Annotated in this window: 75 protein-coding genes and 5 tRNA genes (1 of these 80 running past the window's edge); 49 read left to right on the plus strand and 31 right to left on the minus strand. The window is 42.8% G+C overall.

Annotated elements, in window-relative coordinates; genetic code table 11:
- Window positions 1-994 precede the first annotated feature (994 nt).
- Window positions 995-1174, plus strand: a complete 180-nt coding sequence (locus IPH84_19235) for a hypothetical protein (GenBank protein MBK7175296.1) — start codon at window positions 995-997, stop codon at window positions 1172-1174.
- Between the two features lie 88 nt (window positions 1175-1262).
- On the opposite strand, the gene IPH84_19240 is transcribed toward IPH84_19235, so the two are convergent.
- The 4 genes from IPH84_19240 to IPH84_19255 form a co-directional block, all read right to left on the minus strand.
- Window positions 1263-1344, minus strand: a tRNA-OTHER gene (locus IPH84_19240).
- A 192-nt stretch (window positions 1345-1536) separates the two neighbouring features.
- Window positions 1537-1631, minus strand: a tRNA-OTHER gene (locus IPH84_19245).
- A 554-nt stretch (window positions 1632-2185) separates the two neighbouring features.
- A tRNA-Pro gene (locus IPH84_19250) sits at window positions 2186-2260 on the minus strand.
- 27 nt (window positions 2261-2287) lie between these two features.
- Window positions 2288-2373, minus strand: a tRNA-Ser gene (locus IPH84_19255).
- A 512-nt stretch (window positions 2374-2885) separates the two neighbouring features.
- Between IPH84_19255 and IPH84_19260 the strand changes: the two genes are divergently transcribed.
- On the plus strand, window positions 2886-3068 hold the full coding sequence (locus IPH84_19260; GenBank protein MBK7175297.1) for a hypothetical protein: 183 nt from the start codon (window positions 2886-2888) through the stop codon (window positions 3066-3068).
- A gap of 11 nt (window positions 3069-3079) precedes the next feature.
- Window positions 3080-3472: a hypothetical protein gene (locus IPH84_19265; protein ID MBK7175298.1), complete on the plus strand. Its 393-nt coding sequence runs from the start codon at window positions 3080-3082 to the stop codon at window positions 3470-3472.
- 310 nt (window positions 3473-3782) lie between these two features.
- Here the strand turns inward: IPH84_19265 and IPH84_19270 are convergent, their stop codons facing one another.
- Window positions 3783-6077 (minus strand): response regulator, encoded by a 2295-nt coding sequence (locus IPH84_19270; GenBank protein MBK7175299.1) that lies wholly within the window; start codon window positions 6075-6077, stop codon window positions 3783-3785.
- A gap of 195 nt (window positions 6078-6272) precedes the next feature.
- Here IPH84_19270 and IPH84_19275 point away from each other — a divergent pair.
- Window positions 6273-6345: transfer RNA gene (locus tag IPH84_19275), tRNA-Arg, on the plus strand.
- 146 nt (window positions 6346-6491) lie between these two features.
- Here the strand turns inward: IPH84_19275 and IPH84_19280 are convergent.
- On the minus strand, window positions 6492-7622 hold the full coding sequence (locus IPH84_19280; GenBank protein ID MBK7175300.1) for an ATP-binding protein: 1131 nt from the start codon (window positions 7620-7622) through the stop codon (window positions 6492-6494).
- 542 nt (window positions 7623-8164) lie between these two features.
- Between IPH84_19280 and IPH84_19285 the strand changes: the two genes are divergently transcribed.
- The 28 genes from IPH84_19285 to IPH84_19420 all read left to right on the plus strand — a co-directional run bounded on the left by IPH84_19285 (window position 8165) and on the right by IPH84_19420 (window position 64051).
- Window positions 8165-16945 (plus strand): PKD domain-containing protein, encoded by an 8781-nt coding sequence (locus IPH84_19285; GenBank protein MBK7175301.1) that lies wholly within the window; start codon window positions 8165-8167, stop codon window positions 16943-16945.
- 185 nt (window positions 16946-17130) lie between these two features.
- Window positions 17131-19104 (plus strand): tetratricopeptide repeat protein, encoded by a 1974-nt coding sequence (locus IPH84_19290; GenBank protein MBK7175302.1) that lies wholly within the window; start codon window positions 17131-17133, stop codon window positions 19102-19104.
- Window positions 19105-19238: 134 nt separating this feature from the next.
- Window positions 19239-19517, plus strand: coding sequence for a hypothetical protein (locus tag IPH84_19295; protein ID MBK7175303.1), 279 nt, complete (start codon window positions 19239-19241; stop codon window positions 19515-19517).
- A gap of 167 nt (window positions 19518-19684) precedes the next feature.
- The gene (locus IPH84_19300) at window positions 19685-20269 is read left to right on the plus strand and encodes a hypothetical protein (protein ID MBK7175304.1); all 585 of its coding nucleotides are present in this window, start codon (window positions 19685-19687) and stop codon (window positions 20267-20269) included.
- Window positions 20270-20382: 113 nt separating this feature from the next.
- Window positions 20383-24045, plus strand: coding sequence for a hypothetical protein (locus IPH84_19305; GenBank protein ID MBK7175305.1), 3663 nt, complete (start codon window positions 20383-20385; stop codon window positions 24043-24045).
- The gene (locus IPH84_19310; GenBank protein ID MBK7175306.1) at window positions 24002-24556 is read left to right on the plus strand and encodes a hypothetical protein; all 555 of its coding nucleotides are present in this window, start codon (window positions 24002-24004) and stop codon (window positions 24554-24556) included. Before IPH84_19305 ends, IPH84_19310 begins: the two co-directional genes overlap by 44 nt.
- A 2-nt stretch (window positions 24557-24558) precedes the next feature.
- Window positions 24559-25068: a hypothetical protein gene (locus IPH84_19315; protein MBK7175307.1), complete on the plus strand. Its 510-nt coding sequence runs from the start codon at window positions 24559-24561 to the stop codon at window positions 25066-25068.
- A complete protein-coding gene (locus IPH84_19320; GenBank protein ID MBK7175308.1) occupies window positions 25062-25574 on the plus strand; it encodes a hypothetical protein in 513 nt (170 codons plus the stop codon). The genes IPH84_19315 and IPH84_19320 overlap by 7 nt, the downstream gene beginning before the upstream one ends.
- Window positions 25575-25594: 20 nt before the next feature.
- Window positions 25595-25924, plus strand: a complete 330-nt coding sequence (locus IPH84_19325; protein MBK7175309.1) for a hypothetical protein — start codon at window positions 25595-25597, stop codon at window positions 25922-25924.
- Window positions 25925-26458: 534 nt separating this feature from the next.
- Window positions 26459-27199, plus strand: coding sequence for a hypothetical protein (locus IPH84_19330; GenBank protein ID MBK7175310.1), 741 nt, complete (start codon window positions 26459-26461; stop codon window positions 27197-27199).
- A complete protein-coding gene (locus IPH84_19335; protein MBK7175311.1) occupies window positions 27196-30204 on the plus strand; it encodes a PKD domain-containing protein in 3009 nt (1002 codons plus the stop codon). The genes IPH84_19330 and IPH84_19335 overlap by 4 nt, the downstream gene beginning before the upstream one ends.
- A gap of 592 nt (window positions 30205-30796) precedes the next feature.
- The gene (locus tag IPH84_19340; protein ID MBK7175312.1) at window positions 30797-37102 is read left to right on the plus strand and encodes a hypothetical protein; all 6306 of its coding nucleotides are present in this window, start codon (window positions 30797-30799) and stop codon (window positions 37100-37102) included.
- A 506-nt stretch (window positions 37103-37608) separates the two neighbouring features.
- Entirely contained in the window at window positions 37609-41727 is a 4119-nt protein-coding gene (locus IPH84_19345; GenBank protein ID MBK7175313.1) for a S8 family serine peptidase, read from the plus strand.
- Between the two features lie 147 nt (window positions 41728-41874).
- Window positions 41875-43089, plus strand: coding sequence for a PQQ-like beta-propeller repeat protein (locus IPH84_19350; GenBank protein ID MBK7175314.1), 1215 nt, complete (start codon window positions 41875-41877; stop codon window positions 43087-43089).
- 222 nt (window positions 43090-43311) lie between these two features.
- Complete coding sequence (locus tag IPH84_19355; protein MBK7175315.1) at window positions 43312-44580, plus strand: PQQ-like beta-propeller repeat protein; 1269 nt, start codon at window positions 43312-43314, stop codon at window positions 44578-44580.
- Between the two features lie 303 nt (window positions 44581-44883).
- Entirely contained in the window at window positions 44884-46005 is a 1122-nt protein-coding gene (locus tag IPH84_19360; protein MBK7175316.1) for a PQQ-binding-like beta-propeller repeat protein, read from the plus strand.
- A 12-nt stretch (window positions 46006-46017) separates the two neighbouring features.
- Window positions 46018-47244 (plus strand): PQQ-like beta-propeller repeat protein, encoded by a 1227-nt coding sequence (locus IPH84_19365; GenBank protein MBK7175317.1) that lies wholly within the window; start codon window positions 46018-46020, stop codon window positions 47242-47244.
- A 72-nt stretch (window positions 47245-47316) separates the two neighbouring features.
- On the plus strand, window positions 47317-48747 hold the full coding sequence (locus IPH84_19370) for a PQQ-like beta-propeller repeat protein (GenBank protein ID MBK7175318.1): 1431 nt from the start codon (window positions 47317-47319) through the stop codon (window positions 48745-48747).
- A gap of 9 nt (window positions 48748-48756) precedes the next feature.
- Window positions 48757-49737 carry a hypothetical protein gene (locus tag IPH84_19375; GenBank protein MBK7175319.1) on the plus strand — a complete coding sequence of 327 codons (981 nt, stop codon included), beginning with the start codon at window positions 48757-48759 and terminating at the stop codon, window positions 49735-49737.
- 2 nt (window positions 49738-49739) lie between these two features.
- Complete coding sequence (locus IPH84_19380) at window positions 49740-50384, plus strand: 4Fe-4S binding protein (GenBank protein MBK7175320.1); 645 nt, start codon at window positions 49740-49742, stop codon at window positions 50382-50384.
- Between the two features lie 140 nt (window positions 50385-50524).
- The gene (locus IPH84_19385) at window positions 50525-51796 is read left to right on the plus strand and encodes a 4Fe-4S binding protein (GenBank protein ID MBK7175321.1); all 1272 of its coding nucleotides are present in this window, start codon (window positions 50525-50527) and stop codon (window positions 51794-51796) included.
- 1 nt (window position 51797) lies between these two features.
- Entirely contained in the window at window positions 51798-53597 is a 1800-nt protein-coding gene (locus tag IPH84_19390; GenBank protein MBK7175322.1) for a PQQ-binding-like beta-propeller repeat protein, read from the plus strand.
- Window positions 53598-53635: 38 nt separating this feature from the next.
- Complete coding sequence (locus IPH84_19395; GenBank protein ID MBK7175323.1) at window positions 53636-55990, plus strand: NAD(P)H-dependent oxidoreductase subunit E; 2355 nt, start codon at window positions 53636-53638, stop codon at window positions 55988-55990.
- 1 nt (window position 55991) lies between these two features.
- Window positions 55992-57596 (plus strand): (2Fe-2S)-binding protein, encoded by a 1605-nt coding sequence (locus IPH84_19400; protein ID MBK7175324.1) that lies wholly within the window; start codon window positions 55992-55994, stop codon window positions 57594-57596.
- Window positions 57589-58719, plus strand: coding sequence for a PQQ-binding-like beta-propeller repeat protein (locus IPH84_19405; GenBank protein ID MBK7175325.1), 1131 nt, complete (start codon window positions 57589-57591; stop codon window positions 58717-58719). The genes IPH84_19400 and IPH84_19405 overlap by 8 nt, the downstream gene beginning before the upstream one ends.
- Before the next feature lie 49 nt (window positions 58720-58768).
- On the plus strand, window positions 58769-60064 hold the full coding sequence (locus tag IPH84_19410; protein MBK7175326.1) for a glycosyltransferase family 4 protein: 1296 nt from the start codon (window positions 58769-58771) through the stop codon (window positions 60062-60064).
- The gene (locus IPH84_19415; protein MBK7175327.1) at window positions 60061-60753 is read left to right on the plus strand and encodes an ABC transporter ATP-binding protein; all 693 of its coding nucleotides are present in this window, start codon (window positions 60061-60063) and stop codon (window positions 60751-60753) included. The genes IPH84_19410 and IPH84_19415 overlap by 4 nt, the downstream gene beginning before the upstream one ends.
- A 28-nt stretch (window positions 60754-60781) precedes the next feature.
- Complete coding sequence (locus IPH84_19420; protein MBK7175328.1) at window positions 60782-64051, plus strand: ABC transporter permease; 3270 nt, start codon at window positions 60782-60784, stop codon at window positions 64049-64051.
- Between the two features lie 43 nt (window positions 64052-64094).
- Here the strand turns inward: IPH84_19420 and IPH84_19425 are convergent, their stop codons facing one another.
- The 6 genes from IPH84_19425 to IPH84_19450 all read right to left on the minus strand — a co-directional run bounded on the left by IPH84_19425 (window position 64095) and on the right by IPH84_19450 (window position 69474).
- Complete coding sequence (locus IPH84_19425; GenBank protein ID MBK7175329.1) at window positions 64095-64622, minus strand: hypothetical protein; 528 nt, start codon at window positions 64620-64622, stop codon at window positions 64095-64097.
- Window positions 64623-64723: 101 nt separating this feature from the next.
- Complete coding sequence (locus tag IPH84_19430) at window positions 64724-65230, minus strand: YkgJ family cysteine cluster protein (GenBank protein ID MBK7175330.1); 507 nt, start codon at window positions 65228-65230, stop codon at window positions 64724-64726.
- A 539-nt stretch (window positions 65231-65769) separates the two neighbouring features.
- Window positions 65770-66522 carry a TerB family tellurite resistance protein gene (locus tag IPH84_19435; protein MBK7175331.1) on the minus strand — a complete coding sequence of 251 codons (753 nt, stop codon included), beginning with the start codon at window positions 66520-66522 and terminating at the stop codon, window positions 65770-65772.
- 99 nt (window positions 66523-66621) lie between these two features.
- Complete coding sequence (locus IPH84_19440) at window positions 66622-67773, minus strand: saccharopine dehydrogenase NADP-binding domain-containing protein (GenBank protein ID MBK7175332.1); 1152 nt, start codon at window positions 67771-67773, stop codon at window positions 66622-66624.
- Complete coding sequence (locus IPH84_19445) at window positions 67746-67958, minus strand: hypothetical protein (GenBank protein ID MBK7175333.1); 213 nt, start codon at window positions 67956-67958, stop codon at window positions 67746-67748. The genes IPH84_19440 and IPH84_19445 overlap by 28 nt, the downstream gene beginning before the upstream one ends.
- Window positions 67959-68151: 193 nt before the next feature.
- The gene (locus tag IPH84_19450) at window positions 68152-69474 is read right to left on the minus strand and encodes a hypothetical protein (GenBank protein MBK7175334.1); all 1323 of its coding nucleotides are present in this window, start codon (window positions 69472-69474) and stop codon (window positions 68152-68154) included.
- Between the two features lie 169 nt (window positions 69475-69643).
- On the opposite strand from IPH84_19450, the gene mtgA reads away from it, so the two are divergent.
- Both mtgA and IPH84_19460 read left to right on the plus strand, forming a co-directional pair.
- The gene (gene mtgA / locus IPH84_19455) at window positions 69644-70360 is read left to right on the plus strand and encodes a monofunctional biosynthetic peptidoglycan transglycosylase (protein ID MBK7175335.1); all 717 of its coding nucleotides are present in this window, start codon (window positions 69644-69646) and stop codon (window positions 70358-70360) included.
- Between the two features lie 111 nt (window positions 70361-70471).
- A complete protein-coding gene (locus IPH84_19460; GenBank protein ID MBK7175336.1) occupies window positions 70472-71470 on the plus strand; it encodes a DUF4476 domain-containing protein in 999 nt (332 codons plus the stop codon).
- 289 nt (window positions 71471-71759) lie between these two features.
- Here the strand turns inward: IPH84_19460 and IPH84_19465 are convergent, their stop codons facing one another.
- From IPH84_19465 to dnaE, 4 genes are all read right to left on the minus strand, one after another.
- The gene (locus IPH84_19465; GenBank protein ID MBK7175337.1) at window positions 71760-72695 is read right to left on the minus strand and encodes a DUF58 domain-containing protein; all 936 of its coding nucleotides are present in this window, start codon (window positions 72693-72695) and stop codon (window positions 71760-71762) included.
- 209 nt (window positions 72696-72904) lie between these two features.
- Window positions 72905-73222 (minus strand): thioredoxin, encoded by a 318-nt coding sequence (trxA, locus tag IPH84_19470; protein MBK7175338.1) that lies wholly within the window; start codon window positions 73220-73222, stop codon window positions 72905-72907.
- Window positions 73223-73501: 279 nt separating this feature from the next.
- The gene (locus IPH84_19475; GenBank protein MBK7175339.1) at window positions 73502-73711 is read right to left on the minus strand and encodes a hypothetical protein; all 210 of its coding nucleotides are present in this window, start codon (window positions 73709-73711) and stop codon (window positions 73502-73504) included.
- Window positions 73704-77378 carry a DNA polymerase III subunit alpha gene (gene dnaE / locus IPH84_19480; GenBank protein MBK7175340.1) on the minus strand — a complete coding sequence of 1225 codons (3675 nt, stop codon included), beginning with the start codon at window positions 77376-77378 and terminating at the stop codon, window positions 73704-73706. Before dnaE ends, IPH84_19475 begins: the two co-directional genes overlap by 8 nt.
- Window positions 77379-78230: 852 nt before the next feature.
- Here dnaE and IPH84_19485 point away from each other — a divergent pair.
- From IPH84_19485 to IPH84_19505, 5 genes are all read left to right on the plus strand, one after another.
- Window positions 78231-79991, plus strand: a complete 1761-nt coding sequence (locus IPH84_19485; protein MBK7175341.1) for a hypothetical protein — start codon at window positions 78231-78233, stop codon at window positions 79989-79991.
- 956 nt (window positions 79992-80947) lie between these two features.
- Window positions 80948-82285, plus strand: coding sequence for a TolC family protein (locus tag IPH84_19490; GenBank protein MBK7175342.1), 1338 nt, complete (start codon window positions 80948-80950; stop codon window positions 82283-82285).
- 111 nt (window positions 82286-82396) lie between these two features.
- Window positions 82397-83455: an efflux RND transporter periplasmic adaptor subunit gene (locus IPH84_19495; protein ID MBK7175343.1), complete on the plus strand. Its 1059-nt coding sequence runs from the start codon at window positions 82397-82399 to the stop codon at window positions 83453-83455.
- Window positions 83456-83464: 9 nt separating this feature from the next.
- Window positions 83465-86581, plus strand: a complete 3117-nt coding sequence (locus tag IPH84_19500) for an efflux RND transporter permease subunit (protein MBK7175344.1) — start codon at window positions 83465-83467, stop codon at window positions 86579-86581.
- 602 nt (window positions 86582-87183) lie between these two features.
- Window positions 87184-87621, plus strand: coding sequence for a DUF4440 domain-containing protein (locus IPH84_19505; protein MBK7175345.1), 438 nt, complete (start codon window positions 87184-87186; stop codon window positions 87619-87621).
- Between the two features lie 372 nt (window positions 87622-87993).
- Here the strand turns inward: IPH84_19505 and IPH84_19510 are convergent, their stop codons facing one another.
- Window positions 87994-88728 carry a hypothetical protein gene (locus IPH84_19510; protein MBK7175346.1) on the minus strand — a complete coding sequence of 245 codons (735 nt, stop codon included), beginning with the start codon at window positions 88726-88728 and terminating at the stop codon, window positions 87994-87996.
- Window positions 88729-89271: 543 nt separating this feature from the next.
- On the opposite strand from IPH84_19510, the gene IPH84_19515 reads away from it, so the two are divergent.
- The 5 genes from IPH84_19515 (at window position 89272) to IPH84_19535 (ending at window position 94728) form a co-directional block, all read left to right on the plus strand.
- Window positions 89272-89766, plus strand: a complete 495-nt coding sequence (locus tag IPH84_19515) for a hypothetical protein (GenBank protein MBK7175347.1) — start codon at window positions 89272-89274, stop codon at window positions 89764-89766.
- A gap of 17 nt (window positions 89767-89783) precedes the next feature.
- A complete protein-coding gene (locus IPH84_19520) occupies window positions 89784-91430 on the plus strand; it encodes a hypothetical protein (protein MBK7175348.1) in 1647 nt (548 codons plus the stop codon).
- Window positions 91431-91599: 169 nt separating this feature from the next.
- On the plus strand, window positions 91600-92094 hold the full coding sequence (locus tag IPH84_19525; protein MBK7175349.1) for a hypothetical protein: 495 nt from the start codon (window positions 91600-91602) through the stop codon (window positions 92092-92094).
- Window positions 92095-92520: 426 nt separating this feature from the next.
- Entirely contained in the window at window positions 92521-93633 is a 1113-nt protein-coding gene (locus IPH84_19530; GenBank protein ID MBK7175350.1) for a DegT/DnrJ/EryC1/StrS aminotransferase family protein, read from the plus strand.
- A 24-nt stretch (window positions 93634-93657) separates the two neighbouring features.
- Window positions 93658-94728: a glycosyltransferase family 4 protein gene (locus IPH84_19535; GenBank protein ID MBK7175351.1), complete on the plus strand. Its 1071-nt coding sequence runs from the start codon at window positions 93658-93660 to the stop codon at window positions 94726-94728.
- A 165-nt stretch (window positions 94729-94893) separates the two neighbouring features.
- On the opposite strand, the gene IPH84_19540 is transcribed toward IPH84_19535, so the two are convergent.
- The 6 genes from IPH84_19540 to IPH84_19565 all read right to left on the minus strand — a co-directional run bounded on the left by IPH84_19540 (window position 94894) and on the right by IPH84_19565 (window position 99955).
- Window positions 94894-95598, minus strand: a complete 705-nt coding sequence (locus IPH84_19540; GenBank protein MBK7175352.1) for a hypothetical protein — start codon at window positions 95596-95598, stop codon at window positions 94894-94896.
- A 25-nt stretch (window positions 95599-95623) separates the two neighbouring features.
- The gene (locus IPH84_19545) at window positions 95624-96124 is read right to left on the minus strand and encodes a hypothetical protein (protein ID MBK7175353.1); all 501 of its coding nucleotides are present in this window, start codon (window positions 96122-96124) and stop codon (window positions 95624-95626) included.
- Between the two features lie 389 nt (window positions 96125-96513).
- A complete protein-coding gene (locus IPH84_19550; GenBank protein ID MBK7175354.1) occupies window positions 96514-97326 on the minus strand; it encodes a DUF2807 domain-containing protein in 813 nt (270 codons plus the stop codon).
- A gap of 358 nt (window positions 97327-97684) precedes the next feature.
- Window positions 97685-98791, minus strand: coding sequence for a hypothetical protein (locus IPH84_19555; GenBank protein MBK7175355.1), 1107 nt, complete (start codon window positions 98789-98791; stop codon window positions 97685-97687).
- A gap of 22 nt (window positions 98792-98813) precedes the next feature.
- Window positions 98814-99380, minus strand: coding sequence for a hypothetical protein (locus IPH84_19560; protein MBK7175356.1), 567 nt, complete (start codon window positions 99378-99380; stop codon window positions 98814-98816).
- Window positions 99381-99391: 11 nt separating this feature from the next.
- Window positions 99392-99955 carry an RNA polymerase sigma factor gene (locus tag IPH84_19565; GenBank protein MBK7175357.1) on the minus strand — a complete coding sequence of 188 codons (564 nt, stop codon included), beginning with the start codon at window positions 99953-99955 and terminating at the stop codon, window positions 99392-99394.
- Between the two features lie 300 nt (window positions 99956-100255).
- Between IPH84_19565 and IPH84_19570 the strand changes: the two genes are divergently transcribed.
- The 5 genes from IPH84_19570 to IPH84_19590 are packed head-to-tail and all read left to right on the plus strand — an operon-like array spanning window position 100256 to window position 103529.
- Window positions 100256-101011 carry a 30S ribosomal protein S16 gene (locus tag IPH84_19570; protein MBK7175358.1) on the plus strand — a complete coding sequence of 252 codons (756 nt, stop codon included), beginning with the start codon at window positions 100256-100258 and terminating at the stop codon, window positions 101009-101011.
- A gap of 10 nt (window positions 101012-101021) precedes the next feature.
- Window positions 101022-101546: a 16S rRNA processing protein RimM gene (gene rimM / locus IPH84_19575; protein MBK7175359.1), complete on the plus strand. Its 525-nt coding sequence runs from the start codon at window positions 101022-101024 to the stop codon at window positions 101544-101546.
- Window positions 101547-101592: 46 nt separating this feature from the next.
- On the plus strand, window positions 101593-102294 hold the full coding sequence (locus tag IPH84_19580; protein ID MBK7175360.1) for a methyltransferase: 702 nt from the start codon (window positions 101593-101595) through the stop codon (window positions 102292-102294).
- 35 nt (window positions 102295-102329) lie between these two features.
- Window positions 102330-102680 carry a hypothetical protein gene (locus IPH84_19585; GenBank protein MBK7175361.1) on the plus strand — a complete coding sequence of 117 codons (351 nt, stop codon included), beginning with the start codon at window positions 102330-102332 and terminating at the stop codon, window positions 102678-102680.
- Between the two features lie 54 nt (window positions 102681-102734).
- A complete protein-coding gene (locus IPH84_19590) occupies window positions 102735-103529 on the plus strand; it encodes a gamma-glutamyl-gamma-aminobutyrate hydrolase family protein (GenBank protein MBK7175362.1) in 795 nt (264 codons plus the stop codon).
- Here IPH84_19590 and IPH84_19595 read toward each other — a convergent pair.
- The 8 genes from IPH84_19595 to IPH84_19630 all read right to left on the minus strand — a co-directional run.
- On the minus strand, window positions 103510-104046 hold the full coding sequence (locus IPH84_19595) for a cupin domain-containing protein (protein ID MBK7175363.1): 537 nt from the start codon (window positions 104044-104046) through the stop codon (window positions 103510-103512). The genes IPH84_19590 and IPH84_19595 overlap by 20 nt on opposite strands.
- A complete protein-coding gene (locus tag IPH84_19600) occupies window positions 104030-104704 on the minus strand; it encodes an outer membrane beta-barrel protein (GenBank protein ID MBK7175364.1) in 675 nt (224 codons plus the stop codon). The genes IPH84_19595 and IPH84_19600 overlap by 17 nt, the downstream gene beginning before the upstream one ends.
- 263 nt (window positions 104705-104967) lie before the next feature.
- Window positions 104968-105933 carry a hypothetical protein gene (locus tag IPH84_19605; protein MBK7175365.1) on the minus strand — a complete coding sequence of 322 codons (966 nt, stop codon included), beginning with the start codon at window positions 105931-105933 and terminating at the stop codon, window positions 104968-104970.
- A 216-nt stretch (window positions 105934-106149) separates the two neighbouring features.
- Window positions 106150-108285, minus strand: a complete 2136-nt coding sequence (locus IPH84_19610; GenBank protein ID MBK7175366.1) for an RNA-binding transcriptional accessory protein — start codon at window positions 108283-108285, stop codon at window positions 106150-106152.
- Window positions 108286-108409: 124 nt separating this feature from the next.
- Window positions 108410-110305, minus strand: coding sequence for a gliding motility-associated C-terminal domain-containing protein (locus tag IPH84_19615; protein MBK7175367.1), 1896 nt, complete (start codon window positions 110303-110305; stop codon window positions 108410-108412).
- Between the two features lie 38 nt (window positions 110306-110343).
- Window positions 110344-113511, minus strand: coding sequence for a T9SS type A sorting domain-containing protein (locus IPH84_19620; GenBank protein MBK7175368.1), 3168 nt, complete (start codon window positions 113509-113511; stop codon window positions 110344-110346).
- Between the two features lie 266 nt (window positions 113512-113777).
- A complete protein-coding gene (locus IPH84_19625) occupies window positions 113778-115088 on the minus strand; it encodes a T9SS type A sorting domain-containing protein (GenBank protein MBK7175369.1) in 1311 nt (436 codons plus the stop codon).
- A 56-nt stretch (window positions 115089-115144) separates the two neighbouring features.
- Window positions 115145-115343, minus strand: the final stretch of a protein-coding gene (locus IPH84_19630) for a PKD domain-containing protein (protein ID MBK7175370.1). The gene runs 1202 nt beyond the window's last position; 199 of the gene's 1401 nt are visible here — the last part of the coding sequence; its start codon lies off the right edge, out of view — the gene reads right to left on this strand; it ends in the stop codon at window positions 115145-115147.

Genomic DNA, 115343 nt, shown 5'->3' on the forward strand with positions numbered 1-115343 from the left:
ATCAAACATCAAACATCAAACATCAGACATCAAATATAAGACATTAAACATCAGACATCAAACATCCGACATCAAACATGAGACATTAAATATGATAACCTCGAGTCACATTGATCAAATGCCTCATAATTCCAGCATTCTGAGCGGGATACTCTGCACCGTATTTGCGGACAAGAATATTTACTACATGAGTAGCCGGAGGAAATCCGTAATCGGAACATGATCAAATCCAATAATATCATTATGCGCAAGGCGTTTGCAATCAAAGGGATCCAGGCTGCGAATTAGAAGTGACAAATTTATGATGAGGGGAATGGTGAGAACAATGGAGACATGCATAAGGTTTCCCACCATTTAACATAAATTCCATAGAGATAACTGGATCCTGGAAATTTCTCACTCTGGATCGGGCTGCTTTGTTTAAACACTGCTGAAGTACCACCAAGAGTACTTACCATGTGCGGGATTTAGAGTGTATTCATTGGTGGATTGGAGCATTTAGAATATTTTAGTAATTGTCAGAACTTCAGATGCAAATGATGGTGTCAATTACTCACCTAAATACACTCACATTGGAGATATCAAAGATAATCAATATATCTATGTAGAATCAAATCAGTTACATTAGGATGATAACGAAATATTGGTATATATCTTCTTGAACCACTGATCATTTGTATTTGATAAAGTGTTTTTCTCACTCTTTGACTTACATGGAGGCCATGTAGTCTTTTCAGAAGCAGTTAAAGTGGGACCTTCTTCATTTGCCGCACTTTTGGAGAATACTCTTTTTGTTGTCGGTGTAAAATAGATTCACCTTCTCCCGATCATGGATGACGGGCCAAACCCGGTACGCTAACCGGATCTCGCTGCATGCGGGAAGTAAACCCAGACACAAGCTGGAATTGATCCCCTATCAGGATCGTAATCGCGATATAAATAAAGTTTCCGAACTGGCATTTTGCAAAGGCCATAAAGCCTCTCTTTGTTGTGGGTGAAAGGATTCGAACATTCTCCCGTCATGGATGACGGGACAAAACCAGGTGGGACCGGACTGCGCCACCCCGAACAGTTTTTGCTTGGTCTTTTGGCGGGAAGGGGGATTACTTTCGACCCTGTGAATTTCGTGAGGGCTGACCCCGGTGCCGAACATTGGAATTTAGTCCGTATTTAATCGGGATTGGTTTAAGGTCGCAACAAATTTTTCTTAATTTTTTCCGAAATGGCATAAAAAAAGAGAGACTGGAGTCTCTCTCTGTTTGTCGGGGTGAAAGGATTCGAACATTCTCCAGTCATGGATGACGGGACCAAACCAGGTGCGCCAACCGGACGCGCTACACCCCGAACTACGACCCTTGGTCTTTGGCCGGGGGGTTTCTCCCTCCCCCGGGGAGTTTCTAGGGCTTGCGCGGCTTGAGACCCCCGGTACCTGCAATTGTTTGTGATTTATTCGGGATGATGTTAATCCACCATGTAATCAAAATTTTTTTGCCGAAATGGTACAAAAAAAGAGGACCCAAAAAGCTCTCTCTGTTGTCGGGGTGAAAGGATTCGAACCTTCTCCAGTCATGGATGACGGGACCAAACCAGGTGCGCTAACCGGATCCCGCTGCTTGCGGGGCTACACCCCGAACTATATTTTGACCTGTTGGTCTTTTGGCGGAGAAGGGGGGATTACTCATTCACGCTGTGAATTTCGTGAGGGCTGCGCCGTTCGAACCCCCCGGTACCGTTACCAGTACGACAGTTTAGTCCCGTCACTTAAGTCGGGATTGGTTTCAGCCACTCACCCACCAATTTTCATTTTAAGATTTTTTGCGGAAAGGGCATAAAAAAGAGAGACTGAAAGCCTCTCTCTGTTGTCGGGGTGAAAGGATTCGAACATTCTCCCGTCATGGATGACGGGACCAAACCAGGTGCGCTAACCGGATCCCGCTGCTTGCGGGGCTACACCCCGAACTATATTTTTGACCTATTGGTCTTTTGGCGGAGAAGGGGGATTGTCTTCCGCTGTAATTTCGTGAGGCTGCGCCGTTCGAACCCCCGGTACCGTTCCAGTACGACAGTTTAGTCCCGTCACTTGTGATCGGGATTGGTTTCAGCCACTCACCCACCAATTTTCATCTTTAAGATTTTTTTGCGAAAAGGCATAAAAAAAGAGAGGCTGAAAAGCCTCTCTCTGCTGTCGGGGTGAAAGGATTCGAACCTTCGACCCCCTGGTCCCAAACCAGGTGCGCTAACCGGACTGCGCTACACCCCGAACTATATTTTTGACCTATTGGTCTTTTGGCGGAGAAGGGGGGATTCGAACCCCCGGTACCGTTTCCAGTACGACAGTTTAGCAAACTGTTGGTTTCAGCCACTCACCTCTCCAATGGAAAATCGCTTTATTTTTTTATTTATTCTACCGTTACCAGTAGGACAATTTAGTCCTCACTTGCGACGGGATTGGTTTCAGCCACTCACCCACCTCTCCAATAGATATATCGCTTTCTTTTTTTATTTTATTCTTCCGTTACCAGTTGGACTGTTTAGTCCCGTCACTTGCGACGGGATTGGTTTCAGCCACTCACCCACCTCTCCTGATGGACAATTGCTGATTATGTTGATTTTTGCAAATCGGACTGCAAATTTACACTTAATTGTATACTCTGCAAATTTTTTATTGAGTTTGATATTAAAACATTCATCACATCTAAATCACAGGTAAATAGCGAATTAGACTAAAAATCTACAAAAAAGGTCTAAAAATGAACCCGGTTTTATTTCAAACAATCAGTTTTTTAGTCGTAGATTCGTTCAGAATAATGTTGAAATCACATGCAACCTTTTATCTTGTGGCATATCCTTTGATAAATATCGGTTCCAAAATAAAAACCATTTATATGAAAAAGATTGTTTTTCTTATTGCAATGATCACTGCTGCTTATGTCAGCAATGCACAAACCCAACCTTCTTCCTCATCAGAAACTTACAGGAACATTTACAAGGTGTCAGCTTCCATGTTCACAAGAAATACCTTTCAAATGGGGTTTGAACATTTTTCACACCCACAACAAGTTTACTAATCAATGCCGGCATGAACTTCAAGGACTCAGATAATGAAAGATTCTGGGGTTTTGGTGCAGAAGCGCAATTAAAATTCAATGTTTATACCCAAATCAATCCAAACAATAGTCATCGATTATATTTTGCCCCTTATATCATGAATAATTATGAAGAGGTAGAAAGAACTTACTGGAACAATATGGGCTATGATGAATGGAAAACAGATTCATTTGATGCTGTTGGAACAGGCGTAGTATTTGGCTGGTCATATTCTTTTGCGAATCGGATCAACCTGGATATTTATACCGGAGGCGGTATCAGAAAGGCGTTTGATGCTGAGAATGAGTATTATAATGGCATCTGGGATTACAGTTACAGCGGAATTGCTCCACGCTTAGGCATTGATGTTGGATTCTGGTTCTGATCACCCCTATTCGTTTTTATAGCCTGAATTGAAAATAGCAAATCGCATTGAAAATGCTCACAGCTTTCGATGGACTTCGAAGCATTGTTGAGCAGATCCCATTCAATCTTCGAATAAACAGATCAATATAAAGCATAAGAGCCGGGTTTGTGCCCGGCTCTTATTAGTTTATAATTAGTGTATTCAGTTTTTGTAGTAAATGGTAAGCGTTTCACTTAGTCATGGTCAATGTACACGAGTAAACTCCAAAGCGTTCATTCTGTAATGGTCCAATATAGGCCATTCCATGGGTTTCGAATTATTAACTAATTCAGGAGATCTTGGAACGATATACCGGCATATTTCCAGATTGAGTGGCAATTTGCTGGTCAATCTTTTCGAAATAGTCAGTCAGGGTATTGAGTAATTGTTCCCTACGGATGGGTTTAGCCAGGTATCCTGCACATCCTGCAGCATAACAAGCTTTCACATCATCAGGTAAAACAAATGCCGTTTGTGCAATAACAGGGAGGTCGGGACGTAGTTTCACAATTTCACGGGTGGCATCATAACCATTCATGATAGGCATATGAATGTCCATCAGTGCGATATCAATGCTAGGATTGACTTTCACCATTTCAATGGCTTCACGTCCGTTTTGTGCCCAAAGAACCCTTGCTCCGGTACGGCGGAGTACGGCCTCTATGTAAAGAAAGCTGAAATCAATATCCTCAGCGATCAGGATTGTGCGTCCCTTCCAATCATAAGGGAAAGCGGTTTCATTTGAATTCACGTTGCTCATTTCAGTTTGTTTTGGAGTTGAGTATGGTATAGTAAAGTAAAAGACTGTTCCATGTCCGGCTTCGGATTCTACCCAGATATTACCTCCGAGTAATTCTACCAGGGCTTTACTGATGGCTAATCCAAGTCCGAAACCATTTTGATTTGGTGTATCCGGTCTTGTTACCTGCCGGTAACGGTCAAAAATATAAGGTAAGTTTTCTTCGGCCATTCCTATTCCGGTATCTTTCACCCAGAATACTGCCCGATCCCCCCAGCGTTCCAGTGCAATCTCTACTTTACCCTTATTGGTAAATTTTAGCGCATTGGTGATAAGGTTAACCAAAACCTGGCGGACGCGGAAAGGATCACTGATTAAACATGCATCTGCGACTTCATCACTGGCCATCCATTTCAAGGATAATCCTTTATGGGTAACCATTGGATCCCTTGCAAATTGAAGCTGAAGTTCCCGGATCAGTTCTGCAGGATAGAATTCCTTTTCCTGAATTTTCATTTTTCCTGCCTCCAGCTTTGAGATATCAATGATATCTGTAAGAATAGAGAGCAAGGCAATCCCATTATTTTTGATAATATCAATATAACGCTCCCTTTCATGGGTGGTAAGGTCCGGATCAGCCAGTAATTCGGAAAATCCAAGGATACCATTAAGTGGAGAACGTATCTCATGTGACATATTAGCCAGGAATGCAGTCTTATTAAGGTTTGCATTTGTAGCCTCATCACACTTCAATTCAAGAGCTTGTGTTTTTTGTTTTTGATCTGTTACTTCATAAGCAATTCCAACATGATGAATCACCTGTCCTTTAGCATCAAGATTTGGAGTAAGTTTCACCCGGAACCACCGTTCTTCGTCACCATCCATCACCTTCATTTCTTCATCAAACTGATGGGTAACCTGGTAAAGGGCAAAAGATGCCAGCATATTGGCACGGTTGGATTTATCCAGGGCTTTGAACATAAAGTATGGCCGATTCATCAGAATTCCTAACGGCATCCTGACCAACTGCCTGCTATTCGGACTGATATAAATCATTCCTTTTTCATCCCACATCCAGAAAAAGGTGTTAGTCTTATTGAATGAATCAACAAACCAATCAGTTACAGATAACTGGCTGACTTGATTCACATCCTTTTCCCTGGCATAGAAGAGGCAAATATCATTTGGATTTGCACTGGAATTCTTATTCCCGGCAATATACACTTCAATCTCCCTCCCATTTTCACAGGTAAAGCCTATTCCTAGTATACCCGGGGCTTCATTCTGAGGGGTACGAATCAATGACGCATATTTAAGAATATCCTGGGGGACAATGAATTCAACAAAATCTTTTCCAATAATATCTACTGCTGAATAACCAGTAATCTGGCAAAACTCTTTATTGATGAACATGATCTTTCCATCGGCGACCATAATCATTCCCTTATTCCCGGCATTTAAACTTGAAGTTCTTGACTGTGGAGTCTTTGAAGAAGGAGTATTTTCAACAGGATCGCCAGTCATCAGATCAAAATTGTCGGAAAACAGAAATGAACCAGGAGAAGTAATCCGGGAAAAAGCAAACCAGCTGGAAGCAAAAATGGGTTGGACCGAAAGGCCAAGTATAAGGGTAAGAAAAAGAAGGAACCAATTAAAGAAACTGTGGGTTCGATTAAAGGAGAATAAGAGATCTGTAGCAAAACCAAGAATCGGGAGCCCTGCCTGAAGTGGGCTGTTTTGCATGCTGTAAACCAGAAAGATAACAAGTCCGGTTAGCATGTAAAAACCCAAAGGGGCTAGAATGAGTTTCTTGTAGTTGAGTACCAGATGATGAGTTTTGTACACAGTGAGTAGTATTTTTGAGTACACGAGTTGTATAATCTCCTAACATCTATTTATTGATCTTTCATAAAAAAGTAATATACTCAAATAGAAAACCTATTAAAAAAAGTTTTTATTTAATAATAAATAGCATTTTGTACTTTTGCAGCCCAGAAAAAAACTGTGGCCTTTTATGAGTACTACAGTTTTCTTTCTTCTGGCCTCGTAGCTCAGTGGATAGAGCAGCAGCCTTCTAAGCTGCGGGTCGAAGGTTCGAGTCCTTCCGGGGTCACATGATCCTTTATTTAAAGAGGCTGTCTCAAAAGGACAGCCTCTTTTATATGTACATTCAGGATAAAACGAAGTTACTCCTATCGGTAAAACTCATTCTAATCAGTTGATATCAGTTGACGGATTGCTAACCTGTCAAGCATGATTTTACAAAATAAATTCCAGGTAATTATCTTTATTGATATTCAGATAATTTGAGCCATACTCACTGCTCCAACTTAGAGGGATCCTTGTTTTCGACTTGCCGGATTTGATCTCGTAGGCAAAATACTCTCCCTTGAACTCTTCCACGTAGTCAATTTCGGTTCCGGAATAGGTTCGCCAAAAATAGCAATTGACATTCATCTTATTATAAAAAAGGTATTTTCTACGTTCAGCAATGATAAAGTTTTCCCATAAAGCGCCGGAATCGTTCCTATCGTTTAGATACTTCATGTTGTCAATCAATATATTACGAATACCCGTATCATAAAAATAGTATTTCTGTGATTTGCTTATCTCTTTTCTAGGGTTATGGCTGAATGCCGGGAGTTTGAATATCACAAAAGATTGTTCCAGCAGAAAAAGATACCTTTCTACTGTTTCACGATTCAACCCTAGTTTAATGCCGAGTTCATGGAGCGAAACCTGCGATCCCACCTGATAAGCGAGCAATTTCAATAAATCCCTGATCTTCAGCGGGTATTTAATCATTTCCAATTCCAGGATATCTTTATATATAAGAGAAGATGATATGTCACGGAGGTAGTCTTCTTTTTCAGCATGGTTCACGTTGTTAGCCACTTCAGGATAAGAACCGAAAATCAACCGTTCTTCAAGCTGGTAATTTAACTCGAAGTTATTATTGGTTTTTGCAAGTTCCTGCATGGAAAGTGGCAGTAAGGTGTATATCTTTTTTCGTCCAGCCAGTGATTCAGAAACACGACCGGAAAGCAAAAAGGAGGAGGATCCTGTAATTAGGATTTTTAGCTCAGGCAACTCGTCATGAAGAATTTTAAGGTTTATCCCTATTTCCGGAATCCGTTGTCCTTCATCAATAAACAACAATTCATACCCTGCCACAAGTGACTTGAGTTTACCCAAATCCCTACTTGAAAGAACTTCAATATATTTTGATTGATCTGCATTGATCATGAGGGTTTTAAGTCCTATCTCCTGAATAATATGCCTTGAAAGTGTCGTTTTTCCTGCTTGACGCGGGCCATAAAGCAGGATGACCTTTTTAAGTTGTTCTAGATCAGAGATGATTTGTGTTTTTAACAAACGATCGATGTGCATGTTGGATGTATTAACCTTGCAAATATATTAAATTTTATGGTTGAACGTAAATATTAAGGTTAAAATTTATGGTAGAAAGAAAATTTTAACAGTTGCATGAGCTAAAAAAACTCATTGTTATTCCATTCACCACCGATTGACGTTGATTATCTCTTAAGATTTAATTATTCCGCAAACATTCTAAGCATGAGTAATCTTAAGATGAACTGGACAACAATAAAAACTATGAAACATTAACTATATATTTTCCTTCCACAAAATATTTAGTGATTTACTCTATGAACATTTCTGATCTATTTCTGTTTACAATCTCCTACGTCACAAAATAACTCCCAGTTATACTAAGATTGCTGACTACCCTGGTTTTTCTATTAAGCCAGATATTAAATTTCTTTCTCCACAGGTTACTTTGAAGTGCTTGATGATTTATTCTAAAAACATTGAAGTTTAATCAAGCATTTATACACCTGCATATATATTTTGAATACCTGGTTGCATCAATCATACTGTGTAATAATTAGTAATCATTTAACTGGAATTATATGAAATCAGCTCTACTCCTATTGGTTGGGATTATTTTCCTTTTCACCAACAATTCCATTGCAATTTCATCAAAAACTCATGAAAGTAATCGATCCAAAACGGACCATTTACGACACACGAATCAAGAGGACTATAGCTTTTCCTACTTTTTGACGGTTTCTGATTTTCATGCCCCATTCAAATATTCAACTTCCAAAGGCTTTGATTCAGGAGATGATTCAAACTATGAGAATCCATTTTCAATCTCAAACTGGAGTTTACCTTCCGGTGCATGTTGTCCTGAGTTCATTCTTAAGGATGCAGTGCAAATTTGTCCACCTGACGGAGCTTGTGCTCCCCGTGGTACAGCTGATCCAGGGGGACTTTCGCATCCATTGGCAGCCTGTAAAAACTCATTTCACACCTATACAGTTTTTCCAAATGATCCGGCCTATACCTATACCTGGACAATTACCGGTGGCACACCCACCAGCCCCTCCGGTAATCCGGTAACAATATTATGGGGGAATGGCACCACCGGAACAATCAAAGTGGTAATCAGTAACATTGGAAGTGGTGGTACCTGCCTGGATTCAATCACAAGGCAGGTTTGCCTGATCGATGGCCCGGAAGCAGATTTCACGATGTTGAATGATACAGTTTGTGCAGGAACTCCTGTTCAATTTACCAACACATCAGTTGGTGGAAGTGTCTTCATCTGGAATTTCGGAGATGGATCAACCTCGAACCTTGCAACACCACCAGCGCATACCTATATCAACAGCGGCACCTATACCATCACACTTATCGTTCAGGATATGGGATCGGGGCAATCAGGCGGAACTGCTGGCGGCCAGGAAAAAGTAGCCTGCGGATGCCGGGATACTATAACAAAAACAATTGAGGTACTCCCGGGAACCGGGCCTGTAATTGATTATGATTGCTGCTTCGGTACCGTTTGTCCCGGCGACACTTCGTCTTTTTGCACTCCTATGGTATGTGGAACCTACAGTTGGAGTGTAACCGGCGGAACAATCATATCCGGTCTGAATACAAACTGCATAAAAGTGAAATGGAATTCCATTTATAGCGGCCCTACAACTGTTACACTTCAAAGTTGCCCAAACTCAGGATGCCCCGGTTCAACAACCCTCGATGTCCCTGTGTTATACCCGAACCTTCCTATCAATGGCCCCAATACGGTTTGTGTTGGTTCTTCAGGTAGTTTTTCCCTGCCATGGCTTCCGGGGACCTATTATAACTGGTCAGTTTCAGGAGCCGGTATGTACTTTTTTAACCAGGTGGATAAGAATTCTACCCTGGTGAATATCACCTTTAATACGGCAGGCCCGTTCTGGGTAAAATGTGAATATAATAACCCTTTGTCAGGTTGCAGCGGGGTTGATTCCGTCCTTGTTAATGTACTCCCGATCCTCAGTATCACCGGTGATGAAAAAGTATGTGAAAATACAGTCCCGAATTATTCAGTTCCCACTCCTGCCAATTGGTTCGTTACGCCTGCCGGTCCGACAATTTTCGGTAATGGCAGTCCAACAGTAGGCATACTCTGGGCTCCCCCGGGCAACTATACATTGATGGCTGTATCGCAGATACCCGGCCTTTATTGCAACGATACTGCGTACATGAAGGTGCAGGTGATTGCCAAACCTATTCTTGGGCCCATTACAGGTATTGCGAATGCATGTGCCAATTCAAAAGCGACTTTCGCCGTCACTTCCAATTTGAGTGGCAGTCCTTTTGTCTGGACCGTAACACCAGGAAATATTCCTTCTTATATGGGAGCGGACAACGACTCTATTGTTGCCGACCTGCAAGGAAGCGGCCCCTGGACGATCACAGTGCTGCAAAATCAGGAAATAAAACCTGGAGTATTCTGTCCTTCACTTACACAGACATTAACAGTAAACCCCTATCCTGTGCCAGTGCCTGTTGGCCCTGCAACAGTTTGCATGGATGATATTGTAAACTATACTGTAACCGGAACCCCTCCACCGGGAGGATACCAGTGGACCATCATCCCAGCTGCTCAGGGTACTATTCTGAGTGGACAGGGAACGGGGTCCATAATGGTTCAGTGGCATGGACCTGCCAATCCTTCAGTTATTTTAAAAATGACCAATTGCTCCGGATTCAGCACCCTTCCAATAGTTGTAAACGGGCCACCTACCCCGGTAGCAACCTATTCGCAGGTGCCGGTATTTTGCCAGGGAGCAGCTGTAACCCTGAATTTATCAACCGGAACTGGGGTTGGGTATTCCTACCAATGGTATTTCAACGGCAGTCCCGTTCCACCAGGAACTAATCCTATCCTGCCAGTGAATATTGCCACACTTCCACTCGGAACACACCAGTATTATGTTGTAGTTACCCTTAATGGCTGCTCTGCAAGATCCAACATCATCAATGTGATTATTGAAGATTGCAGTCCTGGTGGTTCCGGATCGCCTCCTCCCGGATGCACTTGTGATGCCATTCCTTTCTTCAGGCCTTATGTGGTATGTGGAACTATCTCATTACTGAATTATTCTTCCGTGGTTCCTCCCAATACCATGACCTATTTATGGACAGTTTCGGGTCCGGGGACCGGAACATTTACTCCTTCCAATACTGATCCAAATCCTTCCTTATCAGTGGATGCATCAGGATTATACACTATTTCACTCACAGTAACTTCATCCACAGGATGTTCTTGTACATATTCAACCATAGTGAACGTATTCCTGCCTGTTGCCTCCATTACGGTTACAAGCCCGGTTTGTCAGAATTCCCCTGCATTTTTCTCAGCAAGTCCTAACAACCCTGCTTACAACTATTTCTGGAGTTTCGGCGACTCTTATACTTCAAATCTTGCCAATACTCAGCATGCCTATTCATCTGCCAGTCCACCTTATTTTTATGTAAACCTCACCATCCAGAATGAATATGGATGCATCGCTACAGGGTTAGACTCCGTTTGGGTGAACCCAAAGCCTGTGTGTACAATCAGCGCACCTGACACAGCTTTTTGTCCCGGTAGTTTTGTACCTCTCACTGCATGTGGTGGCATGACTTCCTATCAATGGTATAAAAATGGAACTGCTATTTCAGGAGCTACATCCCAAACCCACAATGCCAACCAGTATGGAGAATACCAGGTTGAAATGACCAATACATTTGGATGTACCGGCAAATCAAATAAGATGTTTATCTATATCAGGCAACAGCCCAAAGCAAAGATTACCGGAAACAGGTACATCTGTGCATATCCCGGCAATACCGAATATGTAAACCTTTCTACAATCTATGATCCGGCATACATCTATTCCTGGAGCAGTATACCAGGCGGAGCAGTATTCACCCCTTCGAATACAAACAGTACATCGGCAATGCTCACTGTTCCTGCTGTATTGCCTGCTATATATGAGTTTATTGTGAATGTGACCGATACAGTAACAGGATGTACGAACAGTGATACAATCTGTGTCTCATTCTATGAAAAGCCGCCACTTACTGTGACGAATTTTGATATTTGCGAGGGGAATACCATGCTGCTAACCCCCACTCCCAACAATACTTCATTATATAACTACCAGTGGAATAACGGGGCCTCCACACCTGTTATCACAGCTGTGAATCCCGGAAGTTATATACTGACCATTACAGATAAGAACAATGGATGTTCTACCTCAGCCTTTGCAGGCACAATACATGCACTGCCTGATTTAAGCTTGTTCCCACTGGGTTGTGACTCAATCTGCGATACGGATACGCTTTTCATGTATATACCTCTTCCCCTGAACTGGTTACCTCCTTTTAATAACTATCCTTCAGCTTATCCAACCATAACCTGGTACGATAATGGAAATTACGGCCTTCCAGTGGGTTATGGACAATCTTTCCCATTTGTTACTAATGTGCTTGGAAACCACCAATTATCTGTGGTAGTGTCTGATGCTTATGGATGCCAGGATACTGCCGGAGTTTTCTGCCTGAATGTCAGAAACTGTCCGCCATTCTATGGAATTGATTTTGGTGACGTACCGGATGATGATGTATTGCCTGGAGATTTCCCTACCTTACTGATAAGTAACGGAGCACGGCATTTTATTGCCCCAGGAGTATATCTGGGTTCTCAGGTTGATGCCGAAACCAATGGACAGCCCAGTTTTATGGCTGTTTGTGATGATAACGACTGCTTCTTTATATCTTCAGGCGATGATGAGGATGGAGTAACGATTCCTCCTTCCCTGGTTCAGGGGAGTACAGTCAGCCTTACCGTAAATGCTTCAGTAAGTGGTTACCTCGATGCCTGGGTGGATTTCAATCAAAACAGCGATTGGTCGGATGCGGGGGATCATGTATTCATTAACCAGCCGCTCAGTGCAGGCTCGAACATTGTTTCCCTCTCAATTCCCATCACTGCCAATACCGGCATTTCTTACTCACGTTTCAGGTTCAGGACTGCGAATAATGTCATCACCTTCAGTGGTTCCGAAGCCGATGGTGAAGTAGAAGATTATGCGCTTCACATTGATCCGGTATCAACAGGTGAACTTGATTTTGGAGATGCTCCTGATGACCCAACAAATACTGCCGACTATCCCACTCTTCTATTAAGTAATGGAGCCAGGCATAATGTGATTGCCGGTGTTTACTTAGGAACACTTATCGACCTGGAAGGTGATGGGCAGCCCACTCTTACGGCAAATGGAGATGATGTTTCGTCGAGTGATGACGAGGATGGAATTACTATCCCAGCTGTGATCATGCAGGGTTCAACAGTAAATATTACGGTTACGGCTTCTGTAAATGGCTACCTGGATGCCTGGATGGATTTCAATATAGATGGCGACTGGGCTGATGCCGGTGAACAATTCCTGGTTAACCAGGCCATACTTTCAGGTCCAAATGTGCTTTCTCTGTCAGTACCACTTGCTTCTATGTCAGGTCCTTCCTTTACCAGGTTCAGGTTCCATACAGCCAATGGATCTGTTAACTACGATGGTCTCGTTGCAGATGGAGAAGTGGAAGATTACGCTGTATATATTGAACCCGTTCCGGGAGAATTCGATTTCGGAGACGTTCCGGATGATGACCTGATTGCGGCTGATTTCCCTACCCTATTAATAAGTAATGGAGCCAGGCACCAGATCGTTTCAGGAGTATTCCTTGGCACACAGGTTGACCCGGAGAGTAATGGACAACCCAGCTTCGGGGCGGTTTGTGATGACAATGACTGCTTCTTCCCTTCTGCCGGCGATGATGAAGATGGTGTTTCATTACCATCGACAATCAACGCAGGCACCACGGTAACTGTGACAGTAAATGCTTCAACCACCGGATTCCTTGATGCATGGATGGATTTCAACCTCGATAGTGACTGGTCAACAGCTGGGGAGCATATTTTTGTGAATCAGCCGCTTACGGCAGGTTCAAACACTCTCACTTTCAGTGTTCCATCAACAGCGCTTACAGGTTCAGCCTATTCACGTTTCAGATTCAGGACATCATCAGCTCCTGTTAATTTCTTTGGACTTGTTGCTGATGGTGAGGTAGAAGATTATGCATCGTCCCAAAAAGCAATACCAACACAGGAAGATCTTGACTTTGGGGATGTACCTGATAACCCTGGCAATCCGTCGGATTTCCCAACACTTTTAGCCAGCAATGGAGCCAGGCATACTGTTGTGGCAGGTATTTATATGGGATTACTTATTGATACTGAAACCAATGGCCAGCCCAATTTAACAGCAACAGGTGATGATGCTGCAGGAACTGATGATGAAGACGGGGTAAATATACCCTCAAATATTACCATTGGAACGACTGTAAATATTTCTGTTGTGGCTTCTGTGAGCGGTTTCCTTGATGCATGGGTCGATTATAACGGCAATGGTATTTGGGGAGCCGGTATTGAACATATATTTACCAGCCAGCCTCTTTCTGCCGGTTCAAATTCCCTCAGTTTCACAGTTCCGGGGGCTACAACTCCGGGGCAATCCTATGCAAGGTTCCGCTTCAGGACCACTGCTGCCCCGATAAGCTTTAATGGGCTTGTTGCTGATGGTGAGGTGGAAGATTATGCTGTTCATTTCGATCCTCAGTCAGAAGAGAACATTGATTTTGGCGATGCACCCGATAATCCGCAGTCAAGCACCGATTATCCAACCTTACTTACGAGTAATGGCGCCAGTCATATGATTTCACCCACGGTTTACATGGGAGTTTTAATTGATTCTGAACTTGACGGTCAGCCCAATATTGCTTCTACCGGTGATGATTCAAACGGAGTTGATGATGAAGATGGGGTAAGTATTCCGGCTGTTGTTGTTCTGGGTTCCACGGTTAATTTTACGGTATCAGCTTCGGTCAATGGTTTCCTTGACGCCTGGATTGATTTTAATATCGATGGCGACTGGGCGGATGCAGGTGAACACATCTTTACAAATACAGCACTTACTGCCGGTTCAAATGCTCTATCCTTTGCGGTTCCTGCTACTTCCACATCCGGACAATCCTACAGCCGCTTCAGGTTCAGGACTTCATCCGCATCAATTACCTATGATGGGCCGTTGAGTGACGGAGAGGTTGAAGACTATGCGACTTATCTTGAGCCTGCACCACAGGGATCACTTGATTTCGGAGATGTACCGGATAACTGGGACATCCCCAATGATTACCCGACCCTGCTGATCAGTAACGGGGCACGCCACACCATTGTTGCCAATATTTACCTGGGAACCCAGGTAGATCCGGAAACGGATGGACAACCTAGCCCTGGTGCTAATTGTGATGACAATGATTGTGTATTTGTGTCACTGGGTGATGATGAAGATGGCATCAATATGCCTCCATTTGTCCTGCAGGGAGCAACAGTAAACCTTACTGCCGTAGCTTCAGTTTCCGGTTATCTGGATGCATGGATGGATTTCAATATTGATGGAGACTGGGCAGATGCAGGTGAGCACATTTTCACCAACCAGTCGCTTTCGGCAGGTAGTAACAGCATATCCTTTGTTGTGCCGAATTCTGCAAATATGGGTCCATCATACTCCAGGTTCCGTTTCCGCACCGCCAATACTGTCATTTCATATGATGGCCTTGTTGCCGACGGAGAAGTGGAAGATTATGCAACCTATATTGAAGGAAGTCCGCAACCGGAAATTGATTTCGGTGATGCACCTGATAACCCCATTAACCCCAATGATTACCCAACCTTGCTTGCCGGAAATGGTGCACGTCACACTATCGCCAATAATACTTACCTGGGGATTTTCCTGGATGGCGAAGCTGATGGACAGCCAAATGTACCGGCTACAGGCGATAATGTGAACTTCTTCAATGATGAAGATGGAGTTACTTTCCTCTGGCCAATGTCGCCCGGGAATCCATGTAAGATTAAGGTTGTAGCCTCTGTAAACAATGCTTTCCTTAATATGTGGGTCGATTTCAACGGAAACGGGAACTGGGCAGATGCAGGAGAACATGTTTATACCGATATTAATCCTGTGGCGGGTAATAACTACTTTACCTTCATGGTTCCTGCAACTGCAGTACCGGGCCAAACCTATGCTAGATTCCGTTTCAGCAACCAGTCTGCATTAACTTATGCAGGTGCTGCTTCCGACGGAGAAGTTGAAGATTACAGGGTGAATATTCAGAAATACAACCATAAGTGGCACCAGTTACCTGATGATATACTTCCTGGATTGCCTTCAGGGCAGTCGGGTGAAGTTGCTGATGACTGGACCTGCAACGGCGGCCTGGTGACACAGTTTGACTGGTGGGGCAATTATGAATTGTCAGGCGGAGTAGAGAACAGAGGGGATGGAATCAGCCACTTTATGGTGACTGTTCATACGGATGCAGCCTGCCTGCCTGAAACTGAAGAATTCAGTTACACAGTTCCTTATAATGATCAGTTGGAGGAATCAACAGGAAGCTTCAATGGGGAGAACAGCCCGATTTATAAGTATAGCTTTATACTGCCACTCCCCTTCCACCAGATTAAAGACCACAAATACTGGTTAAGTGTGAAAGCCATCCCGAATAATCCATCCGTTGCTCCTTCATGGAGATGGCAGGAAGCCAACCGTTGGGTACAACCTATTGAATGCCCGACTTTGACCAATGATGCTGCCACAGGCTGGCAACCCGTTTTCTGGCCTGATCCGGCTCCGGGACAATATAGCGATATGGCTTTTTCTGTAATTAATTCAGAAACCAAACAGCTGAATATTAAGGTTCTGCCCGAAGGCTTGTATAATGGAAGTGGTGGATTGAATAAAGCCATGGATGAATATGGCGAACATTTCCTGGGTGAAATAGCTGACCATGTGACCATTGAACTGCATGCCAACACTGCACCATTTAATTCAGTACTGACAGTGGAAAATGTAAATCTGATGACAGATGGAACCCTCAACATTCATGGAATTCCTGAAATCTTAACCGGTGAATACTATATTGTGGTTAAACACAGGAATAGTATTGAAACCTGGAGTTCCGTTCCAATTTCCTTTGGATCTGCTATCATTGACTACGATTTCAGCACTTCTGCTTCACAGGCTTATGGTAATAATATGAGACAAATGGGTAGCAGTTTTGTAATTTATGGTGGTGATGCAACCCAGGATGGAATTGTGGATGGGTCTGATATGGCAGTAGTTGATAATTCAAGCACAGCTATCCTGATCGGTTATTTTCCTGAAGATGTAAATGGAGATGGGATCGTTGATGGAACAGATATGGCTATTGTTGACAATAATTCAACAAGTATCGTATTTGTCATTCGACCATAGATTTATTATCATACACTTATCTCCATAAAAACAGCCTGCATGAGAATGTGGGCTGTTTTTTTTTAATATTTTCCAATATTCATATAAAGATTTTAACCAATGTATTAAATTGCATATCAGATTTTCAATCCATGCGTCATTTAACTGAAAAGTGCTTGCATATCCTATCAATCAATGGTTCTACTATGACACATCCAATCGCAAATACCCGTCGCGCTCCAATTTATCTGCTGAGCTTTAGCTGCTTTTTCTTCCTTTTGATACTTACCCTGCAATCACAAGCCCAGGATACTAAAGCTAAGATCAAAAAACAATTCCCAAAATTTTCAGTTTCCGCATTACAAGATACACTCATCAGTTCAAGCGAGTACCTGGCAGAAGATGAGCCTGATTCTGCATTAGTCCTGGCTACCCTGGCATATGAAATGGGTAAATCGGAGAAAGACCTGCACCGGATGTCCCTTTCAGCAAGGCGTATTGCAGAAGCCCATTTTTACCTTAATGAATATCAGAAAGCCATCGAATACTATTACAAATCAGCGGACGCAGAATATGCTAAAGTAAAGGACTCAAATAGTTTTGTGGCTGAGCGTTTAACAGATGTGGCTTATTGCTACAATGAACTTGGTCTTTCGGAAAAGGCGCTGGGCATCAATAAGACTGCTTTGCGCATTCAGCAGAAAACAGGAAACAAATCCGAAGAGAGTGTAATCCTCAATAACTTAGGCACCAATTACTTTATGCTTGCGCAGTATGACCTGGCCATTCAATCCTATAGCAAAGTGCTGGAAATGGAAAAAGCAACCGGGGATTCTTCAGCTATTGGTATTGCCTATAATAACTTAGGAATGGTTTATGGCCGTTGGGGCAAACATGATAAAGCACTCGAGTTATACCAGAAAGCCTTGAATTATACCACTAATGAAATAAAAAGATCTATAAGGTACAGCAATATCGGCATGTGCTGGTATCATCTGGGCAGTTATGACAAAGCGCTTTCATATCTGAAACAGGCATTGGAAATTGATATCAAAAATAAACAAGCGATAAAAATAGGGATAAGAAAAAATGAAATCGCCCTTATTATGGCTGCAAAGGGAGATATTAAAGAAGCTATCAGGCTCAATGAAGAAGCCTTGCTTGTTTTTACAGAAGCAGGTATCAGGGAGTCAAAAGTCATTACCCTCATCGACCTGGGAGACCTTTACCAGAAGGTAGGAGATGATAATAAAGCCGAAGATTGTTACCTAAAAAGTGTAAACCTGGCGAAAGAACTGAAAGCTTTACAACACATTGCCAGGAATTATAAAAGCTTAAGTGAACTTACGGAGAAACGAAACGACCATAAACAAGCTTTGAAGTATTACAAGTTGTTCACTGCCGCCAGCGATTCGATATTCAACACTAAGATGCATGAGCAAATTGCCCGATATGAAATACTGTTTGAAACTGATAAAAAGGAGCAGCAAAACAAGCTCCTCATCAAAGATAATGAGTTAAAAAGGCGAAAGCAGTTCTATGCAATGGTGGTGATTATAAGTTTAGTTCTCATTATATTGCTTGTATTCATTGTCTTCCGCATCAAAACTAAAAACCTTGTTCAAAGTAAAAAACTGTTGCTCCAGGAACAGGAATTATCGCAACTGGAACTTGAAAAACGAGATACGGAAAACCGAATGCTTGAAGACAGGGTTTTTGCTGAACAGCAACTTAACCGACTGGAAAGGGAAAAGCACCAGGCAGAAATAGATCACAAGAATACCGAATTGGCCAATTCAACCCTCTGCCTGGTGAATAAAAATGAAATACTGGGAGAAATCAAAGAAAAGTTACAATCGACTCAGAAAACCGATTCACTTCATGAGGTTGTTCAGTTCATCAATGCCAATACTGATATTGACCAGGACTGGAAGAAATTCAAACTTACTTTTGAAGAAGTTCACCCCGGCTTCTTTGACAGGATGGAGCAGCAGTTTCCCCAGCTTACAGATCACGATCTCCGCTTATCATCCTATTTAAGGATCAACCTTAGTTCCAGGGAGATAGCCGGACTGATGAATGTGTCACTAGATGCCACCAACAAAGGCAGACAACGACTGCGCAAGAAACTGGAACTGGAAGCAGAGGCTGATCTGCCCTCCTTCTTCTCATCAATATAGCATCCTATCAATATATCAACTACCTGTAATTAAGATCTTTATAAAATAGTTCAAATCTGTCCTACCATTTGTCCTACTCCTTAATTTGCTGATTCACTTCACTCTCGTCTACATTTGTCCGAAATAAATTCGACATGTTAATCAGAGCTGAAATCCGATTCATACGTCCTCATTTTGAGGATGCTTTTGGCTTTTCCTGTATGAAGGCAGCGTATTCTCATTTTGTGAAAGGAAAAATGGAATATAGCATCGCCAGAGGTGTATTTATGATCGTTGAAGGCAACTCGAAAGAAGTATATAAGTTCCTGGATTGGTTGAATAAAGCTTCTACAGGGATTGAAAAGCTGGATATGAATTTACAGGAATTATCAATGCTGAATTTTAAAGAATTTGACATATACCAGGAAGGGTAGGCTGAAAATATTACAGACTGAAAATCAAAAACCAAATTTAAAGCTATGAAAACATTTACTTTCTTCTTGCTTTGCTTTTTTTTCTTTTCCTGAGCTTATATTCTCAAAATAAGCAAGATAGCAGAAATCTTCCCGAAAAAAGCAGCTATGATTACTGGAGTCGGAAAATGTCTGATTCTGCTGTAAATTATTATCAATTGAAGTCGGAGTTCAATCAATTCTGGTCAGATAAGCAGCCACAAAAAGGATCCGGATACAAACCTGTTGCCCGTTGGTTTGATGCACAACGTCCATTTATTGAACCCGATGGCTCAATCAGGTCACCTCAACTGGATCTTGAACAGGCACAACTCTTCATGACAACAAATCCATCTCAATCTATTTCTGGTCAATGGACGAGTGTTGGCCCCGACATGCCTGTGCTTGATGCTGATAACCTTTCAGGGCCTGTTGCTGGAATTGGCAGAGTTTCCGGAATAGCCTTCCATCCTGCCAATCCTAATACAATTTACGTCTGGGTTTCTTACAATAATGGCCTGCAATGGGAAAACCTCAATACAGATAATATATCAGCTTTGGGTGTATCAGCTATAGCTCTGAATCCTGAAAATCCTGACATTATTTATATTGGTACAGGAGACCGGGACAGTCAAACCCAAGAGGAATCGGGTTATATAAATCCACTGATGCTGGCCAAAACTGGTCTCCGGTGCCACTTGGAACCTATACCGATCATTACGTTGCAAAAATAATATTTCACCCGAGCCACCCGGATACTATTGTTGTAGCAAGTTCTAAAGGCATATACAGAAGCACCAATGGAGGAGCAAATTGGTCACGGAGTTTGATTGCATATTTAAAGGATATGGAAATATGTCCTGGAAGTGGTGATACGCTTTATTGTGTTGATGAGAATAAATGTTATCGTTCAGCCGATTTTGGGATTACATGGGAAACAATTCTTACTTCAAACAGTCACAGATTAGCTATAGGTGTTACAGCTGATAATCCGGATTTGCTCGCTATTATTGGCACCCGCGATTCAAAGCCCTATCGGCTTTTTAAATCTATTAACAGGGGAGAAAACTGGAGTTACAATTACCTCAACGGATTCTCTGATGGAGAAGGACAGGGTGGATACAACCTTGACATTGTGATTGACCCGCTGAATGAAAATATCATGTATGGCGGAATGATCAATATCTATAAATCAACTGACGGTGGTTTGAACTGGGTGAACCAGGAACCTGTATATGCAGATGATCAGCATGTATTTGAGATTCATCCGGTAACCCATCGATTGTTTATTGGTAATGATTCAGGTATCTGGTACAGCGATGACGGAAACAATTATGTATACTCTAGCACAGGGCTAAGGATCACTACAAGTTACCGGATGGATGTAGCCGCTCAGAATCCTGAACATATCATCATCGGCAACCAGGATGCATCAACATTTGTCACAAATGGTGGACTCTGGTACCGGTCACTTGGGGGTGATGGCATGACATGCAAATTTGACCATGCTAATCAGAATTATGTTTATGGAAGTAGCCAGAGTGGCCCCGTTTCCCGTTCCGCAAATGGAGGTACGGCTTATGCGGGATTTTCCCTGATTGCTGGAAATACAGTAAATGGAATTAATGAAACAGCACTATTTCAGACATCCTTCATGATTGACTACTTTAATCCGAATAAGATGTATTATGGTGCCAATGATGTCTGGAGAAGCAGCAATATTAAGGAACCCAATGCAGATAATGTGGTATTTGAAGAAGTATCTCATAACCTTGCAGGAGTGAATCCGGATACCCGGATTGAGTTTATTGAACAATCGAGAGGAAATGGGATGATCCTGTATGTTGCTTATGAAAATGGAAGATTGTTCAGAAGTGATAATATTGGGGCAGCTGACCCGGGTTGGACCGAACTCCCAGTACCAAATAGCTATGGAGGTGTTCGATTCGAATCACATCCTACAGATGCAAATATCGTTTACATGGTTCGGGGACATAGCGTATACAAATCAACAAACAAAGGTGATAGTTGGATCAATATCACGGGTAACCTGCCTTACCTGGGAATGATGTCAATAGCTTATATGAATGGTTCACAGGATGGTTTATATGTTGGAACCACTGCAGGGGTTTATTATAAGGATAATACCATGACCAATTGGGTAGTGTTTAAAGCTGATTTACCGCTCACGCAGGTAAGGGATCTTGTGATAAACTACTCTACCACCCCGGCGCAGATTTTTGCAGCCACCTATGGCAGGGGTGTTTGGAAGACCCAGGTGATGACTTCCTATAAACCGGATCTGATTGCAGGTACAGGGACTGTTACATCCAATGGTTCAGTGATCAATGCATCTAATTCTGTGAATTCATCAGCATCGATGGTCACGGTTGAAAATGCAACTGCAAAGTATTATTTATCTGTTGACCAAAACATTACATCTTCGGATTACCTCATAGCCACTGTAGATATACCTGAAATACCCTCAGGAAGCACCGTACAATGCCAGATCAACAACCTGGACGTGGCCGGTATTTCACCTGAAATCCCTGAAGGAAGTTATTACCTTGGGTTAATTATTGACCCTGAAAATGCAATAGTTGAAACCAATGAGACAAATAATGTTTGGCAAAGCACCTCATTAGTAACTATACCGGCAAATCCGGTTCCTCCTATCAATGTACAGGCAACTGATGGCAGTTTCACCCAGAAAGTAGTCATAACATGGCAACACCCAACAGGAGAAACCCTTTATTATGCTGTTTTCAGATCAACGCTTAATTCTACATTCTTCAGTCAGCAGATAAGTCCGGCAACATGGCTTTCAGGCACTTCATTTGAAGACTTAACAGTCCCCAGTGGGGTAAATCATTACTATTTTGTAAAAGCCTCCAGGTATCCCTCTGGTTCACATGCTTCTGAATTCAGCAGCGGTGATGCGGGTTACAGAAGCATTGCCCCGCCTGCTCCCGTGCTTGCCAGCGATGGTCAGTATGGAAATAAAATAGAGATTAAATGGCCACCTTCTGCCGGTGCCAGTCATTATCGGGTTTATAGAAATACAAGCCCTATTGTAGCTGAGAATATGTATATTAGTGGAACTACATGGATAAATGATACAATTTTCACTGACAATACTGCCACATTTGGAAATACTTACTACTACTGGGTCAGAGCAGCAAACAGTCAGCTTGGCAGTTATGCTTCCGGATTTAGTGTAGCAAATACAGGATGGCTTGGATTTGTTACAGCACCGGTTGCAATTGCTTCCGATGGAACTTCCACCACAAATATTTCAGTAAGCTGGAATACTGTTCAGAATGGTAATTATTACCAGGTTTATCGGAATACAACTGACGACCCTGAATCAGCTGTTTCAATTTCTTCCTGGCAAACAACAACAACCTATGCAGACAATACAGTAACAGCCGGAACTATCTACTATTACTGGATCAAAGCATCACAAGATGCAGCAGGGACCATCACAACAGGTTTAGGTACAGGTGATTCAGGATTCAGGAACCTTACACCTCCTACTGGAGTAGTTGCTACTGACGGTACTAGTACAGAATATGTTCAGATTACATGGAATGCTTCAACTTCAGCCAATTATTACAGGGTTTACAGAACAATCCTTAGTTTTCCCAGCAATTCACCCATCAGCAGTTGGCAAACCAGCAGGAGGTTCTATGATTATAATGCTGCACCCGGCACTGTTTATTACTACTGGATTAAAGCAGCTGCAGACACTACTATCACAATTAGCGGCTACTCAACCGAGAACTCAGGTTACAGGAAAATTGATGCTCCTGTTTTGACAGCGTCCACCGGAATATATCCTGATAAAGTGGTTCTCAACTGGAATCTTGTTTTAGGGGCTACTTATTACAAAGTAAGCCGAAGCACCATTGAAAATCCAACGGTTCTAACTGTTCTTGCAAACTGGAGTAATACATTGAATGGAACCTATGAAGATTTTACAGCCGTGCAGGGACAATCCTACAATTATTATGTTGTGGGTGCCGCAAGCAGCACTGGATTACGATCAGGAAATACGGCACAGGATATAGGATATTCAGGAAGTTGCGGGAATATGGTAGATAATCCCACTTACAGAACTGTAAATCTGCATGGAAGTACGCTCGATATTTCGCAACGTATTGTCAATGAAGGACCGTTTGACCTCAGCAATCCCGGCCAGGTAGCACTTGCCCTTGAAAACGCCAGTCCTGATGGCATACCGGAAGCCATGCTGGGATATATCAATATTCCACCCCTGGCTAATGGCGCCTTTTACAACTATAATTATTCAATTGATCTAAGTACAATCCCCGGGTTTAATCTCACTGTGGGTGAATGGCATGTAGCTGTTTATATGTCATGGGATAACAACAATTGTGACTCTGACCCTGATGATGATTATATTATTTGGGATACCCCATCTTTTGAATTCACTGATGCCATGTATGGAACATATACAATCGGAGTCGCCAACCGGGGATTTTTATGATATTCAAAAAGCTGTTGAAGCATTGCAAACTCGTGGCATATCAGATGATGTAGTATTTAACATCAAACCAGGGCAATATCTGGAACAACTCACATTTTCTTCTATCGAAGGTTGCAGTCCTACAAAAACCATCACCTTTCAGAGCGAGTCAATTACTCAGAAAGCTACAATAATTGCTCAACCTGGACCTACAAACAACTTTACCATCAAATTCAGCCAGGCCTCCAATTTCGTGTTCAGAAATCTGATTCTGACGACTACTGGTTTTTCGGATTTTGAATCCACTTACGGGAAAGTAATTGTTATTGAGAACGATTGCCATAACCTTAAATTTAGTAATAATCAAATCATTGGCTTTTCAGACCCTTCTCATTTGAGTAACGATAATGATGTTATTCATGCAAATAATATTCAATGCTCCGGAATACTTATCGATGGAAATCAAATCACCAATGGGGCATATGCAATCTACCTGACTGGCAGTTCAGTGCATCCATTCAAAATTGTGTGATTATGAGAAATACAATAACAGGCTTTAATGATGCCGGAATCTGGCTTAACTATCACAATCATCCGGTAATACTCAACAATACCATTTCCAATACAAATGTTATTCACTTTTATGTAAATGGAATAAATTTGTCAAATATCAGTAATGGTTTTAATGTGAGTAATAACAATATTCAACTGCAATCAATTGATCAGAATTTGTTTGGAATGACCATCGATAATCTCAATATGGATGGCGGTCAACCGGGAATACTCAGCAATAATATGATGGCAATGGTCTCCAACTCAGCTTTCATTTATGGTATCCAATTCTATCAACTTCATAAAACCAGGATTCTTCATAATAGTATAAACCTGGTATCTGCCAATGCTGAGTTCTCAACCGGGATGATGTTTGATTGCGAGGATTCTCCTTTTACTTTCGATAACTCACTAGTCAACAATATCATTAATAATCAGCAGGAGGATATTGCATTGTTTATCACGACAATCCAATTAATCATCATTTGTTAGGTGAGTCAGACTACAACGACTTTATCAGTTCCGGCCCCGACTTATTTCTTTACAGGATGGTTCCCATGCCTGGTCTTGATGACTGGAATGCTGAAACAGGATTTGATGAGCACTCGATTAGTGAAAACCCGGGTTTTGTTAGCAACCTGGATCTGCATGTTACCTCTGAATCATTAAACGATGCCGGAGTGCCAAGACCTGAAGTTAACACTGATATTGACGGAGAATCACGTTCATTGGTCAGGCCTGATATTGGAGCGGATGAATTTACTCCTCCCCCGCCAACCAGGACGCTCAATTTAACCCTTTTCCTTGAAGGATTGATTTCAGGTAATGGAGTCATGCGTCAGGCAATGGACAATGGAGGGCCCAGGTATAACCCTGGAATTGCTGATGAAATAAGAGTCGAGCTCAGGCAATCAGGAAACTACAATAATATGGTGTATTCTGCTTATGTTTTCTTTCTACTAATGGTCAAACCAGCATCAATATACCCGGCAACCTGAATGGCAGTTACTACATTACTGTGCGACACAGAAACAGTATAGAAACAACTACCCAGTTTCCGGTTTCATTTAGCAACACAGTGATAAACTATAACTTTAGTTCTGCTGCAGCACAGGCCTATGGATCAAATCAGAAAGCACTTTATGGGACATATGTCATTTATGGTGGCGATGTAAACCAGGACGGTATTGTTGACGGCTCAGATATGGCTGCTATCGATAATGCAAGTACTGCGGTTTTACAAGGGTATATTGCTGAAGATGTGAATGGTGATGCAATTGTTGATGGGACTGATATGGCTATGATCGATAATAATTCTACAGCAACTATTATTTCAGTACATCCGTAATTTCATTTAGCGAATCTGACAGATATCATCATTTAATCATTGGCGACATTAAATTAAATAATGATCACTACAACAAAATAGTATTATTCACAAAATCTTTATTCACTAATTACTGACCTCCCATAGTGGCTAAAACTATGGGAGGTTATTATTTACAGCTATTATCATGTATATGTAATTATGTCAGCGACTTATATATTTTATTTTTAATAAGTCTAAATATAATTTATTTATTGACAAATGTCGAAATCTGAATATGAAAATGTATCTTTGGTATATTAAATATGTTTTTTAGACCACATATTTACAAAGAACACTAGCTAAATGAAAATCAAAAATTATCCAATACTCTGGTAATCTACTTTTTATCAACACTTACCAACACCCAAAAACCTGAAAGTTAAATTCTTCAATTCTAAACAATTGTTGATACAATATTGTATCAACAACTTTTAACATTGTGCAGTCTACAATGCTGAATATTGAATACAATCAAGCTGTTACCTTCTTATTTCATTAACCAAAAACCCAAACATGAAAACAACCATTACCCTCATCTTACTATTGATGTTTATTGGTTTTTCTATGCCTTCTATGGCCCAGGCCGATCAAAATATCATCAATGAAGGTCCTCAGAATCCTACCTTGATTATTGAGGGCGTTCTCGTTTCAGAAGTACCTTCCATTGCCGAACAAATGGCCAATGGCACCTTTAAACCAGCTGAGAACATTGTTAAGGAGTTCAATCCTAAACGCTGGGGGGCAAATACCTCCGTTCCCGGCAAAGGCTTTCCGGTTGATGGTGATCCGTTGCTGGATCAGCAATCAAGGGCTCCCCAAATATCCGGAAGAGCTCCCCTCCTTTCATTTGAAGCGGCAAGTGCTACAGCTACCCCAACGGACCCTACAGGTGCAGTGGGCCCAAATCATTATGTAAATTCCTGGAATTCAGCCTTTCGAATCTGGGACAAGGCTGGCAACCCATTAACCGCAGCAGCTTCACTGAATACAATCTTTCCTGGAACTTTAGGAGACCCCATTGTAGTTTATGACCGTTATGCAGACAGGTTTCTGATCTCTGAATTCTATAATAATGGTTTCGATGTGGCTGTTAGTAAAGGACCAAATCCCGTTACCAGCGGATGGTGGGTCTATCGTTTTGCGACAAGTTCATTTCCTGATTATCCTAAATATTCTGTCTGGTCAGACGGGTACTATGTCACAGCCAACAAGGATCAGGGATCTCCCGGTACCAGCCAGGTGGTTTTGTCATGAACAGAACCAATATGCTGAGTGGTTTGCCGGCAACAATGATCGGATTTCCACTTCCCGGTATTATTAACAGTGGATTTTACAGTCCTCTGGCTTTCAATGCCAATGGCCCCACAGCTCCACCTGCCGGCAATGTACCCGTGGTTTATATGCAGGACGACAGTTGGGCAGGTGTTGCATCAGACCATCTAAAGTTATGGAACATTAATGTTAACTGGGTAACCCCGGCCAGTTCCACCATTTCAGCCGCACAGATCATTCCAACGCAACCATTTGACGGATTGTTCGATGGCGGATCTTTTTCAAACCTGCCTCAACCTCCAGGAGGAGCTGATATTGATGCATTGCAGGCAACTATCATGTATATGGCACAATACAGACGATTTCCCACTTATAATACGGCTGTATTTAACTTCGTTGTGGATTTGAATGGAGCTGATAATTATTCGGGGATACGCTGGTATGAACTCCGGCAGACAACTGATGGTGCCCCATGGACAATTTACCAGGAAGGCACCTTTTCTCCTCCCGGCGCGCCCAGTACATTCTGCGGAACTATGTGCATGGATGCCAACGGAAGCATTGGTATGTCATATACCACTGTAGGAACTTCTCAATTCCCTTCCCTGCGCTTTACCGGAAGAAGGGCTACTGACCCATTGGGAACTATGACCCTTATACCAGAGTCCTTTGCCAATGGAACACAAATTGACCCATCTTCGCGATATGGTGATTATGCTCAAATGACCATTGATCCGGCTGATGATGCAAAATTCTGGACTATCGGCGAATACTTCAATGGTGGCAGAAAAAACCAGGTAGGGGTTTTCGAAATTGTCCCTCTTTCACCGGTTGCCCAATTTATAGCATCTACTACCACTCCTATAGTTGGGCAAACTGTAACTTTCACTGACCAATCTGTCAATTCTCCCACCAGTTGGGCCTGGTCATTCAGCCCGGGGACAGTAACATTTGTCGGAGGCACCAGTGCCAGTTCCCAAAATCCGCAGGTACAGTTCAATGCATTTGGGAATTATACTGTGACACTGAATGTTAGCAATACCTATGGAAGTGATTCGGAAATCAAGAGTAACTATATTAATGTCGGTTATTGTACTCCTTCACATTCGTCAGGCACCGGAGTAGGTGATTATATTTCCCTTGTGCAGTTGGGAAGCATTAATAACAGCACAGGTGCTTCCGTGGGTCCTTACTATACCTATTATAACACTTTATCAACCGACCTGCCACGTTCTTCAACGCAAACGATTACTTTAAGTCCCGGTTCCTACAGTGGTACAAATACACTTGCAGTTTTTATTGATTTTAACAGGAACGGACTGTTTGAATCCAGTGAAAAGTTAGGAAATGTTACCTCCTTAGGAGCATTTTCAACTGCAACCATAACATTCACAGTTCCTTATAATGCACAATTAGGTACTACGCGAATGAGGGTCAGGGAAGACTATTCAAACTTTAGTATTGATCCTTGCGTTACTTTGCCATATGGTGAAACAGAAGACTATAATGTAAACATCCTCCCTGTTCAGTATTGTGAACCAGAATCAGGAAATGGAACGGATTATGGTGATTATATTTCCCTTGTTCAGTTAGGCACTATAAATAACAGCAGTGCCGGAGCACCAAGTCCCTACTATACCTATTACAGCAGTCTTTCTACCGATCTGACTTCAGGTTCCGACTACTCGATTACCTTAGGTGCCGGAACATTTCTCAATGGTAACTATATTGCTGCCTGGATTGATTATAACTTCAACGGTACTTTTGAAGAATCTGAAAAACTGGGCACAGTACTTTTGACCGCATCTCCAGCTACTTCAACCTTGTACTTTTCGGTACCAGGTAACTGCCTGACCGGAACAACCCGGTTAAGGGTAAGAGAGGTTTTTGCTGTTTCCAACATTGACCAATGTGCTTATGCATCTTTTGGTGAGACGGAGGACTATAATGTTAATCTCCTCCCGAAAGTATACTGTACGCCATCATACATCTCAGGATCCGGATCAGGTGATTATATTTCTTTAGTACAATTGGGTACAATTTATAATACTTCAGGCCCGGCTGCAAGCCCATATTATACTTATTACAGCGCCCTGTCAACAGATCTTACAGCAAGTACAACTTACTCTTTAACACTTAGCCCCGGAACTTATTCTTCAGGAAATCACCTTTGTGCCTGGATTGATTATAATGTGGACGGAACTTTCGAAGAATCAGAAAAACTTGGATTTATCGATCTTGCACCTTTGCCTGCAACAGGTTCTATCACTTTCACAGTGCCATCAAATGCTGTCCCCGGCACAACGCGCTTAAGAGTCAGAGAAGTCTATCAGGGAGGTTTCGGCATGGATCCTTGTGCCCAGGGATATTACGGTGAGACTGAAGACTATAATGTTAATATTATTAACCCGAATAAAGTACTTGTGCTGACTGCTCTTTTGCAAGGGCTGTATTCAGGCAGTGGCAATCTCATTAAAGCCAGTAACGGCACTGGACCGGCATTTGCAGGCGATATTTCTGATGTGATTTCAGTAGCTCTCTCTAATGCATCGGACTATTATACACTCGAACATCTTGCGATTGGAGAACAACTGAACACCAGGGGCGAAGCTGTAATTGTGATTCCGGCTTCTTTAACTGGTTCATATTATGTAACAGTCTTTCATAGAAATAGCATCCAAACAGTTAGCAGCTTCCCTATTTCATTTGCATCAAACATTGTCAATCTGAACTTTAACAATCCTTTTAAAGCATATGGCAACAATCTGGCCATGACTACCGATGGAAGGTATGCCATTTATGGAGGGGATGTTTCCCAGGATGGAATCGTCGATGGCTCCGATATGGCCGCTGTGGATAATGCCAGCACCATTGTTTTGACCGGGTATGTGATTGAAGACACCAATGGAGATGGACTCGTGGATGGATCGGATATGGCTTTAATCGATAATAATGCTACCATGGCAATTACTGCTATCATACCTTAAAAACCAAATTTTTTCAGGCTGAAACAGAATATCAGCTTTAATAGGAACATCCTGCCAGCCAACGAGTTGACAGGATGTTTCATTTTATGATTCATTCATAGTTATTATAGATAGCATCTATCCTTCAATTTTTTTCTCTATTTTTATTTAGTCTTAATATAAATTATTTTTACTGATTTGTCGGTAGTAATGATTACTCAATTATTTTTGGAACTGATTACCAGAAATATTATATCAAATTATCGTGTTCTGCTCTTAGCTATTCCCTGCCTTTTCTTACAACATACTATCTGCCCAAATTAAATTAACTATTAAGTAATCTATTGGAAATATGGAATACAAAGCTACTTTTTTTCAGAAAAACACTTTGAACACGGCAATTAGTAAAATCGTAACAGGATTATGCCTTTTACTGATGTTTGCGCTTAATTCAAAAGCACAAAATGCTACGGTGGGGACATTCAATGCATATTTGCTAACAGCCCCCACAACTCATGACTGCCCTGGAACGATCAGGTTTGAATTTGAAAATTGTGAGTGCTTGTGGACAATCGGCTGGAGTGTCGATGTATCTCCAGGGGGGCAGCCCTTCATGTTACAAAACTGTGGAGGAGTAGGTACATACGATAGGCAATATCCCCCTGGAGATTATACTATTGTTGCTACTCTTGGAGGTATTGGTTGTAGCAATATTGGCGAAGTAAAAACATTCCAAATCACTATTCCTAATGCTCCTTGTATCGCCCCGGTATTTCAAATTACCGGTACAACCATGCAAACAGGTTATGGCTGTAACAATGGCACCATATCTTTTTCAGGCTCACTTACCCAGTGTGCAAGTACTGGTATTGTATTCCAGCTTTTGGATTCAGCCAGTAATATTCTTCAGCAGGTATCCACATCAATTTATTCAAGTAATGGCTTAGCCGGAATCTTCGGAAATCTGGAGGCTGGGACCTACAAAGTAAGAGCTTATCAACCGGGTGGCTCAACTCCTTGTGAAACGATAGTATATACTGAACTGCCTGCAAATATTTCACTTGATCCTGTACAAGTGAATGGTGGAGGGGAACTTATTACAGAAACTGGAGATGGCGGCTGTCAGCGACACAAAGTGGTATGTGGTTATAGCGATGATTTTGCCCAAAAATCCTGTGTCGGCCCGGGTCCACAAACCTGGTCTGCAACTCTGCAGGGTACCACCTCGAATGGCAATGAAATTTTATTGTCGGCAGAAGAACTGTATGGACAATCTATCACATTTTTAGATGTACCGGTAGGCAATTACACTGTTAGTTGCAGCAGGGCTATTCCCGGCCCCACACAGGGCAACACCGAATCCAGCATCTCCATACCAAGTTCAGGCTGTAGTTCCACACTTACAGAAATAAGTCGTACCGTGTCATCAAAAGGGATTGGATGCGATAGTGCAGCGGTGATCGAGTTTGCATTTACATCTTCAAATTGTTATACTTCATGGTCGCTCGTTGAAGCCTATGGTCAGCTTTTAGGCACCGGTGGAATTTGGTCTGCCAATAAGGGAGAGCATATTTTTGCTTCAGTTCCGGCGACTCTTTTAACTAATACCAATTATCAATTTATAGCATCCTCAAGTGGCGATCCGCAACTGGATTGCCCTGCATCTGCTGATGTAACAGGTGTACCAACACTGGGTTGTGATGGAACGGTTACCGCAACACTTACTAAATCCATATCGACACCCGGGGCATCGGATGGTGAAGTATCTTTTAAACTTACCACATCTTCCTGTTTAGATGCGCCATGGACAGTAATTATGACACATTTGGTGAGTGGACAGCAGTATGCTGGTACAGGCCAAAACAAAAACGATACAGCAGTAGTGTCAGGGTTACCATCTGGAGCATATAATTATGGTTTTGATTACATAGGTGATTGCTCAAACCCCAATGCAGGCTCATTCTCTATGGATTGCACCCCAATTACTGTTTTCAGAGATAATGACGGTGATGGTTATGGAGATCCCAATAATGATACAATTATCTGCTCATTGGCTTATTTCCCGGGATATAGTGGAAATGGAAGCGACACCGATGATGACCTGGTAACATATGCTGACAATGATGGCGATGGTTTTGGCTTTGGCCCCCCATTGCCTTCAGGCATTCCGAACAATTCTGACTTTGATGATGATTGCGATGCCTGTTTTCCAGGCGCCCCTGAATTATGCGATGGATTCGATAATAATGGTGATGGTTTTGTAGATATGGCGCCTATGAATGGCCTTTTATTATATCTTCCTCTAAATGGAAATGCAGCCGATGCCAGTGGCAATGGATTGAACGGAACAATTAACGGAGCGGTAACTGCAGTGGCCGACAGATTGGGAAATGCCAATGGGGCCATGAGTTTCCCTGGTTCTGCTGGTAGCCATATCAGCATTGCCGACCAACCTTTGCTAAGACCTTCCAGCATCACTTTAGGGGCATGGGTGAAGATTAATAGCCAAACAAACCTAACGGGGTTCATCAATAAATCTATAAATTGCATTAATGACTCATGGCATTTTGGCAGCCAGGGAGGTAATTACTCTACCTGGGTTTCCAATTCTACAAACTGTGGTGATTTTGTACAAATGACCTCTCCTATGTCAGTTGGAACCTGGAACCATATAGTGTTTACACTTGATGATGTGGCCGATACCAGGCAAATGTATGTAAATGGAATTCTTGTTGCCACAGCAGCTTATACATCTTCAATTCCTTATGATAGCAACCCTGTATTGATAGGTGCGGCCATTGAAAATGGCTCACTCGATTTTCCTTTAAATGGGGAGTTGGATGATGTTATGATATTTGACAGGGCCATTACTGGAGCAGAAGTCAGTACATTATTTGGCAATAGCAATCCGCTTGTTTCCTTATCCACGGCTTACTTTGCTGATGCTGATGAGGATGGTTTTGGCAACCCTGCTGTATCAGAAGTAGCATGCATCCAGCCTGGTGGTTATGTTTTAAACAATACCGATTGCAATGATACTGATGAATCTGTATTTCCAGGATCCCTCACCCATCGCCCTTACCGAAGCAAACAAAACGGAAGCTGGGGTTCCAACCAAACCTGGGAATCATTTGATGGATGTGAATGGGTGTCAGTAGGTATACCTTCGGCAACTGATAGCACCATTATCATCAATCATGAAGTAACAATATCCAACGCTGAAACAATCAATGCGAATGAAGTGATTGTTGAGAATGGCCGTTTGAATGTTTATGGCAATTTGAACCTGATAGATGTGCAGGGTGAAGACCTTTCTATAGGAACCGGAGCTTTATTGTATATGGATCAGAATGGCATGCTGTCAGGCAATGGTACAGCTTTAGTGACTAGCGAGATCAGTGTACATTCTAATGCAAGGATAGCGGTACAACTTACTAACAAGGGGGTATTCAATTTCAGCCAATATTACGGAGGGTGCTGTGTTGAAGGCTATCTCGTGCTTACTGATGGTACCAGTTCAGGAACTATTTTGAATGATGGGACTATGATCATTACAGCTGGTGGCGGAGGTGTAAGAGAAATGTATATCAATGCTGGAAAATTTCATAACCGCAGCGGCGGACAGTTGCAGACAAACTTTGATAAAGTCACTTTTAATGTGAATGAATTTATTAATGACGGACTGATTATAGCCGGTACCTCTGATAATAATGCAGGCTACTGCAATATTACAGCTGCCCAAAGTGCATCACATTACGGTCAATTTTCATCTAACAACGTAAATAAGGTTTTTAATATCACCACAGGAGGCACATTTACGTATGCCGATTCGTCTAGCATTGATGGTAATATGCATTTCACCGGTGGTACACATAATATAAGTGGCCAGTATAATGCAATGCGAACCTATATCAGTGCGAATGTGAACTTCCTTCAACCAGAAGTGAATTTCAACGCAGAAGTATTACAGGATGGAGGTCTATTTGGCGGTCCTGCCATTAAAAAAATAAATAGTTCTTATTCCTGGTGGGCAGGAACATTGAGCGGAGGAAACCTGGTTATAAATAATACGACCTCAGGGCATTTAGGGGCAGGCCAAACCTCCTTAGGTACCCTGGAAACCACGCTTATCAACAACGGCACTGTAAACCTTGTAACCGGTTACGGAGGTTGTTGTGTAGAACCGGTATTTACGATGACAAATGGTATCATAGAAAACAACGGACAGTTCATTTTTGCTCAAACAGGTGGTGGAGGCGTTCATTATGAAACCTTAAGTGGCGGCACATTTAATAATAACAGCTCCGGAACCATTACAAACAACCTGATGGGGAATCCTGACGGGTCGGGTTATGATGAAATCTATCTGCGAAACACGGTATTTACCAACAACGGAACGATTATAGCCAATGGCAAATCACTGAATATCTTCCCCACCACCAACTCGGTTCTAAACGGAACGTTTACGATACCGGCTGGTGGCCAGGTTAAATTCGGTATTCCATCTACCACGACTACCCTCTCATCCAATGCCAGTATAAATGGCGCGGGCACTGTTTATTTCGTTGAAGGCAATCACCAGGTGAACAGCACCAGTTACAACCCTGGTTCTACCATAATTGGATTACCGTATTCTCCCGCCTATGTTTATTTCAACCAAAGCCATGTTGATTTAAATTATGTTAACCTTATCAGCGGCTTATTCGGAGGCCCTGCAACCAAATTATTAAAAGATGATATGTCGGTAGGAAATGGCGCAGAAATCAGTGGAGGTTTTGTTGCCAATACAGATACAAGCAATATCTCTTTTTCCAGTACCACTTTCCTGAAAACTCAATTGACCAATAATGGTAATATGAGTATTTATGCTTATTACCCGGGATGTTGTGGCGCCAGTACCTTTAATATGAATAATGGAGGTTCGTTAATTAACAACAAAAACATTTCTATGGATGCCTCAGGGGGTATCTATCATGTCGGCATTTACGACGGCAGTTTTGTAAATAATGCTACTGGTGTGATTAACAGCAGTTACCAGAATTATATTAAACCGGCTTCATTTTCCAATAGTGGAACAATCAATGTGTTGAATTCAACACTGGAATTGAATCCTTTTACTATTGGCGGTATCATCAACATAAATCCGGGTGCTGAATTAAGAGCTACCGGCATACTCACTTTCGATGGAAGCCTGATCAACAACAATGGCAATATCACCGCGCCGTTCAATTTTATTACCGATCCTGCCAAAGTATTAAAAGGTACGGGGACTTTCAGCAGCAGCATGGTATTGAACAATACTTCCACTATTGAACCCGGCTCAAGTCCGGGTATATTTACCGTAGCTGGTAACTATAGTCAAGGCGATGCGGCGTTGAATATCGAAATAGGTGGAACCAATCCCGGAACCGAATACGACAGACTGGTGATAACAGGCACTGCAACCATAAGTGGCACGCTGAATGCAACGGAGATCAACGGTTTCAATCCACAAAGCCTCACCTCCATTGACATCATTACAGCCGGAGCAGTAAGCGGTACCTTCAGCCAGGCAAACCTGCCAACAAGCTGGTCGGTACAATATGCTGCAAATAAAGTAAGCCTGGTAAAATTCTTCGAATTTGTGTATTACAGGGATGCAGATAACGACAGTTATGGGAATTTGACTGATACGATACATTCCATTTTAGCTACAGCCCCTCCGGGATATACTGTTGAATCTACTGATTGCAATGACGCGAATGCAGCGGTTAATCCTGGTGCAACAGAGATATGCGATGGGATAGATAACGATTGTGATGGGAATACAGATGTTATTTTTACCAATGGTATTGTATGTGGTATGGCTTATAGCGAAGGCCAGTCCTTTACCTTAACGGCACCTCCCGGCAAAGTATTTACTTCGGTTGATTTTGCCAGTTATGGCACACCAAATGGCACTTGTGGTAATTTTACTTTGGGCAGTTGCCACGCAACAAGCACAAAGGCTATTGTAGAGTCGCTTGTTATCGGCCAAAATAGTGTAACCTTAACACAGAATTATCAGATTTTTGGCGACCCATGCGGTGGTGTTTATAAAAGGTTTTATGTGCAGGCGAGTTATTCAGAATTCGTTTCGTTGTCACAAACCTTTTATGCTGATGTGGATGGTGATGGCTATGGTGATCCTGCTATTACACAGTTAGCATGCAGCCAACCCAATGGATATGTGTTGAATAATACTGATTGTAATGACAACAGTTCGGCTGCATACTCCGGTGCAATTGAAATCTGCGATGGTATTGATAATGATTGCGATGGTATTACAGATACAATTGCTGGTAATCCTGTTTGTCCTCAATTCATAACTTTAAACCTGAAACTCTTCCTTCAGGGATATTATACAGGAGCTAATACAATGAGGGCAAGTTTATACGATCTGGCTATCAGCACAAACCCAACTGAAACCGATTCAGTAGTGTTTAACCTTTGGTCACCCGCTAACCTGTCAAACCCGGCGCCTGATTATTCGGCAACGGCAATTGTCCATTCGAATGGTGAAGTTATTGTGCAATATCCTTCAGAAGTGATTGGCGGTTCTTTCTTTATTGCTGTGAGGCATCGGAATCATCTTGAAACCTGGAGTAAAACACCAATAACATTAACCGGAAGCACCACCTACCATTTCGATAGCCCTGTTAAAGCCTTTGGCGACAATCTATTCCAGATGCCAGACGGGCAGTATGTGTTCTATGGAGGAGATGTTTCCCAGGACGGTATAGTCGATGGTTCCGATATGGCCGCAGTTGACAATGCAAGTACCATTGTATTAACCGGATATGTAGCAGAAGACACCAATGGAGATGGACTCGTGGATGGATCGGATATGGCTTTAATAGATAATAATGCTACCATGGCAATTACTGCTATCCTTCCATAAACAATCTAATATTACCGGCTGAAATGACAAATCAGCCTTATCAGGAACATCCTGCCAGCTTTTGAGTTGGCAGGATGTTTCATTTATAATCTTTATGGTAAGAACCTGTCAAATACTTCGTTTGTTCGCCTTAGGTGCTCAGGTGTCAAAAAAAGTAAAAACTCTATCCAATACTCTGAGAATCATTCTGGATTCTGATTTCTTACTCCTGTATTATATGGGAACAAGCAATTTTAGACAGACTTTAAGCTTATAAAAAAGTAGTATCGATGTATTAGATTAGTAATCAGTGTAATATGTCAATAAAAAAGACTTTTATTTTTATTTAGTCTAATTAAACTTTATTTACATCGAAATGTCGAACTAGAGTAATCAGAATCTATCTTTGATCTATCTACTCCTATTAATTTCTTGGCATTTCTGACACAAACTTATACTGCAGGCTTTTCGATATTCCGGATAAGCTAATAAGTCAAATTATTAACCAGAAACCTAACCCAAATTCTATGAAAAAAATTTACTCTGCTGGCAGGTTGCCAGGATTTATCATTATATTCAATTTCATGCTTTTGTCATTGTACAGCATAGCTGGAATTGAAAATGAATCAGTGATCAGGGGGGAACGTCCTCCTATTGATATATTAACAGTGCCTGACGAAGCATTGGAAAAAGGTATCATAAGGATCAAATTCAACAGATCTCAGGAAATGTTCCTGGATCAGACAAGCCCTTCAGCGGGACCTGGCGGTATCATCCAGTTTGGAATTCCGGCCATTGATCAATTAAATGTTCAGTTTGGTGTTACAGCTGTGCAGAAGTCCTTCAATGCAGCCTTACAAAACACAAAATTTACTGAGCGTCACAGGCAATGGGGATTTCATCTCTGGTATGACCTCATAGTCCCACAGGGTGTTGATGTAAGAAACATGGTTTTGACCTATTCTGCTTTTACAGAAATAGCGTTTTCAGAACCTGTATATAAAAAGCATCTCATCGGTGCTGATCTGAATAATATTAGTACACCATCCAATCCATCTGGTGGAACTTCGCTGAATTATACACCCAATGATCCAAGGTACAATGAACAATGGCATTACAATAATACCGGTCAACAATCAGGCACTACAGATGCAGATATTGATTTACCTGAAGCATGGGATATCACAAGGGGAAATAACAATGTGATAGTTGCGATTATTGATCAGGGCATAGAATATACCCATCCCGACCTTGCGGCAAATATGTGGCCTGGAATTGGTTACAATTTTGTAGATAACAACTCAACCATTGTACCAGGTGATCATGGAACCCATGTTGGAGGTACAATTGCCGCGAACACTAACAATAGTGCAGGTGTATCGGGAATTGCAGGAGGAGATGGAAGTGGAAATGGTGTTAGATTGATGTCGTGCCAGGTATTTATCGGAAGTTCCGGTGGCAGTGGATTTCACACTGCTTCTATCTGGGCTGCAGATAATGGCGCATCTGTTTCTCAGAACAGCTGGGGATACAATTCTGCTGGTTTCTATGAGCAGGTGGTCTTGGATGCTATTGATTATTTCAATTCCAATGGAGGTGGTAGTGTGCTTACTGGTGGCATCACCATTTATGCAGCCGGAAATAGCAACGGTTCCGGCAATTATTACCCCGGATATTACAGTGGCACTCTGGCTGTTGCTGCTACCAATAATAATGACCAGAAATCATGGTACTCCAATTTTGGTAACTGGGTTGATATTTCAGCACCCGGAGGAGAAACCAATACAGTTGCTGCTCGTGGAGTATTGAGCTGCCTGACATCCGGCAGTTATGGTTTTTACCAGGGAACATCTATGGCATGCCCACATGTCTCTGGTGTTGCTTCACTTATTATCTCTCTTCTTCCAGGTGTTTTGACATCAGCAGAATTAAGGGATATCCTTGTGAATACTACCGATAATATTGAATTACTGAATCCTGACTATGCCAGTCTTATGGGTAGCGGAAGGCTTAATGCCTACCAGGCCCTACTTATAACACAGCAGTATATTATTCCGACAGCTGCTTTCTCTGCTTCTTCTGTAAATTCTTGTACAGGTTCTTCTGTTACTTTCACTGATCAGACCTTAGCACCAGTCACCTCCTGGTCATGGAGCTTTCCCGGTGGCTCACCATCCATTTTCTCCGGACAAACTCCACCTCCGGTTTATTATGCTGCTAACGGCCTCTACGACGTCTCCCTTACGGTTTCGGATGGAATCACTACCGACACTGAAACCAAATCGGCATATATAGAGATCAGCCCGGTAATTGCTAATTTTTCAGCTAATACAACCACTGTTATTGAAGGTGGAACTGTCATTTTTTCTGACCTGTCGGATTGCAGTCCTGAAACATGGGTATGGTCTTTCCCCGGAGGCACTCCATCCTCCTACTCAGGCCAAATTCCACCTCCGGTAGTGTACACATCTTCCGGAAATTATGATGTCAGCCTCACAGTTACGAAAGCTGGTGATACAGATACGAAGACTGCAACTTCTTACATTAAAGTAGAGCTGCCTTTCTTTAATATGACGAATGGTAGTTTTACAATTTGCAACGGGCAGTTTTTCGATTCCGGGGGATCAACAGGTTATTACGCGAACGATGAAGATTTAACAATTACTTTCTACCCCGCCTCCTCAGGTGCTTCGATTGAACTCAATTTCACCAGCTTTAACATTGAGCTCGACTACGATTATATGTTTATCTACAATGGCACTTCCATAGCTGACCCACTCATTGGAACTTATACCGGGAATGCAAGCCCCGGCACTGTAGTGGCAAATAATTCTGCAGGAGCATTAACAATTCGTTTTCTGTCGGATTATGTTGTTACCACTTCTGGATGGTCAGCGAACATCATTTGCAACAATGCAGCACCTCTAGCTGACTTCACTTCAACAAACACGACGCCAACTGTTGGAGAAATCATCACACTGCTGGATTTGTCCTCAAATTCTCCATCTGCCTGGTTATGGAACATTAGTCCGGCAACCAGCAATTTCCTTAATGGCACAGATCAGTCATCACAAAATCCCCAGGTACAGTTTTTAGCGGAAGGTTACTATACAATTTCACTTACAGCAACAAATAGCAGTGGCTCCAATAGTTTAACCAGAACTGATTATATCGAAGTTTCTGTTGCCGCTTCTTGCATTCCGGAATACTCTACAGGCTCAGCATCAGGTGATTTTATCTCTTTAGTGCAACTGGAAGAGATCAATAACTCAAGTGGGGCAACACCCTCTCCATCTTATACCGATTACAGCACCCTGACTGCGAATCTAACGAAAGGTGCATCGTATACAATCACCCTCGTAGCAGGGACCTATACTGAAGGGAATAACATCTCTGTCTGGATTGATTATAACCAGAATAATCTGTTCGATCTTTCTGAAAAACTTGGTAATGTCACTCTCACAGCCTCTCCTTCAGCAGGAACCATCTCTTTTATTGTACCACAAACTGCCATAACTGGCACAGCCAGAATGAGAGTGCGGGAGGTATGGGCAATTTCCGACATAGACCCTTGCGCTTTTTATTCATATGGTGAAACGGAAGACTACCGCGTTCAAATTTCACCTGTAAACTATTGTGAACCGAGCTATAGTTCTGGGACAGGGTCTGGTGATTACATCTCATTAGTCCAACTGCAGGAAATCGATAATGCTACAGGTCCTTCTTCTTCACCCTACTATACCTATTATGATGCAGTTACAGCCGAGCTGACTCAGGGGACTGAATACTCTCTTACTTTGAGTGCCGGAACCTATACAGAGGGAAACAATATGATGGCCTGGATTGATTTTGATGGTGATGGGAACTTCGAAGAAACAGAAAAACTGGGATTTCTGAGTTTACCCTCTCTTCCTGACATAGGAGTTATAACTTTCACCGTTCCTGTGAGTGCTAACCCAGGCTTATCCAGGCTACGTGTTAGGGAAGTATATTTCTATACCGATTTCGGGCCTTGCGATGCAGCTATATATGGAGAAACAGAAGACTACCCGGTAAATATTTCAAATGCAGCAAAATCTCTCCAACTCAATGTATTCCTTGAAGGATTGTATACCACTGCAGGAATGATGAGCCAGGCAAACAATGAATTCGGTCCACAGGTCGGACCTGGAATAGCGGATCAGGTAACACTTGAATTCCACAATGAAACAGATTATTCCATCATTGAGCATTCTGTTTCTAATGTTGACCTAAGTACGAATGGCCAACTGAACCTTGAAATCCCAGGCACACTCACAGGTACCTATTATGTGACTATCCGTCATAGGAATAGCATCGAAACCACTACAGCCACTCCGGTTTCCTTTGCCGGAACAGCTACAAATTACAGCTTTGATAATCCATCAAAAGCTTATGGTAATAACCTTGTTTTGAAAGCAGATGGTAACTACGCTTTATATTCCGGAGATATTTCCCAGGATGGAATCGTCGATGGTTCCGATATGGCTGCAGTTGACAATGCCAGCACCATAGTATTAACCGGATATGTTGCGGAAGATACCAATGGTGATGGTTTAGTGGATGGATCAGATATGGCTTTAATCGATAATAACGCTACTATGGCAATTACTGCTATTCTGCCATGATTCGCTTTTCCTGATTAGTGAATTCACCAACTTATGAAACAACCTGCAATCCAAAAGAATTGCAGGTTGTTTTTTTATCTTCATAGATTCTTTATGGTTATCATTCATAATCTTCATTATTGTATTTTTGACGTCAAATCTCCTACTATGCGACGTACTTTCCTTTTAACAATTCTTTTAACGACTTCATTTTTCATAACCATTGCACAAGAAACAGCCCAATGGCGTGGGCCAGAAAGAAACGGACTCTATTCTGAAACAGGCCTTCTCAAAACCTGGCCTGCAACCGGCCCAACCCTCCTCTGGCATTTTGATGAACTTGGAGAAGGACATACCTCTGCTGCTGTTACTAAGGATAAAATATTTGTTGCCGGCACCATCAATGGGGTCGGTTACATCTTTGCCCTGAGCCATGAAGGAAAGCAACTCTGGAAAATGAGGTTTGGCGAGGAATGGACTGAAAACTGGAATGGAGTTAGATCTACACCGCTCGTTCACCAGGGTAAGGTTTACATCATGAGTTCCTTTGGAAAGCTGGTATGCATGGGGGCTGAAAGAGGAAACATCATATGGACAGTAGATTTGTTTGCTACCTATGGAGGCCAGCAGATTGAATGGGGGGTAACAGAGAACCTTCTGATCGATGATGAAAAGCTGTTTGTTACTGTTGGAGGCACCAAACATAATATCATTGCTCTAAATAAAGATACAGGTAAACTAATCTGGACTTCTTCAGGCAATAGTGAAAAGAGTGCTTATGGCTCTCCGCTGCTGATCAGTTTCCCCGGACGAAAGCTATTGGTCACTATGACAGAGCAATCCTTGCTTGGACTCGATGCTGCCACCGGAAAGAAACTATGGCGACATGAATTGGTCAATACCTATGGTGTCCACCCAAATACTCCTATCTACTCAAACGGGAATTTATTCATCACAACCGGTTATGGAACAGGCGGATATATGCTAAGATTATCAGCTGAAGGAAGTATTGCAACTAAAACCTGGTCAAATGCCACACTCGATCCTAAAACCGGGGGCATTGTACTTTTAAACGGTGTGATCTACGGATTTGGTGATAAAAACCGTGGTTTTCATGGTGTTGATTGGGCAAGTGGTAAGACCGTTTTTTCTGATAAATTCAATCAGAAAGGTGGAAGCGTGATTGCCGCTGACGGAATGCTATTTGCCTATGATGAATCCGGTGAAGTTGCATTATTGCAGCCCACTTCAGGAGGCTTCAAAAAAACAGGATCCTTCAAAGTCCCATTCGGCGCAGCTCAACATTGGGCACATCCTGTAATTTATGGTGGCAAACTCTATATCAGGCACGGGGGCTCTCTCATGGTTTATAAAATTAATTAGTCAATTTGAAAATTCGACAATTTGAAAATTCGACAATTTGAAAATTTGAAAATGGGACATTGGCACTTTGGAACATTGGCACTTTGGAACCTTGGACACCAGCACCCAGCACCCAGCACTCAGCACCCAGCACTCAGCACTCAGCACCCAGCACCCAGCACCCAGCACCCAGAGCCAAAGGCTTCCCTTCGGCACTCAGCACTTAAAATACCAACCTACTTAATGAACACAAAATTCACCACACTCCTCGCTTCAAGCCTGTTATTGCTCTCATCATCACTTTATTCCCAGGCACCGGCTCAATGGCGCGGCCCTGAGCGTAACGGGCACTACCCTGATAAAGGCCTCCTGACTTCCTGGCCTGCCTCGGGTCCTGAAATGGCCTGGTCAGTGGAAGGAATTGGGAAAGGGTATTCAACAGCCGTTTGGGATGGACAGCAATACTATATCACAGGCATGAGCGGGAAAAATGATATGCTTACCGCCTTAGGAGCTAAGGGTGAAATCCTCTGGCAAACCTCCTTCGGCCCTTCCTGGACAGAATCTTTCCCTGAAACCCGTTGTACTCCCATCCTGGAAGATGGCAAAGCCTATGTGATCAGTGGCAGCGGGCATCTGGCATGTATCAATTCTTCTGATGGAAGCATAGCCTGGAGCTTCGACGCAAGAGAAAAATTTAAAGGCGCTTTTGGTGATTGGGGAGTGTGTGAATCTCTCCTCATCTCGGATAATAAGTTGATTTATACGCCTGCAGGCCCTCTTACTACCATGGTAGCTTTGGATAAAACCAACGGAGAAACCCTGTGGATGAGTGAAAGCCTTAATGACACATCCGCTTATGTATCCCCCCTCTTAGTTGAGTATGGTGGGAAAAAGATGATTGTTACAGTTATCAACAGTTACTTCCTTGCTGTAAATGAAGCAGATGGTAAAATAATCTGGACCTACAATTATGCAGCCCTGAAACCTGAAAAAGGATTGGAAATCTGGCCTGGTGCACCAAAAACCAATACAATCACTCCTCTGTATCACGATGGGGAAATATACATTACCGGAGGCTATGATCATGTGGGTGCAAAATTCAAACTTGCTCCTGATGCCTCTTCCATTGAGTTAATGTGGATGGATTCCACCCTCGATTGTCATATGGGTGGGGTAGTTTTGCAGGATGGGAAAATCTATGGCTCCAACTGGCTTAACAATAGTGCAGGAAACTGGTGCTGTATCGACTGGGCGAGCGGTATAACCGCATATGAGTCGAAGTGGAATACAAAAGGTGCCATTATTGAAGCGGATGGACTTTTATATTGTGTAGAAGAGAAGAATTCAAATGTTGCCCTGGTGAAACCTGATCCTGAAAAGTTTAACATCATTTCAAGTTTTAAAGCCCCAAAAGGAACAGGTCCTGCATGGTCACATCCCAGTATTTACAACGGTCATCTGCTTGTAAGAAGAGGAGATGCCCTCATGGCTTTTAAACTCAGGCCATAATACATACCGTTTGATTTGTGCATTTTACCGATGGATTAAATACATTCATCTATTCATTTTTCTTGTATACTTTAACACTTCTACATTTACCTTGTAAAGGTCTCACAGCTTCATTGTCCGAAAAAAGGTTTAATTTTCTCTCTGAAACTGAATTCATCACAAACCCCTTCAATATGAGTGTAATATGAAAAAGTATTTGTTGATTTCCTTTTTATTCTGTCAATAACTGTTTTAATTATAGCTCAAACAGTAAACCAGTTCCGAGGTCCTCTCAGGGATGGGAAATTCAATGATACCGGTTTATTGAAAAGCTGGCCACAGGAGGGTCCTTCATTGCTCTGGGAAAACAATTCTGTTGGCAACGGCTATGGCTCTCCTTCTTTTTCAGGGGAAACCCTCTACATCAATGGAGAAACAGACAGCATAGGATATCTCTATGCACTTGATAAAAATGGAAAGGAGTTGTGGAAATCAACCTATGGAAGAGAATGGATCTATTCCTTTCCTGGATCCCGCTCCACTCCTACTGTTGTTGGCGAGCAAATTTATGTAGCCTCAGGTATGGGAAATCTCTGGTGTTTTAATAAAGCTGACGGTAAAAAACTATGGTCAGTTATGCGAAAAGAGCTTCACGGAAGGTTCACATACCACGGTCATGCCGAATCTCCTCTGGTAATTGACGATATGGTAATCCTGGTTCCAGGGGGAAAGGACACTAATGTGGTAGCCCTCGACCGAATGAATGGATCAATTAAGTGGATTAGTAAAGGGATGGGAGAATACCCTGGTTATAATTCACCCTTGCTGATTCAGCTTCCCGCCAGGAAAATAATCGTCACTTTTACTGCTTATCATATGCTGGGCATTGATGCTTCAAATGGAAATTTACTCTGGTCACATGAACAGATCAATCTCCCCAAAGAAGAACGCAAACATGGAATGGGCGATACTCACAGCAATACGGCTCTCTATGATAATGGTTATATATATTATATTGAAGGTGATGGCAATTGCGCTGTAAAGCTCAAACTCTCCCCGGACGGCAGCAGCATCGAACAGGTATGGAGAAATCCTTTCATTGATAACTATATGGGTGGTTTCATAAAGCTGAATGATCGTATCTTCACAGCGAGTGATTCAAGGAAAAATCTCCTGTGCCTTGATGCTCAAAACGGGCTCATTATCGACTCACTCAAGGTGGGCAGTGGTGCAGTGATTTGGGCTGATCAGCTACTGTACTACTATAATCAGCGGGGTGAGGTAAAACTTATCAACCCGGAAGGTAAAAAAATGGAAGTGCTTAGCTCTTTCAAGATCAGTAAAGGGACTAAAGAACATTTCGCCATTCCAGTGATTAATGCAGGAATCCTGTACATCAGGCATGGCAAATCATTACTGGCTTATGACATTAAAAATCATCAATAATACTATCTTTTCATGAAGTCATCGCGCTACATCCTTACACTGGTTTTCACAACCACATTGTTAATTCAAATGTTCGCTCAACCGGTAGCCCAATTCCGGGGCCCTGAACGTACAGGTATTTACCCGGTAACCCAACTCCTAAAATCCTGGCCTGCAGACGGACCTGCTCTTCAATGGCAAGTGGAAGGCGTTGGAAATGGATACAGTTCTCCGATTATTTCCGGCAACATGGTATTTGTCACTGGAGAAATAGACAGTATTGGCTATCTCTCAGTCTTCGACAGGAATGGCAAGTTGCTTTGGAAAAAAGAGATGGGTGATGAATGGATGGAGAACTTCACAGGTTCCAGGTCTACTCCTACCCTGGTGGGTGGACAACTTTACCTTTGCTCTTCCATGGGGAAAGTGAGTTGTCTCGAAAGCACCACAGGAAAGGAAATCTGGTCAGTGGACATGATCAAAGACCTTCATGGTATTAATGTCAGGTTTGGTTATTCGGAAGGTCTTCTGGTTGATGGTGATGTGGTGTATTGTTCACCCGGAGGACCGGATACCAATATTGTTGCATTAAACAGGCATACCGGAAAACTTATCTGGAAGTCAAAAGCCCTTGGAGATTCAACTGCTTACTCATCTCCGATTCTTATACCACATCCCTCAGGTAAAATCCTGGTGAACTTTACCATTCATAACATGATTGGACTAAATGCCTCAACCGGTGAACTGTTATGGTCGGTACCGCAAAACCTTGAAAGGGATATCCAGGCATGTACTCCTGTTTATGCTGATGGTTTCCTTTATACAGTGAATGGCAGCGGTTCCGGGGCGGTAAAATATGCGATTTCTTCCGATGGTAAAAGCATTAAAGAACTGTGGCAGAATCCGAAGGTTACTGATGTCCATGGGGGATTTGTCATTTTTGGTGATCATCTCTATACCTCAATGTATAGGCCCAGACGATTCTGTAGCGTAAATTGCGAAACCGGAATCATTACCGATTCATTGAAATTCGATAAGGGCGCTATTATTCTTGCCGACAGTATGCTCTATTGCTATACCGAAAAAGGAATGGTTGGATTGGTGAAACCCATGGATGGGAAATTGGAATTGATCAGTTCCTTCAAGTTACCCGTTGGCACCAAGGAGTTCTTCACTATTCCGGTTATTGAAGGTGGTACCTTGTATATAAGGCATGGCGATGCTATGCTGGCATATAACATCCGTAAGGATTCTTTTTAAACCCATTCTGAATTAGGTATCATCCTCATTCGGGTGACTTTTTCAAGTATTTTTATCATTGAAAATCTCACCATGCTTCGTTCACTTCTGCTGAAATCCATCATTCCACTTTTCGCCCTGGGAGCGAGCGGTTTACTTATTTGGTGGCTGTTGCATGATCCTGTGAAAGCATTAAAACCCTCAGTACCCGGAATGGACAACCGTGGGAAAGGAGTGAAAGCTTCCACTGAGAATATTGTTATTGGACAAGATTTCACTTTTTTCAAGGATTGCCCGGATATCCCAAATACCCGCTGGACTCGTTTCAGGGGAGCAGATTTTGACAATATCTCAAAGGAAAAAATTCCATTAATTAATTCGTGGGGAACAAAAGGACCGAAAATTTTGTGGAAGAAAGCATTGGGAGATGGCCATGCAGCACCCGCTGTTTATGATGGAAGAATTTATCTCCTTGATTATGATGAGAAAAGCAAGTCTGATGCTTTACGCTGCCTCTCACTTCTGACCGGGGAAGAACTCTGGAACAGGCGGTATAAAGTTCACTTAAAAAGAAATCATGGACTTTCCAGAACCATTCCTGCAGTTACTGAAAAGTATGTGGTAAGTATAGGCCCCAGGGGACAAGTGATGTGTGTGGACCGAAAAAAAGGGGACCTTCTGTGGGGAATTGACCTGGAAAAGGATCTGGGTTCAGAAGTCCCTTTCTGGTATACGGGACAATGCCCTTTAATTGATAATGATACGGCAATTATAGCAGCTGCCGGAAAAGCGCTTTTGATTGCCATCGATTGCAAAACCGGGAAAAAAGTCTGGGAAACACCCAACCCTTCGGCCTTGAAAATGTCGCATTCATCGGTGATGCCCATGACTTTCAAAGGAAAAAAGATGTATGTATATTGTGCTATAGGTGGTATTTGCGGAATCTCAGCTTCAGCCCCGGATCAGGGAAAAATCCTCTGGGAAAGCCGGGAATTCTCCCCTTCAGTGATTGCACCTTCCCCTTTGATTCTTGACAACGGAATCATCCTTGTTACGGCAGGTTATGGAGCAGGATCCGCTATTCTCCAACTGCAGGAAAAGGCCGGAAATTACACAGCAAAAGTTCTTCGTAAATTTAAACCTGCCGATGGAATTGCCTCCGAACAACAGACACCTATCTATTCCAATGGCTTTGTCTATGCTATCCTGCCTAAGGATGCCGGGGAAATGAGGAACCAGTTTGCTGTCTATAAAGCGGAAAATCTTCAGAAAGTAATTGGAAGCAGTGGCAAAACAGTCAGGTTTGGACTGGGTCCATACATTCTTGCAGATGGAAAATTCTTTATACTGAATGACGATGGAGAGATAAGCATCGCAAGAGTTGAAAATGGAGTATTCAAATTATTGGATAAGGCACGTATCATCGACGGCCAGGACTCATGGGGGCCTTTAGTCATCACAGGAGGATACCTGCTGATGAGGGACTCCAAACAGATGGTATGTATTGACATAAAGGCAAATTAGAAGGTAAAAATGAAACAGAAAATCATCATTATCGGAGCATTGGTCTTACTACTTGTCCTGACAGGTTATATGGTGAAAGATTTCTTTTCATCCTCTCCATCAGGGGAGAATCCATATGACCTTAAACTCGACTCCTTGCGCATTGCTGATACCACTGCACCATTATTTGAAGAAACTGCCAGGTACTCTCCTTTGATGAGTGATATACATTGTATTGCGACAGATAAATCGGGGAACATATATGTCGGCGGAACCGATACTCTGCAACTAATGGACCCCAAAGGCAAATCTGTAAAACTCATTCTTCTGAAGGGAAATTATACCAGTTTATGCATTGATGACAGAAATATGATCATTGCAGGGATGCAGGATCATATCAGGATGATTGACCCCGTTTCAATGGAGGCAAAAGACTGGGATTCTCCCGGGACTGATACTTACCTGACTTCCGTTGCAGTTCACGGAGATGATATTTACGCTGCGGATTTCGGAAGTAAAAGTATCATCCGTTATAATCGCTCAGGCAAGGTAATCCGCAGAATAGGACAAAAGGATCCACAGTCAGGTGTCCCGGGAATTATCTTACCCAGTCCGTATTTCGATGTTGCTGCAACACCGGAAGGGAATATATGGGCTGTTAATGCCGGGCGACATCAATTGGAGAAGTATGATCCTGATGGTAATTTATTAATCAGCTGGGGCACACCATCAATGGGCATAAAAGGGTTTTGTGGTTGCTGCAATCCTTCTCATTTTACACTTTTGCCTGATGGCTCATTTATTACAGCCGAAAAAGGCATTGAAAGGATCAAGCTATATGATAAGGATGGGAATTTCGAATGCATTGTAGCTTCTCCTGATTCATTTGAAGAAGGAACTACAGGACTTGATTTAGCAATCGACAGATCAGGGCAAATTCTTGTACTCGATCCTATGCAAACTAAAATACGGGTATTCCGACTGAAAAACACCATTTCCAATTCACATTAAGTATGCAGGACAGAAGAAAATTCATACATACATTCGTCAGAGGAGGGCTATTGACAGGAGTAACCCTTCTGGGCGGGTTTCTCGTTCTGAGGGATAAAGACGGGGAATTTTGCGGGCTGGATGGTCATTGTTCAAAATGTGACAAATCCTCAACCTGCAGTTTATCCCCTGCTGCTCATTTCCGTCAGTCAGTATGGCAGCTAGACCCTTCCAAGTGCATCCAGTGCGGACGTTGTGCAACTGAATGTGTAATGACCCTCTCTGCAGTGAAATGCACCCATGTTTATGCCATGTGTGGTTACTGCGATCTGTGTGGAGGCTACCTGAAACCGGATATCAAAACGATTTCCACTGCTGCCGAAAACCAATTATGCCCGACGAATGCCATCAGGAGGAAGTACATCGAAGAACCTTTCTTTGAATATGAAATTGATGAGGCACTTTGTATAGGGTGTGGAAAATGTGTAAAAGGCTGCAGTGCATTTGGCAATGGCTCTCTTCAATTGCAGGTGAGGCATGACCGCTGCGTCAACTGCAATGAATGTTCCATTGCACGAAACTGTCCGTCAGAAGCTTTTAGCAGGGTACCTGCATCCAGCCCATATTTATTAAATGGGATTGACCAGGACTCAACTAAGAAAATCTGAATCACAATTCATCCTGTAACCCCAGCCTTTAGGCTGGGGATCATCACCACAACAAAATCACGGCCTTCAGGCCTGACTTATTGAATGAAAATGAACTAACAAGAATAATACATAACCCATTTACTGCTTTTATTCTTAAAATGAAGAAAACGCTGACCTTGCTTATCCTCATCTGCCTGAATTTGTTCTTTTCATGGAATGCATTCAGTATTCAGCGATTTCCAAAGCCTGAATTCGAATCTGGTTATACCCAGCCGGATACACTAATGCCTTCAGCCAGGGCAGAGATTCTCGCCTACATGGATGTGGCAGTATTGATATTAGCACTCTCATTCATCAGTTGGCTGGTCCTGAAAAAGAGATCCCGCAAGGGCGTTTTCTGGACTTCTATGTTTTCTCTCATTTACTTCGGTTTTTACAGGGAGGGATGTGTATGTTCAATCGGTGCCATCCAAAACGTATCACTGGCATTATTCGATAGCTCTTATACTTTACCGGTCACAGCCCTCGCATTTTTTGCCATTCCATTGATATTCACCCTATTTGTTGGACGAACATTCTGTGCAGGAATATGCCCCTTTGGTGCAATGCAGGACCTGGTCGCATTCAAACCCATGAGTATTGGAGTCAGACTGAATGCCATCCTGGGGCTTCTCCCCTACCTCTACCTTGCCCTTTCCATCTTATATGCAGCAACCGGCACTGACTTTATCATCTGCCGCTACGATCCCTTTGTGGGTATCTTCAGGATGAATGCCTCATTCGGTATGTTTGTATTTGCAGGCGGATTGCTTATCAGCGGCATCTTTATAGCCCGCCCCTATTGCAGGTTTCTATGCCCTTATGGAGTGCTGCTGAACTGGTTCAGCCGGTATTCCAGGAGACATATGACGATCACCCCGGCACATTGTATTCAATGCCGCTTATGTGAAGGATCCTGCCCTTATGATGCAATTGAAATACCTGTTACAGAGACTAAAAATCATGATAATACCAAGCAAAGGCTCAAAAGGCTTATTATGATGAGCTTTATTATCCCATTGCTTATGGTAGTAGGAGGTTATACTGGTTACCTTCTTCATGAAACATTGGCCGGAGTTCATTCAAAAGTCAGACTGGCTAATCAGGTTATCAATACAGAAGTATCACCTCTGAAAGCTGAGACCTTCGAAATTCAGGCCTATAAATCATCCGGTAAAACCCAGGCCCAGGTGCTCAAAGAAGCCGGAATTGTCCTTTCAAAATTTAAAAAAGGAAGCATTATCCTTGGTGGGTTTATCGGACTCCTCTTTGGGCTATTAATTGCCGGAAAATTATTGAAAAGGCACAATCCGGATTATATACCACATAAAGGACGTTGTTTTAGTTGTGCAAGGTGTATCGACTATTGTCCTGTTAAAGCTGAGAACTGATATGGAGATATTCAGGCCTTCGGAAAAAACTATAAGGATACTGCAGCAATTGGCTTTGGCAGCCGGGTTGTTTGCGTTCATCCTTTGTATTCTCATCCTGGTTAATTTCTACCAGTTAAAACGAGTTGATCCCTTGAATTCACCTGCTATGAAGGTGATGATTGAAAGGTTAAATAACCATCCGGAAGATGAGCAATTGAAACAAGAAATCAGGGAATTGGACTTATTGGCAAGAAAGGCATTTTTCGCTAACCGATGGCAGATCAAAACAGGAGGATACTTATTGGCTTTCAGCCTCTTGATAGTTGTCATCAGTCTGAAAACCATTGAACTATGGCGAATAAAGCATCCGGAAATCCCTATGAGTAAACCGGGTTCATTCTGGGATCAGCGAATGCTCAATATGCGCTGGGTAACCTATTCCGGGATCGGGTTGATTGCTATTTCTTTCCTTGTGGCCTACCTCTCACATCAACAGCTGGGGGAACAAATGGATAGAATGGGCCTGAAACCAGCTCAGTTAGCAGAGGAACAACCCTTCCAGCAACTAAATACTTCAGCTTCGGATTCCAACCTATTGACCGGAAAGGATTCTTTAGCAGCTGCTGATTCTTTGGTTTCTGAAGCCCAGGGTGCAATCCCAACCCAAAAGGAAATTAATGAAAACTTCCCTGCTTTCAGGGGAATTGGAGGAAATGGTACTTCCTTCCATAAAAATATTCCTACAAAATGGGATGGCAAATCAGGGAAAAATATCAAATGGAAAACAGCTATACCCTTGCCCGGATTTAACTCTCCGGTCATATGGGGCAATAAAGTTTTCCTCACCGGTGCCAATACGACTAAGAAAGAGGTATATTGCTTCGACCTGGAAAATGGGAAAATTTTATGGATAACTCCAATTGCTAATATTCCCGGAAGCCCGGCAGGTGCTCCTAAAGTAAATGGAGAAACCGGCTATTCTGCTCCCACAGTTGCAACAGATGGAAGAAGGGTTTATGCAATTTTTGCAAATGGCGACCTTGCTGCTCTTGATATGGATGGAAAAGTGGTATGGTCAAAAAACCTTGGACAACCTAAGAATCATTATGGGCATTCTTCTTCCCTGCTCGTTTATCAGGATTTACTCCTGGTGCAGTATGACCAATCAGGAAATGGAGCTGTGATGGCATTCAATAGTCTCACCGGTAAGCAAGCCTGGAAAACTGCCAGGGATGTAAAAATTTCCTGGGCCTCACCAATCCTTGTCAATACAGGATCAAGAATGGAGCTGATCCTTCTGGCAGAGCCTTATATGATCTCTTACAATCCCTCAAACGGGAAGGAATTGTGGCGGGTAGACTGTATCTCCGGAGAAGTCGGGCCCTCTGCTGCTTATGCCGACGGAATTGCCTTTTCAGTGAATGACTACTCCAAACTGGCTGCAGTGAAAGTTGGTACTCCCAATTCTATACTTTGGGAGAATGATGAGTATCTGTCTGATATACCAAGCCCTGTAGCTAATTCAAAATATGTTTTCCTGCCAACAAGTTATGGAATGATGGTTTGCTATGATGCCAAAACAGGAAATAAATACTGGGAAAAGGATTTCGGAACACCCACCTATTCTTCTCCCATGCTGGTGGATGGAAAAGTTTTTCAATTAGATAAAAAAGGGGTGATGCACATTTTCAGTCCGGACAAAGCATATCAATCCATTAGTGAGCCCCAGTTGGGAGAAGGATCTGTCTGTACACCGGCTTTCAGTGAGGGACGCATCATCATCAGGGGGGATAAGCACCTGTATTGCATCTCGAATTAATTTCAAGAAAAAGCGTTGAAGGAATATACATCAGTAGCATGAAGATAGAATCGGCATATATCAGTGAAACGGTGAAGCGTATTGTTGAGCACCGTGGTACAGCTGTGGATGCTGTGATTCCTATTCTACAGGATATACAGTTAGAATTTCAGTATCTGCCGGAAGAAGCGCTCAAACTGGTATGTGAAATCACTGATATCACACCGGCAAGAATTACAGGTATCGGGAGTTTTTATTCCCAATTCAGGCATCAACCGGCTGGGAAGCATATGATAAGGGTATGCACCGGAACAGCCTGTCATGTTAAAGGTGCCACACTGGTTCATGATGCCTTTAGAAGAGAACTCAACCTGGCTGCGGGTGAAGATACCGACGCCCAGGGATTATTTACCATCGAAAAAGTAGCCTGCCTTGGATGCTGCACCCTGGCACCGGTGATTAAGATCGATTCAGTCACTTATGGCCATGTGATCCCTGAAAAAGTAGCTGACATTCTGAAAGATTTCCTCCATTCAAAGGCTGGAACAGTGCCTGTGATCCAGGGAATAAATTCTGACAAGGATATACAGGGAGAAATCAGGATCGGACTAGGTTCCTGCTGTGTAGCCAGTGGAAGTTCTGATGTAAGGAATGAACTGGAACGCACCCTGGTTGAAAGCAGGATCAGTGTAAAAGTGAAGCAGGTAGGATGTGTCGGAATCTGTAACCAGGTGCCAATCCTGGAAATAGTGAAACCGGGAGAAGAATCAACCTTTTATGCAAAAATCAAACCGGAAGAGGTAAAAGAAGTGGTGCTGCGTCATTTTAAACCGGTTGGATTCTTTAATCGAATGCGGACCAGTATCCTGAGCAGGTATGAAAATATCCTGGAAGATGGCACTCCAAGGTCTTTCAGAAGGTATTCCGTAAATGAACGGGATACGCCACTTTCAGGATTCCTTGGCCCTCAGATGGCGATTGCTACTGAAAGCCGGGGTAACATCAAGCCTTGTGATATAGAAGAATACATTGCTGCAGGAGGCTTTGAAGCCTTCAGAAAATGTCTTTCGTCAATGAAGCCTGGCGATGTAGTTGAAGAAATTATCCAAAGTGGACTGAAAGGCAGAGGTGGTGCCGGATTCCCGACAGGTATCAAGTGGCAGATGGTGGCCGGGCAGGAGAAAACACCCAAATATGTGATCTGCAATGGGGATGAAGGGGATCCCGGGGCTTTTATGGATAGGATGCTCCTTGAATCCTACCCTTTCCGGATTATCGAAGGGATGTTGATTGCCGGCTATGCCACCGGTGCCAGTCAGGGCATCTTCTATATCAGGGCTGAATACCCGCTTGCCGTAGAACGTATAAAAGAAGCTCTCGAAATCTGCCGCCTCGATCGCTGGATAGGACCTCAAATCAAGAAAAGTAACTTCTCCTTTGAAATAAAGGTTTTCGAAGGTGCAGGTGCATTCGTTTGCGGAGAAGAAACAGCCCTGATAGCATCTATCGAAGGAGAAAGGGGAATTCCCCGGCAACGCCCTCCTTTCCCGGCAGTGAGCGGTCTTTGGCAAAGCCCTACTCTCGTCAATAATACAGAAACATTATCCCTCGTACCCTGGATTATAAGACACGGAGCCCCAGCGTTTAATAGCATTGGCACTGAGAAAAGCAAGGGTACAAAAGTGTTTGCCCTGGCAGGGAAAGTAAACAGGGGCGGACTGATCGAAGTCCCAATGGGAACAAGCTTACGACAGATCGTCGAAGAAATCGGTGGTGGAATTGCCGAAGGGCGGACTTTTAAAGCAGTACAGATTGGTGGACCATCAGGAGGTTGTATCCCTGCTTCCATGGGTGATCTTCCCATTGATTATGAGTCCTTGTCAGGCGCCGGTGCAATGATGGGATCCGGTGGATTGGTAGTACTGGATGATACAGACTGCATGGTCGATATTGCTCATTATTTTCTTTCTTTTACCCAGGAGCAATCCTGCGGAAAATGTACTTTTTGCCGCATCGGAACCCGTCGGATGCTGGAGTTGCTTGAAAAAATACGATCCGGGAATGGCTCATATGCCGACCTCGAAAAACTTGAAAAATTAGCCATCAGCACTCAGCAAGGAAGCCTTTGCGGGCTGGGAAAAACAGCGCCAAACCCGGTGCTTTCAACTTTGCGGTACTTCAGGGAAGAATATGAGGCTCATTTGAAAGGTCATTGTCCTTCAGGTAAATGTAAACCACTCCTGAATTATCATATTACCACTGAGTGTATTGGCTGCACCAAATGTGCCCAGCGTTGTCCTTCAGATGCAATTCCTTTTACCCCTTATGAAGTGCACACCATCGATATGCAGAAATGTATTAAATGTGATATTTGCCGGCAGGTGTGCCCGGTAGATGCCATTAAGGTAAACTAATATGGTCCGACTACGAATCAACGATAAACCAATAACTGTAGAAGAAGGCACTACACTTCTGCAGGCTGCACATGAGGCGGGTTTTGAAATCCCAACTATGTGTCACCTGGAAAAAGTGTCCATTCACCCTTCCTGCATGGTTTGTGTTGTCGGTGACCTTGATAACGGAAAAATGTACCCTTCTTGCGCCATGCCTGTTGCCGAGGGTATGAATATTATAACAGAATCCCCGGAAATTCATGAATTCCGGAAAAATGCTTTAGAATTACTGTTAAGTGAACATATCGGGGATTGTGAGGCCCCTTGTCGGTTAAGTTGCCCGGCTTTTATGGACATCCCCCTGATGAACCGGCTTATTGCAGAAGGCAGGTTTGAAGAAGCCCTGAAGGTGGTACGACAGGAAATCGCCTTGCCTTTTATCCTGGGATATATATGCCCTGCACCATGCGAAAAAGCTTGTAAACGAAAACCCATTGATGGAGCTGTTTCTATTTGCCTTCTTAAACGATTTACGGCGACCGACCCACAAAGCCGGCTTTCAGGGATTCAGCCCAGCAGTGAAAAATCAGGCAAAAGGGTAGCCATACTGGGTACAGGACCGGCCGGATTGTCTGCTGCCTTTTACCTGATGAAATTGGGGCATGAATGCATCCTTTTCGATAAACAGGAAATGGCAGGTGGAGCCCTCAGATATAGCATCTCTGACTCAGAGCTGCCCAGGGAAGTGCTGGATGCTGAATTGGATGTTCTCCGGCAAATGGGAGCAATATTCATACTGAATAACACACAATCTTTTACCAAGCTGAAGGAAAATGGTTTTGGCAATTTCGATGCTTTTATTCTGGCAACCGGAAGCCAGGAGTTACACCCTGTAAATGAAGCCATTAGCCCCGAAACCTTTCATCATCATTTTATCAATAAGGAAACTTTTGAAACCTCCATCCCCGGTGTATTTGCCTGCGGAAATATCATGCGGGAGCAAAAAATGGCTGTAAGAGCGGGCGCCCAGGGCAAAGCAGCAGCCATTAATGTTGATCGTTACCTGAATGGTTTATCTGCATTAACTGAAAATACTGCATTTAACTCTTCCTTTGGCATATTGAAGCAGGAAGAGTACCCTGAATACATGAAGGAAAGTTCCAACCCCGGCGAACGACTATCAGAAGGCAGCGACAGTTTAGGATATACTGCAATCGAAGCGATGCAGGAAGCAAAAAGATGCATGCACTGTGATTGCAGAAAACCGCAGAGTTGCCTCTTGCGAATACATGCCACCCAATACGGAGCAGATAAAAAGCATTATAGCAGTGATGAAAGGGAAAATCTGAGCAAGTTGATGCAAAATGAATGGATTGTTTTCGAACCGGGAAAATGTATTAAATGTGGACTGTGCATCGAAATTACCGCCAGGGAAGCAGAACCCCTCGGACTTACCTTCATCGGCAGAGGCTTTGATGTGAAAGTGAAAACACCATTTAACAAAGACACACGTGAATTAATGCAACGGACTGCACTCGCCTGTGCAAAGGCTTGTCCTACTGCAGCTATTTCAGAAAAACTAAGTGAAGAGCGTCATTCCCAAAGTGAAAAACCATCCAATGAATAATCTATCCCGATTGATTTTCAGCTCTCTGATTCTCCTGTGTTCTGTGCTTTTGAATGCACAGGAAAAGGGATCAGAATGCTGGCCATCATTCAGGGGTGATTCACGTCTCACAGGTACTACCACCCAACTGATCAAGCCCCCGGTAAAACTGCTATGGAGCTTCGCTGCTTCTGATGCTATTAAAGCTTCACCTGTGGTAGCCAATAAGAGGGTATTCATTGCTTCTACTGATGGATTTGTATATGCGCTGGATTTTACCGGACAGCTCAAATGGAAATTTAATACTGGAAATTCAATAGAAGCATCCCCGGTTATTCTCGATAATTCAGTGATTGTAGGGAATCTGGAAGGGAATATCTTTTCTTTGGATGCTGCAACCGGAAAACAAAAATGGAAATATACCACGGATGGTCAAATCTCCGGTTCTGTTAACTGGACCCTGAGCCCTGACCGGAAGCAGAAATGGATACTCGTCGGTAGTTATGATTTTTTCCTGCATTGTGTGAATGCATCAACCGGCAAAGTTTGCTGGAAATATGAGTCGGAAAATTATCTCAATGGCACTCCGGCACTTTGGAATAATATGGCTGTATTTGGCGGATGCGATGGCTTTCTTCACCTTGTGAATACAGGAACCGGGAAGTCCAGCCTAAAAATGAATATTGGGACCTATATCCCGGCTTCCGCTGCTATCTCAGGCAATAGAGCCTATTTCGGGAACTACGACGGGGATTTTTTCTGCTACGACCTGAAACTGAAAAAGACCCTCTGGAAATCCGGCGGAGCAGCAGCATTCATTGCCTCACCAGCGGTTTCAGGACTTAAAGTGGTCACTGCTTCTCAAAATCACCAGATATATTGCTATGAAGCAAATACAGGGAAAATTCTCTGGAAATACAAAACCAGGGGAAAAGTGGATTCTTCGCCGGTAATTGCCGGTAACCTTGTTGTTATTGGAACAGGAGATGGAAGACTGTTATTCCTTGACCTGGCTACAGGAACAGAAAAAAGCAGTTATGAAATTGGGAGCGCCGTAACTTCTGCCCCTGCAGTGATCACTAACAGGGTTTTCGTGACAGCTGAAGATGGCAAACTCTATGCTTTCGGGCCAAAAGAGAAATGAGTATTTATTTTACTCAGTAAGTAAATTTTAAATTCTAGAATTGTAGTTTATGAAAGTAGTGAATATTGTCCCGGGCTTTGGAGGTACCTTTTACTGCGGAAATTGCCTCAGGGATAGTGCCTATACTGCCTCACTGAGAAAGGAAGGGCATGATGCCATCATTCTCCCGATGTATCTGCCCCTGACCTTGAATAATACTGCTAATTATGCAGATACACCTGTCTTTTATGGGGCTGTTAACATCTACCTGAAACAGCAGTTTCCTTTCCTTCGGAATATGCCGGACTGGTTGGAGAGATTCCTGAATTCAAAACCTCTTCTGAAATTTGCTGCAGGTAAATCAGGCAGTACCCGGGCTACAGGACTTGAAAGTCTCACAGAATCGATGTTACTGGGTAAGGATGGGTTCCAGAAAAGGGAATTGCAACAATTGGTGGATTTTCTGAAACATCATGAAAAACCAGATATTATTCATTTTTCCAATGCTTTGCTAATTGGATTGGCTGCCCAGATCCGCGAAGAACTTGGAATTCCGGTCGTCTGCTCCCTGCAGGATGAAGATGTTTGGCTAGATGCCATGCATGAAGACCAGCGGGATCATCTGTGGAATCTTTTGGCTGAAAAAGCAAAAGATGTTGACATGTTTATCGCTGTGAGCCAATATTTTGCAACAGTCATGCAAAAGAAAATGAAGCTTCCGGATGATAAACTAACGATACTGCCAATTGGTATAGATCTCACCCAATATGAATACCATCCTCCTTCAACAGACCCATTGGTGGTGGGCTATGTATCCCGTATTTGTGAAGAAAACGGCTTTGGGTTGCTTGTGGATGCTTTTATCCGGCTCAAGCAGGATAACCGCTTTCATCAGCTGAAACTAAAAGCAACAGGCGGATATACCGGAGATGATAAAAATTTCATCAAAGCCCAGCTGGATAAACTAAAGGAAAAAGGGATCGATGGGGATTTTGAAATTGTACATCATTTCACCACGGATGATTTGCGCCAGTTCTTCAGAACCATCACCTTGTTATCGGTCCCTGTGCTCAAGGGTGAGGCATTTGGGCTCTATCAACTGGAAGCCCTGGCTTCAGGAATTCCTTTGGTACAGCCTGCAATCGGGGCATTCCCTGAAATCATCGCCACAACCGGGGGTGGGATCACATACACTCCAAACCATTCTGCATCGCTGGCTACAGCACTCGCGAACCTGCTTTCCGACCCTGCTTCCATCATGGAATATAGCAGGAAAGGTGCAGAAGCAGTGAAGATGAGTTATGATTCAGCAAAGCTGACCCGGCAAATGATCTCCATTTACAGCACAGTAATGCAAAAAACATGATAATAGCAGAACTTCAGCAGGTAAGCAAATATTACCACATCTCAGGTAGCATCCCGGAGCATTTGATCCTGGATCATATTTCCCTTACCATAAAAGAGAAAGAGTTCATCGCAATTACAGGCCCTTCAGGCTCAGGCAAAAGCACCTTACTCAATATACTGGGCACACTCGACCAACCCACTTCAGGAACAGTGAAAATAAAGGGTATGGATCCTGCACAATTGCATGTGAATGCACTCGCAGCGCTTAGGAACCAGACCATTGGCTTCGTTTTCCAGCTTCATTACCTGTTACCGCAACTCACCCTATTGCAAAACGTACTCTTACCTCTTCTCCCTGTTAAAGACCTGTCCCGGAGAAAAAAGTCTGAAGATAAAGCATCCTACCTGGTCGAACGAGTAGGGTTAAAAGAGCATCTTAATAAACTGCCCTCTCAATTATCAGTAGGAGAATGTCAAAGAGCTTCCCTGGTAAGAGCCCTGATCAATGAACCTGATCTTTTACTGGCAGATGAGCCAACCGGATCACTCGATGCAGGCAATGCAGAACTTGTTGCAGGGCTGCTTGTTGAACTTCAACAGGAACAAGGCTTTTCGATGGTGATTGTCACGCATTCCAATGAATTGGCTCAAATAGCAGGAAAAATTTATACCCTAAACTCCGGTAAACTCATCATAAACCCGGAATAATCACCTTCTAAAATCCCTGGTATCTCTCATGAATATCTTCAGCTACGCATTAAAAAGCCTTGTTCACTTCAAGAAGGCGAATTTCGCCACCTTCCTTGGAATCATGGTGAGCGCTGCTGTACTGACCGGAGCCTTGATACTGGGGGATTCAGTGAAATCCAGCCTGGAATCCCTGGTAACTCAACGATTGGGGAAAGCCAGTTTAGCTGTCCAAACACCGGAGCGACTCTTCAGAGTAAAACTTGCATCTGACCTCCAAAATGAGTTAAAAAATAACGTAGTCCCAGTCCTTCAGACGAAAGGCATGCTTCTGAATCCTGAAAAGGAACTTCGCATCAATAATGCCAGTATTATTGGAATTGATTCCGGCTTTCCCGGGTTATTTAATACACCGGACAGCATTCCAGGAGATGGGGAAGCCATGATCAGCCAGCAAACCGCAGAAAAACTGGATCTCAGAGAAGGTGATGAATGCCTGCTCAAAATCATGGTGAAGGAGAATGCCCCGGCGAATTCTCCTTTTATGGCCGATCAAAAGAAAATGACCACACTGAGGGTCAAAATCAGGACCATTCTACAGGACGGCAGTTTCGGCAGATTCAGCCTGAAAAGCAACCAGGTCGCTCCGCATAATATTTTCATCTCGCTTAATCAACTATCAAAACTATTCGGGCGAGAGCCTTCAGCAAATCTTATGCTTCTGACCAATCCCACATCGGGGGAGCTAAGCTTCGAGAAAATCAATGAGGCACTGCGCAATAACATGAGCATGGACGATGCAGGATTGTATTTTGATACTACAAACCAGGAAGGAGTTGTATTCCTGAAATCCGACAGGGTGTTTATGAATAAGCAACTTTCTGCTTCAATTGACGATGAAATTCCCGGCAAACAATCCATTTTCACTTACCTGGTGAACACCCTGAGCCTGGATGGCCGGAGCACTCCCTACTCTTTTGTTTCCGCTGCTGATAGTGCTTACCTCGGGGAGAAGCCCGGAAAACGTGAAATGCTGATTAATGAATGGTTGGCCGATGACCTGAAAGCAAAGGCTGGAGATTCTGTCATGATCTCTTATTTCACAATGGGTCCGATGAGAAGCCTCAGAACTGATAGTAGCCGCTTCCTGGTGAAAAAAGTTTTGCCCAATAATGATTCAAGGTTCCGAAAAGAATTAATGCCTGATTTCCCCGGAATGACAGAATCAGGGAGTTGCAGTGACTGGAAAACTGGCGTCCCTATAGATCTTGACCTTATCAGGGATAAGGATGAAGATTGGTGGAACAGGTATAAGGGGACACCAAAAGCCTTCATATCGCTGGAAGCCGGGCAAGAACTATGGAAAAACCCTTTCGGGGATTTCACCTCTTTTCGCCTGGAAAAAGATAGTACAGGCCTTGACAGGATCAGAAAAGGTATCGTGCAAAAAATTTCTCCTGTAACAAATGGGTATACAATTGAAAATGTCCGTGAATCAGGGATCCGGGCAGCTTCAAATTCTACTGATTTTGGAGAACTATTCCTGAGCCTGGGCTTTTTTATCATGGTGGCCGGAATTATGCTGATCTCCCTGCTTTTTAGTCTGCACCTGGGCGTCAGGACCACTGAATGCGCATTACTAGCCGCCATTGGATTTCCTCAACGAATCATCTACAGGGTATTTCTCTCAGAAGCCCTTCTTTTATCCATTTCAGGCAGTATTTTCGGAGCATTGCTGGGCATCTTCTATAACAGGCTTATGATCCTGGGACTGGATACGCTGTGGACCGGAGCTGTTGGGGAAACCTCACTTGGAACCTATGTGCAACCCGCAACCCTGATGTCAGGTGCATTGATTAATGTGTTAGTCTCCTTTCTGACTCTGATGCTGGTGATGCGTTCGAAACTCAGGGCACAACCTGCACTATCCGTTAAAGGCATCCCACTTAGTCCAAAGGTTCAGTTTAATACACACGGTAAAAGATCAATCATCATCTCAGGCCTGGTATTTCTCCTATTTTTTGTATTTAGCCTTGTCGCTGAAAACCAACAAATACTACTTTCATTAGCAACGGGTGGAATGTTCATGATTCTTTCCATCTTATTGATTTCATACTGGCTTCAAAACAAGACCTTAGTTAATAAAGGCATACCCGGCTATTTCAACTTACTGATAAAGAACCTGTTATTAAAAAGGAAAAGAACGCTGGCATCCATCTCATTATTAGCTATAGGTACTTTCACCATTCTTATTACCGGGGCAAACCAAAGACCTTCCATAGAATCAGAATTTTCACCTGCTTCCGGAACCGGAGGCTTCATCCTCTGGGCTGAATCAACCTTACCCATCCGTGAGGACCTGAACTCTTTGAAAGGCAAGGAAAAGACCGGACTTTCTGATGAACCTGTGCTTGACAATGTTACCTTTTATCAGCTTGATGTTGTGGAAGGTGATGATGCCAGTTGTCTGAACCTGAATATGGTGGCCAAACCATCACTGGTCGGAATCGAACCTGGGGTCTTTAAAAACCTGGGTGCTTTCAGTTTTGAAAAGCCGTCTGAGGGAACTTCCTGGTTGCTTTTAGATTCAGGTGGAGGAAATGTTATCCCGGCCATTGCGGATCAGACGGTTATCACCTGGGGATTACAGAAGAAAGTCGGTGATACCTTACTCTATCTCTCCGAGATGGGCCAACCCCTGAAAATGGTGCTTCAAGCCGGACTCAAAAACTCTATTTTCCAGGGCAATCTATTGATCTCCGAGGGAAACCTTAAGAAATATTTCCCAACACAATATAAGTCGGAATTGATGCTAATTAAGGGGCCTGTTGAAAAACAAGCTGAAATATCTGACCGATTAGAGTATTTACTGGGAGACTATGGCACCACACTTACCTCTACTTCTGAACGACTGGCATCATTCAACGAGGTACAGAACACTTACCTCTCAGTATTCATGATCCTGGGTGGCCTTGGAGTGATCATCGGGGTGATCGGATTAGGGATTATCCTCTTAAAAAATATCCTTGAGAGAAGAAATGAATTAGCCCTTATGCAGGCAATGGGCTTCAGAAACCAACTGATTACAGGCATCCTGGTGGCTGAGCATATGATCATATTATGCTCAGGGATGGTTGTTGGTTTACTTGGGGCTGTGATTGCAATTCTGTTAAGGGATAGTCAGTCATTCCTGCGGATTCCATGGTTGCCTGTCGGTGTAATTCTCCTGTTGATCCTGATCAGTGGATTGCTCTGGATATGGATTCCTGCTCAAAAGGCGATCAGGAGAAACCTGCTGGTCTCCTTGAAAAATGAGTAAAACAATGGTTAAATTGTTGAAAATCCGTTAGAATGATTCTTTTCTAGAGGTAAAAAATACGCATTTCACCAAAAGTCACTCTTCCATGAATTGTAATTCCCGGCAAGGAAGGATTGAAGCCCGGGGATTGGTAAAATAAGTTCCCAAAAGAGGCATTTTTAAGGTCAGGACCCACCAGGCTCCCAAAGGTAGCACTGCCATTCACTTGTATTTCAACATCCCGGTTAAGTACCACCTTTAACTCACCAAATGTACATTCCATATTCAGGTGGAGAGGTTGATCTGGCTTCAGGTCCTGTAGATTAATCGTTCCCGATCCAAAGACAACAGAATAGTTCTGCTGACCGGGTGTAAAATTTAGATTGCTTTCGCCGAACATCGTCTGGCTACCATCAGTCCTGGGTTTTAAACTTCCCTTGATCAGCAGTATCCCAACCCAGATGAGACCTAAGGAGAGAACCAGGGTAAATATGGGGATATTGAGATCAAAAATATTCCGAACAAGGAGTAAAATTCCGAAGAGGACAATTCCTCCTCCAAGTATGGTTGTAGTCGAGTATTTATTATTCATCAAAGCATGATTTCCAACAAATGTACAAAATTGACAGGTTTATTCAACTCCCGGGTGTTTTCAATATATGTTTTTGATACCAGGCATAACAAAGCAGATCATTAGGCCTGTCTATTACTCTTTTCTCCCATCCCGGATTTAAGTCTCTCAATAATCTCAAAAACTGCAGGACAGACAAAGCTGTTTTTTAATGTGATTGGGAGCAACTGGTAGAATCGCCTTCGGTCAGTATGGGGATATTCTCTGCAGGCTTTCGGCCGATTGGTATAGATAGCGCAATAATGGTCGGCACCCAGGAAAGGACATGGCATCGATTTGAATACAAAATCTCCGTCCTCATCTTCCCTGAAATAGGTCTGCATCACTGTCCCCGGCTTCATTTTTAAGCTGGGAGCCATTTTATCGATATCCTGGGTGGTAATCCTGGGTCCCAGTGATTTACAACAATTTCCACATTCCAGGCAATCAATCTCTTCAAACACCTCTTCATGAAGCTGATGGACCTTTTCATCCAGTTTCCTTGGATCCCATTTCGCCAGCTTCCGGAAAAATGCTTCATTCTCCGACTTTTTCTGGGTTGCTTGTTTATGCAGATCCGTTATGTTCATAAAGTGCTGGGTGCTGGGTGCTGGGTGCTGGGTGCTGGGTGCTGGAGTGCTGAGTGCTGAGTGCTGGAGTGCTGGGTGTCCAGAAGGGGAGCCACTGGTTCTGAGTGCCGGGAATTTTCAGTGGAAAGTTTTTAGTAATTATTGAGTTAAGGGATTATGCGTAAAAAAGAACCACAAATCCGCCGGCTGGCGGACAAATGATACACAAATAAACACAAATAAATTCGTGAAAATTCGTGCTTAAATTCGTGTAATTCGTGTTCTATTAATTCTGTCAAAAATCACTCATTGTCGAATTGTCAAATTGTCAAATTGCCGAATTTTCAAATTCTCAAAAGTGTTTACCCCCAACCCCCTATAAATAGGGGGAGTTATCATATTATGAAAATTTTTATTCTCCCAATCTCCCCATTCTCTTCATTCCACATCTCACCATCTCTCCATCTCCTCATCTCTCCATCTCTCCATCTCTCCATCTCCTCATCTCCACATCTCCTAATCCTCACATTTTCAAATTGTCAAATTGTCAAATTGCCGAATTAACTCATCCCTCTCTCCTTCTTAATCTGCTCATACGCTGCCTGCATCTCCTGGAATTTTACTTTCGCGGCTTTCTGAACATCTTCACCCATGGTACTTACCCTGTCCGGATGGTATTTCAAAGCCATCTTCCTGTATGCTTTCTTCACTTCCTCATCATTGGCATCAGGTGTGATCTCCATGATTCTGTAAGCTGAAGTGGTATCTTTGATGAACATTGCCTTAATACTCTCCAGGTCGGCACTGCTGATCCCAAGGCCGGCACTGATTTTCCCTATCATCCTGACCTCTTCGGGATGTGAAACCCCATCAGCCATCGCTATTCCAAACAAGAAATGCAGGAGCTGAAGCCTGCCTGAATACTCCATAAACTGCCGGATCTGACTGCTCACCGCATGAACATCATACTCTTGCTTTAAAATTTCCCTCAGTGCCAGCAATTGCTGTTCTGCTTCATTAATTCCAAACTGTGTCACCAGGAATTGCCTGACATAATCTAGTTCAGATTTTAGGATGCGCTGATCCGATTTCATCACAGCAGCGGCTAATACCAACAAACTGACTTTGAAATCGCCTGATTGCGTATTCCTCCTCATTCCACCCTGTGGAGCCGGGCCGGACTTATCATAAGCATACTCTCCACTGGTCATCCCATCGATCATGGAACCAAACACAAATCCAAGGACAGCCCCTAGGGGTCCACCGGCAGCCCATCCAAGGCCACCTCCAATCCATTTTAAAAACTTTGCCATTTTTCCAATAAAAAAAAGTGATCCGGCAAAAATACATAAGCATTGAAAACGGGACGCCATTGCCGTGTTGACGCCCCGCTCTTTTATGAAATATTAATACTATCCGAGTTTTTCCGACAAAGGAAGTCCATATTCCTCCTCCAACCTGATATCCAAAGCCTCTAAGGCATCGAGAATAGGATTGTAAATTCCGGGTAATACCGGACGATATACCCCTTTTTCCAGGATCTGTCCTTCAAGTATCATCTCAACTGCAATGGCTGCTGGTAATGCAACTGTCCGGGCAATGGAAGTATCCGTGGCAGGTGTTCCGAAATCGAGCATCCTCGATCGGACCACTTCCTGCGAACCATCAGGATAGGATACAAGGAAACTGTGCTGCATTACTACCATATCCCTTTCGGTATGTCCCAATTCCATTTTGCTAATCATAAGGTCACTGGTGACTTCAAAAGGAGAATCTACTCCCCTGTTCATCATAGTTTCATCAAATAATCCCAGCCATTCCATTGCATGAAGGGCATGCGCATTCTCAGGAATTCCAAGATAAGAAGCAACCTTAGTTTTAATCCCGGTAATTTCTTTTTCACCGAGCTGCTTTGCCACCAGGGCAGCATAGCTCATTCCACTCATATCAGTTTTCTCCTGGGAAATGAGGTTCAGGGCTTTGATGGCATCTAAAGTCTCACACCAACCGCTGAAACGGAAGGTACCCCTGCAGATGGTTTTCACCTCAGGGATTCCATACACATCGATATAAGATACCGAGTCTCTGTTCGGATAGATCTCCAGTTGGCCTACATTGGGAAAATCCACCTTCCAGGGATTCTTGAAAAGGTCTTTGGTAGGAATAAATACCTCTTTCCCATCCTTTAGGTATGCGGCATCATTATTCCCTGCCAGAACAACCCCTTTCGGACTCCATGAGAACTTATATTTCAGCGGATTATTCGCAGCTTCAGGTGCAGGTAAAGCGCCGCAGATGGAATAAAACTCATCAATTTTTCCTCCTTTTGCATGAACATGGTCAATGATTCTCATTGCCGACATATGATCAATCCCTGGATCCAGTCCCGATTCATTCAGGATAATAATTCCTGCTTCACGTGCTTCAGCATCGAGTGCCTGCATCTCAGGCTTCACATATGAAGTGGTAACCATATTTCGCCTGTGCTTCAGGCATTGTTTGGCAACAGTAAGATGGAACAGATAAGGAAGAAGACTCACAGTAAGGTCATGCTCCGATACCATCTTCCCAGGGTTTCTTCATCACTTACCTCCCAATTCACCACCTTGCCCAATTCAAAACCGACCACCATCTCCATCGCCCGCTCCGGGGTGTTGGAAGCCACTGTTACCTGGTAATTTTTTCCTAAAAGATGCCTGATGAGTGGTTTTGCCACCAATCCTGCGCCTAATACCAATACTTTTTTCATATGTTGTTACTATTATTGCTGAGTGCTGAGTGCTGAGTGCTGGGTGCTGTGTGAAGTCCAAGTGTCCAAGTTTATTCAGTCCCAAGCTTTTTCAAATTGTCAAATTGTCGAGCCAAAGGCTTCCCTTCGGGAAATTGTCGAATTGTCGAATTGTCGAATTGTCGAATTGTCAAATTGTCAAATTGTCAAATTTTCAAATTTCCAAATTATTCACAAATTCTTCCAGGTACTCAAACTCCGGAGTTAACTTCCCTTTATGAAGAATCAGGCCTTTTTTAATCGGACGTGGAAGGTCCAGGTCCTCAAATTCCTCAGCAAAATCACAATCTGCAATCGGTTTCACGAAATTGGTCAATACATCGGCGAATCCATCTGATGAATCGCGGGGCAATTCAGAAGGTAAAATATCCACAGCCATCACCAGTATCCCATCACCCTTATGTCCCATCTCATAAGTTCTTTCCGAAGGGTGATATACGAATATAGGGTCCTCAATTTCGGTAGCTTTCTCTGTAAATTCAACAGAACCATTCACATCGCAGGAAATATCTCCAACAACCTTAAGTTTAGGAGTACCCTTGGAATAAAGCTTTTCCATATAATCTTTCGTAATCAGCCTTGGGTAACGTTTATCCCAGTAGATACAGTTCACCAGCATATCCAGATGTGGAACGTATTTATCAAAACAACTCTGGTAGTTCTGTGGATTGGCATAATAATCCTGCAAGTCAAATTCGGCCTCGGGATCAATAGGTTCTGCCAGGTCCTTTTCTTTATAAACAACCTTGTAAATCAGATTATTAGGAAGATGAGCCCTGCGCTTCAAGGCCAACAACTTCTCAGGGGAAATCTCCTTGACAGGCAATAATCCTATGATCTCCTGTGCACCTCCTGATACATTTCCATAACCGGTGAAAGCAACAGTGAATGGCCTTAACTCCTCAGGCAATCCATTTTCCGCAATCTCCTGTCCTACAGCGGAAACCGCCTTCTTGGCATCATCCAGGGATGCATAGGTATGTGCTTGTTTTATATGCTGGAATGGAGTCTTATATCCCGCTTCCTTCAGCCTTAATCCCAGGGACCACAATGTGTTGATCATCCCGGCAAGACCGGCATACCTGCCAAAAAAGATGAGACGTTTCCCCTGTTCATCAATGATCTTCTCATAATCAATCAGGTTACAACGCATCTCCATCATCTTTCGGAGCATCGGCATATTATAAGGCTGACCTTTAATAACATGTGAAAAGAAAATATAGGTTTTATCCTCTTCAAAGAAATTAATGGGCATCTCTTTCACTCCAAAAATCACACTGCACTTCTTCAGGTCCTTCGCCATTTTAGCCCCGGCCTTCAGGTACTCTTCCTCGGTAAAAACCCTTTTATCGGAATGCTGCACAATGATATCCAGCTTCTTATTCTTTACCAGTTTCTCAACATGCCTGGGGGTAAGAGGGGCCCGGCGCTCCATGGCATATTTATCTTCATGCCTGATTCCAATAAAATTACTCATTCAATCGATTTGATTTTGCTTCCGTAGCACGGAAATCATAGGTTTATTTTAAAGAAAAGCCTGTATTATCAAGTATTCCATGAATTCCTGATGGCATGGCAAACATATCAAAATTTTAATACATTTGCATGCATTCCAACAAAATTGTTTTTCAATTCACAAAGCAGGTATGGAACAGGATACAGCGCCGGTTGTAAAACCCGGTTTACTGAAAAGGATCTTCCGGTTTATTAAATGGAGTATTATCCTTTTCCTGGCTTCAACCATCCTCGTTACTATCCTCTACCGTTTCATAAATCCACCTGTTACCCCGCTCATGATGATACGGGTTGTAGAGCAACTTGCCGATAACGAAAAGCCCCGGCTCATCAAGGATTGGGTTGCTCTTGAAGATATCTCAGACAATATGAAACTGGCTGTGATTGCTTCAGAAGATAATAACTTCGAAAGTCATTTCGGTGTCGATTTCAAAGCCATTAAAAAGGCTAATAAACTGAATAAAAAAGGAAAGAAACTGAGAGGTGCCAGTACCATTACTCAACAAACGGCAAAAAATGTGTTCCTCTGGCCCGACCGTACCTGGGTGAGAAAAGGGCTGGAACTCTACTTCACCGGACTGATCGAGGTATTCTGGGGCAAAAAAAGGATTATGGAAGTCTATCTGAATGTGATAGAAATGGGGACTGGAATCTATGGAGTAGAGGAAGCTGCACAAACCTACTTCAAAAAATCTGCTTCCAGGCTCTCACGATCTGAAGCCGCTGCCATTGCCGCCGTTCTGCCAAATCCCTTGCGCTGGCGCCCAGATAAGCCCACATCTTATATCCAGAAAAAGAAAGGCTGGATACAATGGAACATGAACAATGTGGTAAAGCCGGAATGGTGATCCCTTGCCTTGAATGATTCTAATCAATATTTTGACCACTAATCTGGTCTGAAAGTTGTTAAGAAAATCCTGATAACAAAACGAGAAAATAACCTTGTAACCTCTATTGCCATGAAAAAGATGCTACTCTTCACGGCCATTGTCTGCCTGGCCACCCTGCTGAAAGCACAGAACACCAACCTGATCTTCTTCACCGAACAAGGTGAACGCTTTTCAGTTGTATTGAATGGAGTCCTTCAAAACCTTCAACCTGAAACCAATATCAAGGTTACCGACCTTCCTGCACCAAGCTATAAACTGAAGCTGATCTTTGAAGATAAAAAAATTGCAGACCTGGATAAAAACCTCTTTTTCAACCAGGGCACTGAAACCACATTCTGCATAAAGAAAAACAAAAACCAGGAGTATGTGGTACGTTTCATGAATGAGGTTCCTATTGAAGAAGCTCCAAGACCTGTTGCTCAACAGCAGGTGATTGTATATCATCCTGAGCCAGTTACAGCTACCACTACAACCACTACCACCACTATCAATAATCCCGGTATGGGAGGAGGCGGTGTTGGAGTGAGTGTTACAGATCCCTACTCAGGAACCAACCTGAATATTAATATGAATGTGGGAGGTGTTGGCACTCAATCCTCAACCACCACCACCACGACAACAACTACTTCTTCAGGAGGTTATGAGAACAACTACTCAAATAATCAGTACGAGGACAATCGCAATGATGGTGAAGGCCATGGACATGGAAACCATAACAAACCTCATGAAGAACGGTATATCCTGCCAGGCTACAATGGTGTGTATGGCTGTCCTTTCCCAATGGCCCCTTCCGATTTCGAACAGGCTAAGCAATCCATCAAATCCAAGAGTTTCGAGGACAGCAAGCTTACCATTGCCAAGCAGATCATCAATACCAACTGTCTACTGAGCGGACAGGTAAAGGAAATTATGCTGCTTTTCTCGTTTGAAGATACCCGCCTCGAACTGGCTAAATTTGCTTATGGTTATACGCTTGATATCGGGAATTACTATAAGGTTAATGATGCCTTTACTTTTGAGTCATCGATTGATGAACTGAATACGTATACTGCTGGGTTCAGACGATAATATTGAACTACTCTGAAAAAGAAGCTGTTCTGAAAAGGGCAGCTTCTTTTATCCACGAATCCGCCGGCTGGCGGACGAATCTTATTCTCAGATGAATGACACGAATGGATTTCTGATATTAGAAAATAAGTGCTATTGGCGACAAAAAGAACACAAATTACACAAATCCGCCGGCTGGCGGACAAATAAACACAAATTTAATCCGTGAAAATCCGCGGAGTAATCCGTCCGTCAGGCGACGGATCCGTGTGCCATTTGCCGAGTTCTCCGCTGAGCCAGCACAGCTAATCTAGTACATTCTCTGCCGCTTCAGCAAATACGGCAGCAGCACCTGTTCAAAACCCTTATTAATATCCGCTTCCACGAAATCGATGCTATATTGTGCGCACTTCATCTTTAACCGGCTATTAAATTCACGGATCGCCTCCAGGTAGTTATTCCGCACTTCTGCAGGAAGCACTTTTACCTCTTCCCCCGATTCAAGATCGATGAACTTATAAGGACGGTTATCATAGCTGAAATCCAGCTCCATAGACTGATCCACTACATGGAAGAGGATCACTTCATGTTTGTTGTAGCGCAGATGTTGCAACGCATCAAAAAGGGCTTCATTATCATCATTCCCCGAAAACATATCGCTGAATAATGCCACTAATGAACGCTTATGAATGTTCTCTGCAATGAAATGAAGGGATTCCGCCACATTTGACTGCTTTTGGCTCTCCACATGAATAGGAGTAAGCAGTTTTTCCAACTCCCCGAACAGGTAACGATGATGCACCAGGTTCGAACGGGTTGGGGTATGCAACTCCATTTTTTCACTGAACAGGCTAAGCCCCACAGCATCTCTCTGTTTGCGCAACATATACATCATAGCTGCGGCAGCATATACTGAAAATAGTATCTTATTGGGCTGTTCAAAACTCACTGCATCCCGCACAGGAAAATACATGGAAGAGGAGTTATCGATAACAACCTGGCAACGCAGGTTGGTCTCTTCCTCATAACGTTTCACATAGAGCCGGTCAGTGCGGCCGTATAGCTTCCAGTCGATATGTCGGGTAGGCTCCCCGGGATTATATAGGCGATGTTCTGAGAACTCCACCGAAAATCCATGGAACGGACTCTTGTGCAAACCTACAATGAACCCTTCCACAACTTGTTTGGCAAGGAATTCAAGGTTCCCGAAACGGTTCAGCCTGGTTTGGTCAATAGATTCCGGCATATATTAGTCTTTCAGTTTTTACTAACTGGGGTATTACATTCTGCCCCTTAGCGTTGTTGATTCTTAGTGACAAGAAGACAAAATTACTGCACTTCACGATTTGAACACAAGGCAAAAAATGGACACCCTTTTAAACAATAAAGACCCACAATCGCAGGAGATAACAAGCTCCCGGAGTTTGTGAGTCCCTAAATATAAGGTATGCCTGATTAGAAAAGTTTTTCCAGTTTCCCTACCAGTACACTTTTGGGAACAGCACCTACCTGTTTATCGGCGATTTCGCCATTTTTCAGGAAAAGGATTGTAGGGATATTCCTGACGCCATACTTGCTGGTGACCCCGGGATTACTATCCACATCCAGTTTACCTATTACGGCCTTGCCTTCGTATTCCTTTGCCATCTCTTCAATGATAGGCCCTACCATGCGGCAAGGTCCGCACCATTCTGCCCAAAGGTCAACAATTACGGGCTTGTCCGATTTAATAGCAAGCTCTTCAAAATTAGCGTCGTTAAATTCTAATGCCATAGCTGATTAATATTAAAGGATTGTGTTTTCAGTGATGAATACAAAAGTAGAATTAATTGTTCGTTGCAGTTGTTATTTTCTCAAGAAATTTTTCAGGGAAGATTTCTGGTTTTTGTTAAGTCAGTGCTGAGTGCCGAGTGCCGAGTGCCGAGTGCCGGGTGCTGAGTGCTGGGTGCCGAGTGCCGAGTGCCGAGTGCCGTAGAGTCCAGAAAATTGAACGCGCCTGCCTGCCGGCGAGGCAGGGATGACGTGGTTCATACCGCGGATTTACATGTCTCCTCATCTCCCCATCTCCCCATCTCCCCATCTCCTCTCCCCATCTCCCCATCTCATCTCCCATCCCCTTCTCCCCATCTCCTCATCTCCCCATCTCCTCATCTCCCCATCTCCCCATCCCCTAATCTCCACATCTCCTAATTTCCTAATCTCCAAATCAAAATCCACAATCCGAAATCCGCAATCCACAATTATTAGCACTAACTTAAGCAATGATACTCACTGCCATTCCCCCGAGCATCTTCAGCTCGCGGAGAGCCACAGAAGGCTGCACCTTATGTTTTCCGGTATGCATATCCACCTTATAATTTTCATCAAGATCCACGAAGCTGACACGAATACGGCAATCTCCCTTATGCGCCTTAATAACCTTCACCATAGCCGTTACCAGCTTATCATTAATACTGCTGATCGGAATCTTGATACTGATCTGCTTCGCCATCTTATCCATCGCATCAGCCAACAGACTCATACTATTGATCTTAAGCTCAGGCATATCCGCTTTCCCATATCTGTTCTGCACTTTTGCACGTATCATCAACGACTTATCCTCTTCCAATAAATGTCTCATTTTGAGATAATCCTCACCGAACAGGGCAAATTCTACCTGGTCATCAAAGTCCTCCACGACGAAACGCCCATAGGCATTGCCATTCTTTGCAGTTTCATGCCGCACCTTGGAAACGATCCCGGCAAAAATGAACTCCTTCCCTCCTGCCGTGAGAATGTTTTCCTTGGCCTTCTTTATGGAGGTATTGCAGAAGGCATTAATCTCCTCCCTGTAATCATCCAGCGGATGGCCTGTAATAAAGAATCCGGCTACATTTTTCTCTCTGCGTAACTTCTCAAGGTTCGACCAGGGCTCACAAAAGGGAATCCTCGGGTCAGGGATATCTACGGTACCCATCTCACCAAACAGGGATTGCTGGGTCGATTGCTGGTTGGCCTGGTAAGTGGCTCCAAAACGAATAAGTTTCTCAATGAAGGTAGCATCCTCATTGGAATCCTGGGCAAAAAACTGCGCCCGGTGCATGCCCTCAAAGCTATCAAAAGCGCCTGCCTGTGCAAGGGCTTCAAAAGTGCTCTTATTTACGGTGCGCAGATTCACCCGCTTCACAAATTCAAAGATTGAGGTAAAAACCCCGTTCTCATCACGCTCTTTAATGGCAGCATCCGCCGCAGCTTCTCCCACTCCCTTTAGCGCCATCAATCCGAAACGAATCTGTCCATTCTTATTGACGGTAAAATCGAGGAAGGATTCATTGATATCCGGACCTAAGACCTTCATGCCCATTCTCCGGCATTCATCAAGGTAGAAGGTGATTTTCTCCAGGTTGCTAAGGTTGCTGGTAAGCAGAGCAGCCATATATTCCGCCGGGTAATGAACTTTGAGGTAGGCGGTTTGATAAGCTACCAGCGCATAACAAGTGGAATGCGACTTATTGAAGGCATAGGATGCAAAATCTTCCCAGTCGGACCATACCTTGTTCAGCTTATCTTCCGGGTGCCCCTTGGCTTTACCTCCTTCAATAAATTCGGGTTTCAGCTTGACCAGCTTCTCGCGTATCTTCTTCCCCATGGCTTTGCGCAGCTCATCGGCACGACCCTTGCTGAAACCGGCAATATGCTGCGATAACAACATCACCTGTTCCTGGTACACCGTGATCCCGTAAGTCTCCTTCAACACCCCTTCCATTGCGGGAAGGTCATACTGAATAGCCTCTTTCCCATGCTTGCGGTTGATATAGTTGGGGATATATTTCATGGGGCCCGGACGGAACAAGGCGTTCATGGCGATCAGGTCCTCGAATTTATCAGGTTTTAGCAGTTTGAGCCATTGCTGCATCCCGTCACTTTCAAACTGGAAAGTACCATTGGTTTCGGCACGCTGGTAAAGTCCAAAAGTCTCAGCATCATCCAGGGGCATGCTGTCGAGATCGATGGTCACATTATGGTTCTGCTTGATCAGTTTCAGGGCATCCCTCAAAATGGTGAGGTTCTTGAGACCCAGGAAGTCCATCTTGATAACCCCGGCCTCTTCAATGCTATTCCCTTCAATTTGTGTGACCCATAGAGGAGAATCCTTAGCCGTGCAGACAGGAATCAACTCCGTCAAATCATAGGGGGCAATAATGATACCCGCAGCATGAATACCGGTATTCCTCACTGACCCTTCCAGGACTTCAGCTTCACGCAATACCTTCTTCTGCAGCACCATGATGCTGTCGGTGCCCTCATAATTATACAGCTCGCGGATCCTGCGGACATTCTCCAGGTCTTCACCAGGCAAACCGTCTTTTTCCTCCAGCGACTTCTCCCCTTCCTTTGTAGTGATGGGAGCAGTAAGGACCCGTTTCAGGGAGATGCCCGGCTTATCGGGCACCATCTTGGTGAGGTTATTGCTCAGCGACAGATCGAGCTCAAGAACTCGTGCTACATCCTTGATACTCAGCTTGGCAGCCATAGTGCCGAAGGTAACGATCTGTGCCACCTGGTTCTGACCGTATTTTTCAACCACATAATCAATCACACGCTGCCGTCCCTGGTCGTCGAAATCGGTATCGATATCAGGCATTGAGATGCGCTCCGGATTGAGGAAACGCTCAAACAGCAGGTCATATTTGATGGGGTCAATATTGGTGATTCCGATACAGTAAGCTACCACGCTTCCGGCAGCCGAACCGCGGCCCGGACCGATATATACCCCCATTTCCCTGCCAGATCGGATAAAATCACTCACAATCAGGAAGTAGCCTGCAAAACCCATATCGTGGATGGTGCGCAGCTCGAAATCAATACGGTCCTGCAGGTCGGGGCCCACGGAGCCGTAGCGTACCTTAGCTCCCTGGTAGGTGATGAATTTCAGGTATTCCCATTGGTTACGCACATCGGCAGTGAGGATCTTCTGGCCGGTATCCACATGAGTAGTATGGATAACAAATTTCTCCGGGACCGGGAAGTTAGGCAAAAGGATATCCTTGGTAAGCTTCAGCACTTCCACCTTATCCACGATCTCATTGGTATTGTCGATAGCTTCGGGCAAATCGGCAAAAAGCCCGCTCATCTCCTCGGTTTTCTTCAGATAGAACTGGTCGTTGTAGAAGGCAAAGCGGGTACCCTTTGTGAAAGTATCATCATCGCCATAATCCCTGAAGGTAGGCGTGCTTTGTTTTTCCCCGGTATTGATACACAGCAGGATATCGTGGGCATTGAAGTCTCGTTGTTCCACATAATGCGAGTCATTGCTGGCTATCATCTTCACCCCGTACTTTTTGGCGAAACGCTTCAGGACTTCATTTACCTGATCCTGTTCGGGGATGCTGTGGCGTTGAAGTTCAACGTAGTAGTCTTCGCCGAAGAGATCGAGCCACCATTTAAACGCCTTCTCCCCTTCTGCTTCCCCTTTGCGGAGAATGGTTCGGGGCACATCGGCAGCCAGGCAGCAGGTAGTGGCAATCAGGCCTTTATGGTATCGGACGATCAGTTCCTTATCGATACGCGGGTATTTGCTGTAGAGTCCTTCGATATAACCCAGGGAACAAAGTTTGACCAGGTTCGAGTACCCCTCGGCATTTTTGGCAAGCAGCAATTGGTGGCGGCGGTCGTCACGTTCTCCTCCCCCGAATTTCTTGCGGTGGCGATCTTCCACCACGTAGAACTCGCAGCCCACGATGGGTTTAATGATGGTTTCGCCGTTCTTATTGAATTTCTCTGCTTCTTTCACGAACTGGAAGACCCCAAACATATTGCCATGGTCGGTAATTGCCAGTCCCGGCATGCCATCGCTCGTTGCCTTTTTGAACATGGCGGAAATATCGGCGGCCCCGTCGAGCAGGGAATATTGTGAATGTACGTGTGACTGAAGCGTGGCATTATAGATACTTAGGTGGAGGGGTGGGCATTATAGAAATCTTGATATTCTGCTTATTGAAAATAATCGGGCAACGACATTACTGATTTAAATTTGGGGTGCATTTCCAGATTTCAGATTAACAGTTAATCTCCTGGATGAATTTTTCAAATAACTCATCTTTTGCACAACCGGATACTGATTATTAACACTTTAACATCCCCAACTTCGCATTGCTAAAATATCGAAAAGGAATGGCTTCCCCTTGGATTGTTGAAAACTATGCAATACTTTTTGTCGCTTCCCCGAACTACTTCAGTTTCATTTTCCAACACAAAAATCAATGTTAAATAACCATAGAAATATTTGTCTGGAGTTGATGGATGTATTGAATTTATTTAGATATATTTGATTACTTGCAATAAATAAGACTGCAGATATTTAAATGCGGACTAAGAGCCTGTTCAAAAATTCAATTTATGACACCCCTATCCATTAATGCTTGAAGAATCCAGAATTAAACATCCGACATTAGAAATCCGACATTAGACATTAGACATTAGACATCCGACATTAGACACCCGCCTGACCGAGGGAATCATACTCATTATTGATAATTCATTCAGTCGGGCAGGTCAAAGACCCAAGATCCAAGACCCAAGATCCAAGACCCAAGATCCAAAACCCAAAATCCAAAACCCAAGATCCAAAACCCAAGATCCAACATCCTGAACATCCAACATCCGACATCCGACATTAGACATCCGACATTAAACATCCGACATTAAACATCCGACATTAAACGACATTAGACATCCGACATCCGACATTAGACATCCAAATAACGTCTGCCTTTGCCATTTTCAAGTTAAAAACAATCCTATGAATAAGCTGATAATACTTGTGATAATAATTGCAAATTGCTATATTTCATTTGCACAGAATCCGGATAAATCGGCATTGGAAAAGAATTTCAGAACCCCGGGGATGGCCAGGTTCAAGAATGAAAATTTCTTGCGTGCCAACCCTGAATTCAGGTGGAAGGATTACTTTTACTCCACTTTTTTTAATATTGGCTATCAATCTGGTCCAAGCCCCCTTTTTGTTACAGATTTTTTGGATATGGGAGGCAAATATTTCCATGCTAAACTTTTCTCTTCTTATTCATTTGATAAACCTTATATCAAAAAGGAAAAAACAAACTTAGGATACTGGCTTCCTTTCGGGCTCAGTTATCCTTTAGTCACAGGCTCTAACTACAATATAAGTCTTAGATGCGATTATTATTGGGCAATTCATTTCAGTGATCATTCGGAATATGATGATCCGGAAAACTATAAACAAAGACCAAGTTTACTGGATTTTCAGGTTCAAATGGATTTATACCTGAAACAGGCAATTTCGCGCCTGAGCGTTGTTTATGGATACAGGCATCAGCTTTCCGACTGGAATGTGGTTGAATCAGCTATACCAGTTTACTCAAATAATTTAACCGGTTCATATGTAGGATTGACCTGGGGATTCGGGGTATCATTCAAGGAAAATTATGGACTTAGTAACTGGAAAATAGCTAAAAAGGAAAATACAATTATCTCCTTTGAAAAATTCCTTAAAACCTATCCAGGTTCTCATTATGAAAAGGAGGCCAATGCAAGGCTCGAATATGCTGCGTTTCAAACATTTGAAAAAGGCAGTATTGATGACTGCAACTACTACATGACTAAGTTTCCGTCAGGATATTATTTAAGCGAAGCCCAGAACAGGAAAGAGGAACTGGTGGAAGAAAACACTTATAAAATCGCAGTCACCAAAGGATCAATTCCTGAGTGTAACCACTATCTCGCCAAGTATAAGAACGGGAAATATGTGCGCGAAGTGGAGACCCGGAAAATTGAGATTTATGCAGAAATGAAAGAAGACAGCATATATAATCAGTCGAAAAACGGCGGAATTGAAGATTGCAACAATTACCTGGTAAACTACCCATCAGGAAAATATGTTCAGACTGTTGAAGCAAAGAAAGAAAAGCTGACAAAGGAGGTAGAAGAAGAACTCAATTCATACAATAAACTTTTAAACAGCACCAGTGTAGCTGACATGCAACGTCATCTTGCGGCATTTCCTAACGGGAATCACAAGGCTGAAGTAAAAAAGATGATTGAACCGCTGCTCTACAAAGCTGCCGTGGAAGCCGACTGGTATACCGATTATGAAACCTATATCAAAATCTGTCCGGACGGTTCAAACATTGAGAAAGTAACCCAGCGGCTGGAATTCCTGCGTACTCATACTGCAAAGATAAAAGTAGATTATCCCGCTAATGAGAAAGGAGGAGATAGTCCATATTCCAATGTTTCCAGTCCTTATTTCGAAATAAATACAACCTTTAGTGAAACAGGAGGAGAAGTAGGATATAAGCTTCACGGTTCCGGTTGGATCTACGATAAAAATGGCGATCAATGGGGCCACAGTGGTTACTCAATTGACCGTGGGACTGTTACTGTTAAACCCGGTAAAAAGGAAGTTGAGGAGTATTGGTGTTCAGGTATAGATTTCCGTGGCGGGTATGCCCTATTTAATTGGACAGGCGAAGATGCCGGTGGGCATCCGTTGAGTGTTCAGGTAAGAGTTAATCTGCAATAATAAAGGAGGCTGTTGAAATTCAATTAGTGGGAAATTAGGTGTTCTGAAGTTGACAAAGTATGAATGGAACAAAACCCACACAAATCCGCTGGCTGGCGGACAAATCCAACACAAATAAGCACAAATGAAATCTCACATTAATTCCACTTTTTCATTCGTTATTCTGTGTTATGTGTTTTGAGTTTTTTCCCCATGAAGCAGAATCTCCTAAAGGGAACAAAAACACTTAATATTAAACACATAACTCATAATCAATAAGTTAATGTTAATTTGCCCCAAAGGGGAACCTTCGGCTCATATTAATATTTTCATTTAAGGATTCGTGCTTTATTCGTGTATTCGTGGCATTTTTTATCAAGTTGCAAAGAGAACAAAAACGCCCATAAATCCGCCAGCTGGCAGACAAATCCTACACAAATTGACACAAATGAAATCTCACGTTAATTTCACTTTTTCATTTTTTATTCTGTGTTATGTGTTTTGAGTTTTTTGCCATGAAGTAAAATCTCGAACAGGGAGCAAAAACACTTAATATTAAACACATAACTCATAATCAATAAGTTATTAAGATTTGCATTTTGCCCCAAAGGGGAGCCTTTGGCTCATTTTAAATTTTATATCCACAATTGTTCCCGAATTTCCACACATTTTACATCAGCCATCCGACATTAAACATTAGCCATCCATCCGACAATAAACATTAGCCATCCAACATCCGACATTAAAATTCTCCCAATCAATAGATCTTCCATTCACATCTCCATCTAAATCAACAATCAAATCAACAATCCGAAATCAACATTATCTCTCCCCTCCGGCATTCACCCCCCATTTTTCCGCTGTTCAAGGAGGAATTTGCCGCTTCCGCCGCTTTATTTTTTAATTGAAACACAATATCGCTATACATTTGCGTCATAGTCAGGAAATCTGCATATCATCTTTTATTACCAGGTACTATGAATTGGAGAAAAATCCTTTTGCTTCCCGGACTGATACTATTACTCCAGGGAGCAAGCGCACAGAAAATGGTCGAAATGAACCTTCAGCAATGCCTGGAAGCGGCGTTGCAAAACGACCTTCGTGTCAAGCTATCCACAATGGACCAGGAGAAACTGAAATACCAGGTCCGCCAGACAGCCGGCACCGGTCTTCCCCAGGTCAGTGCCTCGGGTAGTTTCCAGAATTTCCTGAAACTTCCCACCCAGCTGATTCCGGGTGAGTTTTTCGGAGAGCCGGGCAAACTCATACCCGTGCAGTTCGGAACCAATTATAATATGTCAGGTGGCATACAGGTGTCACAATTGATCTATAACCAATCTTTCATGGTTTCACTCGGAATTGCAAAACGACTGCTCGAACAAGGAAACCTGGAAATTGAGAAGAGCCGGCAGAGCACGGTATATGATATTGCACAGCTTTATTATATGGCCGTCCTTACCCACCAGCAGATCCAATATATGGCAGAGACACTGGAAAAACTCGATTCCCTCACCTTTCTTACCAAAATTCAGCTTGACAGACAATTGATCAGGCAGGTGGATTTCGACCGGGTAAATGTGAACCGCAACAACCTGGTGACCGAAACCAGTAACCTAAAGCTCATGCTCTCGCAGCAGCTCAATATGCTCAAGTATTTCACAGGTTATGCTCCCACCGATTCCCTCATGCTGACAACCACCGTCTTTGAAAGCAGCCTGAAGCCTTATTCACCTGCAAATAGTGAGAATCACCTCAGTCTGAGGGAGATCGACCAGCAGAAGCTGCTTTTAGGATTGCAGATGGACCTGGTGCACTCGCAGTCGATGCCTTACCTCGCGGCATTCGGAGATTTCAGCTACAATAACCAGCAGAATAAGTTCAAGCCTTTATTTTCTGATAAGAATGGATGGCTGGGCACTTCGGTGGTCGGACTCTCATTGAACGTCCCTTTGTACAATGGCGGACAGAGGTATAACCAGTTGAAGCAATACAAGGTACAATACAAGGAGCTGGAGTTAGGCAGGGATTATGCCAAAAGGATGATTGAAACCGATACCCGGAATGCCATGTTAAAGGTCCAAAGCCTGCAGCAAACAGCAGAGTCGCAGCAGAAAAATGTAGTGCTGGCTGAAGATGTTTATAAGGTGATGTTCGATCAATACAGCCAGGGTTATGCGTCCCTTACTGACCTGCTCAGTGCGGAGAGCGCTAAAATATCGGCCAGGGGAAGTTATGCACAGGCACTGGCACAGTTGCGGATTGCCGAGCTAGACCTGCTCAAATCAAAAGGAATGTTACTGGATCTTATTAAATAATTGAAGTTGACTCTTTCTTAGAGCGAATAAGGTAACTACCACTAAGACGCTAATGGCACTTAGAAATACAAAGAACAAAAAATTGAACATCGGAAAATAACAACACCTCATATGAAAAAGATCATCATTATCAGCATTATAGTCCTTGTTGCAGTTGCAGGGATTTTCAAGCTATACGTCAATAAAAAGCAGATCGAGGCCAATTCGGCACCCCGACAGAGCAAGGTAAGTGTGCCTGTTTTTATTGAAGAAGTAAAAATAATCAAGGCAGATAATAGCTTCCAGGTGAATGGTTCCTTTGAACCCGCTCATGAGACCATGATCATCTCCCAGACCCAGGGAAAGATCGTGAAACTGGAATTCAATAACGGTGATTTCGTGAAAGAAGGACAGTTGCTGGCCAGCTGCGATCTCGAATTGCTGGAAGCCCAGCGGGAACTCGCGGAAGCCAATCTAAACAAGGCAAAAAAGGATCTGAAGAAGTTCCAGGAAATGCTTCAGTCGAAGGCTGCCACACAGACACAGGTGGATGAATTACAACTTGCCCTTTACAATGCCCAGGCCAGTTTTGTGACTGTAAATAAGCAGATCGAATATTCAAAGATCACGGCTCCTTTTAGTGGGTATATTACGGCTAAGCATGCGGAAAAGGGCAGTATGATTATGCCCGGCAGTATGATTGCAGAGATCATGGACATCAGCACGATGAAGTTCAATGCAGGTGTTGCTGAGCCCGACCTGGTAAAGATCAGGCTGAACCAGCAGGTGAAAATCAAGGCAGATATCTATGAAGGCTTTACCTATACCGGAAGAATCAGGAACATAGGCATGAAAGCCGATGGATCACGACGTTTCCCTGTGGAGATAGAAGTCAGCAACAATACCGGCAAGCCAATCCGATCGGGTATGTACGGACAGGCATTCTTCAGCAGTGAAGGCACCCACGATGCCATGGTAATCCCGAGAACGGCACTGGTAGGCAGCATCAAGGACCCGGTAGTGTTCATTGTGGAAAACGACAAAGCGGTGAAACGCTCCATCAAAGCCGGTTCCGCCACCGAAACCACTATAGAGGTCCTGGAGGGCCTGAAAGCTGGCGAGAAGGTGGTGATTTCCGGACAGATCAACCTGGATGACAATACTGCGGTGAGAATTTCAAACGCTAAATAACAGTTAATCATGAATATCACTGAACTATCCATAAAACGGCCTTCCCTGATCGTGGTGATTTTTGCCGTCCTCACCTTCCTGGGTATAGTGAGCTTTAGAGCACTCAATTATGAATTGCTTCCCAAGTTTTCGCAACCCGTGCTGCTGGTCATCACCCCTTATCCCGGTGCCTCTCCCCGTGAGGTGGAGAACATGGTTACCAAGAACATTGAAGATGCCATTTCCTCCCTGGAACAGATTGATAATATACAGTCAACTTCCTATGAAGGGGTCTCTGTTTCCGTGATTATCTTCAACAGTGATGCAGACATGACCAAAGCGCTTCAGAACTGTCAGCTTAAACTGAACAATGTCCGCGAAGGGCTTCCACAGGATGTGCATTCACCGATCATCTATAATTTCTCGATGGATGATATGCCCATTATCCGAATGGGGATCACAGCCGATATTCCGTCAACAGAGCTGTATGATATTGTCAAGCAGAAACTTCGTCCAAGGTTATCAACCCTACAGGGAGTTTCGCAAGTTGAAATGATTGGAGGTGAGGAACGCGAAATCCGTGTGAGTGTTGACAATGAGAAGCTGGAAGCAAGAGGGATTTCTATCCTGAATATCTCGCAGGCGGTTCAGGCTTCCAATATCGACTTCCCCACAGGCAAAATCAAAGGCGAAAATGCCCAGGTGATTATCCGTCTCTCGGGAAAATTCACCGACCTGGAGAGTCTGAAAGAACTAGTGGTTAGTGTAGATGCCAGCGGATCTCCCGTGAAGCTGAAAGATGTAGCCGATGTACTTGACACCAAGAAGGAAACCAGAAACATATACCGCATCAATGGGGTAAATTCGTTGGGAATCAATTTATACAAACAGCCCGATGGAAATGAGGTAAAGGTTAGTGAGGGTGTGAAGAAAGAGATCAGCAAGATCGAAGATATGTACAAGGACATTAACCTGAAGGTGAAGATTGCCAACGACACTTCCGATTTCACGCTCACCTCTGCCAATGCTGTAGAAAGAGACCTGTTGCTGGCCATCTGCCTTGTAGCACTGGTGATGCTGGTATTCCTGCATAGTCTGCGAAATTCCTTTATTGTGATGGTTGCTATTCCAGCTTCACTCATTTCCACTTTTATCGGGATGAGTATGCTCGATTTCTCCCTCAATATAATTTCGATGATAGCCATTGCGCTGGTAATTGGGATCCTGGTGGATGACTCTATCGTGGTACTTGAAAACATCTACCGCCACCTGGAGAAAGGTAAGAACCGGAGACAGGCGGCCATTGACGGACGAAACGAGATCAGCTATACGGCCCTTTCCATTACGATGGTGGATGTGGTGGTTTTCCTTCCGATCGCGGTGATTACCAGTATGATTTCAGGAATGTTGCGACAATTTGCCCTGGTAGTAGTGATATCCACCCTGCTGAGTTTATTTGTTTCCTTTACCCTCACGCCTTTGCTGGCTTCCAGGTTTGCCAAATTTGAGCAATACCGGAAGGGATCATTCATGGGTAAACTGATTGAGGTGTTTGAACGCTGGCTATCAAATATCACCAATGGATATGGTAAGCTGCTTGGCTGGTCGCTGCGGCATAAGTTCATCATCATGGGAGGGGCTACACTTATCCTGTTCTCTTCCCTCCTGTTACCTGCCCTTGGATTCATCGGATCAGAATTTATCAGTCTGGGCGACCGTGGTGAGGTCATTATCCAGTTGGAACTGCCTAAGGACGCCACCATTGAGCAAACCAACCTGCTGACACTACAGGCGGAACAGTACATTATGAAGCAGCCTGTTGTGAATGAAGTTTTCTCTACAGTCGGGATCACCTCAGGATTTGATGCCGGAGCCGGTAATTCCTATAAATCAGAGATCTATGTGAAGATGATAGAGAAGGAAAAAAGAAAGATCACTGCAGATCAGTTTGCATGGCAGCTAAAGGAGGATCTTACCAGCCGGCTGACCGGGGTAAAGGTGCGCTCTACCATAGTTTCCCTGCTGGGGACCTCTGATATGGATCCTATACAGTTTGTGGTAGCAGGCTCTAACATGGATACGCTCATGCATTATGCGAAGATGATTGAATCGGAAGTTAAAAAGGTTCCGGGCAGTGCTGAAGTGAAGCTCACGGTAGAAGAAGGCAATCCTGAAATCAGTGTGAAGATCGACCGTGATAAGATGGCGAAAATGGGTTTGAATATGGCTATTGTGGGTGCTACCATGCAGAATGCTTTCACAGGAAATACTGATTCCAAGTTCTCGCAGGGGGTGAATGATTATGATATCAATATTACAATGGATGCCTTCAATAAGAAGGAAATCAATGATATCGCCAATCTTTCCTTTATGAATGCAGCAGGACAGATCGTGCGCCTGAACCAGTTTGCCACCCTCACCCCCACTACTGGAACCACAGTATTGCAGCGTTACAACAGGCAATCGTCGGTAACCGTTAGTTCTCAAGTTGTTGGCAGACCGGTGGGTTCGGTTGGAGAAGAATGTGTGAAAAGGCTGGATAAGATCAAGCTGCCGGCAGATGTTTCACTTATCAAGGAAGGTGACCTGAAATACCAGACAGAGGCCTTCAGCAGTCTGTTCCTGGCATTCCTGGCTTCTATACTTTTTGTGTATCTCATTATGGTGGCACTGTATGATTCCTATATCCATCCATTTATCGTTTTATTTTCAATACCACTTGCCATTGTAGGGGCACTTTATGCACTGGCTCTGGCTCAGGAATCGCTAACCATTTTCTCGATTCTGGGTATCATTATGCTGGTGGGACTTGTTGGAAAGAACGCCATTTTGCTGGTTGATTTTACCAATCAGTTGAAACGGGAAGGGATGGCTACGGTGGAAGCTTTGATTGAGGCGGGGCGAGTGAGACTGCGCCCAATCCTCATGACTACACTTTCGATGATATTCGGTATGATGCCGATTGCAATAGCTACAGGAGCAGGTTCTGAATGGAAGAACGGCATAGCCATTGCCATTATCGGTGGATTGACCAGTTCGTTACTACTGACTTTGGTTGTTGTACCGGTGATGTATTATCTTATGGATAAGCTGATGGAGAAGTTTCACCGCAAAAGCAGGAAAGTGGCAGATGTAAAAGAGATTTAATTACAGACTAATAAGTTATTATTCCCAAGGTTTATTAAACACAATAGGCACAATAGAGCACAATAGGAAAGCACAATAGGGAATCTCTATTGTGTCCTATGTGCCTACTGTGGTTTAAAAAAGATTTCACTGAATACCAATTTTCTGATTCTAATAAATTCTTGATTATCAGCGGAAATCAAAAACACAATAGTCACAATAGAGCACAATAGAAAACCACAATAGGGAATCTCTATTGTGTCCTATGTGCCTATTGTGGTTAAAAAAAGATTTCAATGAATACCAATTTTCTGATTCTAATAAATTCTTGATTATCAGCGGAAATCAAAAACACAATAGACACAATAGAACACAATAGGAAATCACAATAGGGAATCTCTATTGTGTCCTATGTGCCTATTGTGGTTGATAATTGTTCTATGGATGATAGTTTTCTGATTCTAATAAGTTTTGATTACCAGGCACTTAAAGTACAACCTGATGAAGCAGAAGTAATTTTTGATGATTCTGATCCTGATTAACATAAGTTGTTATCGATTATCTTTATCACACTCTTTACAAAATCAACAAAACAGTTACAAATCACATAAATAAAGCCCGATATGAAATCAATATCACTATTATGGGTAATAGCACTCTTGTTTAGTGCCTGCGGTCATAAGTCCGGAAGTGAAGAACTGAAAAAAGAAATCCTGCTGACTGAAAAGTCCTTTGAGAAAATGACAGCAGAGAAGAGCATTTCCCAGGCTTTCTATTTCTATGCCGATTCCAATGCAGTGATTAAAAGGGAAAATGATACACTGATCATTGGGAAGGAAAATATCCGGTCATATTATGAAGGTATGGATAAGAAAGATGTCATCGTCAGCTGGACGCCTGATTTTATAGAAGTTTCCTCATCCGGTGACCTGGCTTATACTTATGGTAAATATACCTGGAAAATCAATAATGGCAATGGAGATACTACTGTCTTTAAAGGAGTGTTTCACACAATATGGAAAAAGCAGGGAGACGGGAGTTGGAAGTATGTTTGGGATTAGATAATTTGACAATTCGACGATTTGACAATTTGACAATTCGACAATTCGACAATTTACCGAAGGGAAGCCTTCGGCTCGATAATTCGATAATTTAACAATTTGACAATTCGACGATTTGACAATTCGACAATTCGACAATTTCCCGAAGGGAAGCCTTCGGCTCGATAATTTAACAATTCGACAATTCGACGATTTGACAAATAGTTAATCAGACGACTTAGAAATTGGGAAATTCAAGAGGAGAAGCCTTCCAAAGGGAAACCAATATTAACAACTGTACCAATAGATAATTATATTTATATAAAAAACAAGGCTGCCAGGAAGATTTTTAACCTCCGGCAGCCTTGCCAAAACCCAAACATACAAAAGTGCTTATCGAATAAAACTTCTGATCTCTGAATTATAATCAACTAAAATATCCGTCCATTCATCCAGCATCTGTTGCCAGGATCCGGCACCATTGGTCTTTTCATAGGTTGATTTAATCCCCATATCCTTTGACCATGATTCATAGGAATCGAAGCTCCAGAGTAGGGCTACATCGGCTCCACCGGCAGTATGAATTGGATTTTCATAAACGAGGAAAGCAGTTTTGCCATCGGCTTCATAGGCTTTCTTCAATTTCCCTGCAATTGCCTTGAAACGATAATAATCTCCCCTTTTTAGGTCCACGGACCATACTTCATAGTATTTCGCGGTTTTAAGGATATCTGCTCCAAAGGAAAGGTCTGCATTAAAGTCCCAAAGATCAGTTTTACCATAAGTCTCAATCAATGGATCAATTGTCTTTGACCAATCATCAGCATGGCCGTTTTCCTTATCAGGCCTTGAATCCAGGGAAGCATAGGTTGTAGGCCCGAAGATAAACACATACCATCCGGCCATTTCACCATATTGCACCTTCCGAAGCCCTGCTTTATGCGGCCCTTCAGGGTGATACTTTTTGTTATGAGCCAATACAGCAGCTTCGAATTTATCTTCCATTCCCCGCTTGGGTAAAATGTACATATTCTCTGCGACTATGGTAGGCTTATCTTCGGCTGTTTGAGCTAAAGCGCTGAATGTCAATACACTTGCAATAGTAAAGAGTAAAATTTGTTTTTTCATATCTATATATTTAGATTTATATTAACATAAAGATACACAATATTTTAAGCTTATTTAGAATTATTATAAATTAAATTTCAGATATGCTATTATCTGCCTATATTACAATACTTTACAATTTCAATTTAGAACTAAAATCAGTTAGATTTATGATTATTAAGTTTTAAGTGAAAAGTGTACATTTGGATTTTGTAAGCAATCCTGTTGTAGTTTGGAATTTAATGCTAATTCAGGGAAGATCTCCTAGAGTCCTTTCCCCTTTGAAAGAGAACATTCCACTACAAATTATCATTTTTATCAAATTTTCAAATTGCTATCAATTAAAAGTAACCCTTTAATGATCGCCATAAATCCCCCGTCGGCCTGCGCCGACACCCTCTTTGAAAAGGGGGACATCCAACTTTCACAAATTATCGCATTTTCAAATTATTAAATTTTCAAATTGCCTAATTGACTAATTTCATTTATTTTGTTTTATTGGCATAATATTTGCTAATTTCGGCCTGCCAAACCCAAGCCTTCCCGAAAGAGGATTTATAAGATATGCGTATTAGCTTTACTATTGATTCCACTGACATGGAGCGGAGTTACAGTTCTTTGTCCGGAAAATTTTCAAATCCATTGATATCTGGGTTTTTTCGATATCTGCAGGTCATTTTTCTGATTGTCTTCATTCCCTTACTGGTTCATTCAGAAAATATACTGCTGATTGATCCTACAGTTTCATTTAATATAGGAAAGCAGGTTGCTTATTTTCAGGATGACAGTAAAGCGTTAACGATCAACAACATTCTATCTCCTGACTATCAGTCCCAATTCAAGACCTACCACAAGGATGTATTTACTCACCCTGTTACCCGCGGGGCTTTCTGGTTTAAGATAAGCATTGAGAACAAGAGTGGATCGGCTGCCTGGCTCCAGTTGGGGACTATCAATGCGAGATATATCGATTTTTATGCGCCTGATAGCAATGGCATTTATTCTCACCCTTTACTCACCGGTGTTATGAGGGGAGAATCCTCTAACCCTATCCGGTAAACACCTTTTGGTTACCAGTGAACACAGAACACCAACCCGGCTCCATCACCTATTACATCAGGGTACTGGAAGAATCACCGGTTGAAGTTCCCTTAAGACTGGGGACGCTGGAATCGTTGCACAGCAATAAAACCCAAAATGACTTTCTCACTGCAGGCTTCATAGGGGCAATACTCATTATGCTGCTTTATAATATTTTTCTCTGGATAAGCACCCGCGACAAGTTATACCTGATATATTCCCTATATCTTTTTACTTCTTTATTGATTTCCCCGGCGCAAAACGGATATTTACTAGTGTCTCATTTCAGTTTTTCGGCCTGGATTTTAGATCATGCAGTACTCTTCATGTCAATCTCAAATGCCATTGTGGGAATTTTTGCCATCCGGTATCTTAATCTTAAAACCGAGCTTCCCTTATTCTATTATGCCATATCTGTTGCCCTTGTCTCGCTGGCTATAATGGGACTGATTAACCTTTTCTTTCCTTACGGACACCTGATCAATACCTTCCAGGTAATCCTGCTCCTGATGTTCATCCTCTGCCTCATATCCGGCTACATCCAATTATTCAGAAAACGCAAACAGGCTTTTTTCTATTCGCTTGGCTGGACCTTCATGATCATCTTTACGATCATATTCATTCTAACACTGAACGGCATTATCCCTCATACTCTCATCACAAGAAATGCCACCTATTTTGGTATTTCACTTGAAGCCTGGATGTTTTCCCTGGCACTCGGCAACAGGATCAATGTGATGAAGAAACTACAGGAATCCACCCAGAAGCAGTTATTGGAAAAGGCTATTGAAACTGAAAAAATTGTACGGAATCAAAACCAAAAGTTAGAGGAAGAAGTAAGCCGTCGTACACTGGAACTCAGGAAATACAGTGAAGTCCTGAAACAACTGAATGCTAAACTGGAGGACTCAAATAAACAATTGCAGCTCCAGACTGAAAACCTGGAAGCATTAAATCAAACCCGGGATAAGTTCTTCTCCATCATCGCCCATGACCTAAAAAATCCATTTAACAGCATACTTGGATTTACCCAATTACTGCTAAAAAACCTGGATCAGTATGAGACAGACAGGATCCGACTCCAGGTAGAAAGCATAGGAGTTTCAGCAAAACATGCCTTTGATCTGCTGGAGAACTTACTCGAATGGGGAAGGATGCAGTCGGGTGAAATAGAATTCAACCCTATACCGTTTAATTTCAGGCAGCTGGTGGTTGAAAATATCAGTCTTTTAGAACCTCAGGCGATACAGAAAAACATAAAACTCTCTCATGGCATTCTTTATGACTTTGAAGTTTATGGTGACAGGAATATGATTGCAACTGTAATGCGCAACCTTATATCAAATGCCCTAAAGTTTACACGTCAGGATGGGTATGTTCATGTTTTCATCAATCCTGATGGAAATAATTGCGAGATATGTATCCAGGATAATGGAGTCGGAATATCAGAAGACAGGCTCCCGAAGCTCTTTAAACCGGAGGAGAAATTCAATACCAAAGGAACAGCCAATGAGAAAGGTACCGGATTAGGGTTAATCCTATGCAAGGATTTTGTTGAAAAAAACCGGGGTACAATTACTGCTAAGAGCACACCGGATGAAGGAAGCATGTTCTGTATCACCCTACCCTATTATTTACCTTAACAACACTTATAGCTATAAACTATTTTAATTTATAAAGCTATTTTGTACCTGCTCCTGAGATTACTCAAAAATTTCATCCGGAGGTCTGATGTATAAAAGGAGACGCTATATTTGTTAGTCAGATTTCATCCGGCTCAATCGGATTTAGTTTTGATCAATTCATGCATATATGAAACATGAGCGTATCCCATTTTTTGCAGTACTCCTGATTGTTCTTATTCTATTCCAGGTAATCAGCGCTCTCTATGGTGCTATCGCGCTGTTTGTTTCACCGGGAGGAGAATTGCTTCAGATGCCTTTGAGTATGTTAAAGGGAACTCCTTTCAATGATTACCGGATTCCTTCCATTATTCTTGGAATACTGCTGGGATTTTTCCCGGGGCTCGCTGCAATAGGACTCATGTTTCGTCCAGGATGGAAATGGGCAAATTTTGTTAATCTATACAAGGACAAACACTTTGGCTGGACGTATTCGCTGTTTACCGGTGTCATGCTAAATATCTGGATAATTACCCAGGTGCAAATGGTTGGATATGGTCATATCATCCAAACGATATATGGAAGTCTTTCAATAATAATACTGATTTGCAGCCTCATGCCTTCTGTAATGCGCTACTATAATAGAAAAGAAGAAAAAACTGCTGATAAGTGGAGAACCTTGTAGGGGATGTCGGATGTCTAATGTCTAATGTCTAATGTCTAATGTCTAATGTCTAATGTCTAATGTCTAATGTCTAATGTCTAAATGTCTAATGTCGGATTTCGGATTTCGGATTTCGGATTTGGAGATGAGGGGGATGATGGATGGGATGGGATGGAGATGAGGAGATGGGAGATGGGGAGATGAGGAGATGGGGAGATGGGGAGATAGGGAGATGAGGAGATGGGGAGATGGGGAGATGAGGAGATGGGGAGATGGGGAGACATGTAAATCCGCGGTATGATCCGTGTCATTCGCGTTCTATTCACTGGTCACTTCAGCACCCGGCACCCGGCACTCAGCACTCAGCACTCAGCACCCGGCACTCAGCACCCAGCACCCGGCACCATGGACTAAAGAAATATAAAAAATTGTTTTATTCACCTTAATATGGACTTAAAATTCCCGGTTTACCAGCCTTTCCTTGAAGGCAATGAGAAGAAATATGTAAATGAATGTCTGAACACCAATTGGATATCTTCAAAAGGCAATTTCATTCAACGTTTTGAGGAGCAGTTTGCCAACTATACGGAAATAGCGCATGCTACATCTTTCTGTAATGGCACATCAGCTTTGTATATTGCGCTCCTTACCCTTGGAATTGGGCCAGGTGACGAAGTTATCGTTCCTACCCTGGTTTATGTTGCAGTGCCTAATATGGTCAGGGCGGTGGGAGCAATTCCGGTTTTCGTGGATTCCTTGCCGGGGAGTTACCAGGTCGATCCGCTGGATATCAGAAAGAAACTCAGCAACAGGACTAAGGCCGTCATTGCCGTTCATACCTATGGTTATCCCTGTGATATGGACCCTATAAAGAAACTTTGCATAGAACAAAATCTATTACTTATTGAAGATTGTGCTGAAGCGCTTGGTGCCAGGTATAAGGGAAAACAACCCGGTTCATGGGGCGATATCTCCATTTATAGTTTCTTCGGCAACAAAACTCTGACCACAGGGGAAGGGGGTATGATCACCACACCTTCAGAGCAGTTGATAAAAAAGGCATTTCACCTTAAGAACCAGGGAGTAACAGAAAAGGCCTACTGGCATGATGTCCCTGGCTACAACTTCAGAATGACCAATATTGCTGCTGCAATAGGACTTGCACAACTGGAATCGCTGGATAAGATACTTGCCCGGAAACGAAGGATTGCAAATCTTTATGAGCAACAATTTATGGATACTGAGGTCAGCTTCCATTCACAAGGGAAAGATGTAGTTCATTCTTTCTGGATGTGTTCCATTCTTACACTGGATCCTGCCTACAGGGATTCTCTGAGAGTTTTCCTTTCTTCAGAAGGGATTGAAACCAGGCCATTCTTTTACCCTGCCCATACCATGCCATTCTTCAAAAGCAGAACCCCTCAAAGATTTCCGGTTGCTGAAGACCTTAGTGGCAGAGGGATTAATTTACCATCCTACCCGGCATTAACAGATGATGATGTAAAGTATATAGCTTCCAAAGTATTGACCTTCACCCATCGATCGACGAAAAGCCATTAAGAAGAAATTTACAGGAATTAAATAATGAAGAAATACAGGATTCTTATCGACCTGGATCGCCTAAAGGACCCATACAATGGCCTTGGACAGGTGGCAATAAATTTGGGGGAGCAATTAAGCAGGATTGAAGATGATCAGATTGATTTCACCTTCCTTGTACCAGGTTCTTTTATCGGGAAATTTGGAGATAAAGTTCGTTATGAAAAGGTTTCCCTGAAACGGCGTCTCTTTCCCTGGCTTTGTGCCTCCTATGACCTTTGGTACACCATTCACCAGGATTCATGGTATTTTCCCTCCAGTGCCAGAACACCCTATGTGATGACCATCAATGATCTTAATTTCCTTGGTGAAAAGAAGGGGATCAACCGGAAATACCGGTTAAAAAGGTTGCAAGTGAAAGTAAACCATGCAAAGATTGTTACGGCCATTTCCTCTTTTACTGCCAGTGAAATCAGGAAATACCTTAAAGTCGAAAAAAAAGAGATCAGGGTAATTTATTGCGGTGTAGAAGTAACTAAATATACCGATACAAAGAAACCAGCCTTTGTAACTTCTGATGATTTTTTATTTACTATTGGAGTGATTCAGTCAAAGAAGAATTTTGCCGTACTGGTTGATTTTATCAAAAAACTTCCCGACAACTATAGCCTGGTAATCGCAGGAAATAAAAACAGTGATTATGCCCGGGACATTGAAAAACAAATCATTGAAAAAGGCCTGCAAGGCAGGATCATTCTTCCCGGGTTTATTAGTGATGAAGAAAAATCCTGGTTATATCAGCATTGCAAAGCAGTGGTGTTCCCCTCCCGTTTTGAGGGGATGGGCTTCCCTCCTATTGAGGCCATGCGAAATGGAAAACCTGTTTTTGCGTCTACCTATTCGAGTATCCCCGAAGTTTGTGGCGAATATGCCTATTATTGGCAGCATTTTGAGCCTTCCTATATGGCTGATACTTTTTTAGAAGGAATGAGAGATTTCGTGAATCGTCCGGAAAGGGAAGAACAGTTGAAGCAACATTCGATGCAATATGACTGGGAACAAGTTACCGATCGCTATATCAGTCTGTTCAAGGAAGTGCTGAACGGGAAAACGTAGTGTTTACAGAACAGAAAGGGCCACACAGGTCTATTGCTTTTCTCCTGAATCTATTCCCTGCATAATAATGAAACACAACAGGCACAATAGTACACAACAGGAAAGCCTCTGGTGTGTTCTATGTGCCTATTGTGGCAACTATAATTTCTTCTGAGAAAATTCTCTTTAAAATTTACCGAATTTCAGGGAAAAACCGGCAGTAAAACCATCCAGCGGATTCTTTGGTAGATTGCTATGATCGATTTCCGTGGTAAAGCGGTAGCTGCAACCCATTCCAAATCGGATCCATCGGGCGGCATTGATTTCCAGTTCCACGCCTGGTTCAGCAATAAGGAAGGCTTCAGCATCTTCAACATAACCATCGGTATATTCATAAGGATATGACAGGTCATAATAAACACCCTGTGCAATGCCTCCTGCTCCGAGTATTACCGGGAAAGAGAGATGTACCGGCATTTTTGGAAAGAGAATGGGTTCTATGAGCAATCCACCATAGCCCCCTGTATAATTGAATTCCTTATGTGCATTCGAAAGCATTGGTTGAGGTTCACTAAAGAATCCATTTCCGGCCAGGCCAATAGCCAGTCCATGGTTTGAAATCCATGCAAGTCTTGCCCCGGCAGTGATTGCATCATATCCGGATATTTCGGAATAGCTGGAATTGATGCCCAGGTAAAAACCGCAACTGTTTCCACGGCCACCGATAGTCCTGATTTCATTGTTAGTATAACGAGGTTGATCCTGAATTCGTTCCCTGTGATGTTGTTCCCGGGGAGCACGATTTTTGCTGAAGAGTTTCAGGGTGTCCTGTGCTTGCATGCTGAGTGTAAAAGCCAGGAATATGAGAGATAATGTGATATTTCGTTTCATGTATTAATTGTTTTTTGGGTTGGAATTAGAAAATATATTTAGCCCCGAGAGCCATTACAGGGAGATGTATTCCCAGGAAATGATCATCAAAAAATTCAAGGTAAGGTTTGCAATCCAGATTTACGACTATTGGATACCTTGGCAGTGTGTATTCAAAAGAGGCATAGGCATCGATTCCAAGTTGTGGAACAGAATATCTTCCCCTGCCATAATCGGGTTCATCATAATCATCGAAATAATAACGATCAGCAATACCTACGTGAGCGCCTGCACCATAAAAGAAATCCAGGTTCAGGTCATCGAACAGAAGGGCGGGTTTGTGTTTTTCAATCAGAAGGGTAAGAACCGTGCCATGATTTTGAGAAGTAAGCATTACTTCACCGGCCAGGTCCATGCCAACCATTCGACGGTAAGTGAGCCCACCGCTGGCACCCATACGAATACCGACGGCTTGCATGTAATCCTGCGAGAAAGCCTGTGACAGGATACAGGTAAAAAGAATCAGGAGGAAATAAACTTTTTGCATAATATTATTGGGTTAAAAAATTATTGTATTAGCGACTTTTCAAATTTAATGTTACTTGCTTTTATTGGGAATCCAGAAGTCAGAATTCAGAATTCAGAATGACTTGACTATAAGATTCCATAATTTACTCACTTCTTCTGATTTTTCTTTCAGCGCACTTTGATCAACTTGATAACCATATTTTCGATCTTGAGCCAGTATCAAATAGTACCTGGATTCTTGACTTCTGAATTCTTGAATTCTGTCCGGCTGCAGATGTAATACTTTTCTAGCAGAAGATATTATTGTGCGAAATTTAATCAGTCCGTAAAGCAAGTTTCAATTATTTTCAGGCTGGAATCTTTACACCAGGAAAGGAATAGAATAAGTTTGTTGGTACAACCTTACTCTTAGTATCTCCTGACCTTTCCTGAACCTGTAATATTTGTATCAACATCAGGATCCCCGGTATAATAAACACAACCACTTCCTGAAATATGAGCATCCAGTTGATCAATAACATCGGTATAGATATCACCACTGCCGGAAACAAAAGCATTGCAGTTCTTCTGAGTAAAATCGAGGGCATGGATCTTACCGGAGCCTGAAATCCTCATGTCAGAATTATCAGCACTTCCGCTCAGGTGAATATTGCCTGATCCGGAAATTGCAGCGTCCACATGTATGGCTTCAAAATCAGCCTCAATATTGCCGGATCCTGAGAGGTCAAGTTCAACAGAAGATTCTGAAAACCCAAGACATTCCACTCTTCCGGAGCCTTGCAGCCTGAGACTTTTTACGCTGGGTGTATGTATAAATACTTCTACAGGATAATTCTCATGGATGTTATAACCATTTTTGAAACCGATCCTGAGGGTTTCGCCATCGGAGATAGTGTAGAGATAAGGCAGAATATTGGATTCAGCTTTAACAGAGATACTTGTAACAGAATCAGGAATTACAAATACCCTGAAGCTTCCATTGGAGATAATTTCAGTAAATGGTTCCTCGGTTCGGTTTTCAGTATCGAGGTCGTAGTTACCTTCAATTCTTTCGTAAACACATCCTGAGAGGAAAAGGATGACAAATATGGATATAATCAGGATGATCAGGGAGGAGGTGATAAGAGCCTCTGGTTTGGTCATTGTCTTCATTGTGTTCATAGTTTTAGTTTCTGATGCTGTAATGACAGCCGTTTTTGCCGAGGGTTGCAATGGTTTCATGATTTTTTTGATTTTTTTCGTATCAGCCTGATCCCTAATAAGTTTTGAGTTGTCGTCTGGTTAACTCCGGGAAAGAAGCTGGATTACAGTTGATAAAATTGTTGACTTAAAATTCATTCCTTGGACGGGAGCAAAATCTGAAAAGTTACATATTCGGGGACCAAAAGGCCTGAATGACTGATACCTGCGATTGAATGACGGAAATCAGGGCTTGAATGCCCGCGGGCATTTCAAAGACTTTTAATCTTCGAAAAATAAAGACTTAAAAAAGGAAGATTGAAGGCATTACCCGGCAAACCGGGGCTTATCTTTAAATGAGCTGTAAGAAGCTTCCGGTTCAGATCAAATTCATCCTGTCCTATTTATTAAATATTGCCAGGGAGCCTGCTTTAGCGTTGACATAAACCTGTGAAGCCGGGTTACGGCCAATACTTCCGGTGGCATTTACCTTCCCCATTTGCGGATTGAGGACCTCTTTCTTCAAGGCGTTGCCGATAGAAGGATTTAGGGTGATCCTGGTTTTGGCATCATAGGTCAGATCAAGAGCGCAGGTTGTAAGCGCATCCATATTGATGAGAATATCAGTGTATTCAGATGACAGGTGTAGCGTTCTGAAACCTTTTTGAACTGCATTCAGTTTAAGTTCACCGTATTTGGTAGCCAGGGTAGCGGAAGATTCAAGTGAACCTATCCTGACTTTAGAAAAATACGACTCCCCATTGATGGAATAACATTCCCTGATATTTACCTTATCACGCTGAGAATTGACCTCTAATTGTCTCACTTCTTCAATATCGAGGGTAGAAGAACGGCTATTCAGAATTAATGCGCTGGCTTTCGTAAGGGTGAGATCAGAATAATTCACAATCAGTTCAGCTGAGTTTACAGTCTTGAGTGTGGCGGTCCCAAATTCAATCTCCAACTTGAGGTTTCCTGAAAAATCCCTGGCCTGCAGGTCACCGTTTGCAATTTTTATATCCACTTTCCCGGTGTGGCTATCTGTATAAATATTCCCGAATTTATTATCCATTTTGAGATCAACAGAAGCCGGCATATAAACCGTATAGTCGATCTGGAGATTATTACTGGTATTGATCACCTGTCCGGCGTACGAAACCACATCTTTCCAGAATGTAGCCTGGTTATCCCTGAATGTAGTGCGGGCATTGATATAGTTCCCGAACGACATCAGTTCAAAATCGATGGAAGCCATGATTTTATCCACTTTAGCAACTTGTTTTCCCTGGACCTTGAGATTGATCTCCACCCTTACAGAGTCCTTTTGCCAGGGAATGACATTGATGTTACCATATTTATTGGCTACCTGTACCACGCTGCCATCATTCACTTTGAAACTGCGGCTGATTTCGCGTTGCTTGGTGTATACCTGGGCGCTGATTAAGGCTGGAATCATTATTCCTACAAGGGAGAGCATGAAAATCCAGCAATTAAACTTCGATTTCATAGGATATATTTTCAATTTCAGGCTAAAGATTTATAGATGATGGTTCAGGGGTTCCTTTGGCATCTTTCAGTTCGAGAAGGACATTTTCAAGGATTTCCAGTTTAATACGATAGGATTGGATAATGGCTTCAATCACTTTTTCATCGGCATTACTTTCGGCCAGGTCAAGTTTCAGTTCGCTGTTATTCTGATCCAGTTCCTTAAATTCCTTTTTCAGGTCTTCAAGGATTTCGGGATGTTCGCGTGTATATTTCACCAATTCTGCCTGACGGCTATTGATTTGAGAGGTGTAATAAGCTTCAGCATCGGAGAGTTCGTTTAAGACAGGATTATTATCGGGAATAACTTGTTGCTTAGCGGCAACTCTTTCCGGTTTTGCATCAAAATAATCGTTGAGGTACCAGGCAGTGGCAAAGATCAGGACGGCAGCCGCTACTTTCCAGGCATAAGAAAGTACCCGGAAGTTTCGGACCGGAACAGCAGGTTGTAGTTCTTTTTCAATAGCTGGCCATAACATAGGAGGCACTTCGAGGTCATCGAATCCCTCCTTATTGTTTACCATAAATTTTTCAAGCCGGTCTTCTTTCATAACTCAATCATTTATTGTCCTTCAGGCATTACAAGCAGGATTTCTTTCACCCTTTGACGTGCCCGCATGAACTGTGTTTTGGAAGTAGATTCCGTAATATTCAGTATTTCAGCAATTTCAGTATGATCATATCCTTCAAGCAGGTAAAGTGAAAAAACGATTCTTGCATTTTCAGGCAATTGATTCATTGCTTTTTTCACCCGTTCTACACTCAGTTTCAGTTGCTCTTCATCGATGCTGTTTTCATTTGTATCATCCGGGAAATTTTCCGGGATCTCATCATCGGTAAATTGCAGGCGTCGTTTTTGAAGGGCATTGATACATTTGTTGATGACAATTCTTTTCAGCCAGGCACCAAAGGTGGATTCAAAGCGGAAGGTCCCAATCCTGGAAAATGCATCAATAAAGGCTTCCTGTAGCATATCGCTGGCTTCATCAGTCTGATTCATCATGCGGCAGCAAATATTGTACATCGACTTCGCATACGAATGATAAAGTTCGTACTGAGCCTTGCGGTCGCCGGCCTGGCAGGCCTTTACCAGCTTATGGTGTATGTCGTGTACCTCTGTATTCAATCTGCCGGCAAACTGTTAATTCAACTCAATAGACAGGAAAAAAAGAGAAGGGTTGCAAGATGGGTATAATCTTATTCAATAAAAATACAAAATCTCATTAATTTTCCAATGCAGAATGATTTCAAGCTTACAAAGCTGAGTTTTATTGAAATTGGTAAAGAAAATATGCGAGAGGGCTTTCATATTTCAAAAAATAATATCATCTTTGCACCCTCTTTTCCGAAGCCTTGGAGAATATCCTAAAATACTCTTTATAGGCTACTTACGAGAACAAACAATTATTCACACAAAATTTCTTTTATGCCAACAAAGATGAGATTACAGCGCTATGGAAAAAAGGGACAACCTTTCTTTCATATCGTGATTGCTGATGGTCGTGCACCACGTGACGGACGTTTTACCGAAAAAATTGGCACTTACAACCCACTCACCCGTCCTGCCGACATCAATCTGGATTTTGACCGCGCCCTTTATTGGGTAAGAACCGGTGCTGAACCTACTGAAACAGTTGCTGCTATCCTTAAGTACACTGGTGTAACTTACATGCATCATTTGCTGAAAGGCGTAACAAAAGGCGCAATGACTGAAGAACAGGCCAATGCTAAATTCGAAGCATGGAAATCTGACAAAACAGCAAAGATTGATAGTGCAAAGAAGGACGTTCAGTTAAAAGGCAAGACTGCTGATAAAAAGCGTTTTGAAGCTGAAGTAAAAATCAATGAAACAAAGGCTAATGAACTTGCAAAGAAACGTGCTACCGAAGCCGGACTTGATGCAAAAGCTCAGGCTGCCCTTGCTGCAGAAGCTGAAGTTGAAGCAGCCGCAAAAGTAGAAGCAGTTGCCGAAGCTGAAGTAGTTGCCGAAGTTGAGCCAGTTGCCGAAGCTGAGCCAGTTGCCGAAGCTGAAGTAGTAGCCGAAGCTGAGCCAGTTGCTGAAGCTGAAGTAGTTGCTGAAGCCGAGCCTGTTGCCGAAGCTGAAGTAGTTGCTGAAGCCTCTGTTGAACCTACAGAAGAACCTGCTCCTGAAGCAGCAGAACCTACTGAAGAAACAGCTTAATTCTACAGCCATGAACCCGGATGAATTTTTCCAGGCAGGAAAAGTCGTCAAAACGAGCGGTTCAGGAGGAGAACTTGTTTTTTCATTCGATTCTGAGGTTTCAGATCGGAATAAAAAAATGGAATCAGTGTTTATCCTGTTACAAGGGAACCTGGTTCCATTTTTTATTGAGAAATCTGAATCAAAAGCCCGGAATCAGCTTCTTGTTAAGCTCCTGGATGTCGATACCCAGGAGGAAGCCTCACTCCTTGCAGGATCAGGAATTTTCCTTCCAAAATCAATGAAATCCCGCAAAAAACAAGGTAAAAAGTTTGACATAGACTTCAATGGTTTTCTTGTGATTGACAAGGTCCATGGAGAGATTGGGCTCGTGGTGAATGTTCTGGAGTTACCTATGCAGGAATTGCTTGAAATCGAAAAAGATGGAAAGCTCTATCTGATCCCCCTGGTCGAAGAAATCATCACAGAGATTAATATTGACACCGGAATTATCAGGATTGAAGCCCCGGAAGGATTGATCGAACTTTATCAATAATATCATTTCCTGTCAGGAGATCTCCTGATTCTATATCCCTGATTCCATGTTTCATTTCCGGAAATTCAGTATCGACGATAACCTTACGGCAATGAAAGTCGGTACAGATGCTGTTTTGCTGGGATGCTGGACAGAACCTGGAAATGCCCTCACTATCCTGGATGTTGGAACTGGGACAGGCATCCTGGCCCTGATGATGGCACAGCGGACTTCTGCTGAAATTGATGCAGTGGAAATCGACAGTAAAGCAGCTGAGCAGGCTAAGGCGAATGTGGACCTAAGCCCCTGGCCAGACCAAATCAGGATACATCCAGTTTCATTTCAGCATTTCCTGGCTGGGAACAGCAAGACCTATCCATTCCTCATCTCCAATCCGCCTTTCTTTAATAATAGCCTTAAGTCACCCGATCCTTCAAGGAATACGTCCAGGCATGATGAACTATTACCGGTTCCGGAACTTTTGAAAGGAGTGGGTTCTTGTCTGTCGGAAAATGGCATTGCTTCCTTTATCCTTCCTTTTTCGGATTATGAAAGATGGATAAATTCGGCAGCAGATCATGGACTCTTTCCTTACAGGGCTTGCAAAGTTGTGCCCAGGCATGGAAAGCCCGCCAGTCGTGTGATGATTGAATTCAAAAGGCATAAGCGCGAATTTCTTAAAATGGAAACCATTACGATCAGGGAGCTGAATGGAGAATACTCCGCAGCATATATTGAACTTACCCGTGATTTTTATCTCGGCCTGTAAAATGATTTCTTAATTTAGGGCATCATTTATTTGCTATGAAATCTAAGCTCCCTGCCGTCCTATGCACACTCATCCTGCTGGCTGTATCTGTCCAGGCTATTCATGCTCAAAAAATATATAGCTGTAATAATCGCTATGATGCCCATTTCAAGGTATTTGTAGTTGAAAACCGCTACGATGCTGACCTTCTGGTCTATAAAGTGAGTAATCAGTATGATGCTGAAGACAATAAGGGATTATGGTTTTTTTGTGAAAATCAGTATGATGCGAAAAAGAAAATTTGGTTCGCCGAGAACCGTTATGATGCCGACTTACTGATTTATTTTGTTGAAAACCGTTATGATGCCGGTTGGAGGAACAAGGAGAAAATTCATCTGCTATATTAAGAAATGTCGAATGAAGCATCAGGAAAAGAAAAATATTGAATTATGGAAAATTACATGAAGAAAATCCTGACAGTATGGGTACCCATCACCCTTTTCATGTTCAGCATTCTCCTGGTCTCCCAGGGGTGCAGGAGTGAAAAAAAAGAACATATTCCACTTAAAATTGCCCTTACATCAGCCAGTGAGAACTATATAAACTGGATTCACCGCATTGATTCCACTGTTCAAATAATCGATCTGAAAAACCTCCCTGTCGATTCGGCTATTCAGATGCTTATACTCTCTGATGGAGTAATTTTCACAGGAGGGGAAGATGTTGTTCCAGGCAGGTATGGAAAAATATCAGATACCGCACGTTGTGAAATGAATCCTGAGCGCGACACCCTGGAATTTGCTTTGATTGCCAAGGCTTTCAAGTTGAAAATACCGGTATTAGGTATCTGCCGGGGGCAACAGCTTATCAATGTGGCCCGGGGTGGAAGCCTGGTTGTGGATATCCCTTCTGATTACCCCTCGGCAGGTGTGCATCGCTGCGAAGACTACACCCGTTGTTTTCACCATGTGAAAATTCAAAAAGAAACCCTGCTGGGTGAAGTCACTAAAAGCGATACCGGGTGGGTAACCACCAATCATCACCAGGCTGTTGCTTCCCTGGGAGAAGGGATCATGGTTTCGGCCCATTCTTCCGACGGATTACCTGAAGCGATAGAGTGGGAAGATAATAAAGGGAAAAGTTTCTTTATGGCCGTTCAATGGCACCCAGAGCGCATGGATGCTGGCAACTCGCTTTCCGACCCCATTGGAAAAGCCTTCCTGCAAGCCTGTATCATCAAACGGATGTTCCGCTAATATCTATTCCTTTGGTCATTCTGCGGATGAGAGTGGCATACTTTCCATAAGTGGGTTCAAGGTCCTGGAAGCTTGCCATTTCAAAATCAGAAAATTCAAACCCCGGACTCACTGTGCATCCCATCAGTGCGAAAGACTCAGGTATTGAAACTTCAGCAGCAAACCAGCAGCCATAAGGCACCACAGCCTGGAAAACATGTCCGGCAGCAGGATTATCACCCAAAAGTATTAATTCAAGCAGGCCATCCTTCAGGATATAAAGCTTAACCGGGCTACCAAGGTAGAAATGCCAGATTTCATCAGATTTGATCCTGTGAAAAGCCGAATAATCGTAGTCCTGGAGCAGGTAATAAATGGAAGTTGAAATGGAATGTGGCTGTTGAAATCTTGACGGTAAAGCATCAGATTCAATAGTTTCTGCAGACCTGTATATTTCCCTGAACCAACCACCTTCCGGATGTGAATTCAACGAGAGATGTTCAATCAGATCGGATGCCTGCTTATTTCTCGGGGACATTCTTATTTTTTTTCACTGTTGAACTTTCGTTAAAAGTGTAAATCAATCGTATAGTCCAGAGGTTATTATAAAAATAACGTTTATTCAACATCCCACTCTGTGAATCCCTGACTACCCTGGTAGCCAGCTTTTTGAAGGAGTAAGCATACCTGGCATTTACCTTCAGGTTTTTATAAATCCTGAATCTGAAATCCCCGAAAAGCTGGAAATCATCTTTTGAAAATGGCCCATTAAGTAAGGTTACAGAATCGACCCTATAGCCATTTTTCCATTCCTGCACATGAACCAGCCTGCCCCAGGAAACCCCGGCACCAGCAGACATGAAATTCTTATCCGTATACTGAATCATGAATGGAACTTCTGCATAATTAAGAAATAGACGATAAGATCCATCCAGTGAATCATTGTACTGTTTTCTCAATCGGCTGCCTTTTTGGGAATATAGCGTTTCGAAACTCAATGACCAGTTTTTATAAACCGGCAATACAACACCTACACCAGTATTCAGACCATATTTCTTGAAGCCCGCAGTTTCATCTCCATCGACCTGGCTGATATTGAATCCACTAATGAGTTCAGCCTTGAATGCCTGGGCATGAGCGCCTACAGTGCAAACAGCCGTCAAAACAAGAAAAAGCAGAAATCTTCTGTATTTCATCATCAATAAGATGCTAAGCGGAACTCACAAAGTTAGAAAAATCCCTGAAAGCATGCTAAATAACGAAAAATGCAGTCGTATGGTATGAAATGAGTCGAATAGTTAGCTATCGAGGATTCCATCCCTCAAGAATTATTGATTATTTGCAATGAAAGTATAAGTCCACTAAGGTTCACTACTTTCAATCGATCTATACTCAGGGAATGTTGTGAAGTAATCATCAGGCACACAAATCGCATAGTGGCTTACTTTAAGAATTAATGCTAGTCTTTAAGCTTAACTACAGTAGCTACAAATTCATCAGCATAATTCTCAAGTGCTTTTTTAGCGGCAATTTTATACTTTTCACGGGTGGTTTCAATTACAACCGGGAGCATTTCCTTTGCGAAACGGAAAGGGTTATTCTTCATCCTGGAAGGGTCCTGGCTAATGTTATCGTGATATGCAGGTGCAGCAGGAAGATCAGCCACCACATTGATGGCTTCTGATTGCATTTTATCATTCCAGAGCAATGTGCTCCCAATTGTAGACGGGACTACTTTAATTTCAGGTTTTACTGCTGAATTATATTTAAATGACCTGGTTTTTTCAACAGTGAAAATTCCTGAGGTTGAAGTATTTATATTAACATCTACCATCACATCGGCAAAGTCGACCACTACATGAAAAAATCCTGCCGGCGCGCCTATTTCATCGCAAAACTTTGAAGCTTTTTTCATTTTTCCCATTGCAAAAGCAAGTCCACCTCCATACATACTATTTCCATGGTTAGCTATATAGGACACCCACTCATTTCCAGCCCAGGATCCTTTTCCTGGTTCATTTTTTTCTATCGCTGTCTTATAAAAATCGGTTGAAGTGATTTTATCCCAGGCAATTGTTTCAATCCCTGCAGATTTAATTTTTGTCTGCAAATAGGTATAAAAATGATCTGTGATTTCCTGAAAATCCTGATCCGTTAAATTGCCGTCGGTAGTTTCCAAATAAGCAGCCAGTTTAGCACCGGCAACAGCTCCTGAACTTTTTTCTTTCCCAATGGCACGCTCCTGTGTTGTTAATTTATAATGTACAGTGACCTGTGCTACCCCTAAAGTATTCAGTTTGGGGACAATTTTGGGTTTTGCAAATGAACCGGCTGCAAATACTTCAATAGGGTCGCGGGGTTTCTGAGCTGATACCAGGTAACTAAGAACAATCCCGAAAACCAGGAAAAGAATCATTTTTTTCATGCGAATTGAATTTGATATTGCCCTACTCGTATGGCTTTTCGGATACGCCCAACATAATAGTTGAAGAAATCACTTAAGTAAAAGAAGTTTAATAAAGCAAGGTAAAGTGAGGCCAGATCATTGCAACAAGACAATAAATCTAAGACACTTCATAAACTAAAATGTTCAGAATATCCTCAAAAAAAATGAAAATCAATGACTTTTCCTATTGAGTAGCTATTGAATCCCTTTCATGGTCAATTGGATCCTTTTTCTTTCCTTATCAACTTCGAGGATTTTCACCATGACTTTCTGGTTCAATTTAACAACCTGGTTAGGGTCTTTAATAAAACGGTCAGCGAGCTGGCTCACATGTACAAGCCCATCCTGGTGAACGCCTATGTCCACGAAAGCACCAAAATTGGTAATATTCGTAATAATGCCGGGCAAAATCATTCCAGGGATGACATCGGCGATGGAATTGACATTTTTATCAAATTCAAAAAATTCGTATTTCTCTCTTGGATCCCTGCCTGGTTTATCCAATTCCTGCATGATGTCAGTTAATGTCGGCATTCCTACCGAAGAAGTCACAAATTCTTCGAGTTTTAGTTGTTTCCGTATTTCTCCGTTCTGCATCAGGTCAGAAACTGAACAGCCCGCTTTATCAGCCATACGTTTCACAACAGTATAACTTTCAGGATGCACTGCGGAGCGGTCGAGGGGATTCTGTGACTCGCGGATCCGAAGAAAACCAGCTGCCTGTTCAAAGGCTTTATCGCCCAACCTGGGCACTTTTTTCAGCTCATCACGGCTTTCAAAATTTCCATTCTTTTCACGATATTCCACGATTTTCGCTGCCAGAACCGGCCCAACACCTGAAACATGGGTAAGAAGTTGTTTACTGGCAGTATTCAACTCTACCCCTACTTTATTTACACAGCTAACCACCACATCTTCCAGTCCTTTCTGAAGTTGCTGCTGGTTCACATCATGCTGGTACTGTCCGACACCAATCGATTTAGGATCAATTTTAACCAGTTCGGAAAGTGGGTCCATCAGTCTTCGTCCTATGCTCACAGCTCCCCTGACGGTTACATCATAATCGGGAAATTCCTGGCGTGCCACATCGCTTGCAGAATACACAGAAGCCCCGCTCTCATTCACCATGAGTGCGAGGATATTGCTTTCGAAAGGAATTCGTTTTACAAAATTCTCTGTTTCCCTGCCTGCAGTTCCGTTACCAATGGCAATGGCTTCTATTTTATATGCTTTTACAAGCGTTTGTATCTTGGCAGAAGCTTGTTTTACCTCGTTTTGAGGGGGATGCGGATAGATAGTCTCATTATGGATCAGCTTTCCCTGGCGATCAAGTATGGCGATTTTGCAACCGGTCCGGAAACCTGGATCTAAAGCCAGTACATTTTTCTGTCCAAGAGGCGGCGCTAATAACAATTGACGTAAGTTTTCAGCAAATACCCTGATAGCTTCCAGGTCGGCACGTTCCTTTGCGATCTGCCGGTATTCTGTTTCCATCGAAGGCTGCAGCAATCGCTTATATGAATCTTTAACCGCTATTTCCACCTGATCAGAGCAGCTGTTATGACTCTTTACAAATATCCTGTTCAAAATTTCAAGGGCATCATCCTGGGAAGGTTCAATACCTACTTTGAGAAAGCCTTCATTTTCACCCCTGAGCATAGCCAGCAGTCGATGAGAAGGCGCTTTCATCAGGGATTCTTCCCAATCGAAATACGCCTCATATTTGATCCCTTCCAATTCTTTTCCTTTCACAGGACGGGATTGGATTTTAGAATCACGGTTAAAAAGGTTACGGATCCGTTCTCTTCCATGTTTATTCTCATTGACCCATTCGGCGATGATATCCCTGGCTCCGGCAAGGGCTTCATCGACAGTACTTACATCTTTTGAAGGGTCGATAAAACTTTTCGCTTTCTCGAAAGGATCCAGCATTTGTTGTGACATCACGATTTTTGCCAGCGGTTCCAATCCTTTTTCCCTGGCAATGGTAGCACGGGTCCGGCGCTTAGGTTTATACGGCAGGTAAATATCCTCCAGTTCACTCAAGGTGGCAGCTTCTTCAAGTTGCTTTTGTATTTCAGGAGTCATGAATCCCTGTTCTGTGACAGAGTTTATTATTGCTTCCCGCCTTTTTTCGAGTTCAATGATTCTCTCATAACGATCACGCACTGCTGAGATTTGCACTTCATCCAGGCTTCCGGTCATCTCCTTACGATAGCGGGCGATAAAAGGAACCGTGGCCCCTTCTTTCAACAGATTTATCGTATTAATGACCTGGAAATCCCTTACTCCCAGCTCATTGGCAATCAATTTTATATATTTTTCTTCCATGATATGATTTAAGGGAGATAGAAAATATCCTTACAGGTTTGCAAATACAAAAGTAGTATTGTTTAGTGGAAAGAATGAACAGTAACCAATCTGTCTTGATGCAAACCAAATTGAAGTCTGAAATCTATCGTACAATTGTAACCATTCCCCTTTTTACGATTTTGTCTTTTTTGAGAACATTCCCTGTGACACCAAATTGCATCACCCAAACATAGGTCCCGGCAGGACATTCAACCCCTTTAAAGGTTGCATCCCATCCATCAGTAAAACTATCAGTTTCCCACAGAAGTTGGCCCCATCGGTTATAGACATAAAAATGGTAATTATCAATACCTTGTGTAGGTCCTTTGATACGAAATTTATCATTGGTACCATCAAAATTCGGAGAAAATGCATTAGGCACAAAAAGGTCAAGTAACAGTACTTTCATGGTATCCTGCTGCATACAGCAATTGGTATCCACAATCGTAATGTAATAGAAACCCGGCTCAGAAACTTCAAGGGTTTCATTGGTTGATCCATCTGACCATTCATACGTTTTCATAAAATCCCCTGCATCCAGCAATACTGCTGACCCCGGAAGGATGTAAATACTATCCGGATCAAAAGAGAAGCTCTTGGGAGGCAATGGATTGATCTTTACAGGAAAGGTAGAAACAAAGCTGCGGTTATTGAACCATTCAGTAAGATTGATAGAGTAGTTACCCGGAGTTGAGAATATATGAGAAGGTTCCAGTTGCTGACTAATATTTGTGGAACCTGTTGTTGGGTCTCCAAAATTCCAGGTTAGCGAATCAATATTGGAACGGTTATTTAAATAAAAATAGGTATCATCACCATGGCATTTGGTTTCATATGTAACAGCCGGTATGTTAAGGTAGCTTTGAATGAAATTGGGCAATCCCATCTTGCCCTGGTTTCCATTTAAGCTTAATCCATCTTCTATATAATTACATGCAATATCCGGACGATTCGGATTTTCGATGACACCTAGAAAGGCATAATTGTACCTTGCAACATAAATCTTCCCATCAACGGCAAGTTGCAAGGCGGTCATATTATTTGAAAGCGTATTTAGCAAAACAGGAGTCCCGGCGCCTGTCAGATCAACCTGGTAGAGGTTATTACTGGCATTTGTAGTAGCATAAACTGTTGTAAAATATAACTTGGTACCATCTGGTGAAAATTCAATCCCATACGGTCCATAGGCATCGGGTGAAGGAATTTGCCTTGGATTTGAAACCTTTCCGGAACCAGCATCAAAGTCAAACCATTCCACCAGTTTTGCCCCAAAAATAGCCAATGCTAACTTAGTTCCGTCAGGGGATATCTTCATAGCCCCAACCATATTCCTGGAATTCAGGGTACCTGTTTGAATGGTTCCTACATTACTCTCAACCGGAATTGAATCGACGCCAGATTTACTGACTTTGTATGCATAGAAAGTATTATTATCCCATCCATGAGCCACAACCCAAAAATCAATGCCATTGCTATGCTGCACACCGGTAAGTTTTTCAGGGGTTTTTGCCAGCAGTTTTTTTACAGGCAATGTATCTACTCCGCTGATACTATCCATATGAATAGTAGAATAGCATAAGCCATTGGTTGTTAAAGGGGGAGGGTATAGAAGATGTGTCGTGAAAATATAATACTTACCAAGGCCATTGGGATTAGGGACAAATAGGGAAGACTGTGTTGAACCCAGGTCACCGCTGAGTGTATTTGAAAGAAGAGTGGAATTCTTATTCCAAAGCAACATTCCATCGGTATAAAGCAGCAAGTCCCCATTTTCATCAGAAATAGAGGCACATCCTTTACCAGAATTCAGGGGTGATGGTAAATTCTGAATACTTGGACTGCCGGAATTGAATCCCATTCTGATTTTACTGTAAAAGCACCAGGTATCAGCCTCATGAGGGCGTTTATAGGCACATTCATTGATAGTTTGTGCCTGCATCTGAAACCAAACGAGGAAGACAAGAATGAGGGTGAACAGTAATCGGGGTAATCTTAACATAGAATTGAAATCCTGGCCTATTTAACGTACTTTTTTAACTACAATTTTATCAACCTGGCAGAATGGAAAAAATCTTCTCCGCTCACTTTCAACAAATAAACTCCTGGTGGGGAGTGGAGGAGGCTGATATCAAAGGCTCCATCCTTCAGTCTGTAAGCATCCATTATGTCATGGAATACTTCTATTCCCTGCATATCAACTATTTCCACCCGGCAACTTTTACCTTTCACAGGCAACCTGCAGGAATACAATCCACTTCCCGGATTTGGATAAACGAGTATTTCATTGGTAAACACTTTTTCATCAAAGCCGTAGGTACATTCACTATAGGTAAATATTATGGTGATACCAGCCTCATTTACACATAATGAAGAGGTATTTGTGACTTTCACTGTATAAGAAAGGATATCAAAGGCAATACCAGTAGTTGCTGATTGAATAATTGGTGTATTTGCACCATTTGACCAGAGGTAGTTGCAATTCGGCAAACTGGCATCAAGGCTTAAAGTATCAAAAATACATGCCAGAATGGTGTCAACTCCAAAAACATGAGCCCCATCAGGTATAAGGTTGATTTGAGGCAGCTGGTTCACTTCCACCCTAACCGAATCTTCGAATTGACTATATCCGTCATCTATTACAAGCAAATAGGTAGTTGTAGTTCCCGGAGAAACGATGGGTTCAGCCTGTTGAGATGCAAAACCTCCCGGGCCGGACCATTGATAAGTGTAATTCCCTGAACCTCCTTCTGAAAAAGGTAGCAATTGAGTTGATTCACCCCTGCATATAGGCGAATGAACAGCATGTGGGTCTACAAAAAGCGGTCCTCCGGAAATTGAAATCATCACGGTTGAAGTGGCTGTACAACCATGTGAATCAGTGACAGTAAGGGTAAAGTTTGTGGAATTACTTAATAAAAGAGTGCTTGTACTGCTTAGATAAGGCGATACTACCATTGTCGGAGGACTCCATTGATAGAAATAAGGCGGGGATCCTACACCTGCAGATCCGGAAAGAGTAGTAGATGTTCCATTAGGGATGGTTTGAGGGATTCCGGCATTGGCAACTGGATCAGTATAAACTGAGATGGTAATGGATTGGGTAAAGGTGCTGAATCCGTCAGAAACTACTATGGTATAAATCGTAGTCACTTCAGGTTGTACTGTAATGTCTTCGATAGAAGAAGTAAAGCCCACAGGATCAGATGTCCAGGAATAGGTGTACGTTCCTGATCCGCCCCCAGTCTGAGCGTTGATAGTGGATGTCCCTCCGCGGCACACTGCTAAGTTATTGGCAGATAACTGCACACCAAGCGGCCCCCCAAAAATGGTAACTTTCATCATATCTGAATGATGGCAACCCACAGATAAATCGGTCACTGTTAAAATGAAGTCTGTAGTTTCTGACAGATCTACTGTTACCGGATCCAGTACATTGGGGTCCAGAAGCAATGCAGCAGGTTCCCAGTGATAGGATAAATTACCGCTACCACCGGTAGCATTACCCTGCAGTGTAGTATTGGTGCCAAATGGGATCGCTTTATCGATACCAGCATCAGCCAATGGAGCCAGGTGAATAATGACAGGTTTTGTGTAATTACCAATACATCCATCATTAGAAATCACTTTGAGATGCACCTGGTAGGTTCCGCTATTAGTAAAAGAGTAGGTTGGATTCTGAACATTGGAGGTATCACCAAAAAGGCCGAAATCCCAGTGCCATGAAACAGGATATCCACCCGGAACAAGGCTGAGGTCAACAAAATTGGTAGGCAATCCTGAACAATTGTTATCGAAAGAGAAGTCCACCTGCGGATTCCTGATGACGACTACATTAATACTGGAAGAGCCTTCCGAAAGATACCACCAGGTATTGATCATATTTTCATTCTGGCTGGTCCAGGAATGACACCCATTAACAGTAACACTGGTTGGATAAATGCAACCATTCAGGCTATTCACAGTTCCACCCGGAAGTTTAGAATCATCCCAGAATATGGGCATCTTAGTACTAAAAAGGGGTGCAGGTCTGACAATATTAACAATCAACCCTGAAGCATTGTCTTCCACATCCCATAATGGAAGATTGGTAAGTCCGTTCAGGTAGTCGATATCAATATTTATATTAGTGCCACTCTGAACAGGGTTTCCATTGCCATCAAGGCCATTCCATGTGATTGTATCCCAAACATCACAGGCTACCGAACCAACAACAGGCCCGGTTAAAACAACGTCTTCCGGACCGGAGCCTGCAGGTGCTATATCAAGATTAAGGGTCAGAGAGCCCGGTTTATTCACTCTTGCAAGAATGTCGATAGAACCGTTACAATTGGAATGACTGCTCACCTCACAGATTTGCCCAAACTGCCCGGTAGGGAAGATATTAATATCAGGATTATTTAAGAAAATTTTATACTGAGGCAAGTCGCTTCCCGGCCATGAATCAGAAGACATCCTGTCATTAGCCCAGTTTCCGGTATTTGAAACGCCCCATTTATTACAGTAGGTAGTATAAGTCCCGCCATTCCATTCGTTGATATTCAATTGAGTAACTATTCCATCATCGGTATATACAAAAAGCTTAGCCGGATATGACTTCACTATATCACCACTGGCATCATCTGACAACTGCCAGGCTTTACTCCATAATCTTCCATTAACAACATTTGTCCCCTGAACTACACTGATATCGAAATAGAGCATATCCTGCCCTGTAAAAGTGCCCCCCGTATTAGTCTTGGCGAACTCAAAATAGTAATTGCCGACCTTTGTTGGAGTTAAGATTTTAGGTTCATACCCGGTAGGATTGACTGTTCCAATTTTAGGTCCTGCAAAAGCCTGGTCCCATGTAGTAACAAATCCCTGACCGCTTGAAGGAACAGCAGCCATTGTGAAACCGGTTACAAGCAAGCCATCAGGATCTTTGATCTGGTAAAACAAGGCATTTGTTCCATCATTAAATCCAAAAAAGATTTGTTCTGTAGCCGGATCGCTGATATAAACATTCAACCGGTATTTTTCAGCACAGTTAACAGTAGCAAAGGGAGTCCGGTGAGCAGACCCACCGGTCTGATCAAACATGATTCGTGTCCTTCTGTTCGGGGTTGTTGCCGGATTGGTTGGCTCCAACTGACGCGTACCCTCTCCAAAACCCAATAGCGGAAGGATAAGTAACAAAAGGCAAAAATATATCAGCAGTCCTTTCATAAGAGCTATGCTTGCAGGTAATCACTTACTTTAGCTGTGATGATCTTGTATGGGTTTTAGAACTCATAAAATTATAAAATTCCGGCTTTGTTCACCTAAAATTAAAGCCCCCGGAAAAGAGGGCTTTAAAGTGATAATTAATTTTTTATGAATGTTCAAAATGTTCAGATGCTCTCCCGGTCATGATATTCTGATATGATGTTGGAGCGTATAATTCATCCTTTTAGATGAACAATTGAGCCCCATCACTAAAACAGAGTTTCAATCTAATACTTAATGAGCCTGATCCCTTTTGTATTTTGTCCATCGCTGAATCGAAGGATATAAACACCTGATGGTTTATGACTCAGGTCCAGGCTTAAACTTGATGCATCCTTTTTATTTATTTTCTGTTTATGCAGTAAAACACCTTGCACATTAAATACTTCCAAATCTATATCCTTATTTAAATTTCCTATTTCACAATGGATGTATCCATTTCCCGGATTTGGAAACACCTTTACTGGTAATTGACTTTCCTGCTCACTGGTGCCATATGTACATTCTGAATAGGTATAAATTATGGTTATGTTGCCTGTATTGGAGCATCCTGTCAGAGAATTGAGAACATCCACCGAGTATGACAGCATATCAAATGCAATACCTGTGGTAGCTGATTGAATCTCAGGAGTATTTGCTCCATTCGACCATAAGTAGGTTGCATTGGGGTTTACGGCGCTTATGGTCAAAGTATCAAAAATACAGGCCATGATTGTATCACCGTTCCAAATATGCGCTCCCTGGGGAATAAGGTTTATGAAGGGTAAAGGATTCACAAAAACAGTCACAGAATCAAAATCCTGGGTAAAACCATCAGAAATTGTGAGTTTATAGGTTGTGGTTTGATTTGGTGTTACAGTTGGTTCACTCTGAGTCGATGAGTATCCTCCTGTTGCAGTCCATGTGTAGGAGTAATTTCCTGACCCACCTTCGGACAGAGGGAGTAATCGGGTTGATTCACCCAAACAAAGAGGAGAATGAATGGCCTGCGGTTGAACGTTTAATGGTCCGCCTGCTATAGTAACCAGGACTTCACTTGAAGATACGCAACCATGGCCATCAGAAACTGTAAGGGTAAAGTTTGTTGTATTACTCAGGATATCTGTTAGCGTCATGCTTTGTAACGGGTTTACCAGGAGATCTGCAGGTTCCCAGGAGAAAGAATAGGGCGAAAAACCACCGGAAGCGATACCTGTCAGGGTAGTTGTTGTGCCGTTAGGGATCGTTTGCGGAGCACCGGGATTAACAACGGGGTTAGGATAAACATTTACTGTAACGGTGCGGGTAAGTGTGCTGAAGCCATCGCTGATGGTAAGGTAATAAGTTGTAGTTACATCAGGCTGAATAGTAATATCCTCTAATGTTGAGTTAAATCCGGCAGGGTCAGAAGTCCAGCTGTAATTATAAATTCCTGATCCTCCACCTGTTTGAGTGGATATATTTGAGGTCGCACCCAGGCATAAGGCTACAGGATCCGCTTGGACCTGGACACCCATCGGGCCACCTGTGATGGTAACAGTGACAATGTCGGTATTCACACAGTTATTACCAATATCAAGAACAGTTAACTGAAAATCTGTTGTTTGAGAGAGGTTTACTGTAGTAGGGTTCTGAATATCAGGGTTGGAAAGTAGGTTTGCTGGCTCCCAATGATAGGAATATGAACCACTTCCTGCTGAACCAGCCCCTGGAGTGTTGTATAAGTACCATAGGGAATTGATACATCAAGTCCGGCATGAGCTACAGGGCTGGGATTGATTTCAATTGATTTTAAAGATTGCCCGACACATCCA

It is taken from the genome of Bacteroidales bacterium (assembly GCA_016707785.1).
Lineage (GTDB): Bacteria > Bacteroidota > Bacteroidia > Bacteroidales > UBA4417 > UBA4417.

Bases quoted from the DNA above. Each gene is read 5' to 3' on its own strand.
- IPH84_19260 (MBK7175297.1), top strand. From the start codon at position 2,886: ATGAAAAAGATTGTTTTTCTTATTGCAATGATCACTGCTGCTTATGTC.
- IPH84_19265 (MBK7175298.1), top strand. From the start codon at position 3,080: ATGAACTTCAAGGACTCAGATAATGAAAGATTCTGGGGTTTTGGTGCA.
- IPH84_19280 (MBK7175300.1), bottom strand. From the start codon at position 7,622: ATGCACATCGATCGTTTGTTAAAAACACAAATCATCTCTGATCTAGAA.
- IPH84_19285 (MBK7175301.1), top strand. From the start codon at position 8,165: ATGAAATCAGCTCTACTCCTATTGGTTGGGATTATTTTCCTTTTCACC.
- IPH84_19290 (MBK7175302.1), top strand. From the start codon at position 17,131: ATGACACATCCAATCGCAAATACCCGTCGCGCTCCAATTTATCTGCTG.
- IPH84_19295 (MBK7175303.1), top strand. From the start codon at position 19,239: ATGTTAATCAGAGCTGAAATCCGATTCATACGTCCTCATTTTGAGGAT.
- IPH84_19300 (MBK7175304.1), top strand. From the start codon at position 19,685: ATGTCTGATTCTGCTGTAAATTATTATCAATTGAAGTCGGAGTTCAAT.
- IPH84_19305 (MBK7175305.1), top strand. From the start codon at position 20,383: ATGGAAATATGTCCTGGAAGTGGTGATACGCTTTATTGTGTTGATGAG.
- IPH84_19310 (MBK7175306.1), top strand. From the start codon at position 24,002: ATGGAACATATACAATCGGAGTCGCCAACCGGGGATTTTTATGATATT.
- IPH84_19315 (MBK7175307.1), top strand. From the start codon at position 24,559: ATGAGAAATACAATAACAGGCTTTAATGATGCCGGAATCTGGCTTAAC.
- IPH84_19330 (MBK7175310.1), top strand. From the start codon at position 26,459: ATGAAAACAACCATTACCCTCATCTTACTATTGATGTTTATTGGTTTT.
- IPH84_19335 (MBK7175311.1), top strand. From the start codon at position 27,196: ATGAACAGAACCAATATGCTGAGTGGTTTGCCGGCAACAATGATCGGA.
- IPH84_19340 (MBK7175312.1), top strand. From the start codon at position 30,797: ATGTTACAAAACTGTGGAGGAGTAGGTACATACGATAGGCAATATCCC.
- IPH84_19345 (MBK7175313.1), top strand. From the start codon at position 37,609: ATGAAAAAAATTTACTCTGCTGGCAGGTTGCCAGGATTTATCATTATA.
- IPH84_19350 (MBK7175314.1), top strand. From the start codon at position 41,875: ATGCGACGTACTTTCCTTTTAACAATTCTTTTAACGACTTCATTTTTC.
- IPH84_19355 (MBK7175315.1), top strand. From the start codon at position 43,312: ATGAACACAAAATTCACCACACTCCTCGCTTCAAGCCTGTTATTGCTC.
- IPH84_19365 (MBK7175317.1), top strand. From the start codon at position 46,018: ATGAAGTCATCGCGCTACATCCTTACACTGGTTTTCACAACCACATTG.
- IPH84_19370 (MBK7175318.1), top strand. From the start codon at position 47,317: ATGCTTCGTTCACTTCTGCTGAAATCCATCATTCCACTTTTCGCCCTG.
- IPH84_19375 (MBK7175319.1), top strand. From the start codon at position 48,757: ATGAAACAGAAAATCATCATTATCGGAGCATTGGTCTTACTACTTGTC.
- IPH84_19380 (MBK7175320.1), top strand. From the start codon at position 49,740: ATGCAGGACAGAAGAAAATTCATACATACATTCGTCAGAGGAGGGCTA.
- IPH84_19385 (MBK7175321.1), top strand. From the start codon at position 50,525: ATGAAGAAAACGCTGACCTTGCTTATCCTCATCTGCCTGAATTTGTTC.
- IPH84_19390 (MBK7175322.1), top strand. From the start codon at position 51,798: ATGGAGATATTCAGGCCTTCGGAAAAAACTATAAGGATACTGCAGCAA.
- IPH84_19395 (MBK7175323.1), top strand. From the start codon at position 53,636: ATGAAGATAGAATCGGCATATATCAGTGAAACGGTGAAGCGTATTGTT.
- IPH84_19400 (MBK7175324.1), top strand. From the start codon at position 55,992: ATGGTCCGACTACGAATCAACGATAAACCAATAACTGTAGAAGAAGGC.
- IPH84_19405 (MBK7175325.1), top strand. From the start codon at position 57,589: ATGAATAATCTATCCCGATTGATTTTCAGCTCTCTGATTCTCCTGTGT.
- IPH84_19410 (MBK7175326.1), top strand. From the start codon at position 58,769: ATGAAAGTAGTGAATATTGTCCCGGGCTTTGGAGGTACCTTTTACTGC.
- IPH84_19415 (MBK7175327.1), top strand. From the start codon at position 60,061: ATGATAATAGCAGAACTTCAGCAGGTAAGCAAATATTACCACATCTCA.
- IPH84_19420 (MBK7175328.1), top strand. From the start codon at position 60,782: ATGAATATCTTCAGCTACGCATTAAAAAGCCTTGTTCACTTCAAGAAG.
- IPH84_19425 (MBK7175329.1), bottom strand. From the start codon at position 64,622: ATGAATAATAAATACTCGACTACAACCATACTTGGAGGAGGAATTGTC.
- IPH84_19430 (MBK7175330.1), bottom strand. From the start codon at position 65,230: ATGAACATAACGGATCTGCATAAACAAGCAACCCAGAAAAAGTCGGAG.
- IPH84_19435 (MBK7175331.1), bottom strand. From the start codon at position 66,522: ATGGCAAAGTTTTTAAAATGGATTGGAGGTGGCCTTGGATGGGCTGCC.
- IPH84_19440 (MBK7175332.1), bottom strand. From the start codon at position 67,773: ATGGTATCGGAGCATGACCTTACTGTGAGTCTTCTTCCTTATCTGTTC.
- IPH84_19445 (MBK7175333.1), bottom strand. From the start codon at position 67,958: ATGAAAAAAGTATTGGTATTAGGCGCAGGATTGGTGGCAAAACCACTC.
- IPH84_19450 (MBK7175334.1), bottom strand. From the start codon at position 69,474: ATGAGTAATTTTATTGGAATCAGGCATGAAGATAAATATGCCATGGAG.
- mtgA (MBK7175335.1), top strand. From the start codon at position 69,644: ATGGAACAGGATACAGCGCCGGTTGTAAAACCCGGTTTACTGAAAAGG.
- IPH84_19460 (MBK7175336.1), top strand. From the start codon at position 70,472: ATGAAAAAGATGCTACTCTTCACGGCCATTGTCTGCCTGGCCACCCTG.
- IPH84_19465 (MBK7175337.1), bottom strand. From the start codon at position 72,695: ATGCCGGAATCTATTGACCAAACCAGGCTGAACCGTTTCGGGAACCTT.
- trxA (MBK7175338.1), bottom strand. From the start codon at position 73,222: ATGGCATTAGAATTTAACGACGCTAATTTTGAAGAGCTTGCTATTAAA.
- IPH84_19485 (MBK7175341.1), top strand. From the start codon at position 78,231: ATGAATAAGCTGATAATACTTGTGATAATAATTGCAAATTGCTATATT.
- IPH84_19490 (MBK7175342.1), top strand. From the start codon at position 80,948: ATGAATTGGAGAAAAATCCTTTTGCTTCCCGGACTGATACTATTACTC.
- IPH84_19495 (MBK7175343.1), top strand. From the start codon at position 82,397: ATGAAAAAGATCATCATTATCAGCATTATAGTCCTTGTTGCAGTTGCA.
- IPH84_19500 (MBK7175344.1), top strand. From the start codon at position 83,465: ATGAATATCACTGAACTATCCATAAAACGGCCTTCCCTGATCGTGGTG.
- IPH84_19505 (MBK7175345.1), top strand. From the start codon at position 87,184: ATGAAATCAATATCACTATTATGGGTAATAGCACTCTTGTTTAGTGCC.
- IPH84_19510 (MBK7175346.1), bottom strand. From the start codon at position 88,728: ATGAAAAAACAAATTTTACTCTTTACTATTGCAAGTGTATTGACATTC.
- IPH84_19515 (MBK7175347.1), top strand. From the start codon at position 89,272: ATGCGTATTAGCTTTACTATTGATTCCACTGACATGGAGCGGAGTTAC.
- IPH84_19525 (MBK7175349.1), top strand. From the start codon at position 91,600: ATGAAACATGAGCGTATCCCATTTTTTGCAGTACTCCTGATTGTTCTT.
- IPH84_19530 (MBK7175350.1), top strand. From the start codon at position 92,521: ATGGACTTAAAATTCCCGGTTTACCAGCCTTTCCTTGAAGGCAATGAG.
- IPH84_19535 (MBK7175351.1), top strand. From the start codon at position 93,658: ATGAAGAAATACAGGATTCTTATCGACCTGGATCGCCTAAAGGACCCA.
- IPH84_19540 (MBK7175352.1), bottom strand. From the start codon at position 95,598: ATGAAACGAAATATCACATTATCTCTCATATTCCTGGCTTTTACACTC.
- IPH84_19545 (MBK7175353.1), bottom strand. From the start codon at position 96,124: ATGCAAAAAGTTTATTTCCTCCTGATTCTTTTTACCTGTATCCTGTCA.
- IPH84_19550 (MBK7175354.1), bottom strand. From the start codon at position 97,326: ATGAAACCATTGCAACCCTCGGCAAAAACGGCTGTCATTACAGCATCA.
- IPH84_19555 (MBK7175355.1), bottom strand. From the start codon at position 98,791: ATGAAATCGAAGTTTAATTGCTGGATTTTCATGCTCTCCCTTGTAGGA.
- IPH84_19560 (MBK7175356.1), bottom strand. From the start codon at position 99,380: ATGAAAGAAGACCGGCTTGAAAAATTTATGGTAAACAATAAGGAGGGA.
- IPH84_19570 (MBK7175358.1), top strand. From the start codon at position 100,256: ATGCCAACAAAGATGAGATTACAGCGCTATGGAAAAAAGGGACAACCT.
- rimM (MBK7175359.1), top strand. From the start codon at position 101,022: ATGAACCCGGATGAATTTTTCCAGGCAGGAAAAGTCGTCAAAACGAGC.
- IPH84_19580 (MBK7175360.1), top strand. From the start codon at position 101,593: ATGTTTCATTTCCGGAAATTCAGTATCGACGATAACCTTACGGCAATG.
- IPH84_19585 (MBK7175361.1), top strand. From the start codon at position 102,330: ATGAAATCTAAGCTCCCTGCCGTCCTATGCACACTCATCCTGCTGGCT.
- IPH84_19590 (MBK7175362.1), top strand. From the start codon at position 102,735: ATGAAGAAAATCCTGACAGTATGGGTACCCATCACCCTTTTCATGTTC.
- IPH84_19595 (MBK7175363.1), bottom strand. From the start codon at position 104,046: ATGTCCCCGAGAAATAAGCAGGCATCCGATCTGATTGAACATCTCTCG.
- IPH84_19600 (MBK7175364.1), bottom strand. From the start codon at position 104,704: ATGAAATACAGAAGATTTCTGCTTTTTCTTGTTTTGACGGCTGTTTGC.
- IPH84_19605 (MBK7175365.1), bottom strand. From the start codon at position 105,933: ATGAAAAAAATGATTCTTTTCCTGGTTTTCGGGATTGTTCTTAGTTAC.
- IPH84_19610 (MBK7175366.1), bottom strand. From the start codon at position 108,285: ATGGAAGAAAAATATATAAAATTGATTGCCAATGAGCTGGGAGTAAGG.
- IPH84_19615 (MBK7175367.1), bottom strand. From the start codon at position 110,305: ATGTTAAGATTACCCCGATTACTGTTCACCCTCATTCTTGTCTTCCTC.
- IPH84_19620 (MBK7175368.1), bottom strand. From the start codon at position 113,511: ATGAAAGGACTGCTGATATATTTTTGCCTTTTGTTACTTATCCTTCCG.